At 73.2% G+C, this 112,635-nt stretch carries 101 protein-coding genes and 2 pseudogenes (2 of these 103 running past the window's edge); 58 read left to right on the top strand and 45 right to left on the bottom strand.

The features are described 5' to 3' along the window. A protein-coding gene (locus tag IE94_RS0112290) for a SpoIIE family protein phosphatase (RefSeq protein WP_030182429.1) crosses the window boundary here: on the top strand, nt 1–267 show its 3' portion. It extends 1,893 nt beyond the left edge of the window; the window shows 267 of its 2,160 coding nt (coding positions 1,894–2,160); its start codon lies off the left edge, out of view; it ends in the stop codon at nt 265–267. Nucleotides 268–379: 112 nt separating this feature from the next. Then, nucleotides 380–1,006: a histidine phosphatase family protein gene (locus IE94_RS0112285; RefSeq protein WP_030182427.1), complete on the top strand. Its 627-nt coding sequence runs from the start codon at nt 380–382 to the stop codon at nt 1,004–1,006. 14 nt (nt 1,007–1,020) lie between these two features. Here IE94_RS0112285 and IE94_RS40990 read toward each other — a convergent pair. Further along, a pseudogene (locus IE94_RS40990) lies at nt 1,021–1,214 on the bottom strand (MmyB family transcriptional regulator); the annotation flags it as partial. A gap of 176 nt (nt 1,215–1,390) precedes the next feature. Between IE94_RS40990 and IE94_RS0112275 the strand changes: the two are divergent. Continuing rightward, nucleotides 1,391–2,611 (top strand): metallophosphoesterase, encoded by a 1,221-nt coding sequence (locus IE94_RS0112275; RefSeq protein ID WP_030182425.1) that lies wholly within the window; start codon nt 1,391–1,393, stop codon nt 2,609–2,611. 256 nt (nt 2,612–2,867) lie between these two features. Here IE94_RS0112275 and IE94_RS0112270 read toward each other — a convergent pair whose 3' ends face one another. Beyond that, nucleotides 2,868–3,170 carry a hypothetical protein gene (locus tag IE94_RS0112270; RefSeq protein ID WP_245235221.1) on the bottom strand — a complete coding sequence of 101 codons (303 nt, stop codon included), beginning with the start codon at nt 3,168–3,170 and terminating at the stop codon, nt 2,868–2,870. A 41-nt stretch (nt 3,171–3,211) separates the two neighbouring features. Between IE94_RS0112270 and IE94_RS0112265 the strand changes: the two genes are divergently transcribed. The 4 genes from IE94_RS0112265 to IE94_RS0112250 all read left to right on the top strand — a co-directional run bounded on the left by IE94_RS0112265 (nt 3,212) and on the right by IE94_RS0112250 (nt 8,423). Beyond that, nucleotides 3,212–6,007, top strand: a complete 2,796-nt coding sequence (locus IE94_RS0112265) for a helix-turn-helix domain-containing protein (protein WP_245235225.1) — start codon at nt 3,212–3,214, stop codon at nt 6,005–6,007. Between the two features lie 371 nt (nt 6,008–6,378). Continuing rightward, on the top strand, nt 6,379–7,371 hold the full coding sequence (gene dhaK, locus IE94_RS0112260; protein ID WP_030182412.1) for a dihydroxyacetone kinase subunit DhaK: 993 nt from the start codon (nt 6,379–6,381) through the stop codon (nt 7,369–7,371). A 49-nt stretch (nt 7,372–7,420) separates the two neighbouring features. Then, complete coding sequence (dhaL, locus tag IE94_RS0112255) at nt 7,421–8,020, top strand: dihydroxyacetone kinase subunit DhaL (protein ID WP_030182409.1); 600 nt, start codon at nt 7,421–7,423, stop codon at nt 8,018–8,020. Then, nucleotides 8,013–8,423 carry a PTS-dependent dihydroxyacetone kinase phosphotransferase subunit DhaM gene (locus tag IE94_RS0112250; RefSeq protein WP_030182406.1) on the top strand — a complete coding sequence of 137 codons (411 nt, stop codon included), beginning with the start codon at nt 8,013–8,015 and terminating at the stop codon, nt 8,421–8,423. The genes dhaL and IE94_RS0112250 overlap by 8 nt, the downstream gene beginning before the upstream one ends. Before the next feature lie 166 nt (nt 8,424–8,589). On the opposite strand, the gene IE94_RS0112245 is transcribed toward IE94_RS0112250, so the two are convergent. Beyond that, nucleotides 8,590–9,444: a glycoside hydrolase family 75 protein gene (locus tag IE94_RS0112245; RefSeq protein WP_030182404.1), complete on the bottom strand. Its 855-nt coding sequence runs from the start codon at nt 9,442–9,444 to the stop codon at nt 8,590–8,592. 400 nt (nt 9,445–9,844) lie between these two features. Here IE94_RS0112245 and IE94_RS0112240 point away from each other — a divergent pair, with 400 nt between their 5' ends. Together IE94_RS0112240 and IE94_RS0112235 are read left to right on the top strand one after the other, a co-directional pair. After that, nucleotides 9,845–10,828 (top strand): fibronectin type III domain-containing protein, encoded by a 984-nt coding sequence (locus IE94_RS0112240; RefSeq protein ID WP_030182394.1) that lies wholly within the window; start codon nt 9,845–9,847, stop codon nt 10,826–10,828. A 169-nt stretch (nt 10,829–10,997) separates the two neighbouring features. Then, nucleotides 10,998–11,549: a hypothetical protein gene (locus IE94_RS0112235; RefSeq protein ID WP_030182388.1), complete on the top strand. Its 552-nt coding sequence runs from the start codon at nt 10,998–11,000 to the stop codon at nt 11,547–11,549. Between the two features lie 36 nt (nt 11,550–11,585). Here the strand turns inward: IE94_RS0112235 and IE94_RS0112230 are convergent, their stop codons facing one another. From IE94_RS0112230 to IE94_RS0112215, 4 genes are all read right to left on the bottom strand, one after another. Further along, complete coding sequence (locus tag IE94_RS0112230; RefSeq protein WP_030182386.1) at nt 11,586–12,137, bottom strand: PadR family transcriptional regulator; 552 nt, start codon at nt 12,135–12,137, stop codon at nt 11,586–11,588. A 41-nt stretch (nt 12,138–12,178) separates the two neighbouring features. Next, a complete protein-coding gene (locus IE94_RS0112225; RefSeq protein WP_030182384.1) occupies nt 12,179–14,194 on the bottom strand; it encodes an NADPH-dependent 2,4-dienoyl-CoA reductase in 2,016 nt (671 codons plus the stop codon). Between the two features lie 111 nt (nt 14,195–14,305). Further along, nucleotides 14,306–14,677, bottom strand: coding sequence for a hypothetical protein (locus IE94_RS0112220; protein ID WP_030182383.1), 372 nt, complete (start codon nt 14,675–14,677; stop codon nt 14,306–14,308). Between the two features lie 77 nt (nt 14,678–14,754). Next, the gene (locus tag IE94_RS0112215) at nt 14,755–15,651 is read right to left on the bottom strand and encodes a hypothetical protein (protein WP_030182380.1); all 897 of its coding nucleotides are present in this window, start codon (nt 15,649–15,651) and stop codon (nt 14,755–14,757) included. 257 nt (nt 15,652–15,908) lie between these two features. On the opposite strand from IE94_RS0112215, the gene IE94_RS0112210 reads away from it, so the two are divergent. Further along, on the top strand, nt 15,909–18,017 hold the full coding sequence (locus tag IE94_RS0112210; protein WP_030182378.1) for a SpoIIE family protein phosphatase: 2,109 nt from the start codon (nt 15,909–15,911) through the stop codon (nt 18,015–18,017). Here IE94_RS0112210 and IE94_RS0112205 read toward each other — a convergent pair. After that, nucleotides 18,007–18,849: a putative protein N(5)-glutamine methyltransferase gene (locus IE94_RS0112205; protein WP_030182376.1), complete on the bottom strand. Its 843-nt coding sequence runs from the start codon at nt 18,847–18,849 to the stop codon at nt 18,007–18,009. The genes IE94_RS0112210 and IE94_RS0112205 overlap by 11 nt on opposite strands. Before the next feature lie 261 nt (nt 18,850–19,110). Between IE94_RS0112205 and IE94_RS0112200 the strand changes: the two genes are divergently transcribed. The 6 genes from IE94_RS0112200 to IE94_RS0112175 all read left to right on the top strand — a co-directional run bounded on the left by IE94_RS0112200 (nt 19,111) and on the right by IE94_RS0112175 (nt 23,767). Continuing rightward, nucleotides 19,111–19,632, top strand: a complete 522-nt coding sequence (locus tag IE94_RS0112200) for a MarR family winged helix-turn-helix transcriptional regulator (RefSeq protein ID WP_030182372.1) — start codon at nt 19,111–19,113, stop codon at nt 19,630–19,632. 64 nt (nt 19,633–19,696) lie between these two features. Further along, nucleotides 19,697–20,302: a sulfite oxidase-like oxidoreductase gene (locus IE94_RS0112195; protein WP_030182371.1), complete on the top strand. Its 606-nt coding sequence runs from the start codon at nt 19,697–19,699 to the stop codon at nt 20,300–20,302. Further along, nucleotides 20,295–21,071 carry a ferredoxin reductase gene (locus tag IE94_RS0112190; RefSeq protein WP_030182368.1) on the top strand — a complete coding sequence of 259 codons (777 nt, stop codon included), beginning with the start codon at nt 20,295–20,297 and terminating at the stop codon, nt 21,069–21,071. Before IE94_RS0112195 ends, IE94_RS0112190 begins: the two co-directional genes overlap by 8 nt. Before the next feature lie 152 nt (nt 21,072–21,223). Then, nucleotides 21,224–21,808 carry an Rv1733c family protein gene (locus IE94_RS0112185; protein ID WP_030182364.1) on the top strand — a complete coding sequence of 195 codons (585 nt, stop codon included), beginning with the start codon at nt 21,224–21,226 and terminating at the stop codon, nt 21,806–21,808. 113 nt (nt 21,809–21,921) lie between these two features. Continuing rightward, nucleotides 21,922–22,878, top strand: coding sequence for an acetylxylan esterase (locus tag IE94_RS0112180; RefSeq protein ID WP_030182361.1), 957 nt, complete (start codon nt 21,922–21,924; stop codon nt 22,876–22,878). Between the two features lie 127 nt (nt 22,879–23,005). Next, a complete protein-coding gene (locus IE94_RS0112175) occupies nt 23,006–23,767 on the top strand; it encodes a GntR family transcriptional regulator (RefSeq protein ID WP_030182359.1) in 762 nt (253 codons plus the stop codon). Here the strand turns inward: IE94_RS0112175 and IE94_RS0112170 are convergent. Further along, nucleotides 23,737–24,504, bottom strand: a complete 768-nt coding sequence (locus tag IE94_RS0112170) for a class I SAM-dependent methyltransferase (RefSeq protein WP_030182357.1) — start codon at nt 24,502–24,504, stop codon at nt 23,737–23,739. The genes IE94_RS0112175 and IE94_RS0112170 overlap by 31 nt on opposite strands. A 4-nt stretch (nt 24,505–24,508) precedes the next feature. Next, the gene (locus IE94_RS0112165; RefSeq protein ID WP_030182354.1) at nt 24,509–25,096 is read right to left on the bottom strand and encodes a PadR family transcriptional regulator; all 588 of its coding nucleotides are present in this window, start codon (nt 25,094–25,096) and stop codon (nt 24,509–24,511) included. Nucleotides 25,097–25,185: 89 nt separating this feature from the next. Between IE94_RS0112165 and IE94_RS0112160 the strand changes: the two genes are divergently transcribed. The 3 genes from IE94_RS0112160 to IE94_RS0112150 all read left to right on the top strand — a co-directional run bounded on the left by IE94_RS0112160 (nt 25,186) and on the right by IE94_RS0112150 (nt 28,395). Further along, complete coding sequence (locus IE94_RS0112160; RefSeq protein WP_030182351.1) at nt 25,186–25,596, top strand: nuclear transport factor 2 family protein; 411 nt, start codon at nt 25,186–25,188, stop codon at nt 25,594–25,596. Nucleotides 25,597–25,955: 359 nt separating this feature from the next. Continuing rightward, the gene (gene rho, locus IE94_RS0112155) at nt 25,956–27,095 is read left to right on the top strand and encodes a transcription termination factor Rho (protein ID WP_030182350.1); all 1,140 of its coding nucleotides are present in this window, start codon (nt 25,956–25,958) and stop codon (nt 27,093–27,095) included. 124 nt (nt 27,096–27,219) lie between these two features. After that, nucleotides 27,220–28,395, top strand: a complete 1,176-nt coding sequence (locus IE94_RS0112150) for a D-alanyl-D-alanine carboxypeptidase family protein (RefSeq protein WP_037922391.1) — start codon at nt 27,220–27,222, stop codon at nt 28,393–28,395. An 18-nt stretch (nt 28,396–28,413) separates the two neighbouring features. Here the strand turns inward: IE94_RS0112150 and IE94_RS0112145 are convergent, their stop codons facing one another. Further along, nucleotides 28,414–29,346 carry a glutaminase gene (locus IE94_RS0112145; protein ID WP_030182343.1) on the bottom strand — a complete coding sequence of 311 codons (933 nt, stop codon included), beginning with the start codon at nt 29,344–29,346 and terminating at the stop codon, nt 28,414–28,416. Nucleotides 29,347–29,480: 134 nt separating this feature from the next. Here IE94_RS0112145 and IE94_RS0112140 point away from each other — a divergent pair, with 134 nt between their 5' ends. Next, a complete protein-coding gene (locus IE94_RS0112140) occupies nt 29,481–30,539 on the top strand; it encodes a fatty acid desaturase family protein (protein ID WP_030182342.1) in 1,059 nt (352 codons plus the stop codon). A gap of 7 nt (nt 30,540–30,546) precedes the next feature. Here the strand turns inward: IE94_RS0112140 and IE94_RS0112135 are convergent, their stop codons facing one another. The 5 genes from IE94_RS0112135 to IE94_RS0112115 all read right to left on the bottom strand — a co-directional run bounded on the left by IE94_RS0112135 (nt 30,547) and on the right by IE94_RS0112115 (nt 33,102). After that, nucleotides 30,547–31,383: an undecaprenyl-diphosphate phosphatase gene (locus IE94_RS0112135; RefSeq protein ID WP_030182341.1), complete on the bottom strand. Its 837-nt coding sequence runs from the start codon at nt 31,381–31,383 to the stop codon at nt 30,547–30,549. Between the two features lie 39 nt (nt 31,384–31,422). Beyond that, on the bottom strand, nt 31,423–31,797 hold the full coding sequence (gene crcB / locus IE94_RS0112130) for a fluoride efflux transporter CrcB (RefSeq protein ID WP_030182340.1): 375 nt from the start codon (nt 31,795–31,797) through the stop codon (nt 31,423–31,425). Next, nucleotides 31,794–32,138 (bottom strand): DUF190 domain-containing protein, encoded by a 345-nt coding sequence (locus IE94_RS0112125; RefSeq protein WP_030182339.1) that lies wholly within the window; start codon nt 32,136–32,138, stop codon nt 31,794–31,796. Before IE94_RS0112125 ends, crcB (IE94_RS0112130) begins: the two co-directional genes overlap by 4 nt. Then, complete coding sequence (gene crcB / locus IE94_RS0112120) at nt 32,135–32,599, bottom strand: fluoride efflux transporter CrcB (RefSeq protein WP_030182337.1); 465 nt, start codon at nt 32,597–32,599, stop codon at nt 32,135–32,137. The genes IE94_RS0112125 and crcB (IE94_RS0112120) overlap by 4 nt, the downstream gene beginning before the upstream one ends. A gap of 215 nt (nt 32,600–32,814) precedes the next feature. Next, on the bottom strand, nt 32,815–33,102 hold the full coding sequence (locus IE94_RS0112115) for a helix-turn-helix domain-containing protein (RefSeq protein ID WP_030182333.1): 288 nt from the start codon (nt 33,100–33,102) through the stop codon (nt 32,815–32,817). Between the two features lie 128 nt (nt 33,103–33,230). On the opposite strand from IE94_RS0112115, the gene IE94_RS0112110 reads away from it, so the two are divergent. Beyond that, nucleotides 33,231–33,638 (top strand): MarR family winged helix-turn-helix transcriptional regulator, encoded by a 408-nt coding sequence (locus tag IE94_RS0112110; protein WP_030182330.1) that lies wholly within the window; start codon nt 33,231–33,233, stop codon nt 33,636–33,638. 58 nt (nt 33,639–33,696) lie between these two features. Here the strand turns inward: IE94_RS0112110 and IE94_RS0112105 are convergent, their stop codons facing one another. After that, complete coding sequence (locus tag IE94_RS0112105; protein ID WP_030182329.1) at nt 33,697–34,107, bottom strand: SseB family protein; 411 nt, start codon at nt 34,105–34,107, stop codon at nt 33,697–33,699. A gap of 210 nt (nt 34,108–34,317) precedes the next feature. On the opposite strand from IE94_RS0112105, the gene IE94_RS0112100 reads away from it, so the two are divergent. The 3 genes from IE94_RS0112100 to IE94_RS35415 all read left to right on the top strand — a co-directional run bounded on the left by IE94_RS0112100 (nt 34,318) and on the right by IE94_RS35415 (nt 38,159). Next, nucleotides 34,318–35,772, top strand: a complete 1,455-nt coding sequence (locus tag IE94_RS0112100) for a glyceraldehyde-3-phosphate dehydrogenase (protein ID WP_030182326.1) — start codon at nt 34,318–34,320, stop codon at nt 35,770–35,772. 105 nt (nt 35,773–35,877) lie between these two features. After that, nucleotides 35,878–36,462: a hypothetical protein gene (locus IE94_RS42015; protein ID WP_483414645.1), complete on the top strand. Its 585-nt coding sequence runs from the start codon at nt 35,878–35,880 to the stop codon at nt 36,460–36,462. Beyond that, entirely contained in the window at nt 36,378–38,159 is a 1,782-nt protein-coding gene (locus IE94_RS35415) for a phosphoinositide-specific phospholipase C-related protein (protein ID WP_483414644.1), read from the top strand. Before IE94_RS42015 ends, IE94_RS35415 begins: the two co-directional genes overlap by 85 nt. Before the next feature lie 18 nt (nt 38,160–38,177). Here IE94_RS35415 and IE94_RS0112090 read toward each other — a convergent pair whose 3' ends face one another. Together IE94_RS0112090 and argG are read right to left on the bottom strand one after the other, a co-directional pair. Then, nucleotides 38,178–41,573, bottom strand: a complete 3,396-nt coding sequence (locus IE94_RS0112090) for a CARDB domain-containing protein (protein ID WP_030182323.1) — start codon at nt 41,571–41,573, stop codon at nt 38,178–38,180. A 400-nt stretch (nt 41,574–41,973) separates the two neighbouring features. Continuing rightward, on the bottom strand, nt 41,974–43,419 hold the full coding sequence (argG, locus tag IE94_RS0112085) for an argininosuccinate synthase (RefSeq protein WP_030182320.1): 1,446 nt from the start codon (nt 43,417–43,419) through the stop codon (nt 41,974–41,976). A 1-nt stretch (nt 43,420) separates the two neighbouring features. Between argG and IE94_RS0112080 the strand changes: the two are divergent. Together IE94_RS0112080 and IE94_RS0112075 are read left to right on the top strand one after the other, a co-directional pair. Continuing rightward, nucleotides 43,421–44,428 (top strand): annotated as a pseudogene (locus IE94_RS0112080) (PucR family transcriptional regulator); the annotation flags it as partial. 10 nt (nt 44,429–44,438) lie between these two features. After that, a complete protein-coding gene (locus IE94_RS0112075; protein WP_030182317.1) occupies nt 44,439–45,011 on the top strand; it encodes a dihydrofolate reductase family protein in 573 nt (190 codons plus the stop codon). Between the two features lie 66 nt (nt 45,012–45,077). Here IE94_RS0112075 and IE94_RS0112070 read toward each other — a convergent pair whose 3' ends face one another. The 4 genes from IE94_RS0112070 to IE94_RS0112055 are packed head-to-tail and all read right to left on the bottom strand — an operon-like array spanning nt 45,078 to nt 50,560. Beyond that, nucleotides 45,078–47,477 carry a beta-xylosidase/alpha-l-arabinosidase gene (locus tag IE94_RS0112070; protein ID WP_030182315.1) on the bottom strand — a complete coding sequence of 800 codons (2,400 nt, stop codon included), beginning with the start codon at nt 47,475–47,477 and terminating at the stop codon, nt 45,078–45,080. Beyond that, the gene (locus tag IE94_RS0112065; RefSeq protein WP_030182312.1) at nt 47,474–48,292 is read right to left on the bottom strand and encodes a carbohydrate ABC transporter permease; all 819 of its coding nucleotides are present in this window, start codon (nt 48,290–48,292) and stop codon (nt 47,474–47,476) included. Before IE94_RS0112065 ends, IE94_RS0112070 begins: the two co-directional genes overlap by 4 nt. Further along, nucleotides 48,289–49,245: a carbohydrate ABC transporter permease gene (locus IE94_RS0112060; RefSeq protein WP_030182309.1), complete on the bottom strand. Its 957-nt coding sequence runs from the start codon at nt 49,243–49,245 to the stop codon at nt 48,289–48,291. Before IE94_RS0112060 ends, IE94_RS0112065 begins: the two co-directional genes overlap by 4 nt. Nucleotides 49,246–49,255: 10 nt before the next feature. After that, nucleotides 49,256–50,560 (bottom strand): ABC transporter substrate-binding protein, encoded by a 1,305-nt coding sequence (locus IE94_RS0112055; RefSeq protein WP_030182308.1) that lies wholly within the window; start codon nt 50,558–50,560, stop codon nt 49,256–49,258. A gap of 138 nt (nt 50,561–50,698) precedes the next feature. Between IE94_RS0112055 and IE94_RS0112050 the strand changes: the two genes are divergently transcribed. The 7 genes from IE94_RS0112050 to IE94_RS0112020 all read left to right on the top strand — a co-directional run bounded on the left by IE94_RS0112050 (nt 50,699) and on the right by IE94_RS0112020 (nt 60,214). Further along, a complete protein-coding gene (locus tag IE94_RS0112050) occupies nt 50,699–51,748 on the top strand; it encodes a LacI family DNA-binding transcriptional regulator (RefSeq protein ID WP_167343951.1) in 1,050 nt (349 codons plus the stop codon). A gap of 274 nt (nt 51,749–52,022) precedes the next feature. Next, nucleotides 52,023–53,465: a serine/threonine-protein kinase gene (locus tag IE94_RS40590; protein WP_078606458.1), complete on the top strand. Its 1,443-nt coding sequence runs from the start codon at nt 52,023–52,025 to the stop codon at nt 53,463–53,465. 250 nt (nt 53,466–53,715) lie between these two features. After that, a complete protein-coding gene (locus IE94_RS0112040; RefSeq protein WP_030182298.1) occupies nt 53,716–55,089 on the top strand; it encodes a cryptochrome/photolyase family protein in 1,374 nt (457 codons plus the stop codon). 425 nt (nt 55,090–55,514) lie between these two features. Further along, nucleotides 55,515–56,657 carry a polyprenyl synthetase family protein gene (locus IE94_RS0112035; RefSeq protein ID WP_037922387.1) on the top strand — a complete coding sequence of 381 codons (1,143 nt, stop codon included), beginning with the start codon at nt 55,515–55,517 and terminating at the stop codon, nt 56,655–56,657. Then, the gene (gene crtI, locus IE94_RS0112030; protein WP_030182294.1) at nt 56,654–58,225 is read left to right on the top strand and encodes a phytoene desaturase family protein; all 1,572 of its coding nucleotides are present in this window, start codon (nt 56,654–56,656) and stop codon (nt 58,223–58,225) included. The genes IE94_RS0112035 and crtI overlap by 4 nt, the downstream gene beginning before the upstream one ends. Next, the gene (locus IE94_RS0112025; RefSeq protein ID WP_030182292.1) at nt 58,212–59,207 is read left to right on the top strand and encodes a phytoene/squalene synthase family protein; all 996 of its coding nucleotides are present in this window, start codon (nt 58,212–58,214) and stop codon (nt 59,205–59,207) included. The genes crtI and IE94_RS0112025 overlap by 14 nt, the downstream gene beginning before the upstream one ends. Beyond that, nucleotides 59,204–60,214 (top strand): Rieske (2Fe-2S) protein, encoded by a 1,011-nt coding sequence (locus IE94_RS0112020; protein WP_030182286.1) that lies wholly within the window; start codon nt 59,204–59,206, stop codon nt 60,212–60,214. The genes IE94_RS0112025 and IE94_RS0112020 overlap by 4 nt, the downstream gene beginning before the upstream one ends. Before the next feature lie 13 nt (nt 60,215–60,227). Here IE94_RS0112020 and IE94_RS0112015 read toward each other — a convergent pair whose 3' ends face one another. The 5 genes from IE94_RS0112015 to IE94_RS0111995 form a co-directional block, all read right to left on the bottom strand. After that, nucleotides 60,228–61,796, bottom strand: coding sequence for an FAD-dependent oxidoreductase (locus IE94_RS0112015; protein ID WP_030182283.1), 1,569 nt, complete (start codon nt 61,794–61,796; stop codon nt 60,228–60,230). Beyond that, on the bottom strand, nt 61,793–62,533 hold the full coding sequence (locus IE94_RS0112010; RefSeq protein ID WP_030182277.1) for a class I SAM-dependent methyltransferase: 741 nt from the start codon (nt 62,531–62,533) through the stop codon (nt 61,793–61,795). The genes IE94_RS0112015 and IE94_RS0112010 overlap by 4 nt, the downstream gene beginning before the upstream one ends. After that, nucleotides 62,530–63,747 (bottom strand): lycopene cyclase family protein, encoded by a 1,218-nt coding sequence (locus tag IE94_RS0112005; protein WP_030182274.1) that lies wholly within the window; start codon nt 63,745–63,747, stop codon nt 62,530–62,532. The genes IE94_RS0112010 and IE94_RS0112005 overlap by 4 nt, the downstream gene beginning before the upstream one ends. A 230-nt stretch (nt 63,748–63,977) precedes the next feature. Continuing rightward, the gene (locus IE94_RS0112000; RefSeq protein WP_030182271.1) at nt 63,978–65,237 is read right to left on the bottom strand and encodes an NAD(P)/FAD-dependent oxidoreductase; all 1,260 of its coding nucleotides are present in this window, start codon (nt 65,235–65,237) and stop codon (nt 63,978–63,980) included. 245 nt (nt 65,238–65,482) lie between these two features. Next, nucleotides 65,483–66,487 (bottom strand): MerR family transcriptional regulator, encoded by a 1,005-nt coding sequence (locus tag IE94_RS0111995; RefSeq protein WP_030182268.1) that lies wholly within the window; start codon nt 66,485–66,487, stop codon nt 65,483–65,485. A 162-nt stretch (nt 66,488–66,649) separates the two neighbouring features. Between IE94_RS0111995 and IE94_RS0111990 the strand changes: the two genes are divergently transcribed. Continuing rightward, on the top strand, nt 66,650–67,258 hold the full coding sequence (locus IE94_RS0111990) for a sigma-70 family RNA polymerase sigma factor (RefSeq protein ID WP_030182265.1): 609 nt from the start codon (nt 66,650–66,652) through the stop codon (nt 67,256–67,258). Between the two features lie 215 nt (nt 67,259–67,473). Beyond that, nucleotides 67,474–68,874 (top strand): MFS transporter, encoded by a 1,401-nt coding sequence (locus IE94_RS0111985; RefSeq protein WP_051777430.1) that lies wholly within the window; start codon nt 67,474–67,476, stop codon nt 68,872–68,874. Nucleotides 68,875–68,916: 42 nt separating this feature from the next. On the opposite strand, the gene IE94_RS0111980 is transcribed toward IE94_RS0111985, so the two are convergent. The 6 genes from IE94_RS0111980 to IE94_RS0111955 form a co-directional block, all read right to left on the bottom strand. Then, entirely contained in the window at nt 68,917–70,833 is a 1,917-nt protein-coding gene (locus IE94_RS0111980) for a helix-turn-helix domain-containing protein (protein WP_030182261.1), read from the bottom strand. 56 nt (nt 70,834–70,889) lie between these two features. Continuing rightward, nucleotides 70,890–71,690: a 3-hydroxybutyrate dehydrogenase gene (locus IE94_RS0111975; protein ID WP_030182260.1), complete on the bottom strand. Its 801-nt coding sequence runs from the start codon at nt 71,688–71,690 to the stop codon at nt 70,890–70,892. 54 nt (nt 71,691–71,744) lie between these two features. Beyond that, nucleotides 71,745–72,224: an NUDIX hydrolase gene (locus IE94_RS0111970; protein WP_030182256.1), complete on the bottom strand. Its 480-nt coding sequence runs from the start codon at nt 72,222–72,224 to the stop codon at nt 71,745–71,747. 68 nt (nt 72,225–72,292) lie between these two features. After that, on the bottom strand, nt 72,293–73,906 hold the full coding sequence (gene lnt, locus IE94_RS0111965; RefSeq protein WP_030182254.1) for an apolipoprotein N-acyltransferase: 1,614 nt from the start codon (nt 73,904–73,906) through the stop codon (nt 72,293–72,295). 187 nt (nt 73,907–74,093) lie between these two features. Next, nucleotides 74,094–74,636 (bottom strand): hypothetical protein, encoded by a 543-nt coding sequence (locus IE94_RS0111960; RefSeq protein ID WP_030182250.1) that lies wholly within the window; start codon nt 74,634–74,636, stop codon nt 74,094–74,096. Between the two features lie 79 nt (nt 74,637–74,715). Next, nucleotides 74,716–75,501 carry a glutamate racemase gene (locus IE94_RS0111955; protein WP_030182242.1) on the bottom strand — a complete coding sequence of 262 codons (786 nt, stop codon included), beginning with the start codon at nt 75,499–75,501 and terminating at the stop codon, nt 74,716–74,718. A 39-nt stretch (nt 75,502–75,540) separates the two neighbouring features. Here IE94_RS0111955 and IE94_RS0111950 point away from each other — a divergent pair, with 39 nt between their 5' ends. Further along, nucleotides 75,541–76,785, top strand: coding sequence for a glycosyltransferase (locus tag IE94_RS0111950; RefSeq protein ID WP_037922382.1), 1,245 nt, complete (start codon nt 75,541–75,543; stop codon nt 76,783–76,785). Between the two features lie 17 nt (nt 76,786–76,802). On the opposite strand, the gene IE94_RS0111945 is transcribed toward IE94_RS0111950, so the two are convergent. After that, nucleotides 76,803–78,083, bottom strand: coding sequence for a TerD family protein (locus IE94_RS0111945; RefSeq protein WP_030182237.1), 1,281 nt, complete (start codon nt 78,081–78,083; stop codon nt 76,803–76,805). Nucleotides 78,084–78,378: 295 nt separating this feature from the next. On the opposite strand from IE94_RS0111945, the gene IE94_RS0111940 reads away from it, so the two are divergent. The 4 genes from IE94_RS0111940 (at nt 78,379) to IE94_RS0111925 (ending at nt 83,070) form a co-directional block, all read left to right on the top strand. Beyond that, complete coding sequence (locus IE94_RS0111940; protein ID WP_030182233.1) at nt 78,379–78,825, top strand: DUF6643 family protein; 447 nt, start codon at nt 78,379–78,381, stop codon at nt 78,823–78,825. Nucleotides 78,826–78,867: 42 nt separating this feature from the next. Further along, nucleotides 78,868–79,695, top strand: a complete 828-nt coding sequence (locus IE94_RS0111935; protein WP_030182232.1) for an MOSC domain-containing protein — start codon at nt 78,868–78,870, stop codon at nt 79,693–79,695. 219 nt (nt 79,696–79,914) lie between these two features. Next, entirely contained in the window at nt 79,915–80,523 is a 609-nt protein-coding gene (locus tag IE94_RS0111930; protein ID WP_030182229.1) for an Rv1733c family protein, read from the top strand. A gap of 108 nt (nt 80,524–80,631) precedes the next feature. Continuing rightward, nucleotides 80,632–83,070, top strand: a complete 2,439-nt coding sequence (locus IE94_RS0111925) for a right-handed parallel beta-helix repeat-containing protein (RefSeq protein ID WP_030182227.1) — start codon at nt 80,632–80,634, stop codon at nt 83,068–83,070. A 39-nt stretch (nt 83,071–83,109) separates the two neighbouring features. Here IE94_RS0111925 and IE94_RS0111920 read toward each other — a convergent pair whose 3' ends face one another. Then, nucleotides 83,110–85,467: a hypothetical protein gene (locus IE94_RS0111920; protein ID WP_030182222.1), complete on the bottom strand. Its 2,358-nt coding sequence runs from the start codon at nt 85,465–85,467 to the stop codon at nt 83,110–83,112. 254 nt (nt 85,468–85,721) lie between these two features. Between IE94_RS0111920 and IE94_RS0111915 the strand changes: the two genes are divergently transcribed. Then, a complete protein-coding gene (locus tag IE94_RS0111915; RefSeq protein WP_030182219.1) occupies nt 85,722–86,546 on the top strand; it encodes a DeoR/GlpR family DNA-binding transcription regulator in 825 nt (274 codons plus the stop codon). A gap of 166 nt (nt 86,547–86,712) precedes the next feature. Then, entirely contained in the window at nt 86,713–87,186 is a 474-nt protein-coding gene (locus IE94_RS0111910) for an SRPBCC family protein (protein ID WP_030182217.1), read from the top strand. Nucleotides 87,187–87,242: 56 nt separating this feature from the next. On the opposite strand, the gene IE94_RS0111905 is transcribed toward IE94_RS0111910, so the two are convergent. Further along, complete coding sequence (locus IE94_RS0111905) at nt 87,243–88,367, bottom strand: PLP-dependent cysteine synthase family protein (RefSeq protein WP_030182215.1); 1,125 nt, start codon at nt 88,365–88,367, stop codon at nt 87,243–87,245. 298 nt (nt 88,368–88,665) lie between these two features. On the opposite strand from IE94_RS0111905, the gene IE94_RS0111895 reads away from it, so the two are divergent. Further along, the gene (locus IE94_RS0111895) at nt 88,666–88,989 is read left to right on the top strand and encodes a hypothetical protein (RefSeq protein ID WP_030182212.1); all 324 of its coding nucleotides are present in this window, start codon (nt 88,666–88,668) and stop codon (nt 88,987–88,989) included. Between the two features lie 185 nt (nt 88,990–89,174). Next, nucleotides 89,175–89,723, top strand: coding sequence for an ATP-binding protein (locus IE94_RS0111890; protein ID WP_209441056.1), 549 nt, complete (start codon nt 89,175–89,177; stop codon nt 89,721–89,723). Between the two features lie 282 nt (nt 89,724–90,005). Here the strand turns inward: IE94_RS0111890 and IE94_RS0111885 are convergent, their stop codons facing one another. Next, nucleotides 90,006–90,290: an SHOCT domain-containing protein gene (locus IE94_RS0111885; RefSeq protein WP_030182207.1), complete on the bottom strand. Its 285-nt coding sequence runs from the start codon at nt 90,288–90,290 to the stop codon at nt 90,006–90,008. Nucleotides 90,291–90,479: 189 nt separating this feature from the next. On the opposite strand from IE94_RS0111885, the gene IE94_RS0111880 reads away from it, so the two are divergent. From IE94_RS0111880 to IE94_RS0111865, 4 genes are all read left to right on the top strand, one after another. Then, on the top strand, nt 90,480–91,052 hold the full coding sequence (locus IE94_RS0111880; RefSeq protein ID WP_030182205.1) for a TetR/AcrR family transcriptional regulator: 573 nt from the start codon (nt 90,480–90,482) through the stop codon (nt 91,050–91,052). A 217-nt stretch (nt 91,053–91,269) separates the two neighbouring features. Then, nucleotides 91,270–91,848 (top strand): DUF4865 family protein, encoded by a 579-nt coding sequence (locus IE94_RS0111875; protein ID WP_030182196.1) that lies wholly within the window; start codon nt 91,270–91,272, stop codon nt 91,846–91,848. Then, nucleotides 91,845–92,756, top strand: a complete 912-nt coding sequence (locus IE94_RS0111870; protein ID WP_030182193.1) for a phosphotriesterase family protein — start codon at nt 91,845–91,847, stop codon at nt 92,754–92,756. Before IE94_RS0111875 ends, IE94_RS0111870 begins: the two co-directional genes overlap by 4 nt. A gap of 50 nt (nt 92,757–92,806) precedes the next feature. Continuing rightward, on the top strand, nt 92,807–93,205 hold the full coding sequence (locus tag IE94_RS0111865; protein ID WP_030182189.1) for a VOC family protein: 399 nt from the start codon (nt 92,807–92,809) through the stop codon (nt 93,203–93,205). Between the two features lie 62 nt (nt 93,206–93,267). On the opposite strand, the gene IE94_RS0111860 is transcribed toward IE94_RS0111865, so the two are convergent. Together IE94_RS0111860 and IE94_RS0111855 are read right to left on the bottom strand one after the other, a co-directional pair. Then, entirely contained in the window at nt 93,268–94,503 is a 1,236-nt protein-coding gene (locus IE94_RS0111860) for an ROK family protein (RefSeq protein ID WP_030182188.1), read from the bottom strand. Nucleotides 94,504–94,540: 37 nt separating this feature from the next. Then, nucleotides 94,541–95,191, bottom strand: coding sequence for an alpha-ketoglutarate-dependent dioxygenase AlkB family protein (locus tag IE94_RS0111855; RefSeq protein ID WP_030182186.1), 651 nt, complete (start codon nt 95,189–95,191; stop codon nt 94,541–94,543). Nucleotides 95,192–95,386: 195 nt separating this feature from the next. On the opposite strand from IE94_RS0111855, the gene IE94_RS0111850 reads away from it, so the two are divergent. After that, nucleotides 95,387–96,520: a methyltransferase gene (locus IE94_RS0111850; protein WP_030182183.1), complete on the top strand. Its 1,134-nt coding sequence runs from the start codon at nt 95,387–95,389 to the stop codon at nt 96,518–96,520. Here IE94_RS0111850 and IE94_RS0111845 read toward each other — a convergent pair. Both IE94_RS0111845 and IE94_RS0111840 read right to left on the bottom strand, forming a co-directional pair. After that, nucleotides 96,510–97,394 carry a class II fructose-bisphosphate aldolase gene (locus tag IE94_RS0111845; protein WP_030182180.1) on the bottom strand — a complete coding sequence of 295 codons (885 nt, stop codon included), beginning with the start codon at nt 97,392–97,394 and terminating at the stop codon, nt 96,510–96,512. The two genes, IE94_RS0111850 and IE94_RS0111845, sit on opposite strands and share 11 nt — an antisense overlap. Before the next feature lie 29 nt (nt 97,395–97,423). Next, nucleotides 97,424–98,305 (bottom strand): SIS domain-containing protein, encoded by an 882-nt coding sequence (locus IE94_RS0111840; protein WP_030182178.1) that lies wholly within the window; start codon nt 98,303–98,305, stop codon nt 97,424–97,426. 127 nt (nt 98,306–98,432) lie between these two features. On the opposite strand from IE94_RS0111840, the gene IE94_RS0111835 reads away from it, so the two are divergent. After that, complete coding sequence (locus IE94_RS0111835) at nt 98,433–99,212, top strand: DeoR/GlpR family DNA-binding transcription regulator (RefSeq protein WP_030182171.1); 780 nt, start codon at nt 98,433–98,435, stop codon at nt 99,210–99,212. Between the two features lie 517 nt (nt 99,213–99,729). Continuing rightward, nucleotides 99,730–100,395, top strand: coding sequence for a phosphatase PAP2 family protein (locus IE94_RS0111830; protein ID WP_078606455.1), 666 nt, complete (start codon nt 99,730–99,732; stop codon nt 100,393–100,395). 43 nt (nt 100,396–100,438) lie between these two features. Here the strand turns inward: IE94_RS0111830 and IE94_RS0111825 are convergent, their stop codons facing one another. Both IE94_RS0111825 and IE94_RS0111820 read right to left on the bottom strand, forming a co-directional pair. Next, nucleotides 100,439–100,891, bottom strand: a complete 453-nt coding sequence (locus tag IE94_RS0111825; protein ID WP_030182169.1) for a phospholipase — start codon at nt 100,889–100,891, stop codon at nt 100,439–100,441. Nucleotides 100,892–101,019: 128 nt separating this feature from the next. After that, nucleotides 101,020–102,135 (bottom strand): Gfo/Idh/MocA family protein, encoded by a 1,116-nt coding sequence (locus tag IE94_RS0111820; RefSeq protein WP_030182167.1) that lies wholly within the window; start codon nt 102,133–102,135, stop codon nt 101,020–101,022. Between the two features lie 209 nt (nt 102,136–102,344). On the opposite strand from IE94_RS0111820, the gene IE94_RS0111815 reads away from it, so the two are divergent. From IE94_RS0111815 to IE94_RS0111805, 3 genes are all read left to right on the top strand, one after another. Further along, nucleotides 102,345–102,947, top strand: a complete 603-nt coding sequence (locus tag IE94_RS0111815; RefSeq protein WP_030182166.1) for a Dps family protein — start codon at nt 102,345–102,347, stop codon at nt 102,945–102,947. 11 nt (nt 102,948–102,958) lie between these two features. Beyond that, nucleotides 102,959–104,032, top strand: a complete 1,074-nt coding sequence (locus tag IE94_RS0111810; RefSeq protein ID WP_030182164.1) for an ABC-2 transporter permease — start codon at nt 102,959–102,961, stop codon at nt 104,030–104,032. 594 nt (nt 104,033–104,626) lie between these two features. Next, the gene (locus tag IE94_RS0111805) at nt 104,627–105,829 is read left to right on the top strand and encodes a cysteine desulfurase-like protein (RefSeq protein ID WP_030182162.1); all 1,203 of its coding nucleotides are present in this window, start codon (nt 104,627–104,629) and stop codon (nt 105,827–105,829) included. Between the two features lie 94 nt (nt 105,830–105,923). On the opposite strand, the gene yicI is transcribed toward IE94_RS0111805, so the two are convergent. Beyond that, nucleotides 105,924–108,194: an alpha-xylosidase gene (yicI, locus tag IE94_RS0111800; protein WP_030182161.1), complete on the bottom strand. Its 2,271-nt coding sequence runs from the start codon at nt 108,192–108,194 to the stop codon at nt 105,924–105,926. Nucleotides 108,195–108,477: 283 nt separating this feature from the next. On the opposite strand from yicI, the gene IE94_RS0111795 reads away from it, so the two are divergent. The 4 genes in view from IE94_RS0111795 to IE94_RS0111780 are tightly spaced (at most 40 nt apart) and all read left to right on the top strand, a layout consistent with a single transcriptional unit that may run on beyond the window. Beyond that, on the top strand, nt 108,478–109,764 hold the full coding sequence (locus IE94_RS0111795; protein WP_030182159.1) for an ABC transporter substrate-binding protein: 1,287 nt from the start codon (nt 108,478–108,480) through the stop codon (nt 109,762–109,764). 23 nt (nt 109,765–109,787) lie between these two features. After that, nucleotides 109,788–110,741: a carbohydrate ABC transporter permease gene (locus IE94_RS0111790; protein ID WP_030182157.1), complete on the top strand. Its 954-nt coding sequence runs from the start codon at nt 109,788–109,790 to the stop codon at nt 110,739–110,741. Nucleotides 110,742–110,746: 5 nt separating this feature from the next. Further along, entirely contained in the window at nt 110,747–111,574 is an 828-nt protein-coding gene (locus IE94_RS0111785; RefSeq protein WP_030182155.1) for a carbohydrate ABC transporter permease, read from the top strand. 40 nt (nt 111,575–111,614) lie between these two features. Then, on the top strand, nt 111,615–112,635 hold the 5' portion of the coding sequence (locus IE94_RS0111780; RefSeq protein ID WP_030182153.1) for a GH1 family beta-glucosidase. The gene runs 359 nt beyond the window's last position; 1,021 of the gene's 1,380 nt are visible here — the first part of the coding sequence; it begins with the start codon at nt 111,615–111,617; the stop codon falls past the right edge of the window.

Genomic DNA, 112,635 nt, shown 5'->3' with positions numbered 1-112,635 from the left:
CGGGAGAGCGTGCTGCTCCTGGTCAGCGAGCTGGTGACCAACGCGGTGCGGTTCGCCGGCGGCCCCGTCACGGTACGGCTGATCAGGGCCGGCCCCGGCCTGCTGTGCGAGGTCGGCGACACGGGCAACGGCAGACCGCGGCTGGGCCGGGGCGGACTCCTGGACGACGGGGGCCGGGGCCTGCACGTCGTGCACCGGCTCACCCGCCGGTGGGGAGTGCGCTGGACGGACACCGGCAAGGTGGTCTGGGCCGAGGTCGTGCGCTGACGCGCGCGGACCGTGGTGCCGCCGCTTTCGCGGGGTCGGCCGAGGGAACCGGGGCGCGGGGGGCCGACGTCCGTGTCAGCACAAGATCGCCGGCACGCCCGAGGAGTCGAAGATGACCGGCACGGCCACCCGCTACCTCTACCTCGCGCGGCACGGCGAGGCCTCACCGGACGAGAGCACGCTCACGGAGGCCGGCCGGCGCCAGGCCACCCTGCTCGGCCGGCGCCTGCGCGACGTTCCCCTGACCGCCGTCCACCACGGTCCCCTGCCGCGGGCGCAGGAGACCGCGCGCCTGGTCGCGGACGAACTGGAGGGTGTCACGCCGCGCGTTTCGGAGAGCGCCGGTGACTACGTGCCCCACATACCGGAACGGGCGGAGCTCCCAGCCGAGTCGGCGGACCACTACCTCGGCTTCCTCGCCGGTGCCACGGACGAGGAACGCCGGCACGGTCCCGAGCTCGCCCGTCAGGCGCTGCGTCGTTTCACGGGGGCCGTTACGGACGGCGCCGAGGACCGGCACGAACTCGTCGTCACCCACAACTTCCTCATCGCCTGGCTCGTCCGCGACGCCATGCACGCACCGAAGTGGCGGTGGCTCGGCCTCGACCACGGCAACGCGGCGCTCACCGTCATCCGCTACGCGCCCGGCCGAGCGGCCTCCGTCCTCCTCTCCAACGACATGCGGCACCTGCCCGCCGAGCTTCGCTGGACGGGCTTTTCCTCGGCGCCGCACGTCTGAGGGCCCGGCAGCGGTCAGCCGGCCGTGGAGCGTTCCGTCTCCGGGGCGGCTTTACGGGTGGCGGCCCAGGAAGCCAGGAGGCGCAGGCCCTCTTCGGAGGCCGAGCCGGGTTCGGCGGTGTAGACGGTGAGCGTGAGCCGGGCGCGGCGGCCGGCTCCAGGCCCTCGAAGGCGAGGGTGAGGTCGCCGACGGCGTGGTGGTGGAGACGCAGCCGCACGGCATCGCCCGCCGTGACGACGTGACCGTACGCACCACCCGCACCACCTGGATCGCCCGTCGCCCGTGACCCGCGGGGCGCAGGATCCGGGTGGACACCGGTCCGTCCGCTCCGGGGGCGACCCGATACAGTGCGCGGGACCGCAGCCCGGTGAAGGAGGGGGAAGCGTGACCGACACCAGCGGCACCCGGCCCGCCGAGGGCGAGGTGCGAACGCCGCGGCAGAGCCGGCTGCACCGCCTGATGCGCTACGTCCCCCTGCTCGCCCCCGTCCTGCTGTGGGCCGTGCCCTGCTGGGTGCTGCTGCACGCCGGCCAGCACTGGCCGCTGCCCGTCACCCTGGCCGGCACCGCCCTGTTCGCCCTCGGCCTCGTGGGCATGCCGCTCGCGATGGTGCGCGGCCACGGCCGACGGCAGCAGGACCGGGCGGCGATCATCGGTGACACGCTGCTGGGCACCAGCTGGGTCCTGTTCACCTGGTCCGTCCTGCTCGGCGTCCTCCTGCGTCTCGTCCTGGCCGTGGCCGACGTGGGTGCGGGTCAGGACCGGGCCCGGATCGTCACCTGGGCCGTCCTCGGCGTGACCGCCGTACTGCTCACCTGGGGGTACGCCGAGGCTCGCCGGGTGCCACGCGTGCGCCGGCTCGACGTACGGCTCCCCCGGCTGGGTGCGGGGTTGGACGGCCTCCGGGTGGTCCTCGTCACGGACACCCACTACGGTCCGCTGGACCGCGCCCGCTGGTCGGCACGGGTGTGCGAGACGGTGAACTCCCTGGAGGCCGACCTGGTCTGCCACACCGGCGACATCGCGGACGGCACGGCCGAACGACGCCGTGCCCAGGCCGCCCCCCTCGGTACCGTCCGGGCCACCCATGCCCGGGTGTACGTCACCGGCAACCACGAGTACTACAGCGAGGCCCAGGGCTGGGTCGACCTGATGGACGAGCTGGGCTGGCAGCCGCTGCGCAACCGCCATGTGCTGCTCGAACGCGGAGGCGACACCCTCGTGGTGGCCGGCGTGGACGACGTCACCGCCGCATCCTCCGGTCTGGCGGGTCACCGCGCCCACCTCGCCGGAGCCCTCACCGGCGCCGACCCCGCCCTGCCCGTCCTGCTCCTGGCGCATCAGCCCGCGTTCGTCGACCGGGCGGCAGCCGCCGGCGTCGACCTCCAGCTCTCCGGCCACACCCACGGCGGCCAGATCTGGCCCTTCCACCACCTGGTCCGCCTCGACCAGCCCGCCCTCGCCGGCCTGAGCCGCCACGGCGCCCGCACCCTCCTCTACACCAGCCGCGGCACCGGCTTCTGGGGTCCCCCGTTCCGCGTCTTCGCCCCCAGCGAGATCACCCTGCTCGTCCTGCGCAGCCCGCAGTCGGCCACCTCGCCGTAGTACGCGGCGGTCCGGCACCTCCACGCGGAGCGTCCGACCACCCCGACACGGCCAGGACGGGGGCGCGCCCACCCCCTGCCCGCGTGACCTTCGCTGCCGCAAGGCCGATACGTCCGGCCCGTGCTCGCAGGCACTTGGTCAGCGGACTCCCGGCATGAGTCAGGAGACATGTCCTTGGCGACCCGGCCCGGCCGCAGGATGGGCAGCTTCTTGTCCGTGCCCGGGCCAAGGAGCCGACGCCGATCAAGTCACCGTTCTACTGCCCCGTGGCCGTGTGGAGTGCTGTTGCCAGTGCCGTGGCAAAGGTGAGCGTGGCAGCGAAGGCGACCGCTGCCCGAGTGATCGCCGCTGGATAGGAAGCGTGGTCACGGCGGGCGAGGTAGCCGGCCGCCGCTGCCACCAGTGTGCCGGTCAAGAGCGCTACCAGGCAGGTCAGGACGATGACGGAACCGTGGCTGGACATGTGTTGGCCTTCCCCGTGCTTCGGTACGAGTGTTGTCGTGGCAGTGACCTTGCGGAAGACCGTGTTCGCCATGGTGCGGTGGGCGAAGATGAACACGGACGAACACATGGGGTTGTCCAGGGGGAGACTTGGAAGAGGTGCGCGACGCAGCGGCCCTGAGGGAGTTGCGGTCCCGGCTCGAGTCGGGACGGATAGCTCGAGGGCTCAACCAGACCGAACTCGCCCACGTCGCGGGGCTGGGTCGCACCACGGTCAGCCGAGCTCTCAGCCCGGGGGCGCCGGGGCCCTCGGCGGACACGGTCGGGGCCTTGGCCCGTGCCTTGCGCCTGGACACGGATACTCTCCTGGAACTGCTGGAGACGGCCTGCGGGCGCGGTCGAGCCGCAGGCGACAGGGGAGCGCCGGGCACCACGATCCGCCTGTGGGACCCCCACGACTTGGAGGTGCACTACGCCGTCGAGGCGCCCGTCACGTCCTCCGGTTCCAACGGCTCACGGGAGGGAGGTCGACGGGGGCGCGCCGGGAGGCTGCCGGCGTACGTACGCCGTCCTCATGACGAGCATCTCGCCACGGTTGTGGAGGCCGCGTGCGAGGGTCACAGCGGCATGGCCGTACTGGTGGGGCCTTCCTCGACGGGCAAGACGCGCGCCTGCTGGGAGGCGATTCAACCGCTGACCGCTTACGGATGGCGGTTGTGGCATCCCTTCGACCCCACGCGCCCCGAAGCCGCGCTTGCCGATCTGCATCGGGTGGAACCCCAGACAGTGGTCTGGTTGAACGATGCCCAGCAGTACTTCGGGGGAGAGAACGGCGAGCGGGTCGCGGCCGCCCTTCACAGACTGCTCACCGACGTATCGCGCAGCCCCGTACTTGTGCTGGGAACGATGTGGCCCGAGTACCAGGACGACTACATGACCCTGCCGCGTCCCGGCGCGCCGGATGCGCATCCGCAGGTTCGCTCTCTGCTGGCTGGGCGCCTCATCACGCTGCCGGACCGGTTCGACCACATCGCCCTCAGCAAGGCCGAGGTCCTCGCGACGGCCGGTGACCGGCAGCTCGCCCACGCTCTGCACCACACGGACAGTGGCCGACTGACACAGTTCCTCGCGGGAGCACCGGAGTTGGTGCGCCGCTACGAGAAGGCAGGTCCGCCGGCCCGCGCCTTGCTCGATGTCGCCATAGACGCGCGACGTCTGGGCGCCGCAGTGCATCTGCCGGTCGGCTTCCTCGAACAGGCCGTGGAGGACTACCTCAACGACGACGAGTACGACGATCTGACCGACAACTGGCTGGACGAGGCATTCGCCGACGTGACCGTGCCCGTCCATGGCCGACTTGCTCCCCTGCGTCGCGTCCGCCCTCGCTCCTCCCAGAGACACGCCGGGACCATGACCGGCACTTCAGCTTGCTACCGACTTGCCGACTACCTGGAGCAACACGGGCGCCGGGGCCGTGCCCGCCTGTGCCCACCGAAGTCGTTCTGGCAGGCGGCACAGGGGCATCTCACCTCGGACAGCCTGCTCAACCTCGCGTGTGCCGCCAGGATCCGTCACCGGTTCGGCTGGGCCGAGCAACTCGCCCAACGGGCCGCAGACCAAGGCAGTGTCGACGCGTTGGCGGAACTCGCCGAGATCCGCCGGGCCGGCGGCGACTGGGGAGAAGCCGACCTGCTTCTCCGGCAAGCCGCGGAATCGGGAAGCATCACCGCTCTCATCCGGCTGGCCGTGGCACGTCACCGAGCCGGCCACATCTCGGAGGCAGAGGATCTCGCCCAGCAGGCCGCCGATGCGGGAGACCCCCAGGGGCTGGTGCAGCTGGCGGAGATCTGTGAGAACCAAGGGCTGCGAAGGGCGGCGGAAGAACTGGCCACCCGTGCTGCCGCCGCCGGGGACACGAGCTCGCTGGTCCGACTCGCTGAGATGAGACAACTGGCGGGGGCCGCACAGGGAGCCGAGCGGCTGGGTCAACTGGCCGCCAAGGCGGGCGACACCACGGCTCTCGTCCGGCTGGCAGTCATCCAGGAAGGCAAGGGCCCTGCAGCAAGCACCAATGCCATGCGCCTCTACCAGCTCGCGGGCCGGGTGGGGAATGCCAGCGCGCTCGCCCGGCTGGCGGCGACGAGGGAAGCAGCCGGTCGTCGAGAGGAGGCGGAGCAGTTCGCCCGCCGAGCCGCACGAGCAGGTCAGTCCTTCGCCCTGGTGCGGCTGGCCGAGATGCGCGAGGCAGCCGGCGCGCACGAGGATGCCGGGAGGCTGGCACAGCAGGCGATCGGCGCCGGTCACCGGTTCGCTCTGATTCGGATCGCGGCGCTCCGCGGGGCGGCGGGTGATGCAGAGGGGGCTGAGCGCCTGTTGCGGCAGGCCGACGAGGCAGGCATCCCCACAGCGGTGGCCCGATTGGCAGAGCTGCACGTGGACCGGGGAGATCTTCACGGGGCGGAGCGCCTCGCCAAGGAGGCGGCGGAGAAGAGCAATGCCAACGCCGCGGCACGGCTGGCCGATCTCAAGGAAGTGGCCGGGCATCGTGAGGAAGCCGAGGGGCTGGCGCGGCTTTCGGCTGACGCCGGCGACATCAGCGTCTTCGCGCGGCTGGCGGAGATGCGCGAACACGTCGGAAGCCATGAGGACGCCGTACGGCTCGCCCAGGAGGCTGCCGAGCGGGGATGTACCACCCCGCTGATGCGCTTGGCCGACATACGCGAAGCAAAGGGCGACCAAGAAGGGGCCGAGAACATGACCCGCCTCGCCGCCGACGCAGGGGACACGATGGCCATGGCACGCATGGCCATCATCCTGGAGCTCGCGGGAGACAAGCGCCGGGCCGGGCAACTCGCCCGCATCGCCGCGGACGCCGGCAACCCCAGCGCTCTGGCACGCCTGTCGGCATTACGTGGCTCCCCCGATGGCCCGGACCGAAGTGGCGCCGGTCGGTAGTTGGGCGCGGCTCTTCGGCGGGCGGGCAGGTCGGTTGATGACGAGACCAACTCCCGCGCTTTGGCCGTGTCTGCCAGATCGGTACTCCCTGGCCTCTTCAGACGTCGCCTCGCGTGACCTTCGCGGTCGCAAGGTCGATACTTCCCTTGCAGCACTCTTGTCGGCCCGTAGTCCGACTCGCCGCCAAAACCTGACGACGGGTCACCAAGGTCGGCGTCGAGTCAGCATCAGTACCGTCAGAACCCGCTCACCACCGCCACTTACCGCCGTCTACCGCCGTCCACCGCCGAGATCAGGAACCAACCTTCACCACCCTGACCAGCAGAAACACTGGTCAAACGCCTATCTGCTCATCAGCCTAGGAGACACCCGTGAAGATGCTCATCAACGTCCCCGAGACGGTCGTCGCGGACGCGTTGCGCGGTATGGCGGCCGCCCATCCCGAGTTGACCGTGGATGTCGAGAACAGGGTGATCGTGCGGCGGGACGCGCCCGTGTCGGGGCAGGTCGCCCTGGTGTCGGGGGGCGGTTCCGGGCACGAGCCGCTGCACGGCGGGTTCGTGGGCCCCGGGATGCTGTCGGCCGCCTGTCCGGGCGAGGTCTTCACCTCGCCGGTGCCGGACCAGATGGTGCGGGCCGCGGCGGCCGTGGACAGCGGGGCCGGGGTGCTCTTCGTGGTCAAGAACTACACCGGTGACGTGCTCAACTTCGACATGGCCGCCGAACTGGCCGAGGACGAGGGCATCCAGGTCGCGAAGGTGCTGGTCAACGACGACGTGGCGGTGACGGACAGCCTCTACACCGCCGGCCGGCGCGGTACCGGGGCGACCCTGTTCGTCGAGAAGATCGCCGGGGCGGCGGCGCGGGAGGGCAGGCCGCTGGAGCAGGTGGAGGCGATCGCCCGCCGGGTCAACGACAGCTCCCGCAGTTTCGGGGTGGCGCTCAGCGCCGTCACCACTCCGGCCAAGGGCAGCCCCACCTTCGACCTCCCCGCCGGTGAGCTGGAACTGGGCATCGGCATCCACGGGGAGCCCGGCCGGGAGCGGCGGCCCATGATGACGTCCGGCGAGATCGCCGAGGCCGCGGTGGACGCGGTGCTGACCGACCTCGGCCCGCGCAACCCCGTCCTGGTCCTGGTCAACGGCATGGGGGCGACGCCGCTGCTGGAGCTGTACGGCTTCAACGCCGAGGTGCAGCGCGTGCTGGGCGAGCGGGGCGTCGCGGTCGCACGCACCCTCGTCGGCAACTACGTCACCTCCCTCGACATGGCAGGCGCCTCGGTCACCCTGTGCGAGATCGACGAGGAACTGCTCGGACTGTGGGACGCGCCGGTCAGTACGCCGGGCCTGCGGTGGGGCATGTGACGGCGGGCCGGGGAAGAATCGCGACGTACCTACCAGGCAAGGAGATGCTGTGCTCGACGCCGACTTCTTCCGCCGCTGGATGACGGCGGCCACCGCGCTGGTCGACCGCGAGGCGGATCGGCTCACCGCCCTCGACTCACCCATCGGCGACGCCGACCACGGCAGCAATCTCCAGCGCGGGTTCAGGGCCGTGGCCGCCACGCTGGAGAAGGAGGCGCCCGGCACCCCCGGCGCCGTGCTGACCCTCGCCGGCCGACAGCTCATCTCCACGGTCGGCGGCGCCTCGGGGCCCCTGTACGGGACGCTGCTGCGCCGTACCGGCAAGGCGCTCGGGGACTCCCCCGAGGTGAGCGCGGAGCAGCTGGCCGAGGCGCTGCGCGCGGGTGTGGACGCCGTCCGGACGCTCGGCGGTGCCGCCCCGGGGGACAAGACGATGGTGGACGCCCTGGTGCCCGCCGTGGACGCCCTGGGCGACTCGTTCGCCGCGGCCGGCACGGCGGCCCTGGAGGGTGCCGAGGCGACCACGCCCCTACAGGCCCGCAAGGGCAGGGCGAGCTATCTGGGTGAGCGCAGTATCGGGCACCAGGACCCGGGGGCGACCTCGGCCGCCCTGCTCTTCGAGGCGCTGAAGGAGACGGCCGGTGAGTGACGAGAAGCTGGTGGGCGTCGTGCTGGTGTCCCACAGCGCCGAGGTCGCCGCGTCGGTGGCGGAGCTGGCGAAGGCCCTGTCGGGCGGTGCCGGGGCGGTGGCCGTCGCCCCGGCGGGCGGTACCGCGTCCGGGGAGTTCGGGACCAGTTCGGAACTGGTCGCGGCCGCCGCCGCGTCCGTGGACCGGGGCGCGGGCGTCGCCGTCCTCACCGATCTGGGCAGTGCCGTGCTCACCGTGAAGGCGCTGCTCGCCGAGGGCGACGAACTCCCGGAGAACACCCGTCTGGTGGACGCGCCGTTCGTGGAGGGCGCGGTGGCGGCGGTCGTCACGGCCTCGACGGGCGCCGACCTCGCGGCCGTGGAGGCGGCGGCCGCGGAGGCGTACTCCTACCGGAAGGTCTGACCAGGAGCTCTGGTCGGACGGTGTCGCCAGGCGGTCCAGTCGGACGGTGTCGCCAGGCGGTCCAGTCGGACGGTCCCGTTCGGCGGTCCGGTCGGGCGGTCCCGTCAGGCAGTCCGGACGGGCGGTCCCGTCAGGCAGTCCGGACACCGGGTCCACGGCGGCCGGCTCAGTCCCCGTCCACGAACCGCCGCGCCAGCCGCTCCCCCGCCTTCTCGGCGGCGGCCGTGTCCTCGATGGGCTCGACCTCGCTGCCCTTGAACACGATGTACGTGACGTCGGAGGCCACGCCGCCGCCCTCGGGATCCGCCGGGACGCCGAGGGACCGCGCGGCGGCGTAGGAGGCCTCGCCGATCAGCTCGCTCGGGCCGACGTCGCCGACGACCGCGTACCGCACCCGGTCCCCGTGGACGAGGGCGGCGAGCGACCCGCCGCGGACGTCGTCCTCGCGGTGGTCCCAGGTGTCGCTGGGCCCGGGCACGACGACGTAGGGCAGGCGTTCGGCGTCCAGCGGGCGCCCGTCGGACTGCGTGTAGGCGGTGGCGGGGCTGAAGTGCGGGTCGGTGCGGGCGTTGCAGCGGTCGCCGGGCCGCCCGTCGCAGTCGACGTCCAGGTCGGCCTTCCAGTACACGGCGTCCCGGGTGCCGCACACCGGGATGTCCGCCGGTGCCCCGGCGTCGGTGCGGTAGCGCCCGCGCGAGACGGGTCGGCAGTCGCGCACCCGGGCCAGTAGGTCGGCGGCGCGGACGGGCTGCCCGCTCCCCTCCCCCTGTGGACGGGCCCCGGCCCCCGCGTCCGGCCCGACCCGTGAGGGAGGTGCGGGCGGCCTTGCGGGGAGCCGGGGAACGGGGCCCAACCGGACTCCGGAGCGGTCCGCGCGCGGGGCCCCGGCCCGGTCCGGGACGCCGGGCAGCAGGATCCGTGCCGAGGGGGCGGGGCGCGTCGGGGGCGGAGCGGCGGGGAACGTCGTGGGGGCGATCAGGGCGGCGCTGGCCGCGACCAGTGTCAGCGACTGGACACGCACGATGGGGCCTCTCCTCGGGGACATGGACGGGCTTGTGGCCCCATGTGTCCCCGAATCGCTCACGCGACCACCTTTCGCAGGGCCAGACGGTGCACGCCCGCCGTCCGCTCCGCGCCCTCCAGGGGGCGCGACCGGGGGCGGGCGGGCGGGGCCTGTTCCGGCTCCGGCCCGCCCGGCCGCCCACTCCGGCGCGGGATGGCGACGACAGCGGTCCACGCGCCGTCGGCTCGAACTTCCCCGGGTGTGCCGGGAGTTCAGCCGTGAGGTGACTCAGCATACGTAACCCTTCCGGGTGCTCTTCACCCACGGCCCTCTTGATGTGATCGCGTCATTGGCCTCATATTGGTCCGGACCTTTACAGTCGTCGCCGCCGATGCCGGCGCCACCGGGAGGCAAAGCCGTGCGCGAGTCGTCCGTTCCCCCTCGCCCGGTTTGGTGCGCCCTGCTCTGCGGGGCGTTCCTCCTCCTGACGTCCTGCGGCTGGGGCTCGGCCGAGGACGGTGACGGCCGCGGTCTGCCCGCGGTGCCCATGGGCGTCACCGCGAAGGCCGGCAGCGCGACGACCGTGCACGTGATGTGGAACGCGGTCGACGACGTCGACGCCTACGAGGTGTATCGCGGCGGCACCCTGGTGAAGGAGGTGCCGGCGGGCGAGCGGATGGTGGACGTCACCCGGCTGCGCCCCTCGACGGCGTACGTCTTCACCGTGCGGGCGCGCGACGCCGACGGGCGGCTCGGGCCGCGCAGCCGACAGGTCCGGGCGACCACCCCCGCCGCGGTGGCCGACGACTCCGCTCCGAGCCGCCCGGGGGACGTCCGCGGCCGGGCCGCCGGCGGCCGGGCGGTCCAGCTCACCTGGTCCGCCGCCAAGGACGACCGCGGTGTGGTCTCGTACGACGTCTACCAGGGCGGCACGAAGGTGCACAGCGTCGGCGGCAACCAGACGGCGGCCGTGGTCACGGGGCTGCGGGCGGGCACCCGCTACTCCTTCACCGTGCGGGCGCGGGACGCCGCCGACAACGTCTCCCCCGCGGGCGCCGCCGTCCGGGTCACCACCCCGGGCACCGACGACGGGCACGCCACCGCGCCCACGGAGCTGCGCGCCGGCTCCCACCGGGCCGACGGGGCCTACTACCTCGACCTCTCCTGGGTCCCGCCGCACACGGAGACCCCGGTGACCGAGTACCAGATCCACCTGGACGGCCGTGCGGCGACCTCGCTGGTCTACGGCGCCGACGCGCCGCGCGAGCGCGCCGAGTACAGCTTCTACGCCGGGCGCGAGGCCGGGGTGACGCACCGGGTGCGGATCCGGGCGAGGCTGGCCGACGGCACCTGGGGCGGCTTCTCGGCGGAGCGGACGGTGACCACGGGAGCGGGCCGGTGACCTGATGCCCGGTCGGCTCCGGCCCGGGTCGGGGCCGCGTCACCTGGCCGGTCGCGCTCCGCATGCGGGCCCGGCCGGCGCCCTGTTGGCTGCCAGAGGGGGCACGGGCGTTCCCGATCCGGCGGCGCAAGGGATGTACCGCCGACCGTGCCGCCGGAGGGCAGTCCACATGCGCATCTCATCGCCACTCCTCCGCTCCGGTGCCACCGTGGCGGCCGCCGCCGTGCTGCCCGTCGCCCTGGCCGCCGGACCGGCCCTGGCGGGACCGGGGATCTCCGTGAGCACCACCGGGACCACGGTGTCGGTCACGACCACGGCCTGCGCCCAGCTCAACGGCAGTTGGGGCACCGCCTCGCTGCTCACCAGCAGCCAGCGGGACTTCGCCCAGGGGCGTCAGGTGGCGCTCTCCGGCAGCGGCTCGGGCCAGTCCGCGGCCTGGTCGGGGATCTCACCGGGCACCTACACGGTGATCGTCATGTGCTCGAACAACAGCACCGCCGGCACCCAGACGGTCATCGTCTCCTCGGCGCCCTCGCCCTCCCCCAGCCGCTCCGCCGCCCCCTCGCCGTCCGCGTCGCCGGGCGGCGTCATGGGCGGTCTGGGCGGGGCCGTCCAGGACTACGGCACGGCGACCCTGGTGGCGGGCGGCGCGCTGGTGGGGAGCGGCGTCATCGCCGCGGCCTGGTTCCTGCGCCGCCGCTCGAAGCCGTACCGGTTCTGAGCGGGGCGCAAGGGGCACGCAGGGCCGCCGGACCGGTCAGGCCGGTTCGTCGCCGGGCAGCTCGGCGAACTCGGCCAGGGCGTGCGCGAGCCACTGGGTCCAGAACGTCTCCAGGTCGATGCCGGCCCGCAGCACCAGGTGCCGCAGTCGGTCCTCGGCGCTGTCCCGGCCGGGCGGGAAGTCGCGCCGCTCGATCTCCTCGTACTCGGCCAACTGCCTCTCGTGCAGTTCCAGATGGCGTCGCAGGTCCGCCTCCACACCGGCGGTGCCGACCACCGCGGCGGCGCGCAGCCGCAGCAGCATCGTGTCCCGCAGGGGTTTGGGGTCCTGCGGGGTCGCGGTCCAGCGGGACAGTTCGGCGCGGCCCGCGGGCAGCACCTCGTAGGACTTCTTCTGCCCGCGGGCCGGCTGCCGGCCGGGCAGTGCGCGGATCAGGCCCTCGGCCTCCAGCTTCCCCAGCTCGCGATAGATCTGCTGGTGCGTCGCCGACCAGAAGTAGCCGATCGACCTGTCGAACCGGCGGGTCAGCTCCAGCCCCGACGACGGCTTTTCGACCAGGGCGGTGAGGATCGCGTGCGGGAGTGACATGCGCTCATCCTAGGGACGGGGCGCACACCGCACGCCCTCCCCTACAGCGCCGCCGCCAGCTCGGTGCCCTGCTTGACGGCCCGCTTGGCGTCCAGTTCGGCGGCCACGTCGGCGCCGCCGATGAGGTGCGCGCGGTGCCCGGCGGCGACCAGGTCGTCGTACAGGCCCCGGCTCGGTTCCTGTCCGGTGCACAGGACGACCGTGTCGACCTCCAGCACGGTGGACTCGTCGCCGACCGTGATGTGCAGCCCGGCGTCGTCGATCCGGTCGTAGCGCACGCCCGGGACCATGGTGACGCCGCGGTGCCTCAGCTCGGTGCGGTGGATCCAGCCGGTGGTCCTGCCGAGGCCGGCGCCGACCTTGGAGGTCTTGCGCTGGAGCAGGTGGACGGTGCGCGGCGGGGCGGGGCGTTCGGGCGCGGCGACGCCGCCGGGGGCGCGGTAGTCGGTGTCGACTCCCCAGAGCCGGAAGTACGTTTCCGGGTCCTCGTGCGCCTTGTCCCCGCCGTCGGTGAGGTACTCGGCGACGTCGAAGCCGATGCCGCCCGCACCGAGGATCGCGACCCGCTCCCCGACGGGGGCTCGGTCGCGCAGGACGTCGAGGTAGCCGACGACGGACGGATGGTCGACGCCGGGGATGTCCGGCGTGCGGGGGGTGACGCCGGTGGCGACGACGACCTCGTCGTGGCCGGTGAGGTCGCCGACGCCGACGCGGGTGTTCAGGCGTACGTCGACGCCGTGTGCCGCGAGCTGCGTGCGGAAGTAGCGCAGCGTCTCGTCGAACTCCTGCTTGCCGGGGACCTTGCGGGCGACGTTCAGCTGCCCGCCGATCTCGCTCGCGGCGTCGAACAGGGTGACCTCGTGGCCGCGTTCGGCGGCGCTCACCGCGCAGGCGAGTCCGGCCGGTCCGGCACCGACGACCGCGACGCGCTTGCGCCGCCGGGTCGGGGACAGGACCAGCTCGGTCTCGTGGCAGGCGCGCGGGTTGACCAGGCAGGAGGTGATCCTCCCGCTGAAGGTGTGGTCCAGGCAGGCCTGGTTGCAGCCGATGCAGGTGTTGATGGCCTCGGGGCGGCCTGCGGCGGCCTTGGCGACGAAGTCGGGGTCGGCGAGCATCGGACGGGCCATCGAGACCATGTCGGCGGTGCCCACGGCGAGCAGTGCCTCGGCGACCTCGGGGGTGTTGATGCGGTTGGTGGTGACGAGCGGGACGGACACCTCGCCCATCAGCCGCTTGGTGACCCAGGTGTAGGCGCCGCGGGGCACGGAGGTGGCGATGGTGGGGATGCGGGCCTCGTGCCAGCCGATGCCGGTGTTGATGAGGGTGGCTCCGGCGGCCTCGACGGCCTTGGCGAGGGTGATCACCTCGTCCAGGGTGGAGCCGCCGGGCACCAGGTCGAGCATGGACAGGCGGTAGATCAGGACGAAGTTTTCGCCGACCGCCTCGCGCACCCGGCGGACGATCTCGACGGGGAAGCGCGTGCGGTTCTCGTAGGAGCCGCCCCAGCGGTCGGTGCGGTGGTTGGTCCGCGCGGCGATGAACTCGTTGATCAGGTAGCCCTCGGAGCCCATGATCTCCACGCCGTCGTACCCGGCCTCGCGGGCCAGCAGGGCGGTGCGCACGTAGTCGTCGATCGTGCGCTCGACCTCGGCGTCGGTCAGCTCCCGCGGCACGTGCGGGCTGATCGGGGCCTGGAGCGCGCTCGGGGCGACCAGGTCGGCGTGGTAGGCGTAGCGCCCGAAGTGCAGGATCTGGAGGGCGATCCGGCCGCCCTCGCGGTGCACGGCGTCGGTGACGACCCGGTGCTGTGCCGCCTCCGCCTCGCAGCTGAGCTTGGCTCCGCCCTCGTACGGGCGGCCCTCGTCGTTGGGGGCGATGCCGCCGGTGACGATCAGGCCCACCCCACCGCGGGCCCGGGCGGCGTAGAAGGCGGCCATGCGCTCGAAGCCGCGCTCGGCCTCCTCCAGGCCGACGTGCATGGAGCCCATCAGGACCCGGTTGGGCAGCGTGGTGAAGCCCAGGTCGAGCGGGCTCAGCAGGTGCGGGTAACGGCTCATCGGGCCCTCCGTGCGCGGTGACGTGCCTCTGTTGTAGAGGACGGCCACCCCATTGTGCAACTAGTTGCACAATGGGGTGGCGCACACCTCACCGCACCCGGCGGGACCGGATCAGCGACTCTCCAGCCGCACGTGCAGCTCCCGCTCCTGGTCCCCGGAGGCCTGGCTCAGGTCGTGCACGGTGAACAGGGAGTCCAGGGTGGTCCTGAGCCTCTCGATCGCCCAGTAGCCGCCCTGCGCGTCGGCCTCCACGGACGCCCCGAGCCGGGCGGGGTCGCACCGGCCCCCGTGGGCGTCGGCCACGTCGAAGGTGCCGAGCCACACGGTCGGGCGCACCTCGTCGTACTCCCGGGTCACGTCGCCCGCGTGCCGGTCGGAGGAGAAGCACGCGCACAGGGTGTCGAACACGGTCCGGGCGTCCTCCTTGCTGCATCCGCTCAGCTCCACCGAGACGGACTCCGGATGCAGTCGCTCACCGTCCATCGTGATCGCTCCCTCTCGTGGTCCTCACCGATACCACCAGAAAAGCACCACCGGCGGCCCGGCGCGAAGGGGCCGGGTCAGCCCCGGGTGAACCGGTACGTCTTGCTGTCGGTGAGCACGCAGAAGCCGGGCGACACGACGATCACGCGCAGGGTGCCGGTACGCCGGTCGTAGTCGACGCCCTCCGCCTCGAAGTCCCCGGAGCAGCCGCTGCGCAGCGGGAGCTGACGCAGGGCGGTGACGTGTCCGGTGACGTCCGCGGTGCCGTTCGGCGTCGCGGACAGGTCGATCCTCAGCAGCGGCTTGGTGAGGCCGAAGAGCGCGCCCTCCGGATCGTCGGAGGAGCACAGCAGCGTCGTCGCGTCCAGGAAGTCGCAGCCCTGGACGTCGCGCACGGCGTGGTCCAGGCGGACGGTGGCCGCCTGCGGGAGGTTCGCCGAGGGCGAGGTGGCGGGGTTGACGCCGGGCGTCGGGAAGACCAGCAGCCGGTTCATGGTGCCCCACTCCCCCGCCAGCATCCATTGCCCGTCGGGCGAGACGGCGGACCACGAGTTGTTCAGCGCCTCCCCGGCGCTCAGCGTGTGCACGTACTCCGACCAGCTCCCGTCCGGCGCCTGCACGCGGAACATCTTCGTGTTCCCGTCGTCGCGCTGGTACGGCTCGACGTAGTGGCCGTCGTAGGAGGCGTCCGGGTCGCCGACGTGGTTCCAGCCACGGGTGCTGAGGCCGAGCGGGATGGTGCCGATCCCGGTGTAGCGGTTGGGGCTGCCCGCGGGAACCTCCACCGAGGCCAGGCCCTGGCTCTCGGTCAGCGGGTCGGCCCGGTCGGAGCCCACCTCGGTCCAGGTGTCGGCGGCCCGGGCCCTCGGCGCCGGGGCGTCCGCCGTCGCCGGGGCCGCGAGGCAGAGGGACAGGGTGAGGACGGCGAGACCGCTCAGGAGGGCGTGACAACGTTGCCGGGCGCGCAGCGGCATGAGGGCTCCTCGGTGGGGGGACGGCCGGGCGGAAGGGGCGGGCGTGAGGCACTCGGCGCACAGTCTGGACCGTCCACAGGGTCATGTACAGACCAACTCCGGACGCCCTTCGTGCGGCGTTCCCCGGCGCGCGGGGAGATGCTGGGAGGAGACGGCGGAGCCCGGACGGACCGGCCCGGTGCGCGAAGGAGCGCGGCGGGACGCGGAGGTCGGCGCGGAAGGGCGTGCCGCGTCGATCGGCGAAGGCGGGACGTGGGATGAGCGCAGCGGGGTCTGCCGGGTTCGAGGGCGAGCCGTCGCCGCACGGCCCGGTGCGGCCCAGCGGACTGCTCGACCTGCTGAACGTGGCCTCCATCGTGCTGGACACCGAGGGCCGGATCGTCCTGTGGAGCCCGCAGGCCGAGGAGCTGTTCGGCTACTCCGCGCCGGAGGCGCTGGGCCGGTACGCCGCCCGCGTCATGGTCCACGAACGCCATCTCGACCTGGTCGTCGAGATCTTCCAGGACGTCATGAAGAGCGGCCGCAGCTGGGCAGGCGCCTTCCCCGTCCGGCACAAGGACGGCAGCACCCGCCTGGTCGAGTTCCGCAACATGCGCCTGCTGGACGACCGCGGGGACGTCTACGCCCTCGGGCTCGCGGCCGACCGGTCCACGGTCCGCGGGCTGGAGCGGGACGTCGCCCTGTCCACGCGGGTGATCACGCAGTCCCCGATCGGTCTGGCCGTCCTGGACACCGGGTTGCGGTACGTCTCGGTCAACCCGGCCCTGGAGCGGCTCAACGGCATCCCCGCCGGGGAGCACGTCGGCCGGACGATCCGTGAGCTGCTGCCGCGGGTGGACGTCGGCCCGCTGGAGGAGGCGGCGCGCGAGGTGCTTCGGACCGGTCGGCCGGTCATCGACCGGCCCGCGACCGGGCGGACCCTCGCCGACCCGGACGAGGAACACGCCTGGTCGTACTCGCTGTACCGCCTGGAGGACGCCATGGGCGCCGTGCTGGGCGTGGCCGTCTCGGTGGTGGACGTCACCGAGCAGTACCGGGCGAGTGCCGAGGCGGAGGCCGCGCGGCGCCGGCTGGCCGCGGTGGCGGACGCGTCCGGCCGGATCGGCACCACGCTGCGACTGGACCGCACCGCGTACGAGCTGGCCGACGTGGCCGTGCCCGGCCTCGCCGACATCGCCGCCGTGGATTTGCTGGACGCCGTGGTCGAGGGCCGGCGCAGCACGCTGGGGCCGGCCGAACCCGCGGTGATCAGGGCGCTGGCGGTGCGCGCCGACGACGGCGCCGGGGACGCGTTGCGGGCGGCCGACCCGCCCGGCCGGGTCGCCCGGTACGGACCGGACCGCCTGGTCACCGAGTGTGTGCGCACCGGCCGGCCGGTGATGGTGCCGCGGCTGACGCGCGAGGACCTGGGACGTGCCGCCCGCTCGCCGGAGTCGGTCGAGCTGCTGCGCCGGGCGGGCGTCCACTCGTACCTGGCCGTGCCGCTGATCGCGCGGGGCGAGGTGCTCGGCGCCCTGGACCTGAAGCGGATCGCCAACCCCCTGCCGTTCGACGAGGACGACCTGCTGCTGGCCCGGGAGCTGGCCGCGCGGGCGGCGCTGCAGATCGACAACGCCCGCTGGTACCAGAACGCCCGCGACACCGCCCTCACCCTCCAGCGCAGCCTGCTGCCCAGCCACCCGCCGGTGACCGGCGGTCTGGAGGTCGCCTCCCGCTACCAGCCCGCCGGGGGCACCAGCGAGGTCGGCGGCGACTGGTTCGACGTGATCGAGCTGGCCGGCGGCAGGACCGCGCTGGTGGTGGGCGACGTGATGGGCAGCGGCATCGCGGCGGCGGCCTCCATGGGGCGCCTGCGCACCGCGACGAACACCCTGGCCGCCCTGGAACTGGACCCCGCGCAACTGCTTGGGCACCTGGAGCGGACCACCGCGGGCCTGGACCAGGCCATCGCCACCTGCCTCTACGCCTTCCACGACCCGCACGCCCGGCGGTGCCGCATCGCCAACGCCGGGCATCTGCCCCCGGTCCGCCTGCGGGCCGGCCGGCCGCCCGAGCTGCTCGACCTGCCCACCGGGGTGCCGCTCGGGGTGGGCGGCGTCGCCTTCTCCACCACCGAGGTCGGTCTGGAGCCGGGCGACCGGCTGGTCTTCTACACCGACGGCCTGGTCGAGACCCGCAGGCAGCCGCTGGACGAGCGGCTGGACGCGCTCCTCGCCCTGCTGGAGGGCCCCGACCGCCCGCTGGAGGAGGTCTGCGACCTGCTGCTGCGCACCCTGCACGAGCCGGAGAACTCCGACGACGTGGCCCTGCTGATCGCCCGGGCCACGCCGCCGGCACGACGGTACGGGGCGGGGGTCAGCCCCTGACGCCGATCACGACGTGGGCGTACAGCTCCTCGCAGACGGCGAGGCGGGTCCTCAGACCGGCCCGGGTGAGGGCGTCGACGGCCGCGGGGGCCTGGCGCTCGCTCGTCTCGGTCAGCAGGCAGCCGCCCGGGGCGAGCCAGTCGGGCGCCGCGGCCGCCACCCTGCGCAGCACGTCGAGGCCGTCGGCGCCGCCGTCGAGCGCGACCAGCGGTTCGTGGTCGCGGGCCTCGGCGGGCAGCAGGGCGACCTCGCCGGTGGGGACGTACGGCACGTTGGCCGCGAGGATGTCCACCCGGCCGCGGAGCGCGTCGGGCAGCGCGTCGAAGAGGTCACCGGCGTACACCCGGCCGCCCACGTCCGCGAGGTTGCCGCGGGCGCAGCGCACCGCGACCGGATCGACGTCGGCGGCGTGCACCTCGGGACGGTCGAGGGCCGCCGCCAGGGCCGCGCCGACGGCCCCGGACCCGCAGCACAGGTCCACGACGACCTGCGCGCGGGGCGCGTGGGCCAGGGCCTCGGAGACCAGGAACCCGGTCCGGCGGCGGGGCACGAAGACACCGGGGGCGACCGCGATGCGCAGACCGCGGAACTCGGCCCAGCCCAGCACGATTTCGAGGGGCAGGCCGCCGACGCGGCGGTCGACCAGCGCGGTGAGTTCCGCGGCGGTGCGGGCGGCGGTCAGCAGGAGCGCGGCCTCGTCCTCGGCGAAGACGCAGCCCGCTCCACGCAGCGCGGCCACGACGGCGTCACGCGAGGGGAGGGACGCCGAGAAGAGGGCCGAGGGGGCGGGAGAGGACGCGGGGGTGGGCGAAGCGGGGGAAGTGGGAGGCATGGGAGCCAAGAGCCTTTCGGGAACCGAAGGGCGCTCTCCCGGTCACTCGTTTCCGGTGACCGCACTGCCGTGAGGTGAGAGCACCCGGGCCGACACAGCGGTAATCGGTCTCACCTCCCAGTCGTCCGACGGCCGGGGCGGTCCGCGGCCGACGGTCACATTACCCCAATGATCAGACGCGGAGGGCCTGCCCCGAGTGGTCGGCCCGCGCGACCTCCTTGTCACAGTTGTACTGTGCAACCAGCAACGCGAGGAGGAACCGTGACGGCTGCCGCGACACCGGACGAGACGCCCGTCGCTCCCGGCGGACGCCCCGCGGACACGGCCCTGGAGACCATCCAGCGCGAGATGACGACCTTCGCCCGCCGGGCCCGCGCCTTGGCGGGACGCTTGCACCCGGAGCTGTCGCTGGTGTCGTACACGCTGCTCGGGCACCTGGAGGAGCGGGACGGCCGCCGGGCCACGGACCTGGCCGCCCACTACGCCCTGGACAAGTCGACCGTCAGCCGCCAGCTGTCCGCGTTGGAGCGGGCCGGGCTGATCGAGCGGCGCGTCGACCCGGACGACCACCGCGTGCAGGTCCTGCACCTGACGGAGTCCGGACGGCACGCCCTGGACCGGGTCACCGAGCGCCGCAGGACCGCCTTCCGGGAGCGGCTCGCCGACTGGCCCGAGGAGGACCTGCTCCGCTTCGCGGCGTACCTGGAGCGGTACAACGCGTGGCCGGTGGCGGGCCCGGACGGGGACCGGGACCGCGCGGTGCCCGGGGGCACGTACGGTTGACGGGTACGCACTGCTCACGCCGGCCGCGGGCACCCCGCCCGGGCGGCCCGAAAGGCTCCCCCGCATGAACACCACCCGAGGCTTCACCGGGCGCCCGCGCACCGCCCGGCCGGGACTGCCGCCCGGCCAGTACGACGCGGGCGACGACTGGCCCGTGCTGTCCGCCGAGGTCACTCCCGAGATCGCGCCCGCCGACTGGACCTTCCGCGTGGGCGGTCTGGTGGCCGAGCCCCGCACCTGGGACCTGGCACAGGCCCGCCTGCTGCCTGCGTCCGGGTACGCGGGCGACATCCACTGCGTCACCGGCTGGTCGAAGTTCGGGGTGCGGTTCGGGGGCGTGTCCCTGGACGCCTTCCTGGACGCGGCGGGTGCGCTGCCGTCGGCCACGCACGCTCTCGCCCACGCGCACACCGGCTACACCGCGAACCTGCCGCTGGCGGACCTCACCGGCGGACGGGCCTGGATCGTGTGGGAGTACGACGGGGAGCCGCTCGCTCCCGAGCACGGCGGTCCGGCCCGGCTGGTGGTGCCGCACCTGTACTTCTGGAAGAGCGTGAAGTGGATCGCGGGGCTCGAACTCCTCGACCACGACGAGCCGGGCTTCTGGGAGCACAACGGCTATCACGCGCGCGGCAATCCCTGGGAGGAGCAGCGGTACTCCGGTGACTGAGACAGCCACGCACCCGGCGGGTGCCTTCACTCCCCCCGCGCGGTTCGCCGTGCCCGGGCGCATCGAGGTGGACGGCCAGGTGGCCGGGGCCTGGCAGACGGCCACGCTCACCGAGATCCGCCGCGAGACCCCCCGCGCGTCCACCTTCCGCTTCGCCGTGCCCGGCTGGGCGGGCCATCTGCCCGGCCAGCACCTGATGCTGCGCCTCACCGCCGAGGACGGCTACCGGGCCCAGCGCCACTACTCGCTGGCGTCCGCCCCGGACGAGAGCGGACACATCGAGCTGACCCTCGACCGGGTGCCGGACGGGGAGGTGTCCGGCTGGTTCCACACGGTGGCGCGGCCCGGCGACGAGATCGAGGTGCGCGGCCCGCTCAGCGGCTTCTTCGCCTGGCCGGGCGACCGGCCCGCCCTGCTGCTCGGCGCCGGATCCGGCGTCGTACCCCTGATGTCGATGGTGCGGCACCACCGGGCGCGGGGCCTGACGGTGCCCCTGCGGCTGCTGGTGTCCGCGCGCGGCCCCGGGGAACTGATCTACGCCCGTGAGTTCGGCGCGGAGACGACGCCCGTGTTCACCCGCACCGCGCCGGCCGGGACCCCCGTGGGCCGGCTGACGTCCGCGCACCTGGCGCCGCTCCTGTCCGAGCCGCCCGCCGGCGGCTGGGAGGCCTACGTCTGCGGATCGAACGCCTTCGCGGAGCACGCCTCGCGGCTGCTGGTGGCGGCCGGCCAGCCGGTGGACCGGATCCGGATCGAACGCTTCGGCTGATCCCGCCCGGTTCGTGAGCGAGGCGCGCGGGACTGGGTACCAGTCCAGTGCGGGCACTCGCACACGCAGGCGCGACACGGAGGCGCGGCGGCCCCCGCGCTCGACGGCCGTCCGCCCGCCCCTCCGGTCGCGGTGATCGCGGGGAGGTCGACATGCGAACCCGGGTACGCGGCTGGCGCTGGCGGCGCAATCCGCTGCGGCGCCGGTCGGACGTCGTCGAGGCGTGGACCACGGTGGCCGTCGCCCTCCTGCTGTTCGTCGCCGCGCCGCTGCTCGGTGCCGCCACCGCGTGGTGGGGCTACGGACAGGCCCGGGCGATCGTCGCCGAGCAACGGGCCGAGCGGCACCACGTCCGCGCCACGGTGGCCGACCGGACCCCCGACACCCTGTCGACGGGACTGCTCGGCGGACAGCACTCCTACCGTGCGACCGTCCACTGGAAGACGGCCGACGGCACGGAGAAGAGCACCACGGCACGGGTACCGGTGGACACCCGGCAGGGTGACACCGTCGACGTGTGGCTGGACTCCGGGGGCAAGACCGTACCCCCGCCCTCGGACGGTGCCGAGATCTGGCAGCACAGCGCCACCATCGGCTCGTTCACCGCCATCGGAACGGCGCTCACGGTGCTGCTCACGCACCGCGGCGTGCGCGCGGTGGCCCTGCGCCGCCGCATGGCGGAGTGGGACCGCGACTGGGCGCTCACCGAGCCGCAGTGGACCCACCGCCGGGCCTGACGACCGGCCGCCCGCACGGTTGCGGAGCACGGCCGGACCTGGCGTTTCCTCGAACCGCTCACGTACCGTGTGATCACCCGTACGGACGCGTCTCCCGGCAAAGGCGGTTCTCGATGGCCCTGTTCGACCTTCCGCTCGACGAACTCCACGCCTACCGCAGCACGTCGGCCGAGCCCGAGGACTTCGACGCGTTCTGGAGCAAGACGCTCGCCGAGGCCCGGGAGCACGATCTGGACGCCCGCTTCGAACCGGTCGACACGGGGCTGTCCACGGTGCGGGTGTACGACGTGACGTTCGCGGGGTTCGGCGGTCACCCGGTCAAGGGCTGGCTGACCCTGCCGTCCGCGGCGACCGGGCCGCTGCCGCTGGTCGTGGAGTTCGTCGGGTACGGCGGAGGGCGCGGGCTGCCGCACGAGCACCTGCTGTGGGCCTCCACCGGCCGGGCCCACTTCGTGATGGACACCCGCGGCCAGGGCGGCGGCGGCGGGACAGCGGACCCCATAGGCGGCACCCCCGCGTATCCGGGCTTCATGACCCGCGGCCTGGACGCCCCGGAGCACTACTACTACCGCCGGGTCTTCACCGACGCCGTGCGCGCCGTCGAGGCGGCCCGCTCGCACCCGCTGACCGACCCGTCCCGCACGGTCGCCCTGGGCGGGAGCCAGGGCGGCGGCATCACGCTCGCGGTGGGCGGCCTGGTGCCGGACCTGGTCGCCGTCGCGCCGGACGTGCCGTTCCTGTGCGACTTCCCGCGCGCCACCACGCTCACCGACCGCCACCCCTACCGCGAGATCGGCCTGTACCTGAAGACGCACCGCGGCCGGACCGAGGACGCGCTGCGCACGCTGTCCTACTTCGACGGTGTGCACTTCGCGGCCCGGGGCCGGACGCCGGCCCTGTTCTCGGCCGCCCTGGAGGACCAGACCTGCCCACCGTCGACCGTTTTCGCGGCGTTCAACGCCTGGACGCACGAGGACAAGACGATCGAGGTGTACGACTTCAATGATCACGAGGGCGGCGGGCCGTACCAGGAGGCCGCCAAGCTGCGCTGGCTGGGCCGCTACGCCTGACGAGGTCCGTGGGTGCTGTTTCGGCCGAACCGGCGGACCGGTCTTCCCTGCTGGTTTAGACCAATGGTACCTCTGGTGGCGCACCGAGCCCGCACGGCTACCGTACGTCATCAACAGGAGGCGCGGCATGGCCCGCACCACCCCGCACGCCCTGTCCCCCGCCGACCCGTCGCCCGCCGACACCCGGCCGCCGCTGTACCGACGGGTGGCGGACCAACTGCTCGGCGAGTTGCGCGACGGAACCGCCCCGCCGGGTGGGCGGCTGCCCGGGGAGCGCCGACTGGCGGAGCACTTCGGAGTCAGCCGGGAGACCGTGCGGCAGGCCCTGGACGTGCTGCGCAACGACGGTCTGCTCACCACCGACCGGCGGGGCAGTCACGTCGCCCTGCCGGGGCCGTCGGCCGGGAGTCCGGCGCCGCTGGTCTTCCCGGTCGGCGCCCGGGCGGCGAAACCGCGCACCGGCGACCGCGCCACCGTCACCTGGGGGACGCCGCCGCCGGAGCACGCCGCGACGCTGGGGCTGGTGCCGGGACGGCCGACCCTGATGCACCACTACACGTCGGCGGTGGCCGGGGGCACCGGCCGCCGGACGGCCGTGACATCGTTTTCCGCCGTGGCGCTCGCCGAGGTCGAGGAACTGGCCCGCTATCGCGACCGCGCCGACGGGAGGGCCCGCGCGCAGCTGCGACGGGCCTACGACTGGATGCGCCGGGCCGGCCTGACGCTGCACCACCGGGACACCATCACGCTCCAGCCGGACACCGCGTCGGTCCGGGTCGTGCGGCGGGTGCACGACCAGTACGGGCGGCCCCTGGAGATCACCGACCTGCTGGTGGACACCGGGCAGGACGCCCTTGTCTACGAGTTCACCCTGCCGGCGGCCGGCTGACCCGGCGGCCGCGCGAGGCGCCGGGCCACGACCAGCCGGACCCGCGGGCTGCCGTCGGGGCGGCGTCCGAACTCCGGCAGGGCGTGCAGGTCCGCCCGGAAACCGGCCCCCGCCAGCGCGCGGCCCACGTCCCCGAGCCGGAACGTCCGGTAGTACATGACGAACGGCGGCCGCCACAGCGCGTTGCGCACCCGCATCGCCGCGTCGAAGCCGAGCAGCGTCCAGTACCCCGGGGAGCCGGGCCGTGGCGGGGCGGCGACGGGGAAGGCGAAGCAGCCGTCCGGCCGCAGCACGGAACGCACCTGGCCGAACAGGCCCGGCAGTTCGCGCGGCAGGAAGTGTCCGAACGCCCCGAAGCTCACCACGAGGTCGAAGGCGGGGCCGAACGGCAGGGCGCGGGCGTCCGCGCGCACCCAGGAGACCGCCGGCCCCGCGGGCACGGCGCGACGCCGCCGGGCGACCTCCAGCATCCCCGCGCTGAAGTCCACCCCGGTCACGCGCTCCCGGCACACCCGGGCCAGCACGTCCAGGCCCGCGCCGGTGCCGCAGCACAGGTCGAGCCCGGCGGTGAAGGGGCCCAGCGGTTCCAGCGCGCCGGCCACGGCGTCCAGCACCCGCTCCGGCGTGCGGTACGGGGTGTGGTCGAACTTCGGGGCGAGCAGGTCGTAGCCGCGCTCGACCGACGACAGTGCCTGGACGGCGAGTTCGCGCAGGGTGGGGCCTTCGGGGCTGAACATCCGGTCAGCCTAGGGGCTGTCCGGCGGGCCCCGCGGGAGTGCGGCGTCCGTCGAGCACGGTGAGCACGTGCTCGCACCAGCGGGCGTTCTCCCGCTCGAAGGCGATCCCGGCGGCCAGGGTGAGGTAGGGCCCGACCCGGTCGGCCTCCCGGAGGTGCTCCTGCTCGGTGCGGCCGTCCAGGAGGCGCTCGCGCACCCGCTCGTAGCGGGCGAGCTTGCCCAGCGCCCAGGCCCTGCGCTCCTCGACCAGCGCGCGGACCGCCGCCGGGTCGACGCCGTCCATGGCCTGCATCTTGATCAGGAACTCGTCCCGGACGGCGGTGGGCCGCCGGGTCGGCTCGGCGGCGAAGTCGCCCAGTTGCTCCCGGCCCGCTTCGGTGAGCGAGAACAGCCGCTTGGTGGGCCTGCGTTCCTGCGGCACGGTCCGGGCTTCGATGAGTCCGTCGCCCGCGAGGCGCTCCAGCTCCCGGTAGAGCTGCTGCGGCGTGGCGGGCCAGAAGTTGGCGAGCGACACGTCGAACACCTTGGACAGCTCGTAGCCCGAGGCCTCACCCTCCAGCAGGGCGGCCAGGACGGCGTACTTGAGAGACATGTCGACACGCTAGCAAGCGCGGACCACGACGACTACTCTACTTCACACCTATTCAAATAGTTCAGTAGCTTCTGTATGAAGGAGTGGCGATGCGGGCATTCCGCGCGGCGGTCGAGGCACACGACATGGACGCCGTCGAAGCACTGCTGGCCGACGACGTGGTGTTCTCCAGCCCCGTCGTCTTCAAGCCCTACCGCGGCAAGGCGATCACGGCGGCGATCCTGCGCGCCGTCGAGCGCGTCTTCGAGGACTTCCGCTACGAACGCGTCATCGACGGAGCGGACGGCCGCGACCACGCGCTGGTCTTCGCGGCGCGGGTGGGCGACCGCGAGATCAGCGGCTGCGACTTCCTGCACCTCGACGCGTCCGGCCGCATCGACGAACTGACGGTGATGGTGCGCCCGCTGTTGGGCGCGCAGGCCCTCCAGGCGGCCATGGCCGCGCAGTTCGAGCGGATCGCGGAGGAGGCCCGGGAGACTCGGGCGAGTTCGGCCGGCTGAGCCCGTCCGGCACATCGCGGAAGACGGAACAGCCCCCGCACCGGCCGCGTCACGTGGGGGCGGGACGTCACCCGTCCCGCCCCCACCCACGGCGCACCGTCCCGTGGTAGGGTGTGGTCAGCGCTTGTGTACGCCCCGCCTATCGGGGCGCCGGTGCCAGTTCCCTTCGATTCGCCGAATCCGCCCCTCCTGGTGCGACCGGCGCGTCCACTTCTCAGCACGACCTCGTGAGCAGAGGTTTCCCCTGCCGTGTCCGAGGTGCTGTTCCCGCCGTCCGGAGGCGTGTCCTCCGACCCCTCGCGCGGCTCCCCCTTCCTTCCGCATGTCCCATGCCCGTGTCCTCGAAAGGACCGACCACCATGACCACCACACTCGAACACCCCCCTGTGCAGCAGTCCCCGGCCGAGATCGCGAGCGGTGTCCTCGACATCGAAGCGGGCGGCAAGGGGCGTCTGCGGGGCGCCGGCCTGCGGCCCGAGCCCTCCGACCCCGTGGTCTCCTCCGCGCTGATCCGTCGCCACGGGCTGCGCAAGGGCGACCTCGTCGAGGGGGCGTGCGGCGACCGGCGCACGCTGACCGACGTCGTCCGCGTCAACGGCCGTACGCCCGACCGGCGGGGCGCTCGGCGCCACTTCGCCGACCTGACCCCGCTGCACCCGCACGACCGGCTGCGGCTCGAACACCCCGCGGCCGGCCTCACCGGACGCGTCTGCGATCTGATCGCCCCGGTCGGCAAGGGCCAGCGCGGCCTGATCGTGGCTCCGCCGAAGACCGGCAAGACCGTCCTGCTCCAGCAGATCGCCGCCGCGGTGGCGGGCAACCACCCCGAGGCCCGGCTGATGGTGGTGCTGCTCGACGAACGCCCCGAGGAGGTCACCGACATGCGGCGCTCGGTGCGGGGCGAGGTGTACGCCTCGACCTTCGACCAGAGCGCCAAGCAGCACATCGCGCTCGCCGAGCTGGTGATCGAGCGGGCCAAGCGGCTCGTCGAGGCCGGGGAGGACGTCGTCATCCTCCTCGACTCGCTCACCCGGCTGTGCAGGGCGCACAACAACGCCGCCTCCTCCGGCGGCCGCACGCTCAGCGGCGGCGTCGACGCCGGGGCGCTGCTGGGCCCCAAGCGCTTCTTCGGCGCGGCGCGCACGGCGGAGGAGGGCGGCTCCCTCACCATCCTCGCCACGGCCCTGGTGGAGACCGGCTCGCGCGCCGACGACTTCTACTTCGAGGAGCTCAAGAGCACCGGCAACATGGAGCTGCGGCTGAGCCGGGAGCTGGCCTCCCGCCGGGTCTTCCCGGCCGTCGAACCGATCGGCTCGGGCACCCGGCGCGAGGAACTGCTGCTCTCCGCCGCCGAGACGACCGCCGTGCGCGGCCTGCGGCGGGCTCTGGGGACCCGGGACGGGCAGTCCGGCCTGGAGACCCTGCTGGAGCGGCTGCGCCGGACACCGGACAACGCCGCGTTCCTGCGGCAGGTGCAGCCGACGCTGCCCGCCGGGTGACGCCCTCCGCCGACGCCGCCGACGGGCACCGTCCGCGGGGCACCGCTACGGCGTTCGGGTGCTCGTGGGCCCGACCCGGCCCGGTCAGCGTGGCGGTGCGGGGGCCCGTTCCTACGTTTGCGGTATGACTATCGGATTCTCATCCCGGGCGGCTCGATCCACCTGCATGCTCTGCGTGGCAGGGCTGCTGACGCTCGTGCCGGCCGCCGCGGCCGCCCGTGCGCAGCGGCCGGACCCCGGCCCGCCCGGCGGTGCCGCGGCGGCGCTGCCGTCGGCGCTGCACCGCCCCGGCACCCAGGTCCGGCCGCACCCCGGAGCGCCCCGGGTCCCCGATGTCTCCGCCCTGTCCTGGGTCGTGGCCGACGCCGGCACGGGCGAGGTACTGGCGGCGCACGACGCGCACCGCGGGCTGCCGCCCGCCAGCACCCTCAAGACGCTGTTCGCGCTCACGGTGCTGCCCGTCCTGCCGGGCGGCATCCGGCACGAGGTCAGCACCGAGGACCTGGCCGGCATCGGTCCGGGCAGCAGCCTGGTCGGTGTCGTCGAGGGCCAGTCGTACCGCGTCTCCGACCTGTGGAACGGCGTCTTCCTCAACTCCGGGAACGACGCCGTGCACGTCCTCGCCTCCCTCACCGGCGGCTGGAGCGCCACGGCGGCCCGGATGCAGGCCGAGGCCCGCGCGCTGGGCGCCCTCGACACCCACGTCCGCTCGCCCGACGGGTACGACGCCCCGGGCCAGGTCTCGTCGGCGTACGACCTGGCCGTCTTCGGCCGGGAGGGGCTGCGGCGTCCCGACTTCGCGCGGTACTGCGCCACGGTCGACGCGAGGTTCCCCGGCCGGGACGGGAGCTCGTACGGGATCATGAACACCAACCGGCTGCTCACCGGGGCCGACGGCGTGGAGCCGTACGAGGGGCTGATCGGCGTCAAGAACGGCTACACCAGCAACGCCGGGAACACCCTCATCGCCGCCGCCCGCCGCGACGGACGCACCCTGGTCGTCACGGTGATGAACCCGCAGGAGGGCGGCGGCCACGCCGTGTACGAGGAGGCCCGTTCGCTGCTCGACTGGGGCTTCGAGGCGGCCGGCGAGGTCGACCCGGTGGGCTCGCTCGCCCACGAGCACGTCCGGCCCCGGCAGGGACCGCAGTCCCTCCCCGCGGCGGCGACCGCGGCGAAGCCGGCCGAGGACGGTCCGGGCTGGCAGGAGGCCGGGGCCGTCCTGGGCGTCGCGGGGCTCGGCGCGGGCGTGGTGGCGCTCGCCCTGCGGCTCAGGCTCGTACGGGACGACGGGAGTTGACGGGAGCGTCGCGGGCGTTCAGAACACCGACAGTCCCGTGAGCGTCGTGAAGCGGTCCAGGGCCGCCACCCCGGCCACCGAGTTGCCCCGCTCGTCCAGGCCGGGGCTCCACACGCACAGCGTGCAGTGGCCAGGCACCACCGCGATGATGCCGCCGCCGACACCGCTCTTGCCCGGCAGGCCCACGCGGTGCGCGAAGTCGCCGGCCGCGTCGTAGGTCCCGCAGGTCAGCATCACCGCGTTGATCTGCTTGGCCCTGCTGCGGCTGAGCAGCCGGGTGCCGTCGGCGCGGATGCCGTGCCGGGCCAGGAACCCGGTCGCCAGGGCCAGGTCGGCGCAGGAGGCGGTGACGGAGCACTGGCGGAAGTACTGTTCGAGGAGCACCGGCACGGGGTTGTCGATGTTCCCGTACGACGCCATGAAGTGCGCCAGCGCGGCGTTCCGGTCGCCGTGCGCGGCCTCGGACGCGGCGACGTCCTCGTCGTGGGCCAGGTCCGGGTTGCCGCTCTCCGCGCGCAGGAAGTCCAGCAGTTCGCCGGCCGCGTCGCCGGTACGGGTGTGCAGCCGGTCGGTGACGACGAGGGCGCCCGCGTTGATGAACGGGTTGCGCGGGATGCCGTTCTCGTACTCCAACTGCACCAGGGAGTTGAACGGGTTGCCGGAAGGCTCGCGGCCCACGTGCTCCCACAGCTCGTCCCCCTCCCGGGCCAGGTCGAGCGCGAGGGTGAAGACCTTGGTGATGGACTGCGCGGAGAACGGCTCCCGCCAGTCCCCCACCCCGTAGACCGTGCCGTCGAGTTCGGCGACGGCCATGCCGAAGCGGCGCGGGTCGCGGGCGGCGAGCGCGGGGATGTAGTCGGCGGCCCGGCCGCTGCCCGGGGTCCGCTCGATCTCCTCGGCGATGCGTTCCAGAACCGGCCGGAAGGTCGTCGGTGTGCTCATGATCGCCATTGTCCCTCCGGGTCGGTCCGGGCGGCGGGAGGCCTGAGGTGGTGGACCCCCGCACCGGGGTGGTGCTGGCCTCACCCCCGTTCCGGGGGCGGACGCCATTCTGCGGGCGGGACGCCTTTCACATACTCACGTACATGGTCGAATCAACGGTGCTCGTCGAGAGCCAGCCCATGCCCGCCCGGGAGAAGGAACGCGAGAAGGGGAGCGACTTCTCCGAACTCTCCCGGCGCATAGCCGACGCGGGTCTGCTCCGGCGCCGCCCCCTGTACTACACGGTCCGATTCGGTGCCGTCGCCCTGGCGCTCGCCGGCGGGGTGGCCGCGTTCGTCTCCTTGGGGGACAGCTGGAGCCAGCTGCTCGTCGCGGTCGCCCTCGCCGTCGTCTTCGGCCAGCTGGGACTCGCGGCCCACGACCTCGCCCACCGGCAGGTCTTCTCGCGCCGGCGTCCCAGTGAGGCGGGCGGCCTGCTGGTGGCCGACCTGCTGCTCGGCATGAGCTACGGCTGGTGGATGAACAAGCACACCCGCCACCACGCGAACCCCAACCACGAGGAGAAGGACCCGGACGTCTCGCCCGACATCCTGGTGTGGTCGCGGGGCCAGGCGAGCCGGGCGAGGGGGCTGCCGCGCTTCGTCGGCAAGCACCAGGCGGCCCTGTTCTTCCCGCTGCTGACGCTGGAGGGCCTCAACCTGAGCTTCAACAGCTTCAAGGCGCTGGGCAGCCGGGCCGTGAAGCGGCCGGTCCTCGAAGGCACGCTGCTCGTCGCCCACTTCGCGCTGTACTTCGGCGGCCTGTTCACGGTCCTCTCCCCGGGCAAGGCGCTGGTCTTCCTCGCCGTGCACCAGGGTCTGTTCGGGATCTACCTCGGCTCGGTCTTCGCGCCCAACCACAAGGGCATGCCGATGATCGAGGAGGGCATGCGGCTGGACTTCCTGCGCCGCCAGGTCCTGACCTCCCGCAACGTGCGGGGCGGTGTGCTGGTCGACGCTTTCATGGGCGGCCTCAACTACCAGATCGAGCACCACCTCTTCCCCAGCATGCCGACCCCCGCCCTCGGCCGGGCCCAGGCCATCACCGAGGCGTACTGCGCCGAGCTGGGCGTGCCGTACCACCAGACGGGGCTGCTGGCCTCGCACCGCGAGGCCCTGCGGCACATGAGGAGCGTCGGGGAGCCGCTGCGCGCCGCCCGCTGAGCGGTGGTCAGCTGTGCAGCACGCCGGTGCCGAGCAGCCCGAAGAGCAGGACGCCGACCACGATCCGGTAGATCACGAACGCGTTGAAGGTGTGCTTGGCGATGAACTTCAGCAGCCAGGCGATGGAGGCGTAGGCCACCACGAAGGAGACGAGGGTGCCGACCGCCAGGGGCGCGGCACCCGCTCCGGTGCCCAGGGCGTCCTTCAGCTCGTACAGTCCGGCTCCGGTCAGGGCCGGGATGCCGAGGAAGAAGGACAGCCGGGTGGCGGCGACCCGGTCGAGGTCGAGCATCAGTGCGGTGGACATGGTGGCGCCGGAGCGGGAGAAGCCCGGGAAGAGCAGGGCGAGGATCTGGGAGCCGCCGACCAGCATCGCGTCCTTGAAGGACGTGTCGTCCTCGCCCCGCTTGTGCCGGCCGGTGCGGTCGGCCCACCACATCACGCCGCTGCCGACGATCAGCGAGCCGGCCACCACCCACAGCGAGGCGAGCGGGCCCTTGATCAGGGGCTTGGCGGCGAGGCCGACGAGGACGATGGGGATGGTGGCGAAGATGACCCACCAGGCGAACTTGTAGTCGTGGTGGTACCGCTCCTCGCGGTCGCGCAGCCCGCGTCCCCAGGCGGAGACGATCCGCGCGATGTCCTTGGAGAAGTAGACGAGCACGGCGGCGATCGCGCCGACCTGGATGACCGCGGAGAAGCCGATGACGGCGTCGTCGTCGACCGGGATGCCCATCAGCCCCTCGACGATCTTGAGGTGTCCGGTGGAGGAGACGGGCAGGAACTCTGTCACCCCCTCGACGGCTCCGAGGACGATGGCCTGACCGATGCTGATGGCGCTCATGGCATCCAGTTCCTACTACACCAAGCTGTGTGCCCGGCGTCAGGTCCAGAGCGCGTCGGCCAGCGTCACCCCCGCGAACGCCGCCGCCAGGCCGGCCGCCACGCTCGCCCCCACGTTCACCGCGGCGTGCAGGCGGGCGCCGGTCTCGGTCAGCCGGAGCGTCTCGTAGGAGAAGGTCGAGTAGGTGGTGAGGGCGCCGCACAGGCCGGTGCCCAGCAGCAGACGCAGGTCGGAGCCGACCGCTCCGGCCAGGGCGGCGCCGGTCAGCAGGCCGAGGACGACGCTGCCGATCACGTTCACCGTGAAGGTGCCCCAGGGGAAGACGGAGTCGTGCCGGGACTGCACGGCGCGGTCGGTGAGGTAGCGCAGCGGGGCGCCGATCATGCCGCCCGCGACGACCAGCAGCCAGTTCACGACGGCCTCCGGCCCTCGTACCGGACGACCTCGCACGGGTCGAGGGTGACCAGGCCCCCGGTGACGAGTTCGTCGAGCAGCGGCAGGAAGTCCCGGACCCGCTCCTCGGTGTCGACGACGACGACGGCCACCGGCAGGTCCTCGCTCAGGGACAGCAGCCTGGTGGTGTGGATGAGCGAGGAGGCGCCGAAGCCCTCGACGCCGCGGAAGACGCTGGCGCCCGCGAGGCCCGCCGCGTGGGCGCGGTGGACGATCTCCGCGTACAGGGGGCGGTGGTGCCAGGTGTCGTTCTCGCCGACGAAGACGGTCAGGCGCAGGGCGCTGCCGGTCAGCCTCGTCATGACTGCCTCCACTTCAGGACCCGGCGGGCCGCCCATGCGGCGAGCCACACCGCGGTGAGTGCCGCGAGCGGGGTCGCGGCGAGGTAGGCCAGACCGGTGGGGACCCGGCCGTCGGCGAGCAGGGACCGGGTGTCGACCGCGTAGGTGGAGAACGTGGTGAAGCCGCCGAGCACACCGGTGCCGAAGAAGGGCCGCACGAGGCGGTGGGCGGGCCGGACCTCGGTGATGACCACCATGAACACGCCGATCACGGCACAGCCGACGACGTTGACCGCGAAGGTCGTCCAGGGGAAGGTGCCGCTCTGCGTCGGCCACCACAGCGAGGCGGCGTAGCGGGCGGTGGCGCCGGCGCCACCGCCGAGGGCCACGACCGCCACGACCGGCGCCTGCGTGCGCCACCCGGACCGCCCGGGGGCGGCGGCCCGGATCTCGCCGGGACGCCCGGTCTTCGGGACTGCCATGGTCGTACGTCTCCTACTCACCGGGCAGGGGGGTGCCCCCGTGCGCAAGTCAAGTAGGGACCGTTGGCGGCGCCTGAGCCGCGGTTCGGGTACGGCGGGCCCCACCGCCGCGCCGCGCCCCTGCGGGCCGCGGCTGAGTGTTCAGCCTAACGCCGGGGCGGCGCCCGGGTCACTCCGGGAGGGTGCCCGGGCCGTTCCCGGGAGCGTGCCCGCGTCTACCAGCCCTTCTCGAACGTCCGTGCCACCTCGGCGATCCGCACCTCGTCGCGCCGGTAGTACGTGCGGCGGCGGATGCGCCTGGCGCGGAGCAGGCCGAGACCGGCGAGAAGGCCCAGGTGGGTCTCGGCCACCCGGCGGGGCACCCCCAGCTTCGCGGCGACGGGGCCCGCGTGGACACCGTGCTCGACGGGGTCGACGCGCCGCTGCGGCGGGAAGTGCGCGGCCGGGTCCTTCAGCCACTCAAGGATGTCGAGACGCGTGCCGTGCACGGGGGTCCTGAGCATCGTCCCTCCCTCCGTGCGGGCCCGCCCCTGCCGTGTCCCCCCACCTTCCCGCAGCCCGGGTCCCGTTGTCCGGCAACCGGGCCATTTGCACATTCAACCAATATCGCTTCCGGTGCTACCGTTCACCCATGGGAGCCAGAACGGCCGGTGCGCGGCTCGAGGAACGGTGGCGGGACATCCTGTCGGTGCACGCGCGCACGATGTGCGAGATCGACCGGGCACTGCACCCGCACGGTCTGGGCGCGAGCGACTTCGAGGTACTCGACCTCCTCGTGGCCGAGGGGGCCGAGGCGGGTGACCGCTGCCGGGTGCAGAACCTGGTCGGCCGGGTCCACCTGTCCCAGAGCGCGCTGTCCCGGCTCATCGCCCGGCTGGAGAAGGACGGGCTGGTGCAGCGCTCCATGTGCGCCGAGGACCGGCGGGGCGTGTACGTCACGCTGACCCCCAGGGGCCGGGACCTGCACGCCGAGATACTGCCGCTGCAGCGGGCCGCGCTGGCCCGCGCCCTCGGCGACGACGAAGGCCCCCGCCCCTGACGGGAGACGAGGGCCCGGGCCGCCGGCGTTGCCCCTAGGGAGGCCGCCGGCGTCGCCCCTAGGGACGGGCCAGCAGGGTCCGCACGCCGTCCGACGTGAGGGTGAGGCGGTGTTCCGAGCCGGCGTCGATGGACAGCGACAGGTCGTCGGCCGGCCACTGCGCGGCGAGGGCACCCAGCGGCACCATGCGGTAGCGGGAGACGTACGGCAGCAGGTCGGCCATCTCCAGCTCCGAGGTGAACACGGGCACCACCTGGCCGCCGCCCTGCTGTTCCAGGACCGGCAGCGCCAGCATGCCCGGGTCGGCGGCGTCCTGGTCGCTCGCGTCGTCGGGCACCGGCACGAGGACGTCGCTGCTCGCGAGGGTGTCGAGTGCCGACGTGTTGCCGGCGGCCCCGGGGGTCTCGGCGAGCGTGTCCAGTGCCCGCTGGGCGGGTGTCACGGGGTGGTCGTTCGCGGGTGTCTCCATGGCAGATTCCCTGGTAGCGGCGGTGTTTCGGCCCACGCGGACAAGCGGCGCGGACACGGTCCAGCCTCGCGTACCCGGTACCTCCACGGCGCAATCATGTGCGAGCCGCACCCGGTCGCGTACTCATCTGATCGGCTGGGGGCCCACTTGATCGATCAGCGAGCCGGTGGGGTTAGCATATGAGCGCCGCCTAGCTCGAAAGATAGAGACGTGACTGTCAACGACGACTCGTTCACCAACTGGAAGCACCGCGAAGAGACCGCGGAATCGATGATCCCGATGATCGGGAAGCTGCACCGGGAGCAGGACGTCACGATCCTGCTGCACAGCCGTTCCCTGGTGAACAAGTCGGTGGTCAGCATCCTCAAGACCCACCGCTTCGCCCGCCAGATCGCCGGGGCGGAGCTCTCGGTCGCCGAGACGATGCCCTTCCTGCGGGCGCTCACCACGCTCGACCTCGGACCCTCGCAGATCGACATCGGCATGCTCGCCGCGACCTACCGGAGCGACGACCGGGGTCTGACCGTCGAGGAGTTCACGGCCGAGGCCGTCGCCGGGGCCACCGGCGCCAACAAGATCGACCGGCGCGAGGGGCGCGACGTCGTCCTGTACGGCTTCGGCCGCATCGGTCGGCTGGTCGCCCGGCTGCTCATCGAGAAGGCCGGCTCGGGCAACGGGCTCAGGCTGCGCGCCATCGTGGTCCGGGGCGGCGGGGAACGAGCCGCCGAGGACATCGTCAAGCGCGCCTCGCTGCTGCGCCGCGACTCCGTGCACGGCCAGTTCCAGGGCACGATCACCGTCGACGAGGACAGCAGCACGATCCTCGCCAACGGCAACGCCGTCAAGGTGATCTACGCGGACGACCCGGCCCAGGTCGACTACACGGCGTACGGCATCAAGGACGCCATCCTCATCGACAACACCGGCAAGTGGCGCGACCGCGAGGGCCTGTCGAAGCACCTGCGGCCGGGCATCGACAAGGTCGTGCTGACCGCGCCGGGCAAGGGTGACGTCCCGAACATCGTGCACGGCGTCAACCACGACACCGTCAAGCCGGACGAGCGCATCCTGTCCTGCGCCTCCTGCACCACCAACGCGATCGTCCCGCCGCTGAAGGCGATGGAGGACGAGTACGGCGTGCTGCGCGGTCACGTGGAGACGGTGCACTCCTTCACCAACGACCAGAACCTGCTGGACAATTACCACAAGTCCGAGCGCCGCGGCCGCAGCGCGCCGCTGAACATGGTCATCACGGAGACCGGTGCCGCCTCCGCCGTCGCCAAGGCGCTGCCCGACCTGAAGGCGCGGATCACCGGCAGCTCGATCCGGGTGCCCGTGCCGGACGTGTCGATCGCGATCCTCAACCTCCAGCTGGCCCGCGAGGCGAGCCGCGAAGAGGTCCTGGACCACCTGCGCGAGGTGTCGCTGACCTCGCCGCTCAAGCGCCAGATCGACTTCATCAGCGCGCCCGACGCCGTCTCCAGCGACTTCATCGGCTCCCGCCACGCCTCGATCGTGGACGCGGGCGCGCTGAAGGTCGAGGGCGACAACGCGATCCTCTACCTCTGGTACGACAACGAGTTCGGCTACTCCTGCCAGGTCGTCCGCGTCGTGCAGCACGTCTCCGGGGTGGAGTACCCGACGTACCCGGCTCCGGCGCTCTGATCCGGCGGACACGTATCGGCCGGCCCCGTCCGGGGCATGCGTGGGGGGGGGACTCCCCGTCCGGGCGCCTCGGGCACGGCGGCCGGCTGATACGAGAATGGTTCCATGAACGCACTGGTCCGGCACCCGCCCTGGGTCGAGGTGCTGGTCCGGTGCGTGGCGGTGCTCGGCCTGACCGTCCTGGCCGCGGCGGCCGTCGTGCGCAGTACGGTGCTCGACCCCGGCTTCTACGGCCAGGTGCTGGAGGACGAGCGCGCCTACCAGCGCTTCTACGACGAGGTGCTGGTGGACCCGGGCAGTACGCCGTTCACCAGCGACCTGCTGGACCGGCTGCCCGTGCCGCAGTCGACCATCACCGCGAACCTCAAGGTGGTGATCCCGCCGGAGACGCTGCGGACCATGGGCGACGGGCAGATCGCGGAGATCGTCCACTACCTGGAGGGCGAGGGCGACCGGCTGCGGATCACGGTGGACCTGGAGCCCGTCGTCGCCAACCTGGAGCGGCTCAGCCAGGCGTACTTCGGCGACGCGGTCGCCGCCCTCCAGAACCGGTCCGAACCCGACTTCCAGGCCTTCGTGCAACGCGTGTCGGACTGGTGGCGCGGGTGGTGGCCGGTGAGGCGCCGCTGGAGGAGCTGCCGACGCTGCCCCTCTCCCACGGCCAGGCGGTCGCCGCCACGGACGCGCTGATGCGCCTGGTCCCGGACGGCGCGACGCACGACGGCGTCAGATCCACCGTGCGGACGGCGCTGGACCGGGGGGACGTGGGCTCGGCGCTGGCCGCGATCGCCCCGGTCGCCCTGACGGACCAGGTCCGCGACGCCGCCGAGGAGCTGTTGCGGGAGGCGCGGCGGGGCACCTGGGTCGTCACCGTCGACGTCGAGCCCGGAACCGAGGCGGTGGCCCCGCTGGACCGCGCCCGGGGCGTCACCCGGCTCTTCCAGGACGTGGTGGAACCGGCGGCGGCCGTGCTGTGCGCCGCGGCGCTCACCCTGCTGTGGTTCCTGACGCCGTCGCCCGCCAAACGCCGGCTGATCCCGCTGGGCTGGGTGCCGGCCGCGGCCGGCTCGCTCCTGGCGCTCACCGTGCTCGTGCTGCGGCTCGTGCTGGGCGACACGCTGTTCGGCACCCCGGCCTCGTGGCCGCCGACGGCCTCGGGGCTGCTCGCCGACGTCCAGGCCGCCGCGCTGGACCGGTTGCTGACCACCGCCGTCGTCGTCGCGGTGATCCTGCTCGCCGCGGGCGCCCTGCTGATCACCGTCGGCTGGGTCCGGCAGACCAGGCCCGGCGTGCCGGTCCTCACCGATCCGCGGCACGTTCCGGCCCTGACCTTCACCGTCACCGCCGTGGCCCTCGTCGGGACCATGCTGGCGCCGGTGGCGATCACCGGTTCCTCGCCGCGCATCTGCCAGGGCAGCGCCGAGTTGTGCGACGCCCGCTACGACGAGATCGCCCAGCTCGCGTCGCACAACGCGATGGCGACTACGGCCGACCGCTTCATCGGCCCCCTTCAGGACCCGGACATCCTCGGCCAGCTGGGCGCGGGTTCGCGGGTCCTGCTGCTCGACACCCACCGCTGGGAGCGGCCCGAGGAGGTCGCGGAGCGGTTGAGCACCTCGGACTTCTCCCCCGCCGAACGCCGCCGGCTGACCACGATCCTGAAGCGGGTGAACCCGCCCCACCCGGGCCTGTGGCTGTGTCACTCGGTGTGCGGCGCCGGGGCCCTCGAACTGGAGCCGACGCTGCGGCAGATCGGTGAGTGGCTGCGCGACAACCCCACGGAGGTCGTCACCCTGATCCTCCAGGACGGCGTGGACGCGCAGGCCACCCAGGATGCCTTCGCCCGGGCCGGGCTGTCGGACCTGCTCCACGAGCCTGACCCGGACCCGGACCGCCCGTGGCCGAAGCTCGGGGACATGATCGACAGCGGTCGGCGACTGGTCGTCTTCGCGGAGCAGGCGGACGGTCCCGCGCCCTGGTACCGGAACCTCTACCGGTACGGCATGGAGACGCCCTTCGCCTTCCGCAGCCCGGACGAGATGTCCTGCCTGCCGCACCGGGGCGGCTCGGACAAGCGGCTGTTCCTGCTGAACCACTTCGTCACGGCCGGCGGCGGGCTGCGGCTCGACGCCGGGGTCGTCAACTCCCGGCAGCGGGTACTGGAGCGGGCGCACACCTGTGAACGGCAGCGCGGCAGACCGGTCAACTTCATCGCGGTGGACTACGCGACGATCGGCGACGCGATCGGCGCGGTGAACGAACTCAACGCCGAACGCCTGGAGGACGACACCCGCGTCCCCGTCGAGCGCACGCCCGGGCGGCTCCCGGGCGCGGCGGAAGCCCGGCGACGCGGTGGTGCTCCGCGCCGCCGGGCCCGCTCCCGCTGACCGGCTCCCCTGGTCCGCCTACTGGTTGATCCTGAACTGGGAGCCGGGTTCGATCCGGACGTCGCCCTCGGCCGAGTTGGTGATCGTGACGTCGGTCAGGGTGGCGCTGCCGCGGGCGCCGCCCATCGCGAGGATGCCGGAGCCGTTGTTCGACCTGTCGATGCGGACGTCCTCGATCCTCACGTCCGGCGTCGCGCCGCCGCCCGTCTTGAACTGGATGCCGTCGTAGGTCGAGTCGAGGATCTCGGTGTCCCGGATGGTCACGCCGGGGATGTCCTGGCCCTGCGCGAAGAGGGTGATGGCGCCGAACTCCTGTGCCTCGCCCCAGAAGGCGCCGCCCGTGCGGTGCAGGGCGTTGCCCGCGAGAAGGGTCTGCCCGGAGAAGGGCAGCGGGTCGTGGTCGGTGGCGAGCATGATGCCGGGGTAGTTCATGGTGTCGGAGACGACGTTGTTCTCGACGGTGTTGCCGTAACCGCCGTACACCGCGATGCCGTTGGCCCGCCACGGGAGCTGGATCGTGTTGTTGCGGAAGTGGTTGTCGTGGCCGATGTCCACGGACGGGTCCTTCACGTACTTGTTGGCCCAGACCGCGAGCGAGTCGTCGCCGGTGGTGCGGAAGGAGGAGTCGCAGACCGTGGAGTTGCGGGTGCCGTTGGAGAAGTTGATGCCGTCGGCGTAGGTGTCGCGGATGCGCATGCCCGTGAACTGCAGGCCGTCGCCGGGGCCCCACAGCTCGGGGATGTTCGAGTAGTCGCGGCCGACCCAGACACCGACGTTGGCGTGCTCGATCCACACGTTGCTGATCTTGGTGTCCTTGCCGAAGCGGCCGTTGAGCCCGACGCCGCCCTCGGCGTTGCCGTCGCCGCCGCGGATGGTGCCCGAGCCGAAGACGGCGAGATCCGAGATCCGCGTGTTGCCGTCGATGTCGAAGCCGAAGTTGCCCTCGTGCGGGTGGTTGATGCCGCCGGCCTCGTGCGGCGGGGTCAGCGTGTAGAGCTGGGAGTGCCACATGCCGGCGCCGCGGACGGTGACGTCGTGGATGCCGACCTGGTTGTACTGGCCGCGGTCGAGCGGGTCGTCGGTGAGGATCTTCTGTTCCTGGCGCCACTGCCCGGCGGGGATCCACACGCAGTCGATCCTCCCGTTCTGGTCGTCGGTGACGGCGCGCTGGATGGCGTCGGTGTCGTCGAGCCCGTCGCCGGGGACGGCCCCGTACTCGGTGATGGAGGTGCACTCGGCGGGCTTGGTCTTGGCGGGGGCGACCTGCTCCAGGTCGATCAGGTCGATGACGTAGAAGGCGGCCGAGTCGCCCGCGTCGCGCTGGAGGCGGAACTCGGTGCCTTGCGGGAAGGTCCGGTCGAGCAGCGCGTGGGACTCGTCGAAGAGGCGGCGGGCGTCGCCGCCGGGCCGGTTGGTGAGGCCCTCGGGGTCGTCGGTGCTGCCGTAGAGCCAGCTGTGCTTGGACGACAGGTTGAGCTTGCGCACGAACTGTCCGTCGGCGTAGAGGCTGATGGTGGCCTCGGCTCCGCCGCCGCCCGGGGCGTCGGGGATGGAGTTGCGCACCACGATGGAGTTGGTGGGTGTGGTGGAGGTGAACTCGACGTACTCGCCGGTCGAGTCGAGCCGGACGGACTCGCGGCCCGAGGACTCGGTGCCGAAGTCGGTGTGCCCGAAGGTCCGCTTGGCGTCGGTGGTCAGCAGGGTGCCGTCGTACCGGCCGTCCTCCGCCTCGTACTCGGTGTACGGCACGGCGGCGCCGCGTCCGACGACGAGGGGCTTGGCGAGCACGTTGTTGTTCTCGTTGGTCTCGGCGATCCGGGCGGTGGCGTCGGCGGTGGCGGTGAGGGTGACCCCGCCGCTCGTCGCCTTCCAGGTGCCGCTGATCGGCACGTTCACCGTGGCGCCGGCCGCGACCTGCCCGGTGGTGCCGTCCAGGGTGGTGGAGCCCGCCTGGACCCGGGTCACCGAGCCCGCCTCGGCGGCGCCGGTGCCTCGGTTGTGCACGGCGACGGTGAAGGAGACCTCGGCGCCCACCGCCGGGTTGGCCGGGTTGGTGGTGAGGGAGCGCACCTCCAGGTCGGGTCCGGGCGCCCGGTCGACGACGAGGCGGTCGGTGGCCGAGCGGCTGTTGTTGGTGTCGTCCAGTTCGGCGACGGTGTCGCGCGGGTCGGCCACGGCGGCGACCGCGTAACTCCCGGCCGCGTGGGTGCCGGTGGCGACGGCGACCTCGGCGGACTCGCCGGGGTCGAGCGCGGGGACCGCGGCGCTGCCGGCCGCCCGGCCCTCGACGGTGACCTCGGTGGTGGTCGCGGCCGAGGCGGCGGTGCCGGCGTTGCGGACCGTGGCGTTGACGGTGACCTCGTCGCGCTCGTTCGGCGCGGCGGGCGACCAGTCGAGGCCGGTGACCGTGAGGTCGGGCGCGGGTGCGGCGCTGCCGAGGACCTGGAACTCGGCGACCTGGCCGCCGGGGGCGCCGGTGTTGGAGAAGAAGCGGAGCCGTACGTCGGAGACCCGGCCGCCGACCGGGATGCTCACCGCGTTGTCCTGTCCCGGGCTGAAGGCGTAGTCGGCACGCTCGCGCAGCGAGGTGAAGCCGCTCTCGCCCCGGGCCCGGCCGAGCACCTGGATGCTCTGGGTACGGGCGGACCACACCGGGTCCGGGTTGAGTTTGACCACGACACCGCTGACATCGGCGTCGGCGCCGAGCTTGACGGTGAGGTCGGCCGGGTTGCCGGCGGCCTCCCAGTAGGTGGAGGTGGAGTCGTCGGTGGCGTTGGCGGCGACGTAGTTCTGGGTCGTGGAGGTGGCCTCGGCCGGTTTGTTGCGGGCGAGGTTGGTGCCGGTGGGCGGCGGGCCGGTGTCGACGTCGTCGGCGTACACCTCGACCTCGGCCAGTTGCGCGGCGTTCCAGCCGGTGTTCGCGGTGATGTCGACGCGGACGTAGCGGGCTTCGGAGGGTGAGTCGAGGTCGATGGCGACGGTGCCCGCCTGCGCCGGGCCGAACGCCCGTCCGTCCGAGGCGTCCAGGCTGTGGAACGCGGCGCCGTCGGTGCTGCCCCGCAGGGAGAGCGTCTGGGTCCGGCTCTCCCAGCCGGCGGGCAGTTTGAGCACCACCCGGTCCACCTCGCGGGCGGTGCCGAGGTCGACCTGCAGCCACTGCGGGAAGGAGCCGGCCGGTCCCTCCCAGTAGGTGGCCTGCTGTCCGTCGGTGGCGTTGCCGGCCGGGTAGGCGCCGTGCGAGCCGCCTGCCTTCGCGGGGCGTCCGAGGGCCAGATTGACGTCGGCGGCGGCCGTCACCGGCGCCGAAGCCGCCCGCGCGGTGGCGGCGAGGGGCAGGGGCAGCAGTCCGGCCGTCATCAGCCCGGCGACGGCGGCGCCCGTGAGCGTCCGTCGGCCGAGAGATCTCCGTCTCATGGGGTCCTCTGTTCCGTGGGGAGTCGGGGAGGGCGCGACGGTCCGGCAGTTGGGGAAGGAGGCACAAGCACCGACTCTGCGCGCCAATTGAGCAGGACAGTCGATTCTTTGCGGAAAGTGCGTCATCAGGTTTCTAGCGCGTCACTGGTTTGTCAACGGTCGCGGTTGAGGCGGGAGTTGGCACGCAAACGACTTGCGTTGCTTGCGAAGCGCTTGCGGACCTCATGAACTGGCGACAAGGGGTCGATGGCCGCCGTCCGGACGGTTCGAAGTCCGCAAGGCGCGCAAGTCGTGCACAGGTTGAAGCAACAGCCGTGACAAACACGAAGGCCGGCTCGACGCCCGAGGGCGTCGAGCCGGCCTTCGCCGGTACGGGGTCCCCGGTCGCGGGGACGGCGGATCAGTCCGTGCCGGACTCCATCGCGGCGCGGTCCAGCAGCTCGTCGTCGGCGGAGACCTCGCCGCGGGAGGCGATGGCCTGCGCGCCGCCCTCCGGCATGGCGCCGATCAGCCCGGTCGCGGCGGCCTGGGCGGCACCGATGGCCGGGTTGGCGGTGCCGATGAGACCGAGGCCGGCGTACTGCTCCAGCTTGGCGCGGGAGTCGGCGATGTCCAGGTTGCGCATGGTCAGCTGGCCGATCCGGTCCACCGGGCCGAACGCGGAGTCCTCGGTGCGCTCCATGGAGAGCTTGTCCGGGTGGTAGCTGAACGCCGGGCCCGTGGTGTCGAGGATCGAGTAGTCCTCGCCGCGCCGCAGCCGGAGGGTCACCTCGCCGGTGACCGCCGAGCCGACCCAGCGCTGCAGGGACTCGCGGATCATCAGCGACTGCGGGTCCAGCCACCGGCCCTCGTACATCAGCCGGCCCAGGCGACGCCCCTCGGTGTGGTACTGGGCGAGGGTGTCCTCGTTGTGGATGGCGTTGACCAGGCGCTCGTAGGCCGCGTGCAGCAGGGCCATGCCGGGCGCCTCGTAGATGCCGCGGCTCTTGGCCTCGATGATCCGGTTCTCGATCTGGTCGGACATGCCCATGCCGTGCCGGCCGCCGACGGCGTTGGCCTCCATGACGAGGTCGACGGCGGAGGCGAACTCCTTGCCGTTGATCGTCACCGGGCGGCCCTGGTCGAAGCCGATGGTCACGTCCTCGGGCGCGATCTCGACCGCCGGGTCCCAGAACCGCACGCCCATGATGGGCTCCACGGTCTCCACGCCGGTGTCCAGGTGCTCCAGCGTCTTGGCCTCGTGGGTGGCGCCCCAGATGTTGGCGTCGGTGGAGTAGGCCTTCTCCGTGGAGTCCCGGTAGGGCAGGTCGTGGGCGACCAGCCACTCCGACATCTCCTTGCGGCCGCCGAGCTCGGTCACGAAGTCCGCGTCCAGCCACGGCTTGTAGATCCTGAGCTGCGGGTTGGCGAGCAGGCCGTACCGGTAGAACCGCTCGATGTCGTTGCCCTTGAACGTGGAGCCGTCGCCCCAGATCTGGACGTTGTCCTCGAGCATCGCCCGGACGAGGAGGGTGCCCGTGACGGCACGGCCCAGCGGCGTGGTGTTGAAGTAGGCGCGTCCGCCCGAGCGGATGTGGAACGCCCCGCAGGTGAGCGCGGCCAGCCCCTCCTCGACCAGCGCCGCGCGGCAGTCGACCAGGCGCGCGACCTCGGCGCCGTACGTCTTCGCGCGGTCGGGCACCGAGGCGATGTCGGGCTCGTCGTACTGGCCGATGTCGGCGGTGTACGTGCAGGGCACGGCGCCCTTGTCACGCATCCACGCGACCGCGACCGAGGTGTCGAGGCCGCCCGAGAAGGCGATACCGACGCGCTCGCCGGTGGGGAGGGAGGTGAGGACCTTGGACATAGGAAGAGTATGCATGATTACGCATGACCATGCAAAGCCCCGCCCTCCTCGGGATCCGGGATCCTCTTCCTCACCCGGTCGGCAGCGCCACGTACTGCGGACCGCGACGGCGCTCACCATCGCCCGGCTCACCCACCCCACGCCCTGGGAGCGCACCGCCCACCGCAACGCCCTGCGCGACCTGGTCGAGCGGCGGCACCGCTCCGCCGCGGACGCGCGGGCCCGCGTGGCGGCCCTGGGCCTGCCCGCGGAGCACGCGCGGTTCGTCGCCGTCCTCGCGGACCTGCCGTCCGGGCAGGACAGCGGGGCGGCCGAGGCCCGGCTCTCCGAGGAGCTGACCGGGACGGGGGTGAGGGCCCTCGTCGGGCTGCTGTCCCCCGCCCGCCTCGGCGTGCTGCTGGCGCTGCGCCCCTCGCGTCCGTGGCGCGAGGCCGTCGAGCGGGTGAGCCGCTGTGCCCTGGACGCGGTTCCCGGCGCGACGGTGAGCGTGGGCGCACCGGCCGGGGAACTCGCCGACGTGGCGCGCTCGTTCGGCGAGGCGGCCCGGGTGGCCGAGGCCACCGAACCCGGCCGGGCCCTCCCGTCCGGCCGCTCCTACCGCGAGCGGTCCGACATCGGGCTGCGTCGCCTGCTGTACGCGCTGCGCGACGACCTCCGCGTCCGGGACTACGCGGAACGGCGGCTGGGCCCGCTGCTCGACCACGACGCCCGGCACGGCACCGACCTCGTGGCGACCCTGCGCGGCTACCTGGACGCCGCGGGGAACAAGACGGTGGCCGCCCGCTCGGCCGGCCTCTCCCGTGAGACGGTCTACCAGCGGCTGCGCACCATCGAGCGGCTGCTCGGCCGGGACCTCGAGTCCGGCGAGCAGCGCACCGAACTGCACGTGGCCCTGCACGCCGTCGACGCGCTGCGGGCCCGCCCGACCGCTCGCCCAGGAGGGGGACCGATGAGTTCTTCCCCTGCCCCGGGTCGTAGCGGTGGAGACCGACCGGACACCGAACGTTGAGGAACCTCGCATGCGTACTCTGATCAGCACCGCCTTCATCTCGCTCGACGGGGTCGTGGAGGCCCCGGGCGGCGAGCCCGGTTACCGGAACTCCGGGTGGACCTTCAAGCTGGTGGACTTCCTGCCCGAGGCGTACGAGATCAAGGGCCGGGAGCAGGGCGAGGCCGCGGCGCTGCTCCTCGGCCGGGTCAGCTACGAGGCGTTCAGCCCGGTGTGGCCGGACATGGCGGAGTTCCCGGAGTACCGGACGATGCCGAAGTACGTCGTCTCCACCACCCTCGCCGAGGACGACCTGGTGACGAACTGGGGCGAGACGACGATCCTGCGCTCGCTCGACGAGGTCGCCGCGCTGAAGGAGACCGAGGGCGGTCCGATCATCGTCCACGGCAGCGCGGCCCTGAACCGGAGCCTGTCGGACGCCGGCCTGATCGACCGCTACCACCTGCTGGTGTTCCCGCTGCTCCTCGGTGCGGGCAAGCGGCTCTTCGGCGACACGGACAAGGACGCCCAGAAGCTGAGGCTCGTCGAGCACGAGGTGTACGCCAACGGCATCCAGAAGAACGTCTTCGACGTCGTGCGCTGAGCCACGCGGCGAGCGGTGGTGCCGGGGCCGTGGACCCGGGACCACCGCTCACCCTGTGCCGGCGACTCAGACGCCCTCGACGGCCTCCTGCGTCTTCTGCGTCTTCTGCGTGAACACCGCGTGCAGCCGCCTGGTGTGGTCGACCAGCCGTTGCGGTCCGGTGAGCGCGACCGTCGCCGTCAGCCGCGGTTCGGTGCTGGACGCGGCGAACCGCAGCTCCAGCTCGCCCGGTTCGACGATCCGGCGGCCGTCGCGGCCGGTGAAGGAGGCGAGGTCGGCCGGGACCTCGACGCGCACCCTGCGGGCCTCGCCGGGGGCCAGCGGCACCCGCGTGTAGCCGATCAGGCGCTGCACCGGCTGGACGACGGAGGCGACCGGGTCGTGCAGGTACAGCTGCACCACCTCGGTGCCGTGGCGTGCGCCGGTGTTGCGGACGGTGAGCTCCAGCGCGAACGCTCCGTCGGTGGGCGCCTGCTCGGTGTGCGTTTCGAGCTCGCTCCAGGCGAACGTGGTGTACGTGAGCCCGTGCCCGAAACCGAAGGCCGGTGACGGGTCGATGTTGGACACCTCGCTGGCCTGGGCGAGCCGCGCCCCCAGATAGGTGGTCGGCTGGGCACCCGCTCCGCCGGGCACGCTGACGGGCAGCCTTCCCGAGGGGCTGGTGCGCCCGCTGAGCACACCGGCGATCGCCGCGGTGCCCTCCTCGCCGGGGAAGAACGACTGCACGATCGCGGCGGACTCGGCGACGGCGCGGCCCAGCGCGTAGGGCCGTCCGGCGAGCAGGACCGTGACCACCGGTGTGCCGGAGTCGAGCAGCGCGTCGAGGAGCTGCTGCTGCGCGCCGGGCAGCGCGAGGGACTCGGCGTCGCAGCCCTCGCCGCTGGTGCCGCGGCCGAACAGGCCCGCGCGGTCGCCCAGGACGGCGACGACGACGTCCGCCCCGCGGGCCGCGTCCTGCGCCTCACCGATGCCGGACAGCTCGCCGTCGTCGACGCCGGTGCCGCGGGCGACGGTGATCTCCGCGTCGGGGAACTCGGCGGTCAGGGTGTCGTGCAGGGTGGGCAGGTCGATGCCGACCGGGACCTCCGGGTGCCGCACCCCCACGTGACGCGGGAAGGAGTAGCAGCCGAGCACCGCGGTCGCCTCGGTGGCGTTGGGGCCGACCAGGGCGATGCGGCGGGGCCGGGTGAGCGGCAGGGTGCCGTCGTTGGTGAGCAGGACGACCGCCTTCTCGGCGATCTCGCGGGCCAGTTCCCGGTTCTCGGGCCGGTCCAGGTCGATGCTCCCGCGCAGCGCCTCGGGGTCCGCGAGGTCCACCCCGTCGAGCGCGGGCGGGACCGGGCTCCAGTCCGGGTCGAGCAGGCCGAGTTCCGCCTTCTGGGCGAGGACGCGGCGCAGCGCCCGGTCGATGAGGGCCTCGGGGATCCGGCCCTCGGTGACCGCCTCGACGAGGGGTGCGCCGAACGTCTTGACGGTGGGCAGCTCGACGTCGACGCCCGCCTTCAGCGCGGCGCCCGCGGCGTCGGCCCAGTCGGCGGCGACGCCGTGCAGGGTCTTGAGGAAGGCGATGCCGAAGTAGTCGGCGACGACGGTCCCTTCGAAGCCCCAGGTGTCCCGCAGCAGCCCGGTCAGCAGCGTCTCGTCGGCTGCGGCGGGCACCCCGTCGAGGTCGGTGTAGGCGTGCATGACGGAGCGGGTGCCGCCCTCGCGGACGGCCATCTCGAACGGCGGCAGCAGGACGTCGGCCCGCTCGCGGACGCCCACGGACGAGGGGGCGAGGTTGCGGCCGGCGCGGGAGGCGGAGTAGCCGACGAAGTGCTTGAGGGTGGCGACGATCCCGGCGGACTCCAGGCCCTGCACGTACGCGCTGCCGATGGTCCCGACGAGGTAGGGGTCCTCCCCGATGGTCTCCTCCACCCGGCCCCAGCGGGCGTCGCGGACCACGTCGAGGACGGGGGCGAGGCCCTGGTGGATGCCGAGGGAACGCATGTCGCGGCCGATGGCGGCGGCCATCCGGCGCACCGCGTCCGGGTCGAAGGTGGCGCCCCAGGACAGCGGGACGGGGTAGGCCGTGGCGCCCCAGGCGGCGAAGCCGGCCAGGCACTCCTCGTGCGCCACGGCGGGGAGGCCGAAGCGGCTCGCCGAGGTGATGCGGGCCTGGGTGCGCATGAGCGAGAGCGCGCCGATCGCGGGGTCGACGGGCACGGTGCCGAAGGGGCGGGTGAGCTGGCCGAGGCCGGCGGGGACGAGCGCGTCGAGGTCGACGAGCTCCTCCATGTCGTGCTGGTGCGGGGCGACTTCGCCGCCCTGGTCGGAGGCGCCGACCCACACTCCGTACAGCTGGGCGATCTTCTCCTCGAGGGTCATGGCGGCGACGAGCGCGTCGACTCTGGCGGCGACGGGGCGGGTCGGGTCGTTCCAGAGGGGGATTTCGGGGGTGGTCTCTACGGCCACGTCGGCAGTCACTTTCCTCCGACACCCATCAGCCCCTGGACCAGGGCGCGACGGGCGAACAGGTAGACGAGCAGGATGGGCACCATGGACAGCACCACGGCTCCCAGCAGACCGGGGATGTCGATGCCGTGCGCGGTCTGGAAGTTGTACAGACCGAGGGTGACCACCTTGGTGGACTCGGACTGGGTCAGCACGAGCGGGAACAGGAAGCCGTTCCACGCCTGGAGCGCGGAGAACACCACGATCGTGGACAGTCCCCCGCGCGACAGCGGCACGACGAGCTGGAAGAACATGCGCCGCGGGCTCGCGCCGTCCATCGCCATGGCCTCGTAGAGCTCCGGGGAGATGTCGCGCATGGCGCCGCTGAGGATGAGCGCGGACATCGGGAGGCAGAACGCGGCCGTGGGCAGGATGACGCCGAGCAGGTTGTCGTACAGCCCGGCCTCGCTGATCAGGTAGAACATCGGCACGATCACGGCCTGGGCCGGGATGGCGAGGCCGAGCAGGAACAGCCGGAAGATCGCCGAGGTGGCCCGGCCGCGGCTGCGGACGATCGCGTAGGCGAGCGGCGGGACCAGCAGCAGCACGATGCCGATCACGCAGGCGGTGACGACGAGCGTGTTGAGGAAGTACTGGCCGAAGCCCGAGTCGAAGGCGCCGGTGAAGTTGTCCAGCGTGAAGCTGTCCGGGAGCGAGACCGGGCCGTTCTCGGCGTAGTCCTGGCGGGTGCGCAGGGTCGCGGCGAGCAGCACGAACAGCGGCAGTCCGACGAGGAAGAGCCAGACGAGCGAGCCGACGCCGGCCACGTAGTTGGGTCGGCGCCTCATGACACACCCTCCATGGAGCTGCGCATCTTGTCGTAGCCGGAGACCCGGACGACGACCAGCGAGATGATCGTGGCCGCGACGACCAGGGCCAGGGCGATCGCGGAGCCGATGCCGTAGTCGAAGCTCTTGAAGGCCTTGTCGTACATGTAGTAGGCGCTGATGGTGGTGTCGGTGCCGGGGCCGCCCTGGGTCAGGATGAGGACGGTCTCGAACGTGGTCAGACCGCCGACGATCATCATGATCATCGAGGTGATCATGGAGGTGCGCAGCTGCGGCAGGGTGATGTGGAAGAACTGCCGGTAGCGGCCCGCCCCGTCGATCTCCGCCGCCTGGTACAGCACCTGCGGGACCGCGCGGGCGGCGCCCTGGTAGATCAGCGTGTGGAACGGGGTGAACTGCCACGTGCTGACGAAGGCCAGCACCCCGATGGCGGTGGTCTGTTCACCGAAGAGGTTGCCGTCGCCGAAGAGCCAGCTCGCCTCGGCCGGGATGCCGAAGTTCGGGTCGAGCAGCGCCCGCCACAGCACGGACACGGCCGTCGCGGACAGCAGCAGGGGGATGAAGTAGATGACCGACAGGACGGCGCGGTTGCGCTGGTGACCGGCGGCCCAGACGCCGAGCAGGATGCTCAGCGGTGTTTGCAGGACCACGCCGAGCGCGGTCAGCAGCAGGGTCAGCCAGATGCTCTTGAGCATCACCGGGTCGTCCATGAGGCGCGACCAGTTGTCCGTGCCGACGAACTCGGGCGAACTGATGCCGTCCCAGGTCATGAAGGACAGCACCGCCACCATGATCAGCGGGACGATCGCGAAGAGGAAGAAGAACACTGCGGCGGGCACCGCCCAGCCGAAGCCGGGGCGGCCCACCGTCGTCGCGGACGAGGCGGGCGGCCGCCGCCGGGACTCCTTGCGGGGTCCGGCGGCGGGCCGAGCGCTCGTGAGGTGTGTGGTCATGAGCCGTTCGTCACTCGGTCGGGAGGGCCTGCATGGCCTTGATGAAGCCGTCCGTGTCGAGCTGTCCGTTGAAGAACTGCTGGATGGCCTTGTGCAGGTCCGAGCTGGCCTTCTGCGGGTACGCCTGGTCCCAGGACAGCTGGAAGGACGGGGCCTTGGAGACGAGGTCGTACTGGAAGCGCGAGTACTCGGGGGTGCCGGAGCTGTCGATGAACTTGTCGGTGTTGGTGGTGGTCGGCAGATTGCCGATGTCCAGCTGCGCCTTGACGAACTCGTCGGAGTACATGAGCTTCAGGAACTCGGCGACCGCCTCGGGGTGCTTGGTCTTCTTCATCACCGAGTAGTAGTTGTTGGTGTTGCCGGCCACGTCGGCCGGGTCGCCCTTGCCGCCCTCGACGGTCGGGAAGGCCGTGTAGCCGAGGTCCTTCTCGGCGAACTCCTTGTGGTCCGTGAGCTGCTGGGAGTAGTACCAGGAGCCCATCAGCTCGAAGCCGGCCTTGCCGGAGGCCACGAGCTGGACCGAGCCGCCGTTGGTGTACTTGACGGAGTCGTAGTTCTTGCCGAAGGCGCCGGCGTCGACGAGCTCCTTGATCGTGTCCAGGGCCTTCTTGCTGTCGGCGCTCTCCCAGGCGCTCTTGTCGCCGCCGACGGCCTTGGCGAACAGTTCCGGACCGGCTATGCGGTCGTAGAGGTACTGGAACCACATCTGGGTGGGCCAGACGTCGCCGCCGCCGAGCGCGATCGGGGTGACGCCCGCGTCCTTGAGCCTGCCCACCGCGGCGAGCAGCTCGTCCCAGGTCTTCGGCGGCTGGACGCCCGCGTCCTGGAGGACCTTCTTGTTGTGGAACAGCAGGACCGGCTGGGTGCCGCGCATCGGGACGCCGTACGGCTTGCCGTCGACGGCGGCACTCTGGAAGACGGACGGCAGGAACTTCTTCTCCAGGTCCGGGTTCTTCTTGATGAAGTCGTCGAGCGGCAGCAGCAGGTCCGCCTTGACGAACGGCTTGATGCTGCCCCCGCCCCAGTTGAAGAAGACGTCCGGGGCCTGGGGGGTGTTGATGATCGTCTGGAGCTTCGTCTGGTAGTCGGCACCGGGGATGGTGTCGAGCACCGCCTTGACGTCGGACGTCATGTTGAAGGTGTCGACGATCTGCTGTTCGACCTTGTTGCTGGCGTCCCCGTAGACCAGGACATGGATCTTGCCGTCACCCGACGACGCCCCGCCGTCCCCGTCACCGCAGGCCGACAGGCTCAGCGCCAGGGCGAGCGTCGCACCGGTGGCGACCAGTCTGGGCAAGCGCGCACGTGTCTTCATCGTTCGCCTTTCGAAAGTTTCGGCGCCATCACCGAAAGTCCATGCTGGTCGGACAGTAAAGTGAGACCGGATTTCTGGTCAATGGCCGTGCAGCTGCCGACTCAAAACGTTATGGACCGCATGGCCTATCCTTCCGGCATGCACGATGAAGTTGAGGTGAGCGCCAGGGTGACCCTGGCTGAGGTGGCGAAAGAGGCAGGGGTCTCGCCTCCGACAGTTTCGAAGGTCCTCAACGGTCGTTCGGATGTCTCCCCCTCCACCCGGGCCAGGGTGGAGCGGCTCCTCGAACTGCACGGCTACCGCCGCCGTACCGCGGGCCCACCGCGCTCGCCGCTGGTCGAACTCGTCTTCCACGAGCTGGACAGCGTCTGGGCGATGGAGCTGGTCCGGGGTGTCGAGGACGTGGCCAAGGCCAACTGGACCGAGGTCGTGCTCACCCGGAGCGGTACCCGGCACGCGCCCGCGCCGGACTGGATCGAAGGCGTGCTCCGGCGCAGACCGCTGGGCGTCGTGCTGGTCTTCTCCACGCTCCCCGCGGAGGTCAAGCACCGGCTGCGGGCCTGGAACATCCCCTTCGTCATCGTCGACCCGGCCGGCGACCCCGACCCCGACGTCCCCTCCGTCGGCTCCGCCAACTGGGCCGGCGGGCTGGCGGCCACCCGCCACCTCACCGATCACGGACACGAACGCGTCGCGATCATCACCGGGTTCGAGGACATGCTGTGCTCCCTGGCCCGGCTCGACGGCTACCGCTCGGCGATGACCATGGCGGGCCTGCCGAGCGACCCGGCCCTGATCCGGTACGGCGACTACAGCGTGCAGAGCGGCTTCGAGCACGGCATGGACCTGCTCGCCGGCCCCGGGCGGCCCACGGCGGTCTTCGCGGGCAGCGATCTCCAGGCGCTCGGTGTGCTGGAGGCGGCCCGGGTCAGCGGACTGAGGGTCCCTCAGGACCTCTCGGTCGTCGGTTACGACGACGTGCCGCTGGCCCAGTGGTCGAGCCCGCCGCTGACCACCGTCCACCAGCCGCTGCGGCACATGGCCGAGGAGGCCACCCGCATGCTGTTCCGCCCGGACGACCCCGGCCGGGCCGGGCGGCGCATCGAGCTGGCGACCCATCTCGTCGTACGGCAGAGCACGGCGCCACCGGGCGGAGCGGCGCGGACGCCCGGCGGCGCACCTGGCTGACGAGGACGGGCGCGGCGCCTACCGGCCGGGATCGGCAGGCACGTCGGACGCCTCGGGCGCGTCGGGCACCCCTGTCATGCGCTCGTCGTAGCCGGTGGCGGGACCGACGACGCGGCCGGCGGCCCACCAGTTCTCCCGGGCCGGGTGCGCGCCCGGCGAGGACGCGCCGCGGACCTGGCCGGCCGACGCGCGAGTCCGGGAACCAAGGCGCCAACCTCCTGCGTATCAGGTCGGTGTCTGGGAAGATCTGCGGAGTCGGGCGACAGGGGGGCCGATGGAAGCACTGAAGGCTGGGGATCCGGACCGCATAGGCGCATACCGGCTCGTGAGCCGGCTCGGCTCCGGCGGCATGGGACAGGTGTTCCTCGGACGGTCGGCGGGCGGAAGACCCGTGGCCGTCAAGGTGATCCGCCCGGAGTACGGGGCCGACGCCGCATTCCGGCGGAGCTTCGCCCGGGAGGTCGAGGCGGCCCGGCGGGTCGGCGGCTTCTTCACCGCACAGGTCGTCGACGCCGACCCGGACGCGGAACGCCCCTGGCTGGTCAGTGCCTTCGTGCCCGGCCCCTCGCTGCACGCGGTGGTGAGCGAGCACGGCGGGCTGCCGACCCGGGCGCTGCGGGTCCTGGCGGCCGGTCTGGCCGAGGGGCTCGACGCCATCCACCGGTGCGGCCTCGTGCACCGCGACCTCAAACCGGGCAACGTCATCGTGGCGGCCGACGGACCGCGGGTCATCGACTTCGGCATCGCACGGGCGCTGGAGGCCTCGTCGCACACGGTCAGCGGCGTCGTCGCGGGCACCCCCGCCTACATGTCGCCCGAACAGGCGCGTGGGGACCGCGGGATCGGTCCGGCCAGCGACGTGTTCGCCCTCGGTTCGGTGCTGACCTTCGCCGCCACCGGGCGCGCCCCGTTCGGTGACGGGCATCCCGCGGCGATGCTCTACCGGATCGTCCAGGAGGAGCCGGACCTCGCCCTGGTCGATCACGAACTGCGCGGCCTGGTCGCCGCCTGCCTGGCCAAGGACCCGGACAGCCGCCCCACCGCGGCCGGCATCCTCGACTCCCTCTCCGACGACGCAGGGACGGACCATTGGGTCCCGCCCGCGATCACCCGCATGATCAGCGACTTCGAGGCCGCACACGGCGTCGGCGCCGACGGGGAGGAAGACGCGGCGGCAGACGGCACGACGGTCGCGAAGCCGTCCGCCGCCGACACGAAGCCCTACGAGGCCGGCGCCGCACCCGACGCCCCGCCCCCTTCTCCGCACCGGCGGCGCGGACTTGCCCGGCTGATCCCCACCGGCCGCAGGAACGGCCGCGGCACCCCGGAACACGCGGGCCCGGCCGCCCCGGACCCGCGCTCCCTCGCGCAGGGCTGGAACGGCCTCGCCTGGGGGGAGGACGTCGCCGACTTCCGGGCGAGGTTCCCGGGGGCGGCGCAGGAGAACGGCGAGTGGTGGGTCACGGGACAGGGCCCCGAGACGTTCTGCGGGGTCACGATGGACACCCAGTACGCCTTCAACAAGCGCGGCCGGTTGTGCCTGATCGCCTTCTATCCCGATCCCGGGGACCGGGAGCGCCTTCCCCTGTCGGTCCTGGAGACGCTGGGCGCGCCGGACGGCACGGCGACCCGGTGGACCAGGGGCAAGGTCGTCGTGGACGTGAAGGTGGCGGGCGTGGCGGCCACCATGACCCACACCGGGTTCGCCGACCACTGAGGAACCAGTTCGCGGCTGACATGCGAAGACCAGCAGGACCGGCCCGCACAAGCCCGCGCCGTAGCGGTGGACAGTGGCCGGATGATGGTGATCGACAGGCATTTCGTGCGCACCATCGGTCGGGCCGCCGCCGAGGGCCCGCTCACCCGCAGGAGTGATGGCCGGTCGCGGCGCATCCGGCGTCCACGCAGCCGGTTAAGTGTGGAGGACTGAGCCTTCGTCCACGCACCACTGCGCCAGGAGTGACGCCATGACCGTCGCGGTCGTCCTGTTCACCTCGGACCTGCGTCTGCACGATCACCCGCCTCTGCACGCCGCGCTCGAGGCGGCGGACGAGGTGGTGCCCCTGTTCGTCCTCGACGCCGGCATCCACGCGGCGGGGTTCGACGCCCCCAACCGCAGGGCCTTCCTCGCCGACTGTCTCAGCGACCTCGACTCCTCGCTGCGCCACCGCGGTGGCCGCCTCGTGGTCCGCCACGGACCGGTCGTCAGGGAGGTCCGCGCGGTCGCCGCCGAGTGCGGGGCCACCGAGGTGCACGTCGCCGCGGGCGTCACCGCGTACGCCCAGCGCCGCGAGGAACGACTGCGTGAGGGACTGGGCGAGGACGGTGTCGCGCTGCGCGTGCACGAGACGGTGATCACCGCCGTCGCCCCGGGGGCGGTGACGCCCTCGGGCTCCGACCACTTCGCGGTGTTCACTCCGTACTTCCGTCGCTGGTCGCAGGTGTCGTCGAGACAGCCCCTGGCCGCTCCGCGCACCGTGCGTGTTCCGGACGGGGTCCGCGGCGAGCCGCTGCCCGACCGCGCGGACGTGGCCGGTGCCTCGCCCGGTCTTGCGGCCGGGGGTGAAACGGCCGGGCGCGACCGGTTCGCACGGTGGTCGCGCTCCGGGCTGTCCCGTTACGAGGACCGGCACGACGACCTCGCGGACGATGCCACGTCCAGGCTTTCGCCGTATCTCCACTTCGGTGCGCTCTCCGCGCTGGAACTCGTCCACCGGGCCCGGGCGCACGGCGGGCCCGGCGCGGAGGCGTTCGTCCGCCAGGTGTGCTGGCGGGACTTCCACCACCAGGTGCTGGCGGCCCGGCCCGAGGCATCGGTGAAGGACTACCGCACCCGGCACGACCGCTGGCGTGACGAGGAGGACGCCGCCGAGGACATCGCCGCCTGGCGGGACGGACGCACGGGTTACCCGGTCGTCGACGCGGCCATGCGCCAGTTGCGCCACCAGGGCTGGATGCACAACCGGGCACGGTTGCTGGTGGCGAGTTTCCTGACCAAGACGCTGTACGTCGACTGGCGGATCGGCGCCCGGCACTTCCTGGACCTCCTCGTGGACGGCGATGTCGTCAACAACCAGCTCAACTGGCAGTGGGTCGCCGGCACCGGCACCGACACCCGCCCCCACCGCGTCCTCAATCCGCTCCTCCAGGCCAAGCGGTTCGACCCGGACGGCATCTACGTACGGCGCTGGGTCCCCGAACTCGGGAGCGTGAACGGCAGGAAGGTGCACGAACCCTGGCGCCTGGCGGCAGCGGAACGAGGGGAACTCGACTACCCGGACCCGCTCATCGACCTCGCCGACGGGCTCGCGCGCTTCAAGCACGCCCGCGGCCGTGACTGAGGGGACGCGTCGTGCGCTGGCTCTCCGGTGACCGACTGGGCCCGCACTTCCTCACGCCGGGCCAAGGCCCACCTGGTGCTGGTCCGCGATGCCTGCGCACCCTCCTGGCCCAGGCGCGGGAGACGGGCTGGACGCACCCCGCCGCCGTCACGGACTGGTCCTCGACCGCCACCGGGGACTGCTGCCCGGCACTCACCGCGTGGCCCGGCCGGTACGGCAGTTGGACCGGTTCGCCGGCCTTCCGGAGGTACGCGAACAGGAGCGTGCGCGGGGTGACACACCGCCGTGACGCTCCTGCCGTTGCGCCGGCGGGGTGAAGTCGGACCGGACCCGGCGCCGGCGCGGGCAGAAATCAGTGCATCCGCAACAGGGCACCCGGTGGAAGCAGTGGCGTGCGGACAACCAAGAGTGAGAAGGGGCTGCGCATGCCTGGACTGCCGCCGATGGTGGCCCCACCGGCCGAACGGGTCGACGACCCCCTCACCGCGACCGCCGCGGCGAACGCGGTCGGCACCGTCCTCGAACAGGTACTGGACGAACGGCTGCGTCACTCCCGTGTCGTCGACCCCGTCTTCGCACGGGAACTGGCCGGCCGTCTCGCGGCGCTGACCGCGCGGGGCGGAAAGCGGCTGCGTACCGCGTTCGCCCACTGCGGCTGGCGCGCCGCGGGCGGCTCGGGAGACGCCACGGCCGTCCTGCGCACGGGAGCCGCACTCGAACTGCTCCAGGCGTGTGCTCTGATCCACGACGACGTGATGGACGGCTCCGTGCAGCGACGAGGCGGACCGGCCCTGCACGTCGACCTGGCCCGCGGACACTGGGCAGCGGGGATGCACGGCTCGGCGGAGTCCTTCGGCACCTCGGCCGCCGTCCTGGCCGGTGACCTGGCCCTCGCCTGGGCGGACGACCTGCTGGCGGAGACGGCACTCGGTACGCCGCACGGCACGCGCCTGCACGGCGAGTGGAGGGCGATGCGCACCGAGATGGTCGCCGGGCAGTACCGCGACCTGCACGCCCAGGCGGCACGGTCCTGCGGTGTCGACGAGGCGCTGGCCATCGCCACCTTGAAGAGTGCCCTGTACACCGTCGCGCGGCCCCTCGCGCTGGGAGCGGTGCTGGCCGGAGCCGACGGGGACGCACTGGAGGCGCTGAGGGCGGCGGGCCGGTGCGCCGGGCTGGCCTTCCAGTTGCGCGACGACCTCCTGGGCGCCTTCGGCGACCCCGCGCTGACCGGGAAGCCGGCCGACGACGACCTGCGCTCCCGCAAGCTCACCTACCTGCTCGCCGTCGCCGTCCGACTCGCCGATGCCGCCGACGACCACCTGTCGGCCGCGGCACTGGCTCCGGACACGGACCCGACGACCGACAGGGCCGTCCGGCAGGTGCGGTCCGCGCTGGTGCGCACCGGTGCCCGGGACCTGGTGGAGGCGAAGATCGGGGAGCTGACGGACATGAGCCTCGCGCACTTCGACCGCTGCGGCGCACGTCCGGCCGCGCGGCACGAGTTCGCCGCGCTGATCGGGCGCGCGACGGGCGCGGTCCCGCTCCGCGCGGAGGAGGTCGCGTGAAGCGGGTGCAGGGGCCGACCGACCACGTCGTCGTGGTCGGGGCCGGGCTGTCCGGGCTGGCCTGCGCCCTGCACCTGCTGGGTGCGGGCCGCAGGGTCACCGTCGTCGAACGGGATCCCGGCCCCGGCGGCCGGGCCGGCCGGGTACGGCGGGCCGGGTACGAGATGGACACCGGTCCCACGGTGCTGACCATGCCGCAGCTGGCCGACGAGGCGTTCGCCGCCGTCGGGGACAGCCTCCACCGCCGTGTCGAACTGACGGCTCTGGATCCGGCCTACCGGGCCGGTTTCGCGGACGGTTCCTCACTCGACGTGCACACCGACGGCGAGGCGATGGAGGCCGAGGTGCGCCGCTTCGCCGGACCGGCGCAGGCGGCCGGATACCGGGATCTGCGGCAGTGGCTCGCACGTCTGTACCAGGCGCAGATGCGCCGTTTCATCGACACCAACTTCGACTCCCCCTTCCAGCTGCTGCACCCGGACCTGGCCCGGCTGGCGGCACTGGGGGGATTCGGACGGCTGGACGGTCGCATCGGCCGCTTCCTGTCCGACGAGCGCCTGCGCCGCGTCTTCTCCTTCCAGGCGCTGTACGCCGGGGTGGCCCCGGCCCGCGCGCTCGCGGCCTACGCGGTGATCGCGTACATGGACACGGTGGCCGGCGTCTGGTTCCCCAAGGGCGGCATGCACGCGCTTCCGCGCGCCATGGCCGACGCGGCGGCAGACGCCGGTGCCGATCTGCGCTGGACGGCCGAGGTGGACGCGCTGGAGCGGTCCGCGGGCCGGGTGCGGGCCGTCCGCCTGGCCGCCGGCGAGCGCATCGCCTGCGACGCCGTGGTGCTGACGTGCGAACTGCCCGCCGCCTACGGGCTGCTGGGGCGGGCACCCCGGCGTCCGGCACGGCTGCGGCACTCACCGTCGGCCGTGATCCTGCACGCGGGTACCGACCGCACCTGGCCGCACCTCGCCCACCACACCATCTCCTTCGGCGCCGCGTGGGAGCGCACCTTCGACGAGCTGACCCGTACCGGAGAACTGATGAGCGACCCTTCCCTGCTGATCACTCGCCCCACCACGAACGATCCCGACCTGGCACCGCCGGGGCACCACGTCCACTACGTCCTCGCGCCATGTCCCAACACGGACGTCGGTCCGGATGCCGCCGCCTGGCGCGACCTCGGCCCGCGCTACCGCGACAGTCTCGTCGGCGTACTGGAGAAACGTGGGCTGGAGGGGTTCGCGGAGAGCGTCCAGGAGGAGTTCCTGGTGACGCCGCTCGACTGGGACGCGCAGGGCCATGCGGCGGGCAGCCCCTTCTCGGTCTCCCACACCTTCGCCCAGACCGGCCCCTTCCGCCCGCGCAACCTCGTACGGGGGCTGGACAACGTGGTGCTCGCGGGTTGCGGGACCACCCCGGGTGTCGGCGTTCCGACCGTCCTGATCAGCGGCAAACTCGCCGCCGCGCGGGTCACCGGCGGCGCCGAGGCCCGGCCCGCCCGAACGCGTCGGTCCCCCGCGCCTTTCGCCACGGCTCCCGCCCCGGTCCCGGCAGGTGCCGATGACCCGTCGTGAACTGGACGCGGCGGGGATCACCGATCCTCTGCTGCGCGCCGCCTACACCCGGTGCCGCCGGCTCAATGCCCGCCATGGCAGGACCTACTTCCTGGCCACCCGCCTGCTGCCACTCGAACGCCGCTCCGCCGTGCACGCCCTGTACGGCTTCGCCCGCTGGGCGGACGACATCGTGGACGACCTCGACCGGCACCGCACGACCGAGGAACGCGACCGGTCGCTGCGGCGCCTGGAGAGCGATCTGGCGGCCGGGCTGTTCACCCGGGCGGGCCGCGAACCCGTGGTCAGGGCCGTCGCGGACACCGCCGGCCGGTACGGCATCGATCACGCGCTCTTCGCCGACTTCCTGTCCTCGATGCGCGCCGATCTGACCGTCATCCACTACCCGACCTACGCCGATCTGCGCGGGTACATGCACGGTTCGGCGGCGGTCATCGGCCTGCAGATGCTGCCGGTCCTCGGCACGGTCACGCCCCGGGAGGAGGCGGCGCCGCACGCGGCCGCGCTCGGCGTCGCGTTCCAGCTCACCAACTTCCTGCGCGACGTCGGCGAGGATCTCGACCGCGGGCGGATCTACCTGCCCGGTGATCTGCTGGCCGCGCACGGCGTGGACCGGTCCCTGCTGGAGTGGAGCAGGCGTACCGGGCGCCGCGACCGGCGCATCCGGGCCGCTCTCGTGACGGCGGAGGCCATGACGCGGCGCGTGTACCGGGCGGCGGAGCCGGGCATCGCCATGCTCGATCCACGGGTGCGTCCCTGCATCCGTGCCGCGTTCACCCTCTACGGCGGGATTCTCGACGCGATCGCCGAGCAGGGTTACAGCGTGCTGCACCGTCGTGCGGTGGTGTCGCGTCGGCGTCGGGCGGCGACGGCCGCGGCCGGGGTGCTGCGCGTAGCCGGTGCCCGGTTGCGTGCGCGCACCGAGCACCGCGTGGCACGGGCAGGAGCGTCGGCAGTCGATGGGAAGGGTCCGGTGCGGTGAGCGGTCGAGGGAACGGCAAGCGGTGGTCGCCACCCCTGCGCCGACGTGGTTCCGGTCCCCACTGGGCGGCTCAGACTCCGACGTGGCGCCAGGCACGTCCCGCGCTCATCGCCGACGCGCTCAAGAGGGCGTCGGCCCGTCCGTCCGGCAACTGGTTCGTGGTGGGCGCCTCCCGGCAGGTGCGGGCGGGCGACCGGCCCTACGGCCGGACGGTCGGTGGTGCGGAGGTCGTGCTGTGGCGCTCGCAGGACGGCGAGCCCCATGCCGGTCCGGGCATCTGCCCGCACCTGGGCGCTCCGCTGCGCGACGGCCGGGTGGTGTGCGGCACGCTGGTCTGCCACTGGCACGGGCTTGCCCTGGACGGTTCCGCGTCCGCCGGCTGGCGGCCGTTCCCCGTCCACGACGACGGCGTACTCGTGTGGGTACGGCTGGACGAGGTGGGCGGCGAGGAGCCCACCGAGCGGCCCGTCGTGCCCGTCCGGCCCGCGGCCGGCCGGGGTGTCGACTCCGTGTTCACGGCGACGGGGCGGTGCGAACCACAGGACGTGGTGGCCAACCGGCTCGATCCGTGGCACGGCTCGTGGTTCCATCCGTACTCGTTCGTCGACCTCTCGGTGGTGCGGGAGCCGCAGGGGGACGAGCCCGACGCCTTCGTCGTCGACGTCTCCTTCCGGGTGGCGGGGCGGCTCGTGGTCCCGGTGCGGGCCGAGTTCACCGCGCCGGAGCCGCGCACGGTCGTCATGCGCATCACCGACGGGGAGGGTGCCACGTCCGTGGTCGAGACGCACGCGACGCCGCTGACCGGGCCGGACCACGAGCGTCCCCGCACCGCCGTGGTCGAGGCGGTGGTCGCCGCCTCGGACCGGCCCGGCTTCGCCGTGGCCCGGGCCGCCGCCCCCGTGCTGCGCCCGCTGATGCGCCGTACGGCCGGGCGGCTGTGGCGCGACGACCTGGCCTACGCCGAACGGCGCTGGACGCTGCGCAGCACCGGACGGTTTCCCGGCTGAGGGCGTCCGCCGGTCAGGGAGCCGAGTGACGTCGCGCGGCAGCCCCGAGCGCCCGCAGCACGGGCGAACGCCCCGCCCGGGGAACCGTCCACAGGACCTGGCCGCGTACCCCCCGGTCGGCGAGCAGGGCGTTCGCGGCCAGGAAGCCGGTGGTGGCGGCTCGTTCCATGAGGGCGACGGGCAGGTCGCAGCGGATGTGGTCGCCGGCCAGGGTCAGCCACGGGTGGGGGGTGCGCACGGTGGGGCGCCGCCGGTGGGAGCCGACCTCGAACAGCGGGCAGTCCGCGCGCCACTCGTGCCGGGCGTCGACGACGTGCGCCTCACGGGTTTCCGGGTACACCTGGTGCAGCCGGTCGACCAGCTCGTCCTGCACCTGCTTCGGTTCGGCTGCCGGGTCCACGGCGTAGGCGTGCAGTTCCACGACCGATCCCCCGTTCCGCGCGGCCCAGCGGGCGGCCTCGCCCTCGTACCGCTCCAGGACGCTGACGTTGTCCAGTCCGTGGTAACCGCTGGTGCCGAGGAACCCGGGCCGGTCGGCGTCGACCGGCCGGTCGAGCCAAAGCCGCGAGACGAGGAACGGCGGTGCGGTGCGCAGGGCGGCGACGCCGTCTCGCCAGGCGCCGGTGCCCAGGCCGGGTGACGCTGCGACGGTCTGCCGCAGCCCCGCGGTGTCGAGGGCCATCACCACCGCTTGGTGGCGGTCGGCACCGGTGTCCGTGATCACGTCCGCTCCCCCGCCGTCGCGCGGACGGACTTCCTGCACGGGGGATTTGGTGCGCACGTCCACTCCGAGGCGCCGGAGGTAGTCGCCCAGGGGGTCCCACAGTGCCTGGGGGAAGGGTTCGACCGGTACGTCGAAGAGCAGGCCCTCGGCCGATCCGAGGAAGTAGATGTGGAACATCAGCAGCAGTTCCGCGGCGGACAGGCGCCGCGGATCGGCGAAGAAGCTGCGGGAGAACACCTCGAAGGCCAGGTGGTGCGCCGCTTCGGGGAAGCGCACGCTCTCCAGGAAGCCCGTGGCGGTCACGGTGTCGAAGCGTTCGTAGACCTCGGGCACGCGCACGTCGAGGAGCGGCAGCGCGGCCCGCGCGTCCATCGCGGCGAGGTCCCGCCACCCGAAGGTGGGGCTGAGGGCGACGAAGCCGAGCGCGCTGAACGGCGGGGTCCGCGGGACACGGGCGAAGCTGTCGGTCAGACCGCCGCTGTGCCGCAAGGGGTAGTCGGGCAGCGGGGTGAGGCGCTCAAGACCGGGGTCGGTGCGGCGGAGCAGTCCGCGCAGGTTGTAGTACTGGCGGAAGAAGGCGTGGAACCCTCGGGTCATGGTCACGGCGCTGCCGTCCGCCAGCGTGATGCGCCGGCCGGAGAGCCGGCCGCCGAGTGAGTCCTCCTTCTCGTACAGGGCCACGCGGGCGCCGCGTTCGGCCAGGAGGGTGGCCGCGGCCAGACCGGCGATCCCACCGCCGATCACCGCCACGGACGGTTCGTCACCGCGTCGGAACCGGTCCGCACCGGGTGCGGGAAAGACGATCCCGGCCTTGCGGTCGCGGCCTCGTCGGACGGTGGCGGTGCGGCGGGCGGTCACAGGACGCGCTCCTTGGTCGTCTCGGGCCCGCCGTTGCGGGCGAGGAAGGTGTGCACGATGCCCGTCTGCCATCCGGCGACCGGGGCGACGCGCACCGACGTCAGACCGGCCCGCGTCAGCCGGGCGGCGAATTCGGGTGCGGTGTCGAAGGCGAGGACGCTGTGCAGGAGATGGCGGTAGAGGGCGCGGTCGCCGGTGAGGGTGCCCGCGGGGACGAGGAGCCCGCGGCACACCGCCGACCACAGGGCCCGGTGCACCGGTGAGCCGCTGAGGCTGTACTCGTGGGCGGCGAGGCGGCCGCCCGGCCGCAGGAGTTTGCGGACGCTCCCCAGGACCGCGTCCGGGTCGCTGACGTTGCGGAACAGGTAGGCGGCGAAGACCGCGTCGAAAGGGCACTCGCCCTCGTGGGCGGTACCGAGTTCCTCTGCGGTCAGGTGGAGGAAGCGCACGCGTGCGGGCCACGGTGTGGCGAGTGCTCGGCGCAGCATGCCGGCGGAGGCGTCCACGGCCGTGATCCGGGCCCGTGGGGCGGCCCTGACCAGGGCCCGGGTGGAGGCGCCGGTGCCGCATCCGAGGTCGAGCAGGTGCAGTCCGGCCCCGTCGTCCGGGAGCGCGAGACGTCGGGCCGAGCGCAGGAGGCCGGCGCGGTGGCCGGGGTTGAGGGCCGTGAGGTGGTCGTAGGTGTGGGAGGCGTGGTCGAAGGCGCGGGCCAGGTCGTGGTCGCGCAGGAGCGTCATCGGGGGCTTCCTCCGGTTCGGTCGGCGGGCCGGGAGCGGCGCGGGAGGAAGGGCACTTCGGCCGCGGTGCGCAGCATCGGCCCGACGGGGGTGCGCAGCCCGATGCCCCACTCCTCCCGCAGCGAGGTCGTGCCGTCGAGGAACCTCAGCAGGCGCTCGGCCGGGACCCGGCGGAACAGGTCGGTGAAGAAGCGCGGCCCGTCGATGCGACCGGTGTCCAGGGCGCGCAGCAGGATCGCGTCCATGGCCTGTGCCCGTAGCCCGTGCGGTGCCGGGAAGCGGTCGTGTCCGTCGCGCAGGGCGGCGGCGATGGCCCTGCTGTGGCGCTGCACCGCGGCGAAGGTGTAGCCGGTGGCGGGACGAGTGGCACCGCCCGCGGTGCCGATGCGGTACACGGCGTGCCCGGCACGCCGTGGAAAACGGGCGTCGGTCATGGGGATCACCCCCTGCTCCGTCCGTTCCACGGTGAGTCGGCCGAGTCCGAGGACGTCGCGGCAGTAGTGCCCGAGTGCCGACTCGTACGCCCCGGTGGTCAGCACGTCGCGGGAGAACTCGGTGTACTCCACGAGCGCCCGGTCCGGCGCCAGCGGCAGGACGTAGCCGAAGGCGAGTCCGTGGGCCGGCTGGGGCACGCGGAAGTCCATCAGGTCCGCGACCGCGGGGTCGAACCGGTCGGTGTCGGTGCGCACGAACCAGCCGCGGAAGTGCTGGAGCAGCCGCGTGCGCGCAGGCGGCAGACCGGGCAGCGGCCGGGAGTCGAAGACCTTCCGGGCGTGCAGCGTCTGGGACCGGCCTCCCGGCAGCGCGCACCGGACCTCCGCGCCCGCGTGTACGGCGCGCACCGCTTGCGCCGTCCCTCGCACAAGGCGCGCTCCCTCCGTACGGGCCAGGCGGCCGTGGACCAGTCGCTCGAAGTCCGCGGAGCGCACCATGCGGTAGGTGAACGGGGCCGGATCGACGGTGACCGAACCGCCGTCCGCGCCGTGCAGACGCAGTACGGACCAGGAGGCGCTGACCGCCTCTTCGAGGCCGTCGGTGCCCGCCCCCCAGTAGCACCAGGTGCGCTCCGCGGGGCGCGGCGGGCCGTCCGGCGGCTCCACCAGGGTCACCGCGGTGGCCGTGCCGTTCTCCGTCAGCCGGTGGGCGAGGCTGAGACCGGCCGCACCGCCACCGATGACGAGCACGCCCGAGTCCTCGGTGGAGCGCGAGGTCACCACGGTCGCCGTTCGCCGACCGGGCTTGCGTCGGGGCCCGGGTGCGGCGGCTCGGCGTGCGCCTCAAAGCCGGTGGCCGGTGTGCCCGGACATGCCCGTGCCGCGCCTGCCACCAGGACACGCGCACCCCTCGGTTCCACGTTTCACCCCTCCGTACGGACAGCGGTTCCGTCCGGTCGCCATGACTTCGGGACCGAGGCGGTCCGTGGATGCGACCGGGCGCCACTTCATCACGGGCGCCGCCCCTGCGCTTCCAGGTCCGCCCGTACCTCCCGCGCCGCCCGCGTGCCCGATGCCAGGGCACCCTGGACGGAGCCGGTCGCCCGGTGGTCCCCGCACACGTACCTCCCGGGGCCGAGGCGGGTGGTGCGGCTCAGCGGCCAGGGCGGAAGCATCGCGGGCAGCGCGCCGTCGACCGTGCGGGCGGCCACCTGCTCCCAGCCGCTGGTGTCGGTGCCGTACAGCTCGGCCAGCCGCCGGAGCACCCCCTGTGCCCTGCCGGGGAGGTCCTTGCCCAGCACGGAGGTGGAGACCAGTGCGGTGCCGGGGGGCGCGTACGTGGGAGCGACTTGGCTGAGGACGCAGGTGTTCAGGATCGCTCCGGTGCTGTCCACCATGAGGATGGGTTCGGCCGTAGGCGGGCTGTCGGTGGCATGGTAGTAGGTGGTGACGGTGCGCGTGGCCGCAACGGTCAGGTCCGGGAGCAGGCCGGCCGCGGTCGCCGGGTCCGTCGCCACCACGACCACCCGGGCCGGCACCTCACCGCCGTCGCCGAGCAGCACTCCGGCGTCCGTGATCTGCGCGACGGGCGTACCGAGGCGCAGGACGCCGTCGGGCAGGCCGTCGGCGAGCTGGGCCGGGACGGCGCCGATGCCCGCGGCCGGCAGGCACAGCGACCCTCGGACCATGCTCCGCCAGACGAGGTGGAAGAACCGGGCGGAGGTTTCCAGCCGGTCCTCCAGGAAGACACCGGACAGGAAGGGTCGCAGGATGCCGGCGACGGCGGCGTCCGACAGTCCTGCCCCCGACAGTGCCGCCGCAGTGGAGCGGTCCCGGCGCCGACGGGTGACGGACACGGGCAGAACGGCGTCCCGTACGGTGAGTGCCGCCAGCGCGGTCAGATCGCGGGCCGACAGGGCCCGCCCCGGCAGCAGCGTCCGCGCCGCACGGGGCTCCCTGGTCGGATCGGCGAGGCGGACGGGCCCGCTCGGAGTGTGCGCGACGAGGCCCGCGGTGAACGGTCTCAGTCGCAGGCCCTTCAGCTCCACCCGCCGCTTCACCTGTGGATAGCAGGTGTTGAACACCTGGAACCCGCGGTCCAGCAGGAATCCGCTGTGCCGGTCCGTGCGCATCCGGCCGCCGACGCCGTCGGACGCCTCCAGGAGTGTCACCCGCCATCCGGCGCGGCACAGGTCGAGGGCGCACGCCAGGCCGGCCAGTCCCGCACCGACGACGACCGCGTCCGCTGCCCGTCGATGTCCGTCGCTCATCTGTCTCCTCGCTCGACGCCGTGTCCTCGGTGCCGGGTGCGCGGGCCGCTCCGGTCGGCCCTCCCCCTCGACCGATGCCCCGGGCCGGCCGACCCGGACCGGCCGGCCCGGACCGGTACCGGGACCCGGTGCGAGTGCGGTGAGCGCCGCCGGTCGACGACCGGGCCGGGACCACCGGCTCAGCGGACCACGTCCCTGGGTCGATGCCCGGGAGCCACGACGAAGGACCGCCGGACGACAACACGTCACGGGTACACCGACGACTCCACAGCGGCGACCGCTTCGGCGAGCCCCGGCGGACGCGCCAGACCCGCCACCGCCTGGCCCGCCCATCCGGGCCCCAGGGTGAGAACGACGGGCCGCCGCCGGGCCCCGCGCACGCCCCACTCCATCGCGGCCACGTGCTGGGCCAGCGGCCGGCTGGCGGTGGTGCGGGACTGCGCCCACAGTCCCACCGCCGCCGGCCCGGTCCTGCGCACCGCCGCGACGAGCGACTCGACGGGCAGCGCACCGCCGAACATCCGCACCGGAACACCTCGCTCCGCCAGTGCCGCCGACAGGACCTCCAACGGCAGTGTGTGGTTCTCCCCGGGCACGCAGGCGAGCACCGTGATGGCACCGGGACGGTCCTCGACCGTGCGGGGGGCGGCGCGCCGGAGCGCCCCGGACACGTGCCAGGACAGGAAGTGCTCGACCTCGACGTACTTCTCGCCGGACCTCTCCCACTTGCGGCCGACGGCCTGGAGCGTCGGCACGATCACCTCGGTCCAGGCGGCGACCAGGCCGTGTTCGGCGATCGCGGCGAGCAGCAGTTCGTCCAGGGCGGCGGCGTCCAGGCGCAGGGCGGCCCTCGCGATCCCCCGGCACTCCCGACGTACGTCGCCCAGTCGCAGGCCACTGGCCGCCCGGTTCCGGCTTCCGGCGGAAACACGTCGAGCCGCGTCGGGCCTCTCGGGCCGGGCCGCCGTCGGACACTCCTCAGTGCGCGCGAGCCGTGCCGCCTCGGCCGGTGGCAGGCCGGTCGCCGTCAAGGCGCACATGCGCTCCAGCCTCGCCACGTCCACCGCCGTCCAGCGCCGGTGCCTTCCCTCCGTGTGCGCGTGGGGCCCCAGCCCGTACCGGCGGTCCCACGTGCGGACCGTGGTGGGCGCCACGCCCAGACGCCGGGCCACCTCGCCGGTCGTCAACCCGCCCCGCCGCGGGCCGCCCTCGCCGACCGGGGGCTCACTGTCTCCGGTGTGCGCCTTCACACGTCCCACTATACGACGCACAAACGACGCACGTTGCCCGCGTCGTTTACGCGCCCAACACTGGAGCGACGCTCGCGGCAGCCACGCGGGGCACACCGGCGACGTGCCGCTCGGCGGACGGCCCCTCCCGTCCCCGTGCGACGCACGGCAGGAGGAACGGCCTTGAACACGCGCACACGACCGACCACCACCTTGGTCCCGCCCGTGGAGGAGACGCCGTACGAGGAGGAACTGGCGCAGGGCCTCGTGACGGCCGACGAGGAAGCGTTCGCGGCCATCTACCGGCGCTGGGGAGCACTCGTGCACACCATGGCCACCCGGTCCCTCGGCGACCCCCACGAGGCCGAGGACGTGACCCAGCAGGTCTTCGTCGGCGCGTGGCGCGGGCGGTGCGGCTTCCGGCCGGAGCGGGGCACACTCGGCGCCTGGCTCGTCGGCATCACGCGCCGGAAGATCATCGACGCGCTGGCGGCCAGGACACGCCGTCTGTCCCTGGTCGAGTCGGCGGGGCAGGACGTCACCCCCGCCCGTCTCGTCCAGCCGGCACCGGACCAGGTACTCGACCGCGTACTGCTCCTGAAGGCCCTGTCCCACTTGCCGCAGGCCCAGCGAGAAGTGCTGTGCATGGCCTTCTACGAGGACCTGACACAGGCCCAGATCGCGGAACGCACGGGAGTTCCCCTGGGAACGGTCAAGAGCCACGCCCGCCGGGGCCTGCATCGGCTGCGCACGGCGGTCGGCCCCGTCACCGCGCAGGACACCTGCGTCTGAACGGGGCGGAGCAGAGAGGTCCCGGGCGCATCCACGGCGCCGGTCACCCGCGGTGTCCCTCTCATCCCGAGCCGCCTTTGCACGAGCCGGCATGGTGGCCGCGCGCATAGCTGACCCTCGAACTATGTTGCCCCGCCACATGTGCGCCTGACCAGCGGATTCCTACGGTATGGCGACACCCAACCGTCCCCGCAGATCCCCAGGAAGTGGTGCCGATGTCGTCGCCCGCAACCGCTCCACCAGCTCCGAACAACCTCAGGCGCATCGTCGCCGCCAGCCTCATCGGCACCACCATCGAGTGGTACGACTTCTTCCTCTACGGCTCCGCCGCCGCGCTCGTGTTCAACGAGTTGTTCTTCCCGGACTCCGACCCGCTGGTCGGCACGCTGCTGTCGTTTCTGACCTATGCCGTCGGGTTCGCCGCGCGGCCGGTCGGGGCCCTGGTGTTCGGGCACTACGGTGACCGGCTCGGGCGCAAGAAGCTGCTGGTGCTGAGCCTGTTGATGATGGGCGGGGCGACCTTCGCGATCGGGCTGCTGCCCACCCACGCCACCATCGGCACGGCCGCTCCCGTGCTGCTGACCGTGCTGCGGCTCGTCCAGGGCTTCGCCCTCGGCGGTGAGTGGGGCGGGGCCGTGCTGCTGGTGTCCGAGCACGGGGACGCGCGGCGGCGCGGATTCTGGGCGTCGTGGCCGCAGACCGGGGCGCCGGCGGGGCAACTGCTCGCCACCGGTGTGCTGTCGCTGCTCACGGCCGTGCTGTCGGACGCCGCGTTCAACAGCTGGGGCTGGCGGATCCCGTTCCTGCTCTCCGGAGTCCTGGTCATGGTCGGTTTGTGGATTCGTCTGTCTGTCGACGAATCGCCGGTCTTCAAGCAGGCGCTGGCGCAGGCCGAGTCGCGGAGGGCGAAGGCGGAGCCGCTCCCGCTGGTCGCCGTGATGCGGTACCACTGGCGCGACGTGCTGATCGCCATGGGCGCGCGGATGGCGGAGAACATCAGCTACTACGTCATCACGGCCTTCATCCTCGTCTACGCCACCACCGCGGCCGACGTCTCCAAGCAGACCGCGCTCAACGCGGTGCTGATCGCCTCCGCCGTGCACTTCGCGGTCATACCGGCCTGGGGCGCGCTGTCGGACCGGATCGGCCGACGCCCGGTGTACCTGCTGGGCGCGGCCGGTGTCGGGCTGTGGATGTTCCCGTTCTTCATGCTGATCGACACCGGTCGCTTCGGCAGTCTGCTGCTCGCGGTGACCGTGGGGCTGGTGCTGCACGGCGCCATGTACGCACCCCAGGCGGCCTTCTTCTCCGAGATGTTCGCCACCAGGATGCGCTACTCGGGTGCGTCGATCGGCGCCCAGTTCGCCTCCGTGGCGGCGGGTGCGCCGGCGCCGCTGATCGCCACCGCGCTGCTGTCGGAGTACGACAGCTCGACCCCGATCTCCCTCTACGTCATCGCCGCGGCCCTGCTGACGCTGTTCGCCGTGGGAGTGGCCCGGGAGACCCGGCACCGGGACCTCGCGGAGGTCGACGCCGTCCCCGCGGACGGAGACGGAGAGGGAGACGGGACCGGGCCGGTGTCCGACTCCCCTGCGCAGCGGGCGCGCGCCGTCTGAACCGCCCTGGCACCGGCCCCCGTACGCCCCTGCGTGCGGGGGTCAGTGCCGCGCCGGGGCCGACAACCGGTGGAGCCTGAGGGCCAGTTGTATCTCCAGCGCGCGGTCGGGGCTCTGCCAGTCCTCGCCCAGGAGCCGGCCGACGCGCTCCAGGCGCTGGGCGACGGTGTTCACATGGACGTGCAGGGCCTCCTTCGTGCGGGCCGGGCTCATCCCGCAGGCGAAGTACGCGTCGAGGGTCCGTACGAGTTCCGTGCCGCGCCGCTCGTCGTAGGCGACGACCTGGCCGATGGTGCGGTCGACGAACCCGGGCACGTTCTGGTCCCCGGACAGCAGCAGGCCCAGGAAGCCGAAGTCCTCGGCCGCCGCGCCGTCCCCGCACCGTCCCAGCAGGCGCAGGGCGTCCAGGCAGCGTCCGGCCTCGGTGTAGGCGGCGGCCACGGCGTCGGGGCGGGCGGCGAGGTCCCGCACGGGGGCGGAGGCGCCGACGGTGACGGCCTCGTGGACCGCGCGGCCCAGGTGCCGGGCCGTGCGGCGGGCCAGACCGGTGGCCCCGTCCCCGTCCTTGTCCCCGTCCGTCAGGGGCAGCAGCAGTACGGTGCCGCCGTCCCGGGCGGCGGCCAGGCCGTGCCGGGTCGCGGCGAGGTGGGAGGCCGCGGCCCACAGGCGCCGGCGCGCGTCCGCCTCCTGGTCGGCGTCGGCCGCGGTGGCGTCGAGTCGGGCGACGAGGACGACGTGCGCGGCGGAGAGGTCGGCGTGCAGCCTCCGGGCCCGGTCGTTCAGCAGGCGCGGATCGCGGTCGCGGGCGTCCAGCAGGTCGTCCAGCAGCTCGCCGCGGACCCGCTGTTCGGCCTCGGCGGCGGAGCGGCGGGCGAGCAGCAGCAGGGAGGTGACCATCGCGGCCCGTTCGAGGGTGAGCTGGTCGACGGGATCGAGGCCGGGGTGGCCGCGCAGGACGAGGGCACCGAACAGCTCGTCACCGGCGGCGACGGCGGCGATCCAGTCGTCCTTGTGCCGCACCACGTGTCCGTCGGCACGGGACGCCTCCAGCGCGTACTCCGGTGCCGCGGTGGCCTCGGTGAACTCCACGGCGCCGTCCAGCACCTGCGAGACGGCGGCGGCCACGTCGTGCACCCCGCCGCCGCGCAGGACGAGCTCGGCGAGCCGGTCGTGCACGTCGGAGGCGCGCTCGATGACGGCGCTGCGGTCCCGGATGATCTCGTTGGCCCGCTCCAGACCGGCGAGGGCCGAGCGGGTCTCGGCGAGCAGGTTCGCGGTGTCGATGGCGGCGGCCGCGAGGGCGGCGAAGGAACCGAGCAGGGCGATCTGCTCGCGTTCGAAGACCCGGGCCCGGCGGTCCGCGGCGAAGAGCACCCCGATGACGTGGTGGCCGAGCATGAGGGGGACGCCGAGGATGGCGACCAGGCCCTCGTCGCGCACGCCCGCGTCGATGGTGCCGGTGTGCTGGAAGCGGGCGTCCTTGAAGTAGTCGTCGGTGACGTAGGGGCGGGCGGTCTGGGCGACGAGGCCGCCGAGCCCCTCCCCCATGCCGAGCCGCAGTTGCTGGAAGCGGGCGGCGACCGAGCCCTCGGTGACCCGCATGTAGGTGTCACCGCGGTCCGGGTCGTTGAGGCTGAGGTAGGTGACATCGGTGCCGAGCAGGGAGCGGGCCCGCTGCACGATCGCCCGCAGCACCGCGTCCAGGTCGCGCAGTCCGGCGAGGTCGTGGGCGGTCTCGAACAGCGCGGACAGCTCGGCCTCGCGCCTGCGCCGGCCCTCCAGCTCCGAGCGCACCCGGAGCGCGAGGTGCTTGGCCCGTTCGAGCGCGTCGATCCGCTCGGCCGGTCCGCCCTCGGCGCGGGCGAGCAGCACCGGCTGCTCGTAGGCGTCGGCGGAGGCGCCGCGGGCCAGCAGCTCCAGGAACGGCGTCTCGGCGCACTGCGCGTGATCACGGGACATGCTCACAGGATTCCCCATCTCCCGCCCGTCCCGGCAGCCCTGTGGAAAACCCCGGCTCAGTGCGCGGTCCAGCCGCCGTCCAGGACGAGTGAGGTGCCCGTGAGGCTGGCCGCGTGCGGGCCGCACAGGTACGCCACCGCCTCGGCGACCTCGTCGGGTTCGATCAGCCGCCGCACGGCGCTGTCCCGCAGCAGTACGTCGGAGAGCACCCGCTCCTCGGGGACCCCGTGCGCCCGGGCCTGGTCGGCGATCTGCCGCTCCACCAGCGGGGTGCGGACATAGGCGGGGTTCACGCAGTTGGAGGTGACGCCGTGGGCGGCGCCTTCGAGGGCGGCGGTCTTGGACAGGCCCTCCAGCCCGTGCTTGGCGGACACGTAGGCGGCCTTGTAGGGCGAGGCGCGCAGGCCGTGGACGGAGGAGATGTTGACGATGCGGCCCCAGCCCTGCCCGTACATGTGGGGCAGGGCGCCGCGGATCAGCCGGAAGGGGGCCTCCAGCATGACCGTGAGCACGGTGTGGAAGACGTCCGGCGGGAACTCCTCCAGGGGCCGCACCAGTTGCAGCCCCGCGTTGTTGACGAGGACGTCGGTGCCGGCCGCGGCGCGTTCGGCGGCGTCCAGGTCGGTCAGGTCCAGGACCTGCGGCTCGACACTGCCCGCGAGGTCCCCGCAGCTCCCGGCGAGCGCCTCGAGACCGGCGGCGTCCCGGTCGACCGCTCTGACCTCGGCCCCGGCGGCGGCCAGCCGCAGTGCGCAGGCACGGCCGATGCCGCCGGCGGCACCGGTGACGAGGGCGGTGCGGCCGCGGAGGTCGAGCGAGGAGGCGTGGGGGGCCGGGAGGACGCTGGGCGAGGTCATGTCCCGACCCTAGGCAGCGCCCACCCCGTCCCCCATGTGGGCGCGCCCCATACTTCAGAAGGAACCAGTGGGTTCGAACCATGTGGGGGCGTCGGACATGGCCTGCTTGACCCTGGTCTGCCCGAACTCCTTGATGTCGGGCAGCGCGTCCACCGCGAACCAGCCCACTTCGAGCGACTCGTCGTCGTTGACCCGGGCCTCGCCGCCCACGGCGCGGCAGCGGAACGTGATGTCCATGAACTGGCAGACGTCACCGTTGTCGTAGGTGACCGGCTTCAGGGCCTGCACGAGGACCAGCCGTTCGACGACGCACCGGACGGCGGTCTCCTCCTCGACCTCGCGCACGGCGCAGGCGGCGGGCTGCTCGCCCGGCTCGGGAATGCCTCCGATCAACGACCAGCGCCCGTTGTCGGACCGTCGGCCGAGCAGCACTCTTCCCTCGTCGTCGAAGACGACGGCGGTGACTCCGGGGAGCCACAGCAGCTGGTGTCCGGCAAGAACGCGCAGGTCGCGGATGAAATCGGGAGTAGCCATGGACCCGACCCTAACGGGACGCCCGGGCCGCATCCGCCGATGTCACGGGGCGTGCGACGGGCGTACGGCTACACGTCGCGGGCGCGTCGCCCGCGCACACCGGCGCCGCCGGCCCAGCCGAGTCCGCCGGCGGCGAGCAGCACCAGGGCGATCTCGGGCGCCACGCCGAGCCGGGTGGCGGGCGTCTCGGAGGAGCGCAGGGGCACCTCCTGGACCAGGGAGTCCGCCACGAACATGCCGGTCTTCTGGGTGATCCTGCCGTCCGGCATGATGATCGCGCTGACGCCGCTGGTCACCGGGACGGTGACGGTCCTGCTGTGCTCGACCGCGCGGACCCGGGACATGGCGAGCTGCTGGTAGGTCATCTCGCTGCGGTCGAAGGTCGCGTTGTTGCTGGGAACGGAGATCATCTGGGCGCCGTCGGTGACCTCGGAGCGCACGGCCCAGTCGAAGGCCGCCTCGTAGCAGGTCACCAGGCCCACCCTGGCCCCGGCCATGGTGAACACGCCGGGCTCGGTGCCCCGGCTGAAGTCCCGGCTGACCATGCTGGTCCAGGTGTCGTTGATCGCCCCGATGAGGGAGCGCAGCGGGAGGTACTCGCCGAAGGGCTGGATCTGCCGCTTGTCGTAGGTGTCGACGGGGCCCTTGTCCGGGTCCCACAGGATCTGCTCGTTGAGCAGCTTGCCGTCGCGCTCCACTACGCCGCCGACCGAGATGGGGGCGCCGATCGCCTTGGCGGCCCGGTCGATGACGAGGCGGGCGTCGGTGTTGGCGAAGGGGTCGATGTCCGAGGAGTTCTCCGGCCACAGTACGAAGTCGGGGCGTGCCACCTTGCCCGCCTTCACCTCGGCGGCCAGGCGCTGCGTCTCGCGCGCGTGGTAGTCGAGCACGGCGCGGCGCTGGGCGTTGAAGCCGAGGCCCGCGCGCGGCACGTTGCCCTGGATCACGGCAACGGTCGCGGTGCCGTCCTCCGCCGTGTCGCTGACCAGCGGTCGGGCGGCCACGGCGGCCAGGACGGGCGCGGCCACGCCGAGCAGTGCCACGGCCGCGGCGCCACGCCGTACCTCGTCGCCGCGGCGCGCCCGGACGGCCAGGCGGACGGCCTCGTGGAGGCCGAAGCCGCACAGGACGACCGCGAAGCCGAGTACCGGTGTGCCACCGACCGCGGCGAGCGGCAGGAACACCCCGTCCGCCTGCCCGAACGCGATCTTGCCCCAGGGGAAGCCCTCGAAGGGCACGCGCGCGCGTGCCGCCTCTCCCGCGGTCCACAGCGCCGCCGCCCACACCGGCCGTCCCGGCAGCTTCGAGACGGCGGCGACGCCCGCGCCGACGGCCGCCACGAAGAGCGCCTCGATCGCGGCCAGGGCCAGCCAGGGCCCGGGGCCGACCTCCACGCCGGTCCACACCAGCAGGGGGAGCAGGAAGCCGAGGCCGAAGAGGTAGCCGAGACCGAGGCCCGCCTTCCAGCCGCGGCCGCGCAGCACCCAGCCGAGGACGGCGAAGGCGGGCAGCGCGAGCCACCACAGGGCGCGCGGCGGGAAGCTGACGTAGAGGAGCACTCCGGAGAGCGCCGCGGCGGCGGCCGGGACGAGGCGCACGAGCCGCGCGACGGCCCGGGAGGCGGGCGTGGTCTGCGGCCGTGTCCGGTCCGGCTCGCCGACGGAGGTTGCGGTGGCTGTCACCCCCCGGAGTGTACGGCGGGTGACCTGGCCCCGGACAGGACGGTCGGCCGGTCCGACCTGCTCGCCACCGGTCGCCGGGCGGCTCGGGACTCCCGGTCCGTTCTCCCCCGCTCTGCGGCACGGACGGTCCGCAGGACCTCCCGGGGCGCGGTCCGCAGGACCCCGCGGTGCGGATCGTCGGCGACGCTCAGTGGGCCGGGCCCGGTGTCTTGGGGCGCAGTCGGTCCTTGATGACCTGGACGGCCGACTCCGCGTCGTCCACGGTGATCGTGAAGGTGTGTCCGTCCCACAGCCGCAGGATCAGGCCCTCACCGCGCCGCACGACGACGGCGGTGCCCATCTCCGGCCGCCACCGGTAGCCCCAGCCGCCCCAGTGCCGCGGGGTGACGTGCGGGGCGAACTCGGCGCCGGCGACGTGGGAGAGCGGAATGCGGCGGCGGGGGACCCCGATGTGGCCGCAGCGGACCTCGAGACATTCCTCGTCGACCCTCAGCGCGACGTGCACGAACGCGAGCGTGCCGAACAGGACCAGCAGTCCCGCCGCGATGCAGCCGACGACGGCCATGGCGAGCGGGGCGACGCCGGACTCCCAGGCAGATTCGACGGCCAGGGCGATGCCGAGCGCCAGGCAGGCGGCTCCGATGAGCGCCAGGAACCACTGGACCCGGCTGGTGGCACGGCCGGTCCAGACGTTCGGCTGGGGGACGGTCTCGCCGTGGCGATGCCTCATGGAGATGAGGTTACTCATGTTTCGCTGCGCGGGTACCTCGTCGCACAGGGTGACTGGGCCGACCGGGCAGAGGGGCGCGTCAGCCGGCCGGTGTGACCGCGCGCAGGAGCCTGCCCTCGTCGTAGGCGAGCGCGGGCGCGGGCAGGGCGCCCTCGCGTCCGCTCAGCAGCACGGTCAGGGTGCCCTCCGCCGGGGCGCCGGGGTCGGGGCGGGCTCCGATCCGGCGCAGCGCCTGGGCGGCCACCGCCCCGGCGGAGCCGTGCAGGACGAGGCGCGGGGCGTCGGGGCGCTGCACGGCGGCGCGGATGCGCTCGGCGACCAGTTCGTAGTGGGTGCAGCCCAGGACGATGGTCGTCACGTCACCGGGTGTGAGGGCGGCTGCGGCGCCGACGGCCTCGGTGATCGCCGTCTCGTCCGCGTGCTCGACGGCGTCGGCGAGTCCTGGGCACGGCACCTCGGTGACCGTCGCCCCGCCGCCGAATTCCTCGATCAGACCGCGCTGGTAGGGGCTGCCGGTGGTGGCCGGTGTCGCCCAGATCGCCACGGGGCCGCCACCGGCCGCCGCGGGCTTGATCGCCGGCACGGTGCCGATGACGGGCACCCCGGGCTCGAGCCGGGCACGCAGCGCGGGCAGCGCGTGGACCGTGGCGGTGTTGCAGCCGACGATCAGGGCGTCCGGACGGTGTGCTGCGGCGGCCTCGGCCACGGCGAGGGCACGCTCCGTCAGGTCCTCCGGGGTGCGCGGGCCCCAGGGCATCCCGTCGGGATCCAGGGAGAGGATGAGATCGGCGTCCGGTCGCAGCCGCCGTACCGCGGCGGTCGCCGCCAGCAGACCGATTCCGGAGTCCATGAGCGCGATCTTCACCCGGCCACCATAGACGATGCGCCGCCACCGACCGGCGCCGTGGGGCAGACTGCGCACGTGAGCGCCGATGCGTGGACTTCCGTCGTGACCGTCGTGGCAGCACTCTCCCTCGCCGCCTGGCTGTGGCTGCTGCTCGCCCGGGGCTTCTTCTGGCGTACCGACGTCAGACTCCCGGCCGGCGAGGAGCCCGCCGTCTGGCCCCCGGTGTGCGTCGTCGTCCCCGCGCGCGACGAGGCGACGGTGCTGCCGTCGAGCCTGCCCTCCCTGCTCGCCCAGGACTATCCGGGGCGGGCCGAGGTCTTCCTGATCGACGACGGCAGCACGGACGGCACGGGTGAGCTGGCGTGCGAGCTGGCCCGGCGGCACGAGGGGCTGCCGCTGACCGTGGCCTCGCCCGGGGAGCCGCCGGCCGGCTGGACGGGCAAGCTGTGGGCGGTGCGGCACGGCATCGGTCTGGCACGCGCGCGGGAACCCGAGTACCTGCTCCTGACGGACGCCGACATCGCGCACGCCCCCGACAGTCTGCGCCGGTTGGTCTCGGCGGCCGGCACCGGAGGTTTCGACGTCGTCTCCCAGATGGCCCGGCTGCGGGTGGAGAGCGTCTGGGAGCGGCTCGTGGTGCCGGCCTTCGTCTACTTCTTCGCCCAGCTGTACCCGTTCCGGTGGATCGGCGGTGGCCGCGCGGGGAGCGGGCGCCAGAGGGTGACGCGGACGGCGGCCGCGGCGGGCGGTTGTGTGCTGCTGCGTGCCGACGCCGCCGAACGGGCGCGGATCCCGGACGCCATCCGGCACGCCGTCATCGACGACGTGGCCCTCGCCCGCGCGGTCAAGGGCACCGGCGGCCGGGTCTGGCTGGGCCTTGCCGACGGGGTGGACAGCGTGCGCCCGTACCCGCGGCTGCACGACCTGTGGCGGATGGTCTCGCGCAGCGCGTACGCGCAGTTGCGGCACAACCCGCTGGTGCTGGCCGGAACGGTGCTCGGCCTGGCCCTGGTGTATCTGGTGCCGCCGTCGGCGTTCCTCCTCGGCCTGGCGGCGGGGCAGGGGGCCGTGGCCGTGCTGGGCGCCGCCGCCTGGCTGGTGATGGCGGGGACGTATCTGCCGATGCTGGGCTACTACCGGCAGCCTCTGTGGCTCGCGCCGCTGCTGCCCTTCACCGCCTTCCTCTATCTCCTGATGACGGTCGACTCGGCGGTGCAGCACTACCGGGGGCGGGGCGCGGCCTGGAAGGGCCGTACCTACGCCCGTCCGGAGGCGGTGCCCGAGGAGGGCCGCGCGGGCTGAGCGGCCCCGGGGGCGGGTCACTTGCGGCCGGGGGTCCAGTTCATGCCGAAGCCGTAGGCGTGGTCGACCGTCCGCTGCGGGCTCACGCCGCGCTCGGGCACCAGGTAGCGGGCCTCACGCTGGACGACGAGGTCGCTTCCGGTGTTGGTGATCAGCGCCAGGGCGCACACCGTCGAGGGCACGGTGCACTCGTCGAGCGAGAAGTCGACCGGGGCGCCGTACTGCGGCTGGAGGGTGACCGTGGCGTGCAGGTCGGCGAAGGAGCGGGCGCCCTCGTAGATGGTCACGAAGATAAGGATGCGCCGGAAGTACCGCTGGTGGTCGAGGCTGATGGTGAGGTTCTCGCCGGTCGACACGGCGCCGGTGCGGTCGTCGCCGTCGAGGTGGATGAACGGCGGCTGGTGCAGCGCCCCGAAGGCGTTGCCGAGTGCCTGGACGACTCCCTTGCTGCCGTCGCTCAGTTCGTACAGGCAGCACAGGTCGAGGTCGAGGTCGTCGTGCAGGGCGACCGGGCGGCCGAGCTTGCGGGCCCAGCCCGAGAACTGTTTGCGCACCTGCCAGTTGAGGTTGACGCGCATGGCGCCGGAGGTTCCGCCCTGCTTGGTCAGTGAGACGGAGGGCGCCGCCTTGGTGAGCGTGACCTTGGTCAGCCGGACCGGCTGGGCGGGAGGTGCGGAGGGTGCCGGCGGGGGCGCCGCGGCAGGGAAGGCGGGCGGCACCGGCGGGGCCATCGGCGCCGGCGGGACGGGCGCGGGCGGGGTGGCCGCGGGGGCGTGCTGCGGTTCGTCCACCGAGATGCCGTAGTCCGTGGCCAGGCCCTCGAGTCCGCAGTCGTATCCCTGGCCGACGGCGCGGAACTTCCAGGCGCCCTGGCGGCGGTAGAACTCGCCCAGCACGAAGGCCGTCTCGACGGTCGCGCCCGGGTTGTCGAAGCGGGCCACGACGGTGTTCCGCGCGGTGTCGCGCACCTCGATGTACAGATCGGGGACCCGGCCGAAGGGTCCGCCGTCCGAGGAGGCGGCGAGGATCACGGTCTCGATCGCGGGTTCCACGCGCTGGAGGTCGACGAGCAGGCTGTCGGTCACCCGGCCGCCGACGTCCCGCTTGCCCTCGTGACGGACCGATCCGGAGGCGTGGGCCGCTTGGTTGTAGAAGACGAAGTCCGCGTCGGAACGGACCTTGCCACCCACCAGCAGGAGGGCGGAGGCGTCCGCGTCGGGCACACCGGGTCCGGACCGCCAGCCCAGTTCGACCCGCAGCGCCGTCGTCGGCACCGGGGTGTTTGATCCTTTCGACATTGACATGTCCGCCCCCATCACGTGTCACCGGGCCGGGTGATGTCCCGGCGAATCGTCGAGTTCCTGACGCCCAACCTATTCTCCGGGTCGCCGGCCCCTGAAGAAGAGCCCGGCAGAAGGTTCGGTCAACCGCCGGTAACCCGCCCGGAACTCGGCCTTTACCGCAAAATCGCGCGGCATGACGCCCTATTTTGCCAAGTTCGCTCGCATTGGGGATGCCCGGTCACCGCGGACACGGAAAACAACCCTCTTATCGGTCTCCCCAACCAGCACATCGTGGGCTTAACTTATGGCCATGACCTCCCCCCGCTCCACTTATGGCGGCGGCTACTACTCCGCCTCCTTCCCGGACACCCCGATCTACGACTCGCTCGTGGCCGAACGGGGCACACCGCAGATCGCCCCGATCCGGGTCCCCGCCGCGTACGACATGCCGAGCAGCAACCATCTGCCCGCGCTGCCGTCCGCACTGCCCGCCCTCCCGGCCGGCCCCTCGCAGCCCTCCTACGGATACCCGCAGCAGGCCCCGCAGCCCGCCCCGCTGCAGCAGGCCCCCGCCGCGTACATCCCGCACCAGGCGACCGCGCCGCGCGGGTACCCCGGGCCCCAGCAGCAGCCGCAGCAGCCCCGCCCGGCCGCGCCCGGCCCCGCGGGGTACGAGGCGATGCGCCCCGCGGCTCCCCGGCCGGCCCCCGCGCCGTACCAGGATCCGTACAACCAGCAGCAGTACCGCGGTTACTGAGCCGCCCTCCGGGTTGTCGGTGCCACCTGGCACGATGAACCCATGGAGTACGCGCGACTGCAGTCGATCCACGTCCATCCGGTCAAGGCGTTCCGGAGCCTGTCGCTCCAGGAAGTCGTGGTGGAGCCCTGGGGGCCGGCCGGGGACCGACGCTGGATGCTGATCGACGACGGGGGAAAGGTCGTCACGCAACGCAAGCAGCCGCGCCTCGCCCTGGCCGCCGCCGAGCTTCTGCCCGGCGGCGGCCTACGGCTGTCCGCGCCCGGCACGGCGCCCCTCACGGTGCCGGTCCCGCGCGCGGGCGGCACGGTGCCGGTGCAGATCTTCCGGGACAAGATCGAGGCCCTCCCCGCCGAGGACGAGGCGGCACACGCCTGGTGCAGCGCGCTGCTCGGGGCCGACGTCCGGCTGGTGCACCTGGACGACCCCGCCACCCGCCGCCCCGTGAACCCGCGGTACGCGCAGCCCGGCGAGACCGTCTCCTTCGCGGACGGCTTTCCGCTGCTGCTGACCACCACCGCCTCGCTCGACGCCCTCAACTCCCTGATCGCGCGCGGTGAGCACGCGGACGAGGGCCCACTGCCCATGAACCGCTTCCGGCCGAACCTGGTCGTCTCCGGCACCGAGCCCTGGGCCGAGGACCGCTGGTCGCGCGTCGCCGTCGGCGAGGTCGTCCTGCGGGTCGCCAAGCCGTGCGGGCGGTGCGTCGTGACGACCACCGACCAGGGCACCGCGGACCGCGGCACCGAGCCCCTGTACAGCCTCGGACGGCACCGACGCATCGACGGCAAACTGGTCTTCGGGCAGAACCTGGTCCCCCTCGGCCGCGGCACGGTCCGGGTCGGCGACCCGGTGCGGATCATCGAGTGAGGTGCGGCCGCCCGCCACGACCGCGTCTCGGTTCCGGACAAACGGCCCGGTAACGGGAACCCGGTGCGGGGCCCGCGCGTTGGGCTTTGTGAGAGGTTCATGAGAATCCGGCCGTGACGGGTCACCGAGCGGGGACGGCGCGCCCCCGCCGTCCGGTCCGCCCGGGATCCGTGCGAACGGCTCGACGGGGGTGGAGCGGAGCGGGAAGGGGGTGGGTGCGTGCGGGCGATCAGAGGTCTGTGGCGGTGGCGAGGCAATCCGCTGTGCCGCCCGAGCGACCTGGCCGAGGCCTGGGTGGCCCTGACGGCGCTGCTGCTGATCGGGTGCGTCGCGCCTGTGACCGGCGTGCTCGTGGGCGGCGCGGCGCAGAGCGCCCTGCAGCGGTCGGTGCGCGAGCAGCACGAGGTGCGGCACCGGGTGACGGCCACCGTGGTCCGGGCCCTGGAGCGTTCGCCCCTGTCCGTCGACCCCGAGGGCGCCTCCTCCGGCGAAGAGCCACGCAGCCGTGTCCTCGCCGCCTGGTCCGGGCCGGACGGCTCGCGGCACGAGGGCCCCGTCCTGGTGGGCGTCGACCGCCCGGGCAGCGGCGACCGGTTCGCGATGTGGACGGACGCGCGGGGCCGCGAGGTGGCCCGCCCGCTGGACTCCGCGACGGCGACCACGCATGCCGTGCTCGCCGGGATCGGCACCGCGGTGGCGGCCGCGGCCCTGGTGGAGGCCGCCCGGCGGATCGTGGTCTGGCGCCTGGTCCGCCGCCGTTACGCGTGCCTGGAGCAGGAGTGGGAGCGGGCGGGACCGGACTGGGGCAGGACCGGCGCGGGCAGTTGACGGGCTTCGGCCTCCGGTCAACTCACCACCTGCGCGCACGCTACGGTGGACCGGCCGAACCGAATCGGCGACGACCCGCGTACGACGAGGTGGGGGCACAGCAACGCCATGGCACAGGGCACGGTCCAGGTGACGCACACCGGCACCTCGCGGTGGCGGCGCCGCACGGGTGAGTACGCATCGCTCGCCGCCGCCCTGGAGGCCGCGGCCGACGGTGACGTCCTCACCGTGGCCCCAGGGACCTACCGGGAGAATCTCGTCGTCCAGCGGGCGGTGACCCTGCGCGGACCCGAGGGCGCCCAGGGTTCGGTCCGGATCGCGCCCGCCGACGGTGTCCCGCTGACCGTGCGCGCCTCGGCGGTGATCCAGGACCTGCACGTCGAGGGCCAGGACGCGGCGGCGCCCGCGGTCCTGGTGGAGGACGGCACGCCGGAGCTGGTGGGTCTCAGGGTCGTCGCGCGTTCCGCCTCCGGGATAGAGGTGCGCGGCAGCGCGCGTCCCACGGTGCGGCGCTGCACCGTCGACAATCCGGCCGGTGTCGGTATCGCCGTCCTGGACGGCGGGGGCGGCGTGTTCGAGGAGTGCGAGGTCGTCGCGGCCGGCCAGGCGGGCGTCGCGGTGCGCTCCGGCGGCCGCCCCCGGCTGGAGCGCTGCCGGGTGCACCACGCGACGGGATCCGGACTGACGGCGACCGGCGAGGGTTCCGCGTTCGAGGCCGTGGGCTGCGAGGTCTACGAGGTCCGCGGCAGCGGCGTGCAGGTGACCGGCCGGGCCACGGCCCATCTGACCGACTGCGACGTGCACCGCACCACGGGCGACGGCGTCACGCTGGACACGGACGCGGTGCTCACCCTCGCCGACTGCCGCATCCACGACATCCCGGAGAACGCGGTCGACCTCAGGTCCCGCTCGGTCCTCACCCTGACCCGCACCAGCGTGCGGCAGTTCGGGCGCAACGGCCTGTCGGTGTGGGACCCGGGCACCCGGGTGGACGCCAACCAGTGCGAGATCTTCGACAGCACCGGCGACTACCCGGCGGTCTGGGTCAGCGACGGCGCCACCGCGGTGCTCGACTCCTGCCGGGTGCACGACGTGCCGGACGCGCTGTTCGTCCTGGACCGGGGCTCGCGCGCGGACGTCGTCGACAGCGACCTCTCCCAGGTGCGCAACACCGCCGTGTCGGTGAGCGACGGCGCCACCGCGCAGCTCGACGACTGCCGCATCCGGGACGCCGCCACCGGCGCGTGGTTCCGCGACCACGGCAGCGGCGGCACCCTGAACAACTGCACCCTGGACGGCAACCGCACCGGCGTGATCGTCACCAAGGGCGCCGACCCCACCATCGAGCGCTGCACCGTCGACTCGCCCTCCGAGGCGGGTGTCTACGTGTCGGCCGGCGGCCGCGGCAGCTTCCTGAACTGCCGGGTCACGGGCAGCGCGGGATACGGCTTCCATGTGATCGACGGCTGTCGTACGACGTTGAAGAAGTGCCGCACGGAGCGCTGCGCGCGCGGCGGGTACGAGTTCGCGGACGGCGGCCCCGACTCGGCGTACGACTCCGGGCCGCTCGTGGAGGACTGCACCAGCGACGAGAGCACCGGCCTGACGGCGCCCGCCGCGCCCGAGCCGGTGGTGCAGACGGCGGCCCAGTCCCCCGGGCTGCTCGGCTCGATCCCCGGGCAGCGCACCACCGAGCAGGAGCCGCTGATCGCGCCCGCCGCCCCCCAGGAGCCGGCGCGGACCTCGCAGGCCGTCCTGGGCGAACTGGACGCCCTGGTCGGCCTGGACAGCGTCAAGCGCGAGGTGCGCGCGCTGACCGACATGATCGAGGTGGGCCGGCGCCGGCAGCGGGCGGGCCTGAAGGCGGCGTCGGTCAAGCGGCACCTGGTCTTCACCGGGTCCCCGGGCACCGGCAAGACGACGGTCGCCCGGCTGTACGGCGAGATCCTCGCCTCGCTCGGTGTGCTGGACAAGGGCCATCTGGTCGAGGTGTCCCGGGTGGACCTGGTCGGCGAGCACATCGGCTCCACGGCGATCCGCACCCAGGAGGCCTTCCAGCGGGCGCACGGCGGCGTGCTGTTCATCGACGAGGCGTACGCGCTCTCGCCCGAGGACGCGGGCCGGGACTTCGGCAAGGAGGCCATCGACACGCTGGTCAAGCTGATGGAGGACCAGCGGGAGGCCGTCGTCGTGATCGTCGCGGGGTACACGGCGGAGATGGAGCGTTTCCTGTCCGTCAATCCCGGTGTGGCCTCCCGCTTCTCACGGACCATCACCTTCGGCGACTACGGCCCCGGGGAGCTGCTGCGGATCGTGGAGCAGCAGGCCGACGAGCACGAGTACCGGCTGGGGCCGGGCACGCCCGAGGCGCTGGCGAAGTACTTCGCGGAGATTCCCAAGGGCCCGGCCTTCGGCAACGGCCGCACGGCACGGCAGACCTTCGAGGCGATGGTGGAGCGGCATGCGAGCCGGGTCGCCCAGCTGTCCGACCCGAGCACGGACGACCTGACCCTGCTGTACCCCGAGGACCTGCCCGAGCTGCCGTAGCGGAGCCGCAGCCGGAGCCCGGGCTCGGCCGGGCGGGCCTCAGCAGTCCCCGGTCGTGTCGTCCGCCGCCGGGACGGACGCCGCCGCACCGCCCGTGTGGCGCGGCGCCGGTACCTCCGGGCGCAGCCGGGCCAGCAGCCGCGCGCGTTCCTCGGCGAAGGCGGGATCGGCCTGGTAGTCGGAGTGGCCGAGGACCGGCGCCGGCAGCGGGTGGAGTTCGGTCCGGCCGTAGGTCAGCGGGTCCTTGAGGGGCGGGCGGTCCACCGCGGGGCCCGCGTCGCCGGGCAGGCGCATCGGGCCGCCGATGGGGTCGGTGCGCCGGTAGAGGTTGCGCCAGCAGTCGACCTCCTCGTGCAGTGAGGCGAGCGCCTCGGGACCGAAGTGCGCCGGGAACCAGCGGCCGTACAGCCGCTCCAGCGGGGAGCCGTAGGTGAGCAGGGCGACGCGCCTGCGGGCGGACGGCTCCAGTTGCCAGGACGCGGCGGCGGCGAGGACGCTCCCCTGCGAGTGCCCGGAGATGACCAGCCGGCCGCCGGTGGCGCGGGTCCAGGTCGCCATCCGCCAGGTCAGGTCGGGTACCGCGCGCTCGGCGTAGCAGGGCGGTGCGAAGGGGTGCGCGGCGCGTGGCCAGAAGGTGCCGACGTCCCACAGGATGCCGATCGTGCGCCGCGCGGAGGCGTCCTTGTAGGCGCGCCTGCCCCAGGTGACGAACAGTATGAAGCCGAGGCCGATCAGCCAGGAGCCCAGTTCCTGCGCGGTCTGCGCGGCCCCCTGGAGGGCCGCGTACGTCCCGCGCGCCGCCTCCCCGGGCACCTTCTCGGTGGTCAGGGCGCCCACCAGGGCTCCGGCGCCGAGCAGCAGGGTGGCGGCGGAGGTGATGGCGACGATGAGGGGCGCCCGGTCGGTGAGCGTGGCCGTGGCGCGGGTGAGGGCGATGCGCCGGGTGCGCCCCGGGTCTCCGGTCTCCCCCGGGTGGTCGTGTTCCACGGCGTCGCGTTCCGCGCGGGCCAGGCGCAGGGTGTGCCGGGCGAGGACGGCGCACATCAGCAGGACGACGACGAGCAACGGCGGGATGACGGAGGCCTGCCAGGTGAGCAGGACGGGCGGGCCGTCGAGGAAGGCGCCGGTGCCGTCCATCCAGTCGGAGACACGCTGGGAGACCCCGCCGGACATGACGCCGCCCAGCGCGCAGGCCAGCATGGCGACGGCGGGACCGCCCAGGCCCCGGATCGCGGCGCGGGCGTCGGGGCGGCTGCGGTGGAGCAGGTGGGCGACCACGGCCAGCACGACGACCAGCAGCCCCTGCACCAGGGCGATGCCGCCGAAGGCCGTGTCTCCGGCCAGCCGGCCCTGCGACGTCCAACCCGGTCGGGACCAGCCGCCGTACAGCAGGGCGAGGACGAACAGCAGGAGGGCGGCGAGCGGCAGGCGGCGGACGAGGTGCTCGTCGAGTCGACGGTCCAGGCGCTTCTCGCTGCGGCCCCGGCGGCAGACCACCGCGACCACGGCGACGCCCGCCGCGGCCAACGCGCCCAGCAGCACCCATCCCAGGGTGTCGAGCAGCGCGGGTCCGCCCGGCCGGTGGTCGAAGCGGGCCGCGGGCACGCCGACCGCCACGGCGACGGTCAGCAGCCCGGCGGCGGTGTGCGCGCCGCGCAGCCGGGCCACCAGGCGGCGTCCGTACCAGAACCCGGGGCGGCCCAGCGCGGCGCGGCGGGGGTCCTCCTCGGGGTCGGCCTCGCGGTCCATCGGCTGCTGGGACTCGTACGCCCGCCAGGTGCGCAGCGACAGGTACCACAGCAGCCCGGTGAGGGCGGCGGGCACCGCGGCCGCCAGGGCGAGTCTGCGGCCGGGCGTGCTCCACCAGCCGCCGTCCGACACCACCGGCGACAGGAAGCCCAGCCAGGTGTGCCGCTCGGCGCACGCGCGCGTGCCCGCGCACTGCCAGGCGACGAGGTCGAGGGCGACCTCGCAGGCGGCGGCGACCAGGAGCACGGTCAGAGTGAGGCCCGTGAGCCGCAGCAGCAGCCCGTAGAGGCGGACCGTGCGGGTCCGGCCGTGGGCGGCGGGCCGCATCCAGTGGGCGATGTTGACCACCATGAAGGGCAGGAGCAGCAGCCACAGGGCGCGGGTGCCGTTGCCGGAGGTGAGGTTGCACCAGACGTAGGCCTCGGGCACCGGACGGCCCCGGTAGTCCTCGGGCCGGGACTCGGCGTCGGCGTCCTCGGTGCGCCGGAAGACGGCCGCGATGTGGTCGCCGGTGACCCGCACGGTCCGCGGGTCGTCCAGCATCTCGGCGGGTGTCGTACCGCCCACTCCGTGTACCAGGAGTTCCAGGGCGGTGCCGCTTCTCGCGTCGGTCCCGCCCGTCCCGGCCCGTTCCTGTGCCTTCTTCACTGTCCGCACTCCCCCGTGACGCGCCGTCGGCTGTGTCCGTGCGGGCACAGGATCCCCGTCGGCGGGCGTCGTACACCCCTCGGCACTGAATCTCCCCGAACCGTGTGACCGGTGACGGCGGCGGGCGGTGGCGCGGGCCGCGGCGGGGCGTGCGAGGATGGGACGTCCGCGCACGGGTGCGGGGAGAAGACCTCATCCGAGCGAGAGTGTGTCGGCGTGTCGGGCGGTTGTGCGGCGAAAGGACCGAAGCGTACGTGAGTGAGAATCCGAACCTCCTCGCGGAGCAGCGCCGCGCCCTGATCCTCGACGAGGTGCGCCGCCGTGGCGGTGTCCGGGTCAACGAGCTGACCCGCAAGCTCGGCGTGTCGGACATGACGGTCCGCCGCGACCTCGACGCGCTGTCCCGGCAGGGTGTGCTGGAGAAGGTGCACGGCGGAGCGGTCCCGGTGGCGGAGGCGAGCACCCACGAACCGGGGTTCGAGGCCAAGTCGGGTCTGGAGCCGACGGCCAAGGAGGACATCGCGCGGGCCGCCGCGGAGCTGGTCGCCCCGGGCGCCGCGATCGCCCTGTCGGGCGGTACGACGACGTACGCGCTGGCGCACCGGCTGGTGGACGTGCCGGATCTGACGGTGGTCACCAACTCGGTGCGGGTGGCCGACGTGTTCCATGTGGCGCAGCGCACCTCGGGGGCGCGGCAGGGCGGGGCGACGGTGGTGCTGACCGGCGGTGTGCGCACGCCCTCCGACTCGCTGGTGGGACCGGTCGCCGACCAGGCGATCGCGACGCTCCACTTCGACGTGCTGTTCCTGGGCGTGCACGGGATATCGGCCGAGGCCGGCCTGTCCACGCCGAACCTCGCGGAGGCCGAGACGAACCGGCGTCTCGTGCAGTCGGCACGGCGTGTCGTGGTGGTCGCGGACCACACCAAGTGGGGTGTCGTGGGCCTGAGTTCCTTCGCCGCGCTGGAGCAGGTGGACACGCTCGTGACCGACTCCGGCCTGTCGGCGCGGGCCCGCGCGGAGGTCGCCGAGCACCTCGGGCTGGTCGTGGCGGGCGAGCCGGAGCCCACCGCCGACTGACACCGGCGCCGGTCTGCCAGGGAGCCCCCTGCCGTGCCGGGCACCGGACGCGGCGGCCCGCGCACGGGGCGTCCGCCCCGCTGACACCCGGGCGCGCCCGGGTCTATCGTGGCGCCACCCGGCCGATCGTCCGCCACCCGCGGCTTCGCACAAGGGGGTTGTGTCCATGGTTCGCCGTCTGCGTCCGGTAGGTCTCGACTTCGTCGAGACGGCGCCGGTGCGCCTGGTCTTCGCGCGGGAGATCGGCGCCGCCCCGGACGCCGTCTTCCGCGCCCTGGCCGAGGACGTTCCCGGCTGGACCGCGTGGTTCTCGGCGGTGACGTTCGCCCGGCCCATCGGTGAGGGCGCGGGGCGCGAGATCCGGCTCAGGGGCGGCGCGCGTTTCGTGGAGACGGTGCTGGCGGCCGAGCGGCCCGAGGTGTACGCCTACCGCGTCGACGTCACCAACGCGCCGGGCGCCCGGGCCATGCTCGAGGAGTGGCGGCTGACGCCGGCCGGTACCGGTACGCGGGTGCGCTGGACGTTCGCGGCGGACGGTACGGCGCCCTTCCGCTTCGTCCTGGACCGGGCGCGTCCGGGGCTGGGGCGGGCCTTCCGGGGCGCGGTGACGTCGCTGGACCGGCGGCTGCGGCGCCCGTAGCCCTGCGCCTCGCAAACGGCCGACCGGCGACCGGCGACCGGCGACCGGCGACCGGCTCAGCCGAGCGGGCTGCCGGTGCGCAGCAGGGACTCGATCTCCGCCGTGTACGGCTCGATGTCGAGGCCCTGTTCGGCGAGCCAGGCGTCGGAGTAGTACTTGTCGAGGTACCGGTCCCCCGGATCGCACAGCAGTGTCACGACGCTGCCCCGCTCCCCCGCGGCCACCATCTCGGCGACGATCCGCAACGCGCTCCACAGCCCGGTGCCGGTCGAGCCGCCCGCCTTGCGGCCGATGACCCGCTCCAGGGAGCGTACGGCCGCGACGCTCGCCGCGTCCGGCACCTTCATCATGCGGTCGATCGCGCCGGGCACGAAGCTCGGTTCCATCCGGGGCCGGCCGATGCCCTCGATGCGGGAGCCCCGGTCGCAGGCCACGTCCGCCTCGCCGGTGGTCCAGCCCTCGAAGAAGCAGGAGTTCTCCGGGTCGGCGACGCAGACCCGGGTGTCGTACTGCATGTAGTGGACGTAGCGGGCGAGGGTCGCCGAGGTGCCGCCGGTGCCGGCCGTGGCGACGATCCACGACGGCTCCGGGTACCGTTCCCGCCGCAGCTGGCGGAAGATCGACTCGGCGATGTTGTTGTTGCCGCGCCAGTCGGTGGCGCGTTCGGCGTAGGTGAACTGGTCCATGTAGTGGCCGCCGGTCTCCGCCGCGAGGCGGGCCGACTCCTCGTACATCCGCCGGGAGTCGTCCACGAAGTGGCACCGTCCGCCGTGGAACTCGATCAGGCGGATCTTCTCGGTGCTCGTCGTACGGGGCATGACGGCGATGAAGGGCACGCCGACGAGTTTGGCGAAGTACGCCTCGGAGACGGCCGTCGAGCCGCTGGACGCCTCGATCACCGGGCGGTCCGGCCGGATCCAGCCGTTGCACAGGCCGTAGAGGAACAGGGAGCGGGCGAGGCGGTGCTTGAGGCTGCCCGTGGGGTGGGTCGACTCGTCCTTCAAATAGAGGTCGATGCCCCAGTGCTCCGGGAGCGGGAACAGCAGCAGATGGGTGTCGGCCGAGCGGTTGGCGTCGGCCTGGACCTTGCGGACGGCTTCTTTCAGCCAGGTGCGGTAGGTGGCGTCGCTGTGGTCGACGTCGAGGGTGGCGCCGTTGGCGGTCTGCCGGTCAGTGCTCACTTCGAGGGCTCCTTACGCTGCGCGCCGACGGCGGACAGCGCGGCCGACCCCTGGATCATAAACACCTTCCACACGCTTCTCACCTGCATAAACACCCCTTTGAGCGCCTCAAAGGCACCCCTGGGGCGCCAGGGCCGACACGGCGGGGCGCGGCGGGAGGCGACGGGAGGCGACGGGGGGCGCATTCGCGCGAGTGCTCCGGTCGCCTCCGGAACCGGGCGGCGCGTACTGGTGCTCGGAGCGCGCTGCGGGCAGACTGCCAGCGGCGGGAACCGACGCGCACGAGGGGGCGACGGCCATGTCAGAGCCGGAGTTCAGGGCCACGGGGGTGCGGATCGGCAAGCGGCTGCGTTCGCTCACCCGGGCCGGGACGGTCCGGATCAGCGGTGGCCGGGTGGAGCTGCTCACCAGCTACGGCAGTGAGATAGACAGCGCGCCGGTGCAGGCGGTGCGCGCCTCCCGCCCGTGGTTCGCTCCGCAGGACCGGGCGCTGGCCGACCTGGACGGCAAGCGGTACGTGCTGACCCTGGGCGAGCGCGACCCGGCTCCCGGTGAACCGGGCCCGCCCGCGGCCCGCCGCTTCATCGAGGCGGTGCGCAGGGCGGCCGGACGCCGCGTCTGAGAGATGTCCGTAAGTTGCGGTGCCTCACCCCTTGCGTCACTCTGGTCTCACGTCACTCTGGGTTTACCGGCGATAACGCTGCGAACCAGCCCGCCGGCCATGACAGCGGGCGGCGTGCGCCCTGTGCGCCTCGCTGGATCCGAACTCCGTGTTCTTCCGGACCTCTATGTCGGGGAGTCGCAGCCGTGATCACTCACCCAAGCAGACACTGCACGGTGGAGCTCCAAGCCCTGCCGTCGCGGATCGGCCAGGTCCGCAGAATCGTATCTGCGCAATTGCGCTACTGGCATATGGATCTCCTGATCGACCGGGCGGTGCTCGGCGTGACGGAGCTGTTGACCAACGTCCACCTCCATGCGCGCCCCGACAAGACGTGCACCGTGGAGATAGAGCTGCTCCTGGACCGGCTCACGGTCTCGGTGCGCGACCACGATCCGCGGCTGCCCGTCGTCGATGACGCCGAGCCCCTCGCGACGTGCGGACGCGGGCTTGCCATGGTGGCCGCGATGAGCGAGAGCTGGGGCGCCCGGCCGGACGGCGAGTCCGGCAAGGTCGTCTGGTTCACGCTCCCGACGGCCGTCGCCCCCGTGCCGGTCACCGTGCCGCCGGTGTCGGCACGTCAGCCGCGCCGTCTGGTCGAGGAGGTGCCGGCCGCCGCGTTCGCCGAGGTCGAGCACGCGGTCGACCTCACAAGCCCCCAACCCGCTCCCGCCCGGTCGGCCGTTGTCGGCTGACCGGGCGGTGACCGTCCGCTGCCGCGGACCGTGCGGCCCGGTACCGGTCGACGTCCGGGAACGCGGCTCCGCGCTTCCGGTGGTCCGCAACCGCACTGACGTGTACGGGCCCTGACGGTGCGTCGGTCGTCCGACGGGAGGGCGTGGGCCGCGCGACCCGCTGCTGGGTGACGCCTGTCGACGCCGACCCCGTCCGGAGCGTGTGTACGGCGGTGTCGCCACCGCCGTACACCTTCCCGGCGTCCGTGATCCGGGCGGCGGGCCGGGTGCCGGTCGTCGCGGTCATGCCGCGCCGCCCCCGCCGGTCCGGCCGAACTGCTCGTCCAGCACGGACAGCCGGCGCCAGTACTCGTCCTCGTCGATCTCGCCGGAGGCGAAGCGGTGGCCGAGCACGGCGATGGGCGAGTTGTCCTCGACGGCCGCCCGCCGCCCCGGTCCGCGGCGCCCGCGCCACACCGTGCGGCGCAGCAGGGTGATGGCACCGCCGATGACCAGGGCCCAGATCACCGGGAAGAGCAGGATCCACGGGCCGGGCCCGCCGTCGCCGAACTGTGCCAGGGTCTCCATGTCGTCCAACTCCTCGGTCGCGGTGTCCCTTGTCGCTACCGAGCCTCGCTCCGAAAGGGTGCCCCGGTCGTCGTACGGCCGGCGGCGGTGTGCGTACGTCGCGGGGAGTACTCCGGCGGTCCGCGGCTGCTTCCTCCGTCCGTCGCCGACCCCTCGACCTCTGTAACTACTAGTATGTACAGTGCTCGCATGAGCACCTCGGAGCGACTGATCGAGTCCACCCGTGAGCTGCTGTGGGAGCGCGGGTACGTGGGCACCAGCCCCAAGGCGATCCTGGAGCGGGCCCAGGCCGGGCAGGGCAGCATGTACCACCACTTCAAGGGCAAGCCCGACCTCGCACTCGCCGCGATCCGGCGCACGGCCCAGGAGATGCGGGCCGCCGCCGAGGCCGTGCTCACCGGTCCGGGGACGCCGTACGAGCGCATCGAGGCGTATCTGCGGCGCGAGCGCGACGTGCTGCGCGGGTGCCCGGTCGGGCGACTGACCATGGACCCGGACGTGATCGCCGACGACACCCTGCGTTCCCCGGTGGACGAGACCCTCGACTGGCTGCGCGAGCAGATCGCCCAGCTGGTCGAGGAGGGCAGGGAGCAGGGCGAGTTCGCTCCCTCGCTGGACGGCGAGGCGATCGCGGCCACGGTCGTCGCGACCGTCCAGGGCGGCTATGTGCTGGCCCGCGCGTCCGGCTCGCCGACCGCCTTCGAGGCGGGCGTCCGGGGCCTGCTCTCGCTGCTCGCGACCCACAGGAACCCGCTCGCGTAGAGGAGTTCGACGAACCGTGCACATCACCCGACAGCGCCCCGGAACCGAGCAGGGCACGGCCGAGGGCTTCACCGGCGCGGTATGGCTGGACGAGACCGCCGCTCGCGGCGGGAACCGACGCGCACGAGGGGGCGAGGGCCCCGGGCACGACCACCGCGTGGGGCGCACACGTCGCGCCCGGGGACCGGCACGTCCGAGGGGGCGTCCGCGGCACGCCATGCAGTACGCCTTCACCCTGCCCGCCGACTACCCGACGGACGTCATCAGGGAGCGCGTGGCCCGCACCGGGCACCTGCTGGACGACTGGCCCGGGCTCGGACTCAAGGCGTATCCGGTCCGCGAGCGCGGGCAGGGCGGCTCTCCGGTCAACCAGTACGCGCCGTTCTACCTGTGGCACACCGTGGAGGGCATGAACGCCTTCCTCTGGGAGGGCGCCTTCCAGCGGCCCACCGACGACTTCGGCCGGCTCGCGGTCCGGCAGTGGACCGGTCTGGCGTACGAGGAGGGCGGCGCCGCCGGCAGCCCCGCGCGGACGGCGGTCCTGCGGCGGCGGCCGGTGCCGGAAGGGTCACCGCTGTCGGAGGTGGCGGCCGACGCGGTGCGGAAGACCGGGCGGCTGGCGGCCCTCGGCGGGGCGCTGCTCGCGGCGGCGGTGGTGGACACCGGGCGCTGGGAGCTGGTGCACCTCTCGCTCCACTCGGGCGACGCGCCCGACGGGGTGGAGGGCGAGGCCTTCCGGGTACCGCACCTCTCCGGGCCCGGGCGGGGCCTGCCGCCGAGGGGGCGGCAGTGGTGAGCGGCGCCGTCCGCACGGTCCTCGGGGACGTGCCGGGCGCGGAGTTGGGCGTGTGCGACGCCCACGACCACCTGTTCTTCGCGAGCCCCCGACTGCCCGGCGAGGAGCTGAACGACGTGGCGGCGGCGCGTGCCGAGCTGACCGCGTTCCGGGAGCAGGGCGGCGGCGCGGTGGTGCAGTGGACGCCGTACGGGCTCGGCAGGCGGGCCGCGGATCTGCCGGTGCTGTCCCGGGCGACCGGCGTCCACGTGGTGGCCGCCACGGGACTGCACCAGGACGTCCACTACGACGACAGCACGCTCACCGCGCTGCGTGGCCGTGCCGCGGACGTCTTCGTCGCCGAACTGACGCGGGGCATCGGGACGTCGGGCGTACGCGCCGGACTGATCAAGGTGGCGGGCGGCTTCCACGCGCTCGACGCGCACGCCCGGTGGACCATGTCGGCGGCGGCCGAGGCCCACCACGCGACGGGAGCGCCGATCGCCGTGCACCTGGAGCTGGGCACCGGCGCCCTGGACGTACTGGACCTCCTGTGCGGCGAGTCGGGTGTCCCCCCGCATCGGGTGATCCTCGGTCACCTCAACCGCTCCCCCGACCCCGTGACGCACCGGCAGTCCGCCGGGTCGGGGTGCTGGCTGGCCTTCGACGGACCGTCGCGGGCGAACCACGGCACCGACTGGCGGATGCCGGACGCGGTGCGGGACCTCGCCGAGGCGGGGTTCGGCGACCGGATGCTGCTCGGCGGCGACACGACGACCGCGTCCGCCCGGTCGGTCAGCGGCGGTCCGGGCATGCCGTACCTGCTGCGCCGCGTGGCTCCCCGGCTGGCGCTCGCCGCGGGGGACGACCTGGTGCGGCGCATGCTCACCGAGAACCCCGCGCGGGCGTTCGCCGCCGACTGGCGCTGACGACTCGCCTTGCTGTGCACCGGGTCGGCGCAGTACGTAGGGTCGTGATCATGCTGAGACTCGGAATACCCGTCATAGGTGTCACGGACATACCCCGCGCGGTGGCGTTCTGGACGGCGGCGCTGCCCCTGGTCGCCGTGGAGGAGTGGAAGAGCGAGACCTGGCGCACTCTGGAGTACGCGGACGGCTCCGGGCGGGCCCTCGGTCTGCTGCGCAGCGACTCGCCGCCCGAGCCGCGGCCCCGGCTCCACCTCGACCTGTTCACCGACTCGGCCGAGGAGCAGCGGGCCGAGGTGCGGCGGCTGATCGGCCTCGGTGCGCGGGCCGTCGAGTGGGACCTGTACCCGCCCGTCCCCGACTTCGTCGTCCTGGCCGATCCGGACGGCAACGTCTTCTGCGTCGTCGACCTCAGCCACGCCCCGAGCGGCGGCGCCCGGCCCGCGCCCTGAGCCGCGCCGCCCTGAGCCGTGCCGACCCGACCGCGGCCCGGTGAGCCGGCCGCTTCGGCCGCCTACGCCGGCACGCCCAGCGGGTCGTCCAGGACCGGCTGCCAGGCCAACTCCGCCGCGCCGACCAGGCTGTTGTGGTCCAGGCCGCAGGGCAGGATCGGCACCCCGCCGCTCTGGCCCCACAGGCTGCGCCCGGCGACGACCGCGCGCAGCCGCTCCGGGTCGGCGTCGAGGAGAGCGCGGTGGAGTCCGCCGAGGATGATGCGGTCCGGGTTGAGGATGTTCACCAGACCCGCGAGTCCCCGGCCCAGACGGTCGATGAGGGTCTCGGTGGCCGTGCGGACGGCCGGGTCGGCGTACTGCTCGCGGATCAGGTCGTAGGACTGCTGGAGCAGGGACACCTCGGGGCCCGGCTCGCGACCGGCCGCCGTGAGGAAGGCCAGCGGGTCGGTCTCCACGTCCAGGCAGCCGCGGCTGCCGCAGTGGCAGGGGCGGCCCTCCGGGTTGACGGCGAGGTGGCCGACCTCCAGGGCGAGCCCGGAACTGCCGGTGTGCAGACGGCCGTCGAGGACCAGGGCGCCGCCGACGCCGCGGTGGCCGGTGGCCACGCACAGCAGGTCGCGGGCGCCGCGGCCGGCACCGTGGCGGTGCTCGGCGAGGGCGGCGAGGTTGACGTCGTTGGCGGCGAAGGCGGGTCCCTCGATCCCGGCGGCCCGCACCTGCTGCGCGAAGATCTCCCGCACCGGCGCGCCCGCGGGCCAGGCCAGGTGCAGCGGGTTCAGGGCCAGGCCCTCCGGTTCCGCGACGGCGGACGGCACGGCGAGCCCGGCGCCGACGCAGCGCCGCCCGGTCTGCCGCAGGAGTTCCGCGCCCGCCTCGACGACGGAGCCCAGCACCTTCGCCGGGTCGGCGTCGACGACCTCGCAGCCGGGCGCGGTGGCGACGATCCGGCCGCCGAGGCCGACCAGGGCCGCGCGGAAGCCGTCGGCGTGGATCTGGGCGGCGAGGGCGACGGGCCCGTCCTCGGCGACCGAGAGGCGGTGCGAGGGGCGGCCCTGGGAACCGGCCGCCGCGCCGGGTCTGGCGTCCACCCGGATCAGGCCGAGCGCTTCCAGCTCGGCGGCGACCGCCCCGGCCGTGGCCCGGGTCACGCCCAGCTCCGCGGTGAGGACGGCCCGGGTGGGGGCGCGTCCGGTGTGTACGAGCTCCAACGCGGGTCCGAGCGCGCCGCGCCCGCGGTCCAGCCGCGTCCTCGAGGTGGTCCCTTCCCCCGCTCGGGGGTCCGCCTTGCCGCTCATGAGGGGGAGTCTCCCATGATCCGTCCGCCCGGGGCGCTCAGAGCCCGCTGACCCGGAGTGTGATGTTCAGCCGCCCGGCGAGCCCCAACTCGGGCGGCGCGGTGCCCGGGTGCACCTTCGGCACGCCGTGGTACGCGAGCCGGGAGGGGCCGCCGAAGACGAACAGGTCGCCGCTGCGCAGCTCGGTGTCCACGTAGGGACGGGTGCGGGTCCCGGGGTTGCCGAAGCGGAAGACGCAGGTGTCGCCGAGGCTCAGGGAGACCACGGGGGCGTCGGAGCGCTCGTCCGCGTCGCGGTGCATGCCCATACGGGCCTCGCCGTCGTAGAAGTTGATCAGGGCGATGTCGTACGGCTCCGGTGCGAGTGCCGCGGCGCCGAGCGCGTCGGTCACCGCGCGCCGGGCGAGGTTGTCGAGCCAGGCCGGGAAGGGCTTGACCGGGGCGCCGTCGCCGTCGACGGCGGTGGGGGCGTAGCCGTACGGGTACCAGTGCCGGCCGAGGCAGACCTGCCGGGCGGTCATGGTGCCGCCGCCGGGGGTGCGCACGGTGCGGAGTCCGGCCGGGGGGCGGGCCCAGGCGCGGCAGGCGTCCAGCAGCTCGCGCTGCCGTGGCGGGGTCAGCCAGTCGGGCACGTGCACGGCGCCGGGCGCGGTCTCGGCACGGGTCCTGGGGAACAGCTCGGCGTCCATGTCCCCATCCTGCCTCCGCGCCCCGCCTGCCCGGGTGCCACCGGCGCTGAGCTGGGACTCGGCTAGCCTGGACACACGATGGACGACCGCAGCACGAACGACCGCAGCGCCCGCGGCACGCACGACCGCAGCGCCCGCAGCACGAACGACCGCAGCGCCCGCGGCACGCACGACCGCAGCGCCGGCGACGACCGCATGAGGACGCCCTGGGGCGGGCACGTCCTGTCCCGCTTCCCCGAGGACCCGCGCGACCGGCTCCGTGCCTGGGACGCCTCCGACGAGTACCTGCTGGCGCACCTCGCGGAGCGGGAGGTCCCCCTGGACGGCACGGTGGTGGTCGTCGGCGACCGCTGGGGAGCGTTGGTGACGGCGCTGGCGGCGCACGGGCCGGTGCAGATCACCGACTCCCACCTGACCCGGGAGGCGACGCGGATCAACCTGGAGCGCGGCGGTGCCGAACCGGGCTCGGTGCGCCTGCTCACCACGCAGGATCCGCCGCCGGACCGCGTCGACGTGCTGCTGGTGCGGGTGCCGAAGAGCCTCGCCCTGCTGGAGGACCAGTTGCTGCGGCTGGCGCCCGCGCTGCACGCGGGCACGGTCGTGGTCGGCACCGGGATGGTGAAGGAGATCCACACCTCGACGCTCCGGCTGTTCGAGCGGATCGTCGGCCCGACCCGGACCTCGCTGGCGGTGAGGAAGGCCCGGCTGATCTTCGCCGAGCCCGATCCCGCGCTGAAGCGGCCCGCCAACCCCTGGCCGCTCGGCTACCGGCTCCCCGACGACGTCGGACCGCTCTCCGGCCGGCCCGTCGTCAACCACGCCGGGGTGTTCTGCGCCGACCGGCTCGACATCGGCACCCGCTTCTTCCTCCGGCACCTTCCGGATCCCGGGGCTTTCCGGCGGGTGGTGGACCTGGGCTGCGGCAACGGTGTGGTCGGTACGGCGGTGGCGCTGGCCGATCCCGACGCGGAGCTGCTGTTCACCGACGAGTCGTTCCAGGCGGTCGCCTCGGCCCGCGAGACGTACCGGGTGAACGAGGTCGCGGGCCAGGCGGAGTTCCGGGTCGGCGACGGGCTGGCCGGGGTGCCCGACGGCAGTGTCGACCTGGTGCTCAACAACCCGCCGTTCCACTCCCACCAGGCCACGACCGACGCCACGGCGCGGCGGATGTTCACCGGGGCGCGGCGCGTGCTGCGCCCCGGCGGCGAACTGTGGGTGGTCGGCAACCGGCACCTGGGCTACCACGTCAGGCTGCGGCGCCTGTTCGGCAACAGCCGGCTGGTGGCGAGCGACCGGAAGTTCGTGGTGCTGAGGGCGGTCAAGGAGTAGCCGAGGCAGGGGCGACGGGCGCGGCGCGGGCCACCACCTGGAGGAGCGCCGCCACCGTCCGGGCCATGGCCTCCCTTCCCGCGGTGAGGTAGCCGCGCGAGTCGACCGCCTCGGGCCGGGCGGCGAGGTGCTCCCGGATCGCGCCGGTCATGGCGATGTTGAGCGCGGTGCCGACGTTGACCTTGGCGATGCCGCCCGCGACGGCCGCGGCCAGTTCGGCGTCCGGGACGCCGGAGGAGCCGTGCAGGACGAGGGGGACGTCCAGGGTGCCGGACAGTTCCTTGAGCAGGTCGTGGTCCAGGGCCGCGGTGCGGGTGGTCATGGCGTGGGAGCTGCCGACGGCGACGGCCAGGGCGTCCACGCCGGAGTCGGCGACGAAGGAGCGCGCCTCGGCGGGGTCGGTGCGGGCGCCGGGGGCGTGGGCGTCGAGCGGCGGGGCGCCGCCCTTGCCGCCGATCTCCCCCAACTCGGCCTCGATCCAGAGCCCTCGGGCGTGCGCCCAGTCGGCGGCGGCCCGGGTCGCCGCGAGGTTCTCGGCGTAGGGCAGCCGGGCGGCGTCGTACATCACGGAGCTGAACCCGGCGTCCGGGGCCTGGCGCAGCAGGCCGTCGCTCTGCACGTGGTCGAGGTGCAGGGCGACGGGCACCGCGGCGGCCTCGGCGGCGGCGACGGCCGCACGGGCGAGGGGCAGCAGGCGGCCGTAGCGGTACTTCACGGCGTTCTCGCTGACCTGGAGGAGGACGGGTCTGCGCACGGACTCGGCGCCCGCGACGACGGCCTCGACGTGCTCCAGGGTGATGACGTTGAAGGCGGCGACGGCGGAGCGCTCGGCGGCGGCACGGCCGATCAGGTCGCCGGTGGTGGCGAGGGGCACGGTCTGTTCCTTCCCGGGCAGTCGGGGCGTCAGGGGGCGAGGATGACCGAGCGGGTCAGGTGGCGCGGGCGGTCCGGATCGAGACCGCGGGCGGCGGCGACGGCGACGGCGAGCCGCTGGGCGCGCACCAGTTCGGCCAGCGGGTCCAGCTCACCGGGCACCCACAGTGCGCCGGTGTCGCGCACCTGGTCGGCCAGTCCGTCCGGCGCCTCGCCGAACATCCAGGTCGCCGTGCCCGCGGTGCTGATGCTGATGGGGCCGTGCCGGTACTCCATCGCCGGGTAGGCCTCCGTCCAGGACAGGGATGCCTCACGCATCTTGAGGCCGGCCTCGTTGGCCAGTCCGACGGTCCAGCCCCGGCCGAGGAAGGTGAACTGGGTGCGCTCGACGAGTCTTTCGGGGAGCTCGGCGGCGAGTGCGGCGCGGGCGTCGGCGACCACGGCGTCGGTGTGCAGGCCCAGGTGGGCGCGGAGGAGGGTGAGCGCGGTGGTCGCGAACCGCGTCTGGACGACGGACCGTTCGTCGGCGAAGTCGAGGACGACCACGTCGTCGGCGGCCGTCATGACCGGCGTCCCGGGGTCGGCGGTGAGGGCGACGGTGCGCGTACGGCCCTTCACCTCATGGAGCAGCTCCAGTACTTCGGTGGTGGTACCGGAGCGGGTGAGGGCCACGACCCGGTCGTACCTCCGCCCCTGCGGGAACTCGGAGGCGGCGAACGCGTCCGTCTCGCCGAGGCCCGCGTCCTCGCGCAGGGCCGCCGCCGACTGCGCCATGAAGTACGAGGTGCCGCATCCGACGATCGCCACCCGCTCCCCCGCCGCCGGCAGCGCCTCCGTGTGGCCTGCCGCTTCCTCGGCGGCGCGCGTCCAGCACTCGGGCTGGCTGTTGAGCTCGTCCTCGACGTACGTCATGTCGCACACTCCCGAACGCAGGCTGATTATTCCTGCAAGATATAGCGAGCTTTCGAGCACAATCAAGCAATCCGAGGGAAGTGTGCGGTGCGCTAGGGTCGGCGGGGATCGAGGAACGGAGGCGCGGATGTCGCGCGACGCCCGCTGGAAGGCGCTGCTGGAGCTGCTCGTTGAGCGCGGCCGGCTGGACGTCGAGGAGGCGGCGACCGAGCTGGAGGTCTCGGCCGCGACGATCCGCCGGGACTTCGACCGGCTCGCCGAGCAGCAGATGCTGGTGCGCACGCGCGGCGGCGCGGTGGTGCACGGGGTGTCGTACGAACTGCCGCTGCGCTACAAGACCGCCCGCCGTGCCTCGGAGAAGCAGCGCGTCGCGCAGGCGGTCGCCGCCCTGGTGGCACCCGGCGAGGCGGTGGGGCTGACCGGGGGCACGACCACCACCGAGGTGGCGCGCGCCCTGGCCGTGCGCGCCGACCTGGCCTCCGGCACACCGGCGCTGACCGTGGTCACCAATGCGCTCAACATCGCCAACGAGCTGGCCGTCCGACCGCAGTTCAAGATCGTGGTGACCGGCGGGGTGGCCCGGGCGCAGTCGTACGAGCTGATCGGGCCGCTCGCGGACGGGGTGCTGGGCCAGGTCACGCTCGACGTGGCGGTCCTGGGCGTCGTCGCCTTCGACGTCGTGCACGGCGCCGCGGCCCACGACGAGGCGGAGGCCGCGATCAACCGGCTGCTGTGCGAGCGCGCCGAGCGGGTGGTCGTCGCGGCCGACTCCAGCAAGCTGGGCCGGCGGGCGTTCGCCCGGATCTGCGCGACAGAGTCGGTGGACACACTGGTGACGGACGGCGCGGCCGCCCCGGAGCTGGTGCGCGGGTTCGAGGAGGCCGGCGTCCGGGTCGTCACGGCCTGAGCGTTTCCCCGGCCACCGCGCCGGTCGGCGCCCGCGGCCTCGCACGGCGGCCGCGTCGCCGTCGCACAGCGGTCGCGTCGCCGTCGCACGGCAATCGCGTCGCCGTCGCTGCGCTCCGGCCTGGCGTTCGGGGCGGACTCCGCCGCGTCCGACGACGATCCGACCCGCACCGCGCACACCGCAGTGCGGTCCTCGTCCTGACTCCGGGAAGCCCGAGCCTCCCGTCCCGCCGCAGGAGGGCGACGGACCGCGCGCCGCGCCGCCCCGCTCCGTCGGAACGGACTCCGCCGCGCGGACACCCGAGCGGACCTCACCCCGACGCCGACAGCCCGAACCGCCCGCCGCCCCGCAAGGAAGCGGCCGACGACTCGCCGTGTGCGGTACCGGTCGGGACGGAGCGTCCGCCCGGGGCGGAGCACGCCCCCTCCCGGCGTCCCCCGGACGGCCCCGCCCACGCGCCACCGGCCCCTGGGGCGACCAGGATGGCTGGGGTCCCGTCTTCCGCGGAGCAGGAGCCATGACGGAACCGACCCACGCCGACGGCGCCACCCGCACCCGCGACCCGCTCGGGCCGCCCCCCGGTCCGTGGTCCGCGCCCAGGCGCGCCCTCGCGTCCGTGCTCGGGGATCTGCGTGCCGTGGACGGCGCGCTGTACGCGGCGGTGGCCGCCACCTCCACCCCCGCGCTCGACCGGGCGCTGCGGCGCCTGTCCCACGCCGCGGACCACTCGAAGATCTCCCTCGGGATCGCCGCCGCGCTCGCGCTGGGCGGTGCGCGGGCGCGGCGGGCGGCCCTCGCAGGTGTGGGGGCTCTCGCCGTGGCGTCGGCCTCGACGAACCTGCTGGGCAAGCGCCTGGTGCACCGGGCGCGTCCGGACCGGGAGGCGGCGCGGGTGACGGTGAATCGGTACGTGCCCATGCCCGAGTCGGCGTCGTTCCCGTCGGGGCACACGGCCGCGGCGGTCGCGTTCGCCACGGCCGTCGGCGTCGTCCTGCCCGAGGCCGCCGTCCCACTCGGCGTGCTGGCCTGCGCCGTCGGCTACTCCCGGGTCCACACCGGAGTGCACTATCCCGGCGATGTCGCCGCGGGCGCCGTGCTGGGCGTCGCCAGTGCGGCGGCGGCGCTGGCAGGAGCGGCGTCGGCTCCGGTGCCCGGCCGTACGACGGGGTCCCGCCGTCCGTGAGGCGGGCCCCCTCGCCCGAGGGGTGGCCGGAGGCCGGAGGCCGTCAGCCGAACACCTTCGCCGCTTGGTAGTACGTCCAGGCCGTGCTGTCGCAGGCGGTCCTGGTGGCGCCGCTGTAACCGGCGCAGACGCGCTTGAGGTCCTCGTAGAAGGCGCTGTCGAGACGGGACTTGTTGGCGCTGAAGGTGCCCGCGTCCTTGTAGTTGCGGTAGCCGAAGTCGTGCCGCGCGCAGGAGGTGCTGAAGGGGAAGCCGAACGGGTTGTCCGGCGAGGTGGAGCAGTAGTCGGTGGTCCAGTCGAAACCGTAGGCGGACCAGGCGGACTGGTTCGCCCGTGCGGCGGTCCAGGCGTGGTAACTGGAGGCGCTGGTCTGCGTCCAGCTCGCGAGTACCTGCGCCTTGTCGGCGGGCGCGGCGTCGGCGGCCGCGGCGGTGGCGACGACGGTGGTCACGGCCAGGGCCGCGGCGGTGAGTCCGGTGGCGAGTCTGCGGTGCATTCCCACACCTCCATGAGGGCGCGGCCCGCCCCTCGGACCGCAGGTTCATGTCAAGATGATGCGCACCGGCACCCCCCGTTCACACCTCTTGCGACCCAACTCGCTGTGAACAGCTCGACTTTGGGACATTACGGACGCCCCGTGGGGGCCCAGTCGGGGTGCCCGCCGTGCATCGCGGAGTAGAAGGGGTCACCGGCGCCGATCTCCCCGGAGCGCACCGGCCGTCCGGTGAACGCCGCCTTGTACAGGGCCGCGGCGAACTCCAGCGTGGCGCGGGCCTCCCCACCACTGCCGGGCGGGCGGGTCCCGGCGTCCCAGGCGTCCAGTACGGCACCGAGCTGCGCCGTGTGGGAGCTGGGCACGTCGGCGGCCGGGGTGCGCCAGGCGGCGGCGCGTCCGGGCGCGACGTGGCGGGCCGGGGTGTAGGTCCAGTCGTCGTTGCCGTGCCCGTACAGGTGCGTCAACTCGACCGTCGCGTCGGCGCAGTCGACGCGCAGGCGGCTCATCTCGGCCGGGGAGAGCACGCTGTTGACGACGGTGGCGAGGGCACCGTTCTCGAAGCGCACCAGGGCGGTGGAGACGTCCTCGCTCTCGGTGTCGTGCACCAGGCGCGAGGCCATGGCCCGTATCTCCGTCCAGGGGCCGAGCAGATGCAGCAGCAGGTCGTACTGGTGGATGCCGTGGCCCATGGTCGGGCCGCCGCCCTCGGTGGACCAGCGTCCGCGCCAGGGCACCGCGTAGTAGGCGGCGTCGCGGTGCCAGGTGGTCTGGCAGTGGGCGACGAGCGGGGCGCCCAGCTCGCCGCTCGCGATCAGTTCGCGGGCGTGCGCGGCGCCGGAGCCGTACCGGTGCTGGAAGATCACGGACGCGTACGCCCCCGACACGTCCTCGGCCGCCGCGATGTCGTCGTACTCGGCGAGGGAGAGGCACAGCGGCTTCTCGCACAGCACCCAGGCACCCGCCTTGAGCGCGGCCACCGTCTGCTCCCGGTGCAGCGACGGCGGCGTGCCGACCAGGACCAGGTCGGGGCGTACGGCGTCCAGCATGGCGCCCGCCGACGTGTACCCGGCGACGTCGCCGGGGACCCGCGCGCGGAAGGCGTCGAGCCGCGCGGGGTCCACGTCGACGGCGGCGACCAGTTCGGTGCGGTCGGCGTGGGCGGCGAGGGCGGGCAGGTGACTGCCGGTGACGATGGCACCGGTACCGACCACGGCGACCCGGCGGCGGGCGGGGCGTGGGGACATGCGGATCTCCTCGGACAGTGACGCCGCGGCACGCGCGCGCCGGTCAGAAAGCGCTTTCAGGCAGCCCTGACCCTAAGCGGGCGGCGATGGCCCGGACAACCCCCACCGTTTGCGGGCCGGGCGTACGGCTGGTCGACTGTCGCGGGGGGACCGGGGCCGGCCGTGTCGCGCCGGCCCGCCCTTCAGTCCTCTCCGGAAGGAGTCCAGGCGTGAGTTCCCCGAAGCCGAAGCCCTCGTCGACCGCGGAGCACCGGTCGGACGGCAGCCAGCCCTGGCTGCACCAGAAGGGCCGGACCATTCAGGAGTTCGGCACCGTCAAGCAGTTCCCCGTGGCCCTGACCATGGAGACCCGGCTCTACTCCTGCCAGCGGCTCAACAAGGTGCTGGCGGACACCCGGATCCTGCACGATCTGTACAAGAAGTACCACTGGCTGATGCGCGGGGCGACGTTCTACCAACTGCACCTGCTGCTGGACAAGCACGCGGGCGAGCAGCTGGAGCTGATCGACACCGTCGCCGAACGCGTCCAGACCCTCGGCGGAGTCGCGGTCGGCGACCCCCGGCACGTCGCCGAGATCACCACCGTGCCGCGTCCGCCGGACGGCGTGGAGGAGGTGCCGTCGATGCTGTCGCGGCTGCTGGAGGCGCACGAGCTGATCCTGACGGAGTGCCACGACGCGGCGGCCCGCACTCAGGAGTACGGGGACGACGGCACCAACGACCTGCTGGTCTCCGAGGTCGTGCGCACCAACGAACTCCAGGCGTGGTTCGTGGCGGAGCACCTCGTGGACACACCGCTGGTCCACGCCTGACCCCGCCGGACATGGCGCACACCTCGCAGGACACCGAGGGCGGCCCGCCGGCGGGCGGGCGGTGGTCCGCGTTCCGGCAGTCGCCGTTCTGGCCGGCCACCGTGCTGGTGCTGATCCTCGCCGCCGCGGCAGGCCTTTTCGCGGGCTCGTACACCTACTCGATGGCGAACCCGACACCGCGCCTGATCCCCACGGCGGTGGTCGGCTCCTACGAGAAGGCGGGCGGCCAGGCTTTCCTGCGCGGACTGGAGGAGGCGCTGGACACCTCGGTGCGGGTGCATCCCTACGGGACCCGCGCCGCGGCCCGCGAGGCGATCGAGCAGCAGGAGGTCTTCGCGGTCTTCGAGCTGCGCGACGAGGGGCGGTACGCGGCCCTCGACGTCTCCGGCGCGTCCGGCGCGTCGGTCGCCGAACTGCTCGCCGAGACGGCACCGGCCGTGGGGAAGAAGCTCGGCGTGGACGTCACCGTCCGGGACGTCAATCCCCTCCAGCGGGGCGACCCGCGCGGACTGGCGATCTTCTACATCTCCCTGGCCGCGGTGATCATCGGCTTCGTCGGGGCGATCCAGCTGAGCGTGCACGCGCGGGCGCTCACCCCGCTGGAGCGCATCCTGTTCACGGTGGCCTACGCGCTGCTCGGCGGGTTCGTCATCGCCGCCGCGGTGGACTGGCTGCTGGGCGCGTTGGACCTGCCGTTCGCCGAGTCGTGGCTGATCCTGGCGCTCACGATGTTCGTGTCCGGCATGGTCTTCACCATGTTCAACACCCTGTTCGGCCGGTGGGCGATGCTGCCGACGTGGGGTCTGATGGTGATCATCGGCAATCCCTCCTCGGGCGGCGCGGTGTCCTGGCCGCTGCTGCCCTCGCCGCTCGGGGTGATCGGCCGGTGGCTGCCGCCCGGCGCCTCGGTCAACGCCCAGCACACCGCGGTGTACTTCCAGGGCCACCAGCACGCGTTCCCGTTCCTGGTGCTGGGCGGGTGGGCGCTGCTGTCCTGCACGGTCTTCTGGGTCTGGCGGCACCGGCATCCCGGCGGCCGGGAGAAGGAGCCGCCGGAGGCCGAGCCGGAGCCCGCCCCGTCCTGACGGTCGGCCGGTGCTCAGGGCCGGGCCGGACCGGACCGAGGCAGGCCGGACCGAGGCAGGCCGAACGGGCACGGCAGGCCATCCGGTGGGCGCGGTTGCCGGAACCCTCCGGACGGACGCCGAGCCGATCGCCTGCCTGGCGCGGCCGGGCGGCGACGACGGTGTCGCGGCGCGGACCGGCGAGGTCCGCACCGGGGTGGGTGCCCGTCGAGTCCGCGTACGACGAGGCCCTCGCCGCCGTCGGCATTCTCATGTGGGGCAGGACGGTGCTCATACTCGTGCGCACGCCGGGCGTGAGGAGCCCGCGGGAGGTGAGCAACGGCGGGCCCGGAGCCGTCGGCCGCGGAACGTCCACGAGCTCCTTCGAGCCGCCCTCCCGGAACGCCCGACCGCGGAGAGCCCCCTCCTCCCTGTCGTCGAGCCCATGGCGGCTGCGATCATGTGGCTGGAGTCGCAGGTGCGACTCGGAGTACGGCTCGGGGTGCGACTCGGAGTACGGCCCGGCCGTACCGCCTGCCCGCCACCCCGGCCGAAGGACCGCATCGCCTGACGTCCACCCCCGTCCGCCCGGCCCCACGACCCTGGAGTTGCCCCATGGCCCTCGACGTCGCCGCGATCCGCGCGCACGTGCCCGCCCTGAAGTCCGGTACCGCGCGGTTCGACGCGCCGGGCGGTACGCAGACCCCGCAGCCGGTGATCGACGCGATCGCGGCGGCGCTGACCGCCCCGCTCGCCAACCGGGGGCGCAACACTGAGGGCGAGCGCAACGCGGACCGGATCGTCGGCGAGGCCCGCTCCGCCCTCGCCGACCTCCTGGGCACCACGCCGGGGACGGTCGTCTTCGGGCGCAGCGCCACCCAGCTCGCCTACGACCTGTCCCGGACCCTCGCCAGGGGCTGGGGGCCGGGCGACGAGGTGGTGGTCACCCGGCTCGACCACGACTCGAACATCCGGCCGTGGGTGCAGGCGGCGGAGTCGGCCGGGGCGCGCGTGCGGTGGGCGGACTTCGACCCGGCCACGGGCGAGCTGCTTCCCGAGCACGTCGCGGCGGTACTGGGCCCGCGCACCAGGCTGGTCGCCGTCACCGGCGCGTCGAACCTGATCGGGACCATGCCGGACCTGCCGGCGCTGGCGTCCCTCGCCCACGCGCACGGGGCGCACTTCCACGTCGACGCGGTGCACTACGCCTCGCACGCCGTGGTGGACCTGGCGGCGACGGGCGCGGACACACTGGTGTGCTCGCCGTACAAGTTCCTCGGCCCGCACCTGGGAGTGCTGACCGGCCGGGCCGGGGTGCTGGAGTCGCTGCGCCCGGACAAGCTGCTGCCGTCCGCCGACACCGTGCCCGAGCGGTTCGAACTGGGCACTCTGTCCTACGAGTTGCTGGCCGGGGCGAGCGCGGCGGTGGACTTCCTGGCGGGGCTCGAACCGGAGGCCGGGGGCTCCCGGCGGGACCGGCTGGTCGCCTCCTTCGCGGCGCTGGAGGCGCATGAGGACGCGCTGCGCGAGCGGATCGAACGAGGGCTCGCGGACCTCGGCGGGATCACCGTGTACTCGCGGGCCGCGCGGCGCACTCCGACGCTGCTGTTCACCGTGGCGGGCCTGCGTCCGGCCGAGGTCTACCGGCAGCTCGCCGAGCGGGCGGTCGACGCGCCGGCCGGTTCCTTCTACGCCGTTGAGGCCGCGCGCCGGCTGGGCCTCGGCGACGAGGGCGGCGTGAGGGTCGGCCTCGCGCCGTACAGCAGCACGGAGGACGTGGACCGGCTGCTGACGGCGCTCGGCGCCCTGGAGCGCTGAGGCACACTCCGCGGAGCGCCGCGGCACACCCCGCGGAACGAAGCGGCACGCCCCCCGCGTGCCGCTTCGCCGTGTGCCGCCCGCCGCGCCGGGCTCAGGCGAGGGGCACGGTCACCTCGCCGGTGCCCTCCCCGCTCGCGCCGCCCGCGACCCGGACGGTGAAGGGGCGGTCGGTGCCGGTCGCGGTGACCCGCAGGACGTCCCCGTCGCGCCGCACGCGGAAGGTGGCGGCCGGTGCGCCCAGCAGGTCGGGCACGGTGACCTCGGCCGCGTAGTCGGCCCCGGCGGTCGGCTGGACCAGCAGGGTCGGGGCGTCCAGCCAGTCGCCGTCGGGGCGCTGGTCGTCGGAGCCCAGCGGCAGGACGGCGCCCTCGCGGACGTACAGCGGCAGGCTGTCGAAGCCGTGCCGTTCGGTGCGCCAGGCCGGGCCGGTGACGCGCTCGCCGGTCAGGAGGTGGGTCCAGGTGCCCTCCGGGAGGTAGACCTCGACCTCGCCGTCCTCGGTGAAGACCGGCGCGACCAGGAGGTCGGAGCCCAGCATGTACTGGCGGTCCAGTGGACGGCAGGCGGGGTCCTGCGGGTACTCCAGGACCATCGGCCGCATCATCGGCACGCCGGTGCGGTGGGCCTCGGCCGCGACGCCGTACAGGTAGGGCATGAGGCGGTGCTTGAGGAGGGTGAAGCGGCGGGCGACGTCGACGGCCTCCTCGCCGAACTCCCACGGCACCCGGTACGACGAGGAGCCGTGCAGCCTGCTGTGCGAGGAGAGCAGGCCGAAGGCCAGCCAGCGCTTGAAGACCGCCGGGTCGGGTGTGCCCTCGAAGCCGCCGATGTCGTGGCTCCAGAAGCCGAAGCCGCTCAGCGAGAGGGACAGGCCGCCCCGGAGCGACTCGGCCATCGCCTCGAAGGAGGACCAGCAGTCGCCGCCCCAGTGGACGGGGTACTGCTGGCCGCCCGCGGTCGCCGAGCGGGCGAAGAGCACGGCCTCGCCCTGACCGCGCTCCTTCTCCAGGAGTTCGAAGACGGTGCGGTTGAACAGGTGCGTGTAGTAGTTGTGCATGCGCTCCGGGTCGGAGCCGTCGTGCCAGACCACGTCGGTGGGGATGCGCTCGCCGAAGTCGGTCTTGAAGCAGTCCACGCCCTGGTCGAGCAGCGGCTTGAGCTTCCCGGCGTACCAGTCGCGGGCGGCGGGGCTGGTGAAGTCGACCAGGCCCATGCCGGCCTGCCACAGGTCCCACTGCCAGATGTCGCCGTTCGGCCTGCGCACCAGGTGACCGAGGGCGGCGGCCTCGTCGAAGAGCGGGGACTTCTGGGCGATGTAGGGGTTGATCCAGGCGCTGACCCTCAGTCCCCTGGCCTTGAGCCGGGCGAGCATGCCGTCCGGGTCCGGGAAGACGTCCGGGTCCCACTGGAAGTCGCACCACTGGTACTCGCGCATCCAGAAGCAGTCGAAGTGGAAGACGGAGAGCGGGATGCCGCGCTCGGCCATGCCGTCCACGAACTTCGTCACCGTCTGCTCGTCGTAGGAGGTGGTGAAGGACGTGGTGAGCCACAGGCCGAAGGACCAGGCGGGCGGCAGGGCGGGGCGGCCGGTGAGCGCGGTGTAGCGGGTGAGGACGTCCTTGGGGGTGGGCCCGGCGACGACGTAGTACTCCAGCGTCTGGTCCTCGACGCTGAACTGGACCTGGCCGACGGACTCGGAGCCGACCTCGAAGGAGACCGCCCCGGGGTGGTTGACGAAGACGCCGTAGCCGCGCGAGGAGAGGTAGAACGGAATGTTCTTGTAGGCCTGCTCGCTGCTGGTGCCGCCGTCGGCCTGCCACATGTCGACGACCTGGCCGTTCTTGACGAACGGGGTGAAGCGCTCGCCCAGGCCGTATATCTGCTCGCCGACGCCGAGGGCGAGGCGGCCGAGCATGTGGTGGGCGCCGTCGCCGGTGGTGGCGAAGGCGGTGCCCTTGGCGTCGGCGCGGGTCAGCTCGCGCCCGTCCGCGTCGCGGAAGGTGAGGCCCCAGGGGCCCTCGCGGTCCAGGCGGAGGGTGAGCGGGCCGCTGGTCAGCTCGGTGACGGTGCCGTCCTGGCGTACCTCGCCGGCGCCGTCGGCGGCCTCGGCCAGGGCGAAGTCGGGGCCCGGCCGGTGCTTGCCGGCGTGGTGGGTGACGCGGACGCCGATGACGCCCTCGGCGGGAGAGAAGCACTCGACCGTGAGGAGCGGCGCGTTGAGCGTGTCTCCCCTCCGCGCCACCTTCTTCACGGCGGCATGGGCGGTGAAGCGCTTCGATTCGGGGCGTACATCGCGTACCTCAGTGGCGTACGAGAGGTGCACGCCCTCGCGGATGAGCCAGAAGCCGTCGGTGAACTTCATGATCTTCCTCGGGTGGGGCGGGAGCTGTCGGGTGGGAGCACGGGGGCCGTCTCACAGCGTTTTGATCGTACACAAAACAAATCCCGGCGCCGAGGTGTTCTCGGCGACTCCAACGCTCTGAACTGGCACTATCACCCAAGGGAACGTGTCACTCACCGCACGGAGCCAAGAGAGAGGGGCCACCTTCCTCTAGCGCGGAAGCGGGTCCGTGACGTATTAGTCATCACATCAAACAAAACAGTCCGGCAAGGAAGCCGGACGGTACGACAGCAAGGGCCGCACCATGTCGAAGCGCTTCACCTCGCTCGCCTTGACAGCACACCCTCCGGCTGCCGCGCGCCGCGGGCGAGGACGCTCACACCGAGTCGTCGCCCCGTTCACCGCCGTGTCCGTGCTGGTCGCCGGGGCGGCGCTGGCCGGTTGCGGACAGCAGCGCGACGCCGACACGTACACCGTGATGAACTCCTCGACCGACGAGTCGTACCACCGCTGGGACGCGGAGGCGATGGCCCGCTGCGGCAAGGAGCTGGGCGTCACCATCGAGCAGCAGAGCGTCCCCGCCGCGCAGGTGATGACGAAGGCGCTGCGCATGGCCTCGTCCAAGTCGCTGCCCGACATCGTGCAGTTCGACGCGTCCGAGATGCCGACGTTCGCCGACGCGGGCGGCCTGGTCGATCTCAGGACCCTCGGGCTGAGCACCGACGACATCCCCGACGGCATCGTCGACTTCGGGTCGTACAAGGGCACGTACTACGGCGCCGCCCGCTCCGTGAACACCCTCGCGCTCTTCTACAACAAGGACGTCCTCGACAAGGCGGGCGTGAAGGTGCCCACCACCTGGGCCGAGCTGCGGGAGACCGCGAAGAAGCTCACGCGGGGCAAGCAGTACGGCCTGGCGCTCAGCGCGGGCGGCGCGGAGGACGGCGTCTTCCAGTTCACGCCGTTCATGTGGTCCAACGGCGGCGACGAGACCGACCTGGACACCCCGAAGGTCGTCGAGGCCCTGGACTACTGGAAGAGCCTGCTGAAGGACCGCTCGCTCTCCAAGTCGACGGTCAACTGGACGCAGGCGGACGTAAACGACCAGTTCATGGCGGGCAACGCGGCGATGATGATCAACGGTCCGTGGCAGGTGGAGACCCTCAACAGCGACAAGTCGCTGCACTGGGGCATCGCGCCGATCCCCGTGCCCGAGGCCGGCGAGGACTCGGTGGGCCCGCTCGGCGGTGCCGTGCTGACCGTGCCCAACACCGGGGACGAGGCCCGGGAGAAGACGGCCGGGAAGATCGTCGCGTGTCTGGCGAGCGAGAAGGAGCAGCTGACCTACGCGCTCAACAGCTGGATGGTCCCGGCCAACGCCAAGGCCGCCGCGGTCTGGCGCGAGAAGGTGCCCGAGCTGGACTCCCTCGCCGACCAGGTGGCCGTCGCCCGGTCCCGGACGGCGAAGCTCGGCGCCGGCTGGTCGAGCGTGTCGCTCGCGCTGCAGAGCGCCTTCCAGTCGGCCCTGACCGGCCAGTCCAGTGAGACCGCCCTGAAGCGCGCCCAGCAGCGGGCCACGAGCGGGAACTGAGGTACGCCCCCATGACCACGCCCATGCCCACGTCCACCGTCTCCGCGCAGACGCCCGCGAAGGCGTCCACGTCGCCCGCCGCGCCGGACCCCGGCCGGATCGCGCGCCGCCGCCGGCTCACCCAGTGGGGGTTCGTCGCCCCCGCCGTCGTCTTCATGCTGCTGTTCTTCGGCTACCCGCTCGTGCGCAACGTCGTGATGAGCTTCCAGGACTACACGCCGAAGACCTTCTTCACCGGCGAGGCGCCCTTCAACGGCGCCGACAACTGGTCCAACGTGTTCCAGGACGCCCTGTTCGGCAAGGCGCTGTGGCACACGCTCGTCTTCACGGCGGGATCCCTGCTCGGCCAGTTCTGCATCGGCCTGGCGCTCGCGGTGTTCTTCAGCCGCCGCTTCCCGCTGAACGGGGTGCTGCGCTCGCTGATCCTGCTGCCCTGGCTGGTGCCCATGGTGGTGTCCGGCATCGTCTGGCGCCGCATCCTCGACCAGGACACCGGCGTGCTCAACTCCTTCCTGGACACGCTCGGGATCGGCGGCCACACGCCCTGGCTGACCAGCCCCGAGATGGCCCTGCTGTCGGTCATCCTGGTCAACATCTGGATCGGTATCCCGTTCAACATGGTCATCCTGTACGGCGGTCTCCAGGAGATCCCGAAGGAACTGCACGAGGCGGCCGCCCTCGACGGAGCCTCGGCCTGGCGGACCTTCCGTTCGGTGACCCTGCCGATGCTCAAGCCCGTCGTCACGGTCGTCCTCGTACTGGGCTTCATGTCGACGGTGAAGATCCTCGACCTGATCCTCGCCCTCACCGACGGCGGACCGGCCGACGCGACCCAGACGCTCGGCACCCTGACCTACCAGAACTCCTTCGTCCAGCTGGACTTCGGCGCGGGCGCCGTGGTCGGCAACGTACTCATCCTGATCTCCGCCGTGTTCGCGGTGTTCTACCTGCGGGCCAACCGCACCGAGGGGAAGTGACGTCCATGGCCTCCCACACGCCCACCGCCTCCCGGCGCCGCTGGGGCTCCACCGTCGCCGGCGTGCTCATCCTGTGCGTGATGCTCTTTCCGCTGTACTGGATGCTCAACACCGCGCTCCAGCCCGACTCGGGCCTCCTCCAGGTCGACCCGGTGCCGGGCAGCCTGGACCTGTCCGGCTTCTCCAAGGCGATCAGCGACCAGGGCGGGCACCTGGTGACCTCGCTGGCGGTCTCGCTCGGCGCGGTCGCCATCTGCCTGGCGATCTCGGCGCCCGCCGCCTACGGTCTCGCGCGGTTCGGGCTGCGCGGCTCGCGCACCATCGTCTTCGGCACCCTGATCACCCAGATGGTGCCGGGCATCGTCATCGCCAACGCGCTCTACAACTCCTACGTCGACCTGGGGCTGGTCAACTCCTACTTCGGCCTGATGCTGGCGGACGCGTCGCTGGGCATCCCGTTCTCCATCGTGCTGATGCGCTCCTTCATGGTGTCGATCCCGGGCGAGGTGATCGAGGCGGCGCAGATCGACGGGGCCGGGCCGGTGCGCACCTTCGTCCGGGTGGTGCTGCCGATGAGCCGCAACTCGCTGATCACCTCGGGCCTGTTCGCGTTCCTGTTCTCGTGGAGCGACTTCATGTTCGCGCTCACCCTGAACACGACCGACGACGTCAAGCCCATCACGCTGGGCATCTACCAGTACATCGGCGCGCACGTCGGCGACTGGGGCTCGGTGATGGCCGCGTCGGTGCTGTCCGCGGTGCCCGCCGCGATCCTCCTCGTCCTCGCCCAGAAGTACATCGCCGCCGGCATCACCGGCGGTTCCGTCAAGTGAACCTCGCACGCCCCGCAAGCACGGAGATGAGCAGCACAGCATGAGTGACTACCCCGGTTTCCCGCCCGGCTTCGTCTTCGGCGCCGCGACCGCCTCGTACCAGATCGAGGGCGCGGCGACCGAGGACGGCCGCGGTCCGTCGATCTGGGACACCTACAGCCGCACCCCGGGCCTGGTGGTGAACGGCGACACCGGTGACGTGGCCTGCGACCACTACCACCGCTACCCCGAGGACGTGGCCCTGCTGCGCGACCTCGGTGTGGACTCCTACCGCTTCTCGATCGCCTGGCCGCGCATCGTGCCGGACGGCTCGGGCGCGGTGAACCCCAAGGGCCTGGACTTCTACTCCCGTCTGGTGGACGAACTGCTGGCGGCGGGCATCGAACCGGCCGCCACCCTCTACCACTGGGACCTGCCGCAGGCACTCGAAGACCGGGGCGGCTGGCGGGTACGGGAGACGGCGGAGCGGTTCGCCGAGTACACGGCGGTGGTCGCGGAGCACCTCGGCGACCGCGTACCGCGCTGGATCACCCTCAACGAGCCGTGGTGCAGTTCCTTCCTCGGCTACTCCATCGGCCGGCACGCCCCCGGCGCCAAGGAGGGCCGGGGCGCGCTGGCCGCCGCCCACCACCTCCTGGTCGGACACGGCCTGGCCGTGAAGGCGCTGCGCGCGGCCGGGGTGCGCGAGGTCGGCATCACGCTCAACCTGGACCGCAACCTGCCCGCCACCGACTCCCCCGCCGACCTGGCGGCGGTGGTCCGCGCGGACACCCAGCACAATCTGGTGTGGACCGAGCCGATCCTGGCGGGCCGCTACCCGGCCACCGAGGAGGAGACCTGGGGCGAGCTGATCACCGGGGCGGACTTCCGGCGCGACGGCGACCTGGAGCTGATCTCCCAGCCCCTGGACTTCCTCGGCGTCAACTACTACCGGCCGATCGTGGTCGCCGACGCCCCCCACCGCGAGAGCGACCCGGCCCGGCGCGTGGCGACGGACAACCGCTACGTGGAGGTACGGCATCCCGGAGTGCGGCACACGGCGATGGACTGGCCGGTCGTGC

Origin of the sequence: Streptomyces violaceorubidus, from assembly GCF_000717995.1 — a bacterium.
Classification (GTDB): Bacteria; Actinomycetota; Actinomycetes; order Streptomycetales; family Streptomycetaceae; genus Streptomyces; species Streptomyces violaceorubidus.
Note: the sequence above shows the minus strand (reverse complement) of the source record. Positions and strands in the feature narration are given on the sequence as shown.

What these genes read in the sequence shown, in the direction of transcription:
- IE94_RS0112285 (WP_030182427.1), top strand. Translation starts at nt 380, where the DNA reads ATGACCGGCACGGCCACCCGCTACCTCTACCTCGCGCGGCACGGCGAG.
- IE94_RS0112235 (WP_030182388.1), top strand. Translation starts at nt 10,998, where the DNA reads ATGCGCATCTCATCGCCACTCCTCCGCTCCGGTGCCACCGTGGCGGCC.
- IE94_RS0112230 (WP_030182386.1), bottom strand. Translation starts at nt 12,137, where the DNA reads ATGTCACTCCCGCACGCGATCCTCACCGCCCTGGTCGAAAAGCCGTCG.
- IE94_RS0112225 (WP_030182384.1), bottom strand. Translation starts at nt 14,194, where the DNA reads ATGAGCCGTTACCCGCACCTGCTGAGCCCGCTCGACCTGGGCTTCACC.
- IE94_RS0112220 (WP_030182383.1), bottom strand. Translation starts at nt 14,677, where the DNA reads ATGGACGGTGAGCGACTGCATCCGGAGTCCGTCTCGGTGGAGCTGAGC.
- IE94_RS0112215 (WP_030182380.1), bottom strand. Translation starts at nt 15,651, where the DNA reads ATGCCGCTGCGCGCCCGGCAACGTTGTCACGCCCTCCTGAGCGGTCTC.
- IE94_RS0112210 (WP_030182378.1), top strand. Translation starts at nt 15,909, where the DNA reads ATGAGCGCAGCGGGGTCTGCCGGGTTCGAGGGCGAGCCGTCGCCGCAC.
- IE94_RS0112205 (WP_030182376.1), bottom strand. Translation starts at nt 18,849, where the DNA reads ATGCCTCCCACTTCCCCCGCTTCGCCCACCCCCGCGTCCTCTCCCGCC.
- IE94_RS0112195 (WP_030182371.1), top strand. Translation starts at nt 19,697, where the DNA reads ATGAACACCACCCGAGGCTTCACCGGGCGCCCGCGCACCGCCCGGCCG.
- IE94_RS0112185 (WP_030182364.1), top strand. Translation starts at nt 21,224, where the DNA reads ATGCGAACCCGGGTACGCGGCTGGCGCTGGCGGCGCAATCCGCTGCGG.
- IE94_RS0112180 (WP_030182361.1), top strand. Translation starts at nt 21,922, where the DNA reads ATGGCCCTGTTCGACCTTCCGCTCGACGAACTCCACGCCTACCGCAGC.
- IE94_RS0112175 (WP_030182359.1), top strand. Translation starts at nt 23,006, where the DNA reads ATGGCCCGCACCACCCCGCACGCCCTGTCCCCCGCCGACCCGTCGCCC.
- IE94_RS0112170 (WP_030182357.1), bottom strand. Translation starts at nt 24,504, where the DNA reads ATGTTCAGCCCCGAAGGCCCCACCCTGCGCGAACTCGCCGTCCAGGCA.
- IE94_RS0112165 (WP_030182354.1), bottom strand. Translation starts at nt 25,096, where the DNA reads ATGTCTCTCAAGTACGCCGTCCTGGCCGCCCTGCTGGAGGGTGAGGCC.
- IE94_RS0112160 (WP_030182351.1), top strand. Translation starts at nt 25,186, where the DNA reads ATGCGGGCATTCCGCGCGGCGGTCGAGGCACACGACATGGACGCCGTC.
- rho (WP_030182350.1), top strand. Translation starts at nt 25,956, where the DNA reads ATGACCACCACACTCGAACACCCCCCTGTGCAGCAGTCCCCGGCCGAG.
- IE94_RS0112150 (WP_037922391.1), top strand. Translation starts at nt 27,220, where the DNA reads ATGACTATCGGATTCTCATCCCGGGCGGCTCGATCCACCTGCATGCTC.
- IE94_RS0112145 (WP_030182343.1), bottom strand. Translation starts at nt 29,346, where the DNA reads ATGGCGATCATGAGCACACCGACGACCTTCCGGCCGGTTCTGGAACGC.
- IE94_RS0112140 (WP_030182342.1), top strand. Translation starts at nt 29,481, where the DNA reads ATGGTCGAATCAACGGTGCTCGTCGAGAGCCAGCCCATGCCCGCCCGG.
- IE94_RS0112135 (WP_030182341.1), bottom strand. Translation starts at nt 31,383, where the DNA reads ATGAGCGCCATCAGCATCGGTCAGGCCATCGTCCTCGGAGCCGTCGAG.
- IE94_RS0112125 (WP_030182339.1), bottom strand. Translation starts at nt 32,138, where the DNA reads ATGACGAGGCTGACCGGCAGCGCCCTGCGCCTGACCGTCTTCGTCGGC.
- crcB (WP_030182337.1), bottom strand. Translation starts at nt 32,599, where the DNA reads ATGGCAGTCCCGAAGACCGGGCGTCCCGGCGAGATCCGGGCCGCCGCC.
- IE94_RS0112115 (WP_030182333.1), bottom strand. Translation starts at nt 33,102, where the DNA reads ATGCTCAGGACCCCCGTGCACGGCACGCGTCTCGACATCCTTGAGTGG.
- IE94_RS0112110 (WP_030182330.1), top strand. Translation starts at nt 33,231, where the DNA reads ATGGGAGCCAGAACGGCCGGTGCGCGGCTCGAGGAACGGTGGCGGGAC.
- IE94_RS0112105 (WP_030182329.1), bottom strand. Translation starts at nt 34,107, where the DNA reads ATGGAGACACCCGCGAACGACCACCCCGTGACACCCGCCCAGCGGGCA.
- IE94_RS42015 (WP_483414645.1), top strand. Translation starts at nt 35,878, where the DNA reads ATGAACGCACTGGTCCGGCACCCGCCCTGGGTCGAGGTGCTGGTCCGG.
- IE94_RS0112090 (WP_030182323.1), bottom strand. Translation starts at nt 41,573, where the DNA reads ATGAGACGGAGATCTCTCGGCCGACGGACGCTCACGGGCGCCGCCGTC.
- argG (WP_030182320.1), bottom strand. Translation starts at nt 43,419, where the DNA reads ATGTCCAAGGTCCTCACCTCCCTCCCCACCGGCGAGCGCGTCGGTATC.
- IE94_RS0112075 (WP_030182317.1), top strand. Translation starts at nt 44,439, where the DNA reads ATGCGTACTCTGATCAGCACCGCCTTCATCTCGCTCGACGGGGTCGTG.
- IE94_RS0112065 (WP_030182312.1), bottom strand. Translation starts at nt 48,292, where the DNA reads ATGAGGCGCCGACCCAACTACGTGGCCGGCGTCGGCTCGCTCGTCTGG.
- IE94_RS0112060 (WP_030182309.1), bottom strand. Translation starts at nt 49,245, where the DNA reads ATGACCACACACCTCACGAGCGCTCGGCCCGCCGCCGGACCCCGCAAG.
- IE94_RS0112055 (WP_030182308.1), bottom strand. Translation starts at nt 50,560, where the DNA reads ATGAAGACACGTGCGCGCTTGCCCAGACTGGTCGCCACCGGTGCGACG.
- IE94_RS0112050 (WP_167343951.1), top strand. Translation starts at nt 50,699, where the DNA reads ATGCACGATGAAGTTGAGGTGAGCGCCAGGGTGACCCTGGCTGAGGTG.
- IE94_RS40590 (WP_078606458.1), top strand. Translation starts at nt 52,023, where the DNA reads ATGGAAGCACTGAAGGCTGGGGATCCGGACCGCATAGGCGCATACCGG.
- IE94_RS0112040 (WP_030182298.1), top strand. Translation starts at nt 53,716, where the DNA reads ATGACCGTCGCGGTCGTCCTGTTCACCTCGGACCTGCGTCTGCACGAT.
- IE94_RS0112035 (WP_037922387.1), top strand. Translation starts at nt 55,515, where the DNA reads ATGCCTGGACTGCCGCCGATGGTGGCCCCACCGGCCGAACGGGTCGAC.
- IE94_RS0112025 (WP_030182292.1), top strand. Translation starts at nt 58,212, where the DNA reads ATGACCCGTCGTGAACTGGACGCGGCGGGGATCACCGATCCTCTGCTG.
- IE94_RS0112010 (WP_030182277.1), bottom strand. Translation starts at nt 62,533, where the DNA reads ATGACGCTCCTGCGCGACCACGACCTGGCCCGCGCCTTCGACCACGCC.
- IE94_RS0112000 (WP_030182271.1), bottom strand. Translation starts at nt 65,237, where the DNA reads ATGAGCGACGGACATCGACGGGCAGCGGACGCGGTCGTCGTCGGTGCG.
- IE94_RS0111985 (WP_051777430.1), top strand. Translation starts at nt 67,474, where the DNA reads ATGTCGTCGCCCGCAACCGCTCCACCAGCTCCGAACAACCTCAGGCGC.
- IE94_RS0111980 (WP_030182261.1), bottom strand. Translation starts at nt 70,833, where the DNA reads ATGTCCCGTGATCACGCGCAGTGCGCCGAGACGCCGTTCCTGGAGCTG.
- IE94_RS0111975 (WP_030182260.1), bottom strand. Translation starts at nt 71,690, where the DNA reads ATGACCTCGCCCAGCGTCCTCCCGGCCCCCCACGCCTCCTCGCTCGAC.
- IE94_RS0111970 (WP_030182256.1), bottom strand. Translation starts at nt 72,224, where the DNA reads ATGGCTACTCCCGATTTCATCCGCGACCTGCGCGTTCTTGCCGGACAC.
- IE94_RS0111960 (WP_030182250.1), bottom strand. Translation starts at nt 74,636, where the DNA reads ATGAGGCATCGCCACGGCGAGACCGTCCCCCAGCCGAACGTCTGGACC.
- IE94_RS0111945 (WP_030182237.1), bottom strand. Translation starts at nt 78,083, where the DNA reads ATGTCGAAAGGATCAAACACCCCGGTGCCGACGACGGCGCTGCGGGTC.
- IE94_RS0111940 (WP_030182233.1), top strand. Translation starts at nt 78,379, where the DNA reads ATGACCTCCCCCCGCTCCACTTATGGCGGCGGCTACTACTCCGCCTCC.
- IE94_RS0111935 (WP_030182232.1), top strand. Translation starts at nt 78,868, where the DNA reads ATGGAGTACGCGCGACTGCAGTCGATCCACGTCCATCCGGTCAAGGCG.
- IE94_RS0111925 (WP_030182227.1), top strand. Translation starts at nt 80,632, where the DNA reads ATGGCACAGGGCACGGTCCAGGTGACGCACACCGGCACCTCGCGGTGG.
- IE94_RS0111910 (WP_030182217.1), top strand. Translation starts at nt 86,713, where the DNA reads ATGGTTCGCCGTCTGCGTCCGGTAGGTCTCGACTTCGTCGAGACGGCG.
- IE94_RS0111895 (WP_030182212.1), top strand. Translation starts at nt 88,666, where the DNA reads ATGTCAGAGCCGGAGTTCAGGGCCACGGGGGTGCGGATCGGCAAGCGG.
- IE94_RS0111885 (WP_030182207.1), bottom strand. Translation starts at nt 90,290, where the DNA reads ATGGAGACCCTGGCACAGTTCGGCGACGGCGGGCCCGGCCCGTGGATC.
- IE94_RS0111880 (WP_030182205.1), top strand. Translation starts at nt 90,480, where the DNA reads ATGAGCACCTCGGAGCGACTGATCGAGTCCACCCGTGAGCTGCTGTGG.
- IE94_RS0111875 (WP_030182196.1), top strand. Translation starts at nt 91,270, where the DNA reads ATGCAGTACGCCTTCACCCTGCCCGCCGACTACCCGACGGACGTCATC.
- IE94_RS0111865 (WP_030182189.1), top strand. Translation starts at nt 92,807, where the DNA reads ATGCTGAGACTCGGAATACCCGTCATAGGTGTCACGGACATACCCCGC.
- IE94_RS0111860 (WP_030182188.1), bottom strand. Translation starts at nt 94,503, where the DNA reads ATGAGCGGCAAGGCGGACCCCCGAGCGGGGGAAGGGACCACCTCGAGG.
- IE94_RS0111855 (WP_030182186.1), bottom strand. Translation starts at nt 95,191, where the DNA reads ATGGACGCCGAGCTGTTCCCCAGGACCCGTGCCGAGACCGCGCCCGGC.
- IE94_RS0111850 (WP_030182183.1), top strand. Translation starts at nt 95,387, where the DNA reads ATGAGGACGCCCTGGGGCGGGCACGTCCTGTCCCGCTTCCCCGAGGAC.
- IE94_RS0111840 (WP_030182178.1), bottom strand. Translation starts at nt 98,305, where the DNA reads ATGACGTACGTCGAGGACGAGCTCAACAGCCAGCCCGAGTGCTGGACG.
- IE94_RS0111835 (WP_030182171.1), top strand. Translation starts at nt 98,433, where the DNA reads ATGTCGCGCGACGCCCGCTGGAAGGCGCTGCTGGAGCTGCTCGTTGAG.
- IE94_RS0111830 (WP_078606455.1), top strand. Translation starts at nt 99,730, where the DNA reads ATGACGGAACCGACCCACGCCGACGGCGCCACCCGCACCCGCGACCCG.
- IE94_RS0111825 (WP_030182169.1), bottom strand. Translation starts at nt 100,891, where the DNA reads ATGCACCGCAGACTCGCCACCGGACTCACCGCCGCGGCCCTGGCCGTG.
- IE94_RS0111820 (WP_030182167.1), bottom strand. Translation starts at nt 102,135, where the DNA reads ATGTCCCCACGCCCCGCCCGCCGCCGGGTCGCCGTGGTCGGTACCGGT.
- IE94_RS0111810 (WP_030182164.1), top strand. Translation starts at nt 102,959, where the DNA reads ATGGCGCACACCTCGCAGGACACCGAGGGCGGCCCGCCGGCGGGCGGG.
- IE94_RS0111805 (WP_030182162.1), top strand. Translation starts at nt 104,627, where the DNA reads ATGGCCCTCGACGTCGCCGCGATCCGCGCGCACGTGCCCGCCCTGAAG.
- yicI (WP_030182161.1), bottom strand. Translation starts at nt 108,194, where the DNA reads ATGAAGTTCACCGACGGCTTCTGGCTCATCCGCGAGGGCGTGCACCTC.
- IE94_RS0111795 (WP_030182159.1), top strand. Translation starts at nt 108,478, where the DNA reads ATGTCGAAGCGCTTCACCTCGCTCGCCTTGACAGCACACCCTCCGGCT.
- IE94_RS0111790 (WP_030182157.1), top strand. Translation starts at nt 109,788, where the DNA reads ATGCCCACGTCCACCGTCTCCGCGCAGACGCCCGCGAAGGCGTCCACG.
- IE94_RS0111785 (WP_030182155.1), top strand. Translation starts at nt 110,747, where the DNA reads ATGGCCTCCCACACGCCCACCGCCTCCCGGCGCCGCTGGGGCTCCACC.